The organism is Streptomyces sp. NPDC058864, from assembly GCF_042742985.1.
GTDB lineage: Bacteria > Actinomycetota > Actinomycetes > Streptomycetales > Streptomycetaceae > Actinacidiphila.
Genome location: NZ_JBHYMQ010000008.1, coordinates 55603 through 165794 on the forward strand (window position 1 = coordinate 55603; position 110192 = coordinate 165794).

The following is a 110192-nucleotide window of genomic DNA, read 5'->3' on the forward strand; positions in this document are numbered from 1 at the left end:
GGGTGCGCGCCGCACTGCCGGTCTGCTGGGCCGAGGTCAGCAGTTCGCCCGCCGTGACCTCGCCCGCCGTGACTCCGCCGGTCATGACCCCGCCCGCCGTGACCCCGCCGGCCGGTTCGCCGCCCGTGACCCGGTGCAGCGGGGTGAGCGGGTCCACCGAGCGCACCGGCTCGGCCTTGCCGTAGGAGCCCAGCACATGGCCGGACGCCTCCAGCCACTCGATCAGCTCGCCGTCGACCGCGGTGACCACCGCGGTGCCCTCCGCCGCCCCCGGCACCCGTCCGGCCGCCAGGTGGGTCGTCACCAGGGGCCCCGGGAGCAGCGCCCGTCCGGCCTCCTCGAAAACGAGCACGGCCTCCGGGAGACCGAGACCGAGTCCGCCCCGTTCCTCCGGCAGCCGCAGCGCGAAGAACCCCGCCTCCCCCAGCGCCCGCCACATTCCGAGGTCGAGGGTCACCGGCCTCCCCGCCGCCGCCCCGGCAGCGTCCTCCCGCAGTCGCTCCGCCGGGTAGAGCCGCGCCAGCAGCCCATGGGTCCCTTCGGCTAGCGCCCGCTGGTCCTCGGTGAGGCGGAAGTCCACGGCCGCTCACGCCCCCTTCGGCAGGCCGAGGATCCGCTCGGCCACGATGTTCCGCTGGATCTGCGACGTGCCCGCCGCGATGGTGTAGGAGAGCGCGGAGAGCCGGTCCGACGTCCACGGGCGGTCGGCGTCCAGTGCCCCGGAGGGGCCGAGGATCTCGGCGGCTGTGTCGTAGAGCTCCTGGCGGGCGTGCGAGTAACGCAGCTTGAGGACCGAGCCCCCGACGCCCGGGGCGCCGGCGCTGACGTTCCACTGGACGAGCCGCCACAGGACGCCGAACTCCGCCGCCAGGCGCCCCAGCCTGCGCCGCAGTACGGGGTCGTCCCAGGCCCCCGTCCCCCGGGCGGTCCGGGCCAGTTCGCGCAGCGTCCGCCGGCAGGCGACGACCTCCCCAGCGAAGGCGGTGCCGCGTTCGAAGGAGAGGGTCACCATCGTGACCCGCCAGCCGTCGTTCTCCGCACCGACCCGGTTGGCGACCGGCACGCGCACCTCGTCCAGGAACACCTCGGCGAACTCCGTCGTCCCGGCGAGGGTCCGCAGCGGCCGTACCGTCACGCCCGGCAGGTCCATCGGCATCGCCAGCCAGCTGATGCCGCGGTGCCGCGGCGCGTCGGGGTCGGTGCGCACCAGCAGTTCGCACCAGTCGGCGACCTCGGCGTGCGAGGTCCAGATCTTCGACCCGGTGACCACGTAGGCGTCGCCGTCGCGCACCGCCCGCGTCCGCAGGGACGCCAGGTCCGAGCCCGCCCCCGGCTCGCTGAACCCCTGGCACCAGACCTCGTCCCCGCGCAGCACCGGCGGCAGCCAGCGTTCCCGCTGGCCGGCCGTCCCCTGGGCGGCGATGGTGGGCCCGGCGTGCAGCAGGCCGACGAAGTTCGCGCCGACGTAGGGCGCCCCGGCCAGCTCGGTCTCCTCCAGGAAGATCAGCCGCCGGGCCGGATCGGCGTTCCAGTGCACGTCGGCGTAGCCCGCCTCGTGCAGGAGCCGCTGCCAGCCGGTGTCGTACGCCCGCCGGGCGGGCCAGTCTGCGGGATCGGGGGCGGGCGGCAGGGCCGGCAGCGTCCGGGCGAGCCAGGCCCGCAGCTCGTCCCGGTACGCCTGCTCCGCCTCGGTGTACGTCAGGTCCACCGGTCCGGCTCCAGCCCCAGCATGCGGATGGCGTTGCCGCGCATCAGTTTGTGGACCGTCTCGTCGTCGAGGCCCTTCACATGGTCGAGGGCGACCTCCTTGGTGTGCGGGAAGGTCGAGTCGACGTGCGGGTAGTCGGTCTCGAAGGTCGCGTTGTCCCGGCCGACGACGTCGATGGAGGCGACGCCGTGCTTGTCGCGGAAGAAGCAGCAGAAGATCTGCCGGTAGTAGTAGGTGGACGGCGGCTCGGGGACCACGTCGCGCACGCCGCCCCACGCCCGGTGCTCCTCCCAGACGTCGTCGGCCCGCTCCAGGGCGTAGGGGATCCAGCCCATCTGCCCCTCGCTGTAGGCGAGCTTGAGCCGGGGATGGCGTACCAGCACCCCGCTGAAGAGGAAGTCCATCATCGAGGCCATCGCGTTGTTGAAGGAGAGCGAAGCCTGGACGGCGGGCGGCGCGTCCGGGGAGGCGGCCGGCATCTGCGAGGACGAGCCGATGTGCATGTTGACCACCGTCCCGGTCTCCTCGCAGACGGCGAAGAAAGGGTCCCAGTAGCCCGAGTGGATGCTCGGCAGTCCCAGGTGGGTCGGGATCTCGCTGAAGGTGACGGCCCGCACGCCGCGGGCCGCGTTGCGGCGGATCTCGGCGACGGCCAGGCCCACGTCCCACAACGGGATCAGGCAGAGCGGGATCAGCCGGCCGCCGCTGTCCCCGCACCACTCCTCGACCATCCAGTCGTTGTAGGCGCGGACGCAGGCGAGGGCGACCTCCTTGTCCTTGGCCTCGGCGAAGGTCTGGCCGCAGAAGCGCGGGAAGGTGGGGAAGCAGAGCGAGCCCTCGACGTGGTTGAGGTCCATGTCGGCGAGCCGGGCCTTGGGGTCCCAGCAGCCGCGCCGCATCTCCTCGCGGGTGATGCCCTCCAGGGTCATCTCGTCCCGGTCGAAGCCGACGGCGGCGATGTTCCGCTTGTACGGGAACTTCAGGTCCTCGTAGATCCACCAGTCGGTCGGCGGTCCGTCCGGGTCCATCGTGATCTGGTACTTGCCGCCCACGTAGGCGAGCTCCCCGATCCCGGCGGTCAGCGGCTGCGGACCGCGGTCCCGGTACTTCGCCGGCAGCCAGGTCTCGAAGAGGTGCGCGGGTTCGATCACGTGGTCGTCGACGCTGATGATCCGGGGCAGTTCCATCGCTCCCCGCCCTTCCTTGAATCTGATGGACCGTCAGATTTACAGTACGCCGACCACCCCGGACCGTCCATCGAAGACGCGCGGACCCTGGACCGCGCCCGGCCGGGCACCTACGCTCCGGGCGAGCCATCTGACGTTCCGTCAGTTGGCCTACCGGGAGGAGAAGAGATGCGAAGTCTGGGCGACTCGCCGACCCTCTGGGCGCTCATCGCGGGGCGGGCCACCCTGACCCCCGACGCCCCGGCACTGCTCGACACCGACGACCGCCGGCTGACCTTCGGGCAGCTGCACGACCGCGCCGAACGGGTCGCCGCCGGGCTGCACGCCCGGGGCGTCCGGCCCGGCACCCCGGTGGCCTGGCAGCTGCCGACCCGGATCGAGACGGTGGTCCTCTCGGCGGCCCTCGCCCGGCTGGGCACCGTGCAGACCCCGATCATGCCCTTCTACCGTGACCGCGAGGTCGGCCACATCCTGCGCCAGACCAGCCCCGCCCTCTTCGCCGTCCCCGGCGCATGGCGCGGCTTCGACCACACCGCGATGGCGCACCGTCTCGGCGCGCACGACGTCCTGGAGGCCTACGACTCCCTCCCGGAGGGCGATCCGGGCTCCCTCCCCGACCCGCCCGCCGACGGCACCCGGGTCCGCTGGATCTACTGGACCTCGGGCACCACCTCCGAGCCCAAGGGCGTGCTGCACACCGACCGCAGCCTCATCGCCGGCGGCTCCTGCCTCGCCCTCGCCCTGGAACTGGGCCCGGACGACGTCGGCTCCGTCGCCTTCCCGTACGCGCACATCGGCGGCCCCGACTACCTGGTCATGCTGCTGCTGTGCGGGTTCCCGGCCCTGCTGCTGGAGCACTTCTCGCTCCCGGAGTCCCTGGAGGCCTACCGCAGGCACGGGGTCACCATGGCGGGCGGCAGCACCGCCTTCTACTCCCTCTTCCTCGCCGAGCAGCGCAAGCAGCCCGCGGGCGGCAGGATCATCCCCACCCTGCGCCTGCTGTCCGGCGGCGGCGCCCCCAAGCCGCCCGAGCTCTACCACGAGGTGGTCCGCGACCTCGGCTGCGCCCTCGCGCACGGCTACGGCATGACCGAGGCCCCGATGATCACCATGGGCTCGCCCCGCGACCCCGTCGACCGGCTCGCCGCCACCGAGGGCCGTCCGCCCGCCGCCATGGAGATACGCATCGCCGAGGACGGCGAGGTACGACTGCGCGGCGAGGCCGTGTGCCAGGGCTACACGGACCCGGAACTGACCGAGCGGGCCTTCGACGCGGACGGCTTCCTGCGTACCGGGGACGTCGGCAGGCTGACCCCGGACGGCTACCTGGTCCTCACCGGGCGCCTCAAGGACATCATCATCCGTAAGGGTGAGAACGTCTCGGCCAGGGAGATCGAGGAACTCCTCTACGCCCACCCCGGCGTCGCCGAAGCCGCCGTGATCGGCCTGCCCGACCCCGAGCGCGGGGAACGCGTCTGCGCCGTCGTCGAGCAGCCGCGGGACGCGGGACCGCTCAGCCTCGCCGAGGTCACGGCGTTCCTCCGCGAGGCGGGTCTGGCCGTCCACAAACTGCCGGAACAGCTCGAGGTGGTGGACGCGCTGCCCCGGAACGAGACCCTTCGCAAGGTCCTCAAGTACAAGCTCAGGGAGCGCTTTACGAAAGCGTGAGGCACGTCCGGCGCAAAGCCGCGTAACCTCCTCCGCAAGAGTTCCAGAGGGGAAGGGTCACGGTGGGCACACAGGACGGCCAGGACCGGGCGCAGGACGGCCTGGAGGAAGGTCCCGGCACAGGTCCGGAAAGCGGCCCGCAGGACGGCCCGCAGGATCCCCTCGAACTGCTCCGGCTCGGCGACGCCGCACTGGACGCGGGCGAACTCGCCGAGGCGCGCGTCCACTTCGAGACGGCCGAGCGGCTGCTGGCCGCGGACCCCACGGCCCCCGACGCCCGCCGCGCCGCGGCGCTGCGCGGCAGGGCCGTCTCCCACCTGCTGGCGGGCGAGGTGCGCTACGCCTCCCACCTGCTGGAGGAGGGCATCACCCGGCTCGAGCGGGGGACCACGCCGGACGGCGCCCCGCCCGACCCCGACGCCCTGCTGATGCTGTACATCGCGGCCATCGGCCCCTACACCGACCTGGGCGCCTACGCCCGGGCCGCACACGCCGCCGAGCAGGCGCTCAACCTCGCGCCCGGGGCGGGCGATCCGGCACTCGTGGCCCAGATGCACCGCAGCATCGCGCGCACACTGATCGTCGCGGGACGCACCGGCGAGGCCGAGGCGTCGCTGGCGAAGGCGCAGGAGCTCTTCCAGCGGCTGGAGTTGCACACCGACCTGGCCCACTGCCACTGGATGCGCGGCTACGTCCACTCCCAGGACGGCGACCTGGAGCAGGCCGAGCGCGAGCTGCGCACCGCCCGCGACATGCTGTCGGCCGGCCGGTCCGTGCTGTTCACGGTGCAGGTCGAGGTGGAGCTGGCGGACGTGCTGCGACGGCGCGGGAAGCCCGCCGAGGCCGAGGAGCTGCTGACCCGGCTGCTGGACGAGCTGGGCCCGTGGCGCGGCGCCGTCCACGCGGGCGGCGCGCACCGGCTGCTCGGGCTGCTGGCGGAGGAGCGCGGCGACCCGGAGGCCGCGGAGGAGCACTACGTGTCCGCCCTGGCGCTGCTGGAACGCGCGGGTGCCGCCGGGGACCTGGCGGACATCTGCCGGCTGCTGGGCGACCTGTTGCGCCGCTCCGGCCGGGTGGAGGCCGCGCTGGACGCCTACCGGACGGGTCTGGGCCACCGTGCGGCGATCGGCACCACCACACTGGGCCCCGCCCCGGCCGACTCCTGACCCGGACCGGCCTCGCCGCCGCACCGGCTCAGGGCTCGCGGACCGTGTTCACGTACCCCTTGCCGCCCGCGGCGAGGCCGTCGACCGCCTTCTCCACCTCCGTCAGGGACTGGGCCTTCCTGGCGTTGTGGTAGAACCAGTCGACCTGCATGTCCCAGGTGCGCTTCCCCGTGAACGGCAGGTCCACGAACCACGCGTTGAAGTTCACGGACATGTTCTGGGTCGGGTAGTACTTGCCCCCGGTGCGGAACAGCTCGTGCCCGTCGAGGCTGTAGGTCACCACGCCGTGCGCCGCGGTGGTGACGAGGGTGTGCCACCCCTTGAGGCTGGACGTCGTCGCCCGGGTGACCCGGTCCCCCTCCCTGGCACTGCGCCATGTCGTCGTGTCGAGCCGCGGGCCGGGGGCGCCCCAGCCCCCGTTGGGCTGGTACTCGTTGTCGAGTTCGCTGTACCTGGCGTGCTGGTGGGGCGAGATCATGTAGAAGGTCTCGTTGATGTGGTCGCCGTTGCGGCCGCTCTCCGGTTCGTCCGCGAAGTGGATCCGGGCGGCGAACGTCCCGGTCAGGAACTTCGTGCCGGTGGTGTGCAGCTCGGCCTGGGTGGTGCCGCGCCGCGTCCCGTCGGTGGCGGCGCGCAGCCGCAGGACCTGGCCGCCGAGGGCGTCCCGGTCCGCGGGGAAGCTGACGCCTCCCGCCGACCACGTGTCCTGGATGCCGGGGCCGCCCGCGCTGGTGCGGACCAGCCAGCCGTGGGCGCGCAGCGCCGGGTCCCGGGGGCCGCTGTAGCGGAAGTCGTCGAAGACGATCCCGGAGGGCGGTGCCGGACGCGCCGCGCCCATGGCGGAGCCCGGGGAGGACGCGGCGGCGGCGCCGCCCGGCTCGTCGCCCCATACGCGCCTGCCGTCCAGGTAGCCGGTCACCAGCTTCGACGCCCGGAAGGTGTCGTGGCCGGCGCTGAACGACCGGTCGTCGCGCTGGTCCACCTTTCCGCCGGGACGGTACAGCTGGACTCCGATCGCCCCGCTCTTCTCGCCGGGTGCCAGCGTTCCCGCGGCCTTGGCGAAGGTGACCTCGAGGTAGTGGTCGGCGGTCGGCGTCGGACGGTCCATGGCGACGGTCCGCCCGTCGACGTCCGAGCAGCCGACCGAGGCCTGGACGCAGTTGAACGCGTACGGGGAGCCGCCGTCCTGGGTGAAGTAGTACCGGACCGCCACATCGGCCAGGCGCACCCGGTGGTCGGAGGTGTTGACGACCTCCAGCCACGGCCGGGCGGTGGCCGCGGACACCGGCGTGCCCGCCTTGTAGCGGACGGTCAGCTCCGGGGGCGGCCGGTTGCCCTCACGCCAGGCGGGGTACAGCGCCGTGACGCCCGCGCCGACGGCGGCCGCCAGCAGCAGGCACCCGGCCGCCCTCCGGACGGGGCGGCGCCGTTTGCCGCGCCCGGAGGGGACGGGGCGCTCGGGCCGGGCGGAAGGGCGGACGGAGGGGCGGGCAGAACCCACGGAGGCTCCTAGCACGGTGGAGGGGCGATGCCGAGGGCATGCCATGCGGTCCGGGGAACGCGGTCGGACCGCAACGGAACGGACGCGCCGCCTACGGGGCGGTGTCGCGCACGGGCCCGAAGGCGCCGAAGGCCGGTGGCACGGTCCGGGCGTGCGCGGTCCCGGGATGCGCGGACGCGTCCCACGGGTCCCAGTCGTACCCGGCGGACTCCCGGCGCTGGCGTGGCAGGAGAGGCTGCGGGGCGGGCTGGAAGGCGACGTCGTCGTGGGCGCCGCCGACCTCGATCCGGGCCCGGGTCCCCCAGTTGGTGCGCCGCAGCGTCGCCAGGGACCACAGCCGCAGCGGCAGCAGCAGGCCGATGTTGAGCAGGGCGTAGAGCGGGGCGGCGAGGAAGGTCAGCACCCGGTCGACGATCCCCACCTGCGCGGCGCCCCGCAGGTAGTGGACGGAGCGCACCCAGGCCATGACGCACATGTAGGCGAGGTAGCCGGCCAGCAACGTCCAGCCCCGCGGGTGCATCAGGACGGCGACGAGCGCCGCGAGCAGCCCCGCGGTGAAGGCGACCCAGGTGACGAGTTCGACGAGGTTCAGCCACCAGTACATGCGGTGCAGCCGGAACTTGACGAGCAGCAGGAAGCCCTCGCGGATGAACGACTTGCCCCAGCGGATCTGCTGGCGCACGTAGTGGCCCAGGCGCTCGGGGACGTCGGTGTAGCCGACGGCCGACGGCTGGATGAGGGAGAGCCCCTCGGTGAGGCAGTAGTAGGTCAGGCGCCGGTCGTCCCCGAAGGTCGCGGGGCGCCCCAGGAACCGCTGGTCGAGGAAGTCGTCGAGGTGCTTGCGGACGACCCAGCCGCGGTACATGGCGAGCGACCCGCAGGCGCACAGCACCGAGCCCAGGCGGGAGTAGGCGACCCGCTCGCCGAGGAAGGCATTGACGTACCGCATGTCGATCAGGCGCGTCAGGAGGTTGGTGCCGCGGTTGTGGGCGAGCACCAGCCCGGTGACGCACTGGACCCGGCGCTTGGTGAAGGGCCGGGCCAGCTCGGCGACGGCGTGCCGGTCGAGCAGCGTGTCGGAGTCGATGCACAGGTAGACGTCCGCGAGCGGCTCCTGCCCGAAGCCCGCGGCGAGGCCGTGGCGCTTGCCGCGGTTGTCGGGGAAGCGGACGAAGTCGAGGCGGATCCCGGCGCGCTGGAACTGCGGGCGCATCTCCTCGATCAGGGTCCGCGCCGATTGGTCCTCGGAGCAGTCGTCGACCACGGTGAGGGAGTGCGGCGGAAGGGTCTGCGCGAGGACCGACTCCAGGCAGCCGCGCAGCATCGCCGGGGCCTCGTTGTAGACCGTGATCACGCCGTGGATCCGGAGCCGGGACACCGGCTTGTCGAACGTGAGCTCCGGACGGCGGCGCCGGCGGATGGAGAGCAGCAGCTTGACGGCGAGGAGGGAACCGACGGCCACTCCGTACCAGTGCACATGACGGAGGGACCACGAGAAGTGGTCCCATGCACCCGCGAGATCGAGCATGGGCAGTGGAGACCTCCGAACGAACGCCCCCACCCGCCGGACAGAACCTTGAACACGTGTTCTGCGCACGAAGGTAACCCGGGCCGGGGTCGGGCGAAAGGTGCATCCTGCGCCGATTTCGCCCAGCAGCCCGCAATCGGCCCTCCAGGGGCGCCTCATGGACGAAGCGGACACCGAATGTGAGAGTGCTCACACGGAAGTCGGAGATCCCGCTCGCCCGCGCGGCGCGGAGGCCCTAGGCCGACATCGGCCGGGCCGCGTCGTCGGTGGCGGCCTCCAGATCGGGGAAGACCTCGAAGAGCCGGCGTACGCCGAGCGCGGCCAGCACCCGGTTGACGTGTGCGACGCCGTCGGAGGGGCTGTTCCGCGGGAGGATCAGCCGCAGTTGCCCGGCACAGGACCGCATCAGGCGCCGCGCGGCGATCAGCACGCCCACACCGCTGGAGTCGCAGAAGTGGACCCCGGCCAGGTCCAGCACCACACTGTGCCGCCCGTCGGCCACCGCGTCGTGCACGTGCTGGCGCACCACCGGCGCGGTCACGAGATCCATCTCCCCCGAAACGGTCAGGATCAGCCAACCGTCCCGTTCGTCCTGCAACACCTGCAATGCCACTGTCTGGCCCTTCTCCCGGCAGCGGTCGTACAGACCCTATGCCCCGCCCAGGCCGCTTCCCCGCAATGTTCCGGTCACACCCGGGTAACGCATTACCAGAATCGATCAGTTATGGCAGAAGCTTGCCGCAAGGCGTCGTACGTGGCAGCAATCGGCGGATACATTCGATCCGAGGCAGTGCGACCGTAGTAGGGCGACGGCGACAAAGGGGGAGACGCGATGGCGGCATCCGCACCACCCCGCTGGGACCGCAAGATGCAGCAGCGGCTCGCGCGCGGCGAGGAGGCCGCGCTCGGAGAGCTGTACGACCGCTACGCCTCCCTCGTGCACAGCCTCGCCCACCGCGTCATGGACGACGAGGAGGCCGCCGCCCAGATCACCCGCGAGGTCTTCGGCTACATCTGGGAGAACCCGGACGCCTACGAGCCCAAGCAGGGTTCGCTGCGCTCCTGGATCGCCGGACTCACCCAGCGCCAGGCGGTCCACCGGCTGCGCCAGTCCGAGAACCTCGGTGCCGGCACCCCAGAGCAGGTCGAGACCCGGGTCCGCGAGGCATCGACGGCCGCCCGCGCCGACTACATCGTGACCTCCATGCCCGAGCCCCTGCGCCAGGCGCTCGATCTCGCCTACCGCCGCCGCATGGACTACCGCGAGGCGGCCGCCGACCTCGGGGTCACCGAGGACGAGGCGCGCCGGCGCCTGCGGCTCGGGCTCCAGCTGCTCTCCACCGCCGTGCAGGACTCCTCGCACCAGGGAAGGTCCCTGTGAACGGACCGGCCGGGAACGGCGAGACTCCTCCGCCCGGGACCAACCTGCCCCGGGTGCCGATGCCGCGCGGCGCCGCCGAGGACGGCCCGCTGCCGGAGGCCGCGCCGGTGCCCCCGTCCTCGCCGGACGCGCCCGCGTACGACACCGCGCGGGCGGCGGGGACGGCGCGCGGGCCGGAGCGTGACCCCGTGAAGGAGCCCCAGAGCGAGCTCCGGAGCGAGCCCCTGAGGGAGCCCGTGCGTCCAGGACCCCCGGAGTACGACCACCACGTGCTGCGTTCGCTGCTGGGCGCGTGGGCGCTGTCGGCCTGCTCCCGTGACGAGGCCGGCGCCGTCCAGGCCCACCTCGCCGACTGCGCGCCCTGCGCAGAGGAGGCGGAGCGGCTGCGCCGCGCGGTGGGCCTGCTGCACCAGGAGGAGTCCCTCGACCTCGACCCGCTGCTGCGCGCCCGCGTCCTGGAGGGGTGCCTGGGCCGCCGCCCGGCGCGTATCCCCGTCCCCGAGTGGGCCGCTCCGTACGACGCCGAGACGGCGCGCCTGGACGCGCTCCTCGCCGACCTCGGCGAGCCCGAATGGGACATGCCCGTCAAGCTGATCTGGGCCGGGGGGACGCGCGAACTGACGCTCTGCGGCGTCCTCGCCCACCTCGGGTCGGTGGACGGCGTGGTGGCCACCGCCCTCGGCCTCGACGACCCGCTCGGCCCGGGCGCGCCCCGCACGCGCCTGGAGCGCACCGAGCTCGCCGGGGAGCGCTGCCGCCGCCACACGCACGCCTTCGTCCGCAACAAGTGGCGCACCCAGACAAGGGACATCGTGCGGACACTGTCCTTCGCCGGCTCCGCGACCGGCGGGCTGCCGGTGGACTTCGCCGACGCCGTCGTGCCGATGCGGGACGCCCTGATCGACCGCGCCTTCGAGTGCTGGATCCACGCCGAGGACATCGCGCAGGCCCTGGACTACCCCGAGTACGGGCCACCGGCCGCGCCGCACCTCAACCGCATGATCGACCTCGCGGCCCGGATGCTGCCCACCGCCCTGGCCGCGCTCCGCCAGGCGGGGCTGGCCGAGTCCACGGCCCGCCTCGTACGGGCCGGGGCCCCCGGCCGCACCCTCGACCTCCACGTCGAGGGCTCCGGCGGCGGCCACTGGTACATCTCCCTGGACTCGCCCGGCGCGATCGGCACCCCCGAGGCCGTGGTCGCCGAGATCGCCGTCGACCAGCTCGACTTCTGCCAGCTGGCCGCGGGCCACATCTCCCCCGGCCGCATCGCGGCCGGCCGCGACGGGGACGGCGCGGCGATCCGGGACGTCCTGCACGCCACGGCATCGTTGTCACGCCTGTAGGCCCTGCGCCGCACGGGCCCGCCAGGGCGGCCTCAGCCCTTGCTCACCGCCGTCAGCACCTCCGGCAGGCGGCCCAAGAGGCGGGGGGCCGCCGTGCGGACCCCCAGCACCGCGAACGCGGCGCCGTACAGGCCGCCGAGCGGCAGGAGGAGCCACAGCGCGTCGTGACGCCCCGAGACGTGGAGCCAGATCAGCAGGCCGAGCACGGGAAGCGTGATCACCGCGCCCGTCAGCGCGCCGCCGACGAGGCTGAGCCAGGCCAGGCTCGTCTGGCCCGGCGCGGCGGCGCTGCCGAAGCGGTTCTCCTGCGGCATGGAGTAGGGGAAGCGCACGCTCGCCCAGGCGCCGGTGGCGACCAGCGCCCCCAGCAGCGCGAAGGAGAGCCCGAGCGTCTCGGGCACCGCGTCGGCCCGTCCCAGCAGGAGGGCCGCGCCGATGGTGACGACGGCCACGTACGGGACGCCCACCACCGCGATCGCCAGGGCCCGTCCGCGCAGTTCCGCGTACGCGTCCGTGCGGGAGGAGATGGTCGCGGCGACCGTCCAGAAGGCGGAGCCGTCCATGCCGAACTGGTTGTACATCTGCAGCCCAAGCAGTCCGGCCGCCCAGCAGGCGGTGTAGACGCTGCCCTCCTGCACCGCCGACACCAGCGGCAGCAGCAACCCGACGGCCAGCGCGGTGGCCCAGGCGGCCTTGGTCCGCGGATCGCGCCAGGCGTAACGGAACTGGCGCTCCATGACCGTGCCGGTGCGCCCCTCGGGGAACAGCCGGAAGCGGGTCTCCCGGACGCTCGACGGGCCCGCCTGCAGCGTGGAGGCGTCCGGGCGGGTCATGAGCCGGTCCAGACTGGTGTGCCACCACCCGAGCACCAGGCCCAGCACCGCCCCGGTCCAGGCGAGTTCGGCGGCCGCGAGCCCGTACGAGCCCTCCCCCGCCGCCCGCACCGCGTCCAGCGCCGAGGCCGGCGGCACCCAGCGCAGCACACCGGTGAAGGCGCTGATCCGCTGCAGACCGTTCCCGGAGGTCAGCGCGTTGGCGGCCAGGCTGACCAGCTGGGCGCCCACCGCGATCACCACGCCGCTGAGCACCGCCAGGTCACGCCCCTTGCGGCTGGTCAGCAGCCGGGTGTTGGCCGCGGCGACGGCCCGCGACAGGGCGACGCACAGCAGCACGGCGAGCGGTACCGCGAGCACCGCGGCCACCACCGAGGCGGCCCCCGCCACGACGGACACCGCCGCGGCGGCCGTCACCAGGAGCGTCAGCAGCGGCCCGACGCCGACCATCGACGACACCAGGAGCGCCCGGACGAGCGGCCACGGCCGCAGCGGCAGCATGGCCAGCCGGGTCGGGTCGAGGGTGTCGTCGCCGCCGAAGACGAACAGCGGCATGACGGCCCAGCCGGCCCCGAGCAGCACCCCGAGGCCGATGGCCGCCGAGGGCGCGTACTCGTTCCCGCGCAGGAAGACGAGCCCCACGCCCATGCCCAGCGCGTACAGCAGGGACACCAGGGTGCCGATGATCCAGCCGACCCGGCGGCCGGTGGACTGGCGCAGCCCGTTGCGGAGGACCGACAGCTTGAGCCGTACGAAGGTGCCCGTCACGACCGGCTCGCCCCGGCCGGTCCGTCCCCGCCGTCCCCGCCGTCCCCGCCGTTCCCGCCGTTCCCATCGTCCGTCGCCCCCGCGCCCGCGCCGCCCGCGGCGTGCCCGGCGCCGCGCGCCGCCGGCGTCTTCGCCCCGCCGAGCCAGTCCAGGTCCTGCCCCGGCCCGCGGTCGCGGGCGCCCACCAGGGTCAGGAAGGCGTCCTGCAGTGTCGGCGCAGGCCCGCGCACCTCGGCGAGCGGGCCCTGGGCCACGATCCGGCCGGTGGCCATCACCGCCACCCAGTCGCACAGGCTCTCCACCAGTTCCATGACGTGCGAGGAGAAGACGACCGTCGCCCCGGACCCGGTGTAGCGCTCCAGCACCCCGCGGATCACCTGGGCGGAGACGGGGTCGACCCCCTCGAAGGGCTCGTCCAGGAAGAGCACTTCGGGGTTGTGCAGCAGTGCCGCGGCCAGGCCGATCTTCTTGCGCATGCCCGTCGAGTAGTCCACGACGAGCTTGTTGGCGGCGCCGGCCAGGTCGAGGACGTCGAGCAGCTGGGCGGCTCGGCGGTCGGTCTCCGCACCCGGGATGCCCCGCAGCCGGCCGGTGTAGGCCAGGAGCTCGCGGCCGGTGAGCCGTTCGAAGAGCCGCAGCCCCTCGGGGAGGACACCGATGCGGGACTTCACGGCGACCGGGTCGCGCCAGACGTCGGCGCCACCGACCTCGATGAGGCCGTCGTCGGGCCGCAGCAGCCCGGTCACCATCGACAGGGTCGTGGTCTTGCCCGCCCCGTTGGGCCCCACGAGTCCCACGAAGTGCCCGGCGGGCAGCGTCAGATCGATTCCGGCGACGGCGACCTGCTGCCCGAAGCGTTTCCACAGCCCATGGACGCGCACGGCGGGCGCGACGGATGCGTTCGGCATCCGCCCAGCCTATGCCGAGGGGGGTGCGGCCCGGCTAGCGTCCGCGGCCGCAGGCGTACGCGAGGGGGGAGATCAGCTCCTCGGTGTCCGGCAGCCACCGGTTGAGGGCCGTCGGCTGGCGCACCCACTGGACGACACCGCCCGTGCCGAGCCGGGTGGGCGGGGCCGGGACCCAGTCGCCGTCGCCGCGCACCACCAGGTCGAGCGAGGAGGGCGCCCAGCCGAGCCGGCGCAGCAGGTCCGGCGCCTTGGCGGTGGCCCCCGGCAGCACGAAGAAGATCATCCGGCGGGACGGGGTCCCGAGCACCGGGCCGAGCGGCAGTTCCATGCGCTCCATGCGGGCCAGCGCGAGGCAGCCCGCGTCCTCCGGGACGTCGATCGCGTCGAAGGTGCGCCCGGTGGGCAGCAGGACCGACGCGTGGGGCTGCCGCAGCCACATCCGGCGCACCGCGGGACCGCTCCCGCTCGCCTCGCCCACCCAGCCGGGCCCGGACGGGTGCGCCCCGGGCACCGGGCAGACGGAGTCACCGCAGGAACAGCGCGGGGTGCGCGGGCCGCCGCGGCCGAAGGGGGCGGCGTCCTCCACGAGCCAGGCACCGGGCAGCACGTCCCAGTGCCGTTCCTCCGCGTACCCGACGGCGGCGTCGAGGAGTTGGCCGGCGATCCGCCGCGGGGCTGGGACGGTGTGTTCCACGGTGTCTTCCACGACCTTCACAACTGCGCTGCCCAGCGCGGGTTACGGGCGGTGACGTCCCGGCCTCGCGGCTCATGCCGGGCGCACGGGAGCACAAGCGGGGGCGCGCGGTGGGGGAGGTCCGGCATCCGGGTAGTCACCCTTGGGTGTGTAAGCATGCATCCCTCCGTAAATTATGTCGTTTGCGGGGCATTTGAGTGGCGCGTACCGGGAAGGGATCTTCGGGAAGGGATCTTGAGGTCCCCAAAGCGGCAGCTGTGAGGGGGAGCCCATGGCCGCACGACCGCTCGTCGCCCGGCAGCCGAACGAACGGCTGCAGGCACTGATCCAGGAGGCAGGCTGCTCCAACGCCGGATTGGCCCGCCGGGTCAACATGTGCGGCGCGGAGCACGGCCTCGACCTGCGTTACGACAAGACCTCCGTGGCCCGCTGGCTACGCGGCCAGCAACCGCGGGGCCGGGCCCCGGCGATCATCGCCGAGGCCATCGGCCGCAAGCTCGGCCGCACCGTCACCATCGACGAGATCGGCATGGCCAACGGCAAGAACCTGGCCACTGGCGTCGGTCTGCACTTCTCGCCCACCGTGCTCGGCGCGATCGAGCAGGTCTGCGAGTTGTGGCGGAGCGACGTCGGCCGCCGGGACTTCCTCACCGGCTCCAGCGTGGCGGCCTCGGCCCTGGTCGAGCCCAGCCGGGACTGGCTGATCACCCGGGCCGACACGCAGGTCGCGCGGGCCGGCGGGCAGCGCGTCGGCATGTCCGACGTCGAGGCGGTACGGGCCACCACCCGGGCGCTGAACGAACTCGACCACCGCTTCGGCAGCGGTCATGTGCGCCCCGTGGTGGTGCACTACCTCAACAGCGTGGTCTCCGGGCTCCTCGCCGGCTCCTACCGCGAGGCGACGGGGCGTCAGCTCTTCTCCGCCGTCGCACGGCTGACCGAACTCGCCGGTTACATGGCCGTCGACACCGGACAGCCCGGCCTGGCGCAGCGCTACTACATCCAGGCGCTGCGGCTGGCCCAGGCCGCGGGCGACCGCGCGTACGGGGGCTACGTCCTGGCCGCCGGGATGAGCCACCTCGCCGCGCAGCTCGGCAACCCGCGCGAGATCGCCCAACTGGCCCGCGCCGCCCAGGAGGGCGCCCGCGGTCAGGTCACCGCCACCGCGCAGGCCATGTTCTACGCGGCGGAGGCCCGCGGCCACGCGCTGATGGGTGACGCGCGGGCCTGCGGCGCCGTCGCCGGACAGGCCGTGGAGGCGCTGGAGCGCTCCGAGCCGGGAGACGACCCCGACTGGATCCGGCACTTCGGCCCGGCCTACCTCGCAGACGAGCTCGCCCACTGCCACCGTGACCTCAACCAGGCGCCGCAGGCGGTCCGCCGTGCCGAGGAGGCACTGGCCGGACACGCCCCGGAGAAGGCCCGCCGCCGCGCGATCGGCCTGCTGCTGCTCGCCCAGGCCCAGGTCCAGCAAAGGGAGGTCGAGCAGGCCTGCCACACCGGTGCCAGGGCCGTCGAAATGCTCGCCACGCTCCGCACCAACCGCGGTGCGGAGTACCTCGACGACCTCCGTCTGCGCCTGCAGCCGTACGCGGCCGAGAGCGCCGTCCGGGAGTTCGACGCCCGGTTGGAGGAGGAGGAGCTGGCGGCGTGACGGCACGGGGACGGGGGCGTCGTGCGCCCCCGTCCACCGAATCGTTACGGGAACGACATCAACCCGCCGGTAGGGGTTCCCTGTTCTGCGGCGGGACGACCACCCGCAGCCCACAGGACCCACCGCGGCGTGGTGAGGCCCGGAGCGGACCCGGTAGCGTGAGCCGACGATTCCGTAGCGACGGAGAAGGCAGAGGTACCGGTGATGCACGGCGGACGCGGTGACGAGGCGTATCCGGAGGTGCACGAGGGCGTGGTGCTGCCCGCGGACGGGGGCATACCCGGCCCGGGAGCGACCTCGGCGTGGGGTGGCCCCGCGGCCGGCCAGCCCTGGGGCGAGCAGCCCCCGGCGTACGGCGCCCCGCAGCAGTCCCTCCCGGACACCGACGCGACACAGCTCTTCCCGCCGTACCCGCAGGCCGGCCCGCCCATGCCGTCCCACCAGCCGCAGCAGCCCCCGGCGCCCCAGTTCCAGCCCGGCCCCGTGGCGGACGCCACACAGGTCCTGCCGCCGTACCCGATGCCCGAGGCGGCCCCGTACGGCATGCACCCGGGCGCCCCGGCCGACGCGGACGCCACCCAGCACCTGCCGCGCTTCGAGGACGCGCAGTCGCCGCAGCAGGCCTCCGGCTACGGCTACCCGAACGGCCCTCAGGGCCACCAGGGCCACGACGGGATGCAGCCGGCGCAGCAGCCCCACGACGACTTCGGGCACCTGTACCGCCAGGACGGTCCGCCCGCCCCGCAGCCCGGCTACGCCGCGTCCCCGGACTACGCGCAGCCCGCGTACGGACAGCCCGCCTACGCGCCGCAGCCGTCCTACGACTACGACGAGCCCGCCCCGACCCGCCGCAGGCTCACCCCGGCCGCGCTGATCGGCATCGTCGTCGGCGGCTGCGCCGTCGCCGGTCTCCTCGCGGGGGCCCTGATGAGCGGCGGGGACGACGACAGCCCGACCGCGGGCCAGTCCCCGGCGCCCCAGTCGAGTGCCTCGGCCCCGGCATCCTCCGGGGGCGGCGGCGGCAAGGACGCGGCGCAGAAGCAGGCCGAGGGGCTGGAGGCGCTGCTCAAGACGAGCGGCAGCAACCGCACCTCGGTGATCAACGCGGTCGAGAACGTCAAGGGCTGCCGCAACCTGGACGGGGCGGCCGCCGACCTGCGGGCCGCCGCGCAGCAGCGCAACGACCTGATGGCGCAGCTGAAGTCGCTGCCGGTGGACCAGCTCCCCAACCACCAGGCCCTCACCAACGCCCTCAACAAGGCGTGGACGGCCTCCGCGGCCGCCGACAACCACTACGCGGCCTGGGCCGACCAGCTCAAGGGCAACAAGAAGCTCTGCCGCCACGAACGCGCGCGCCCGACCCCCGAGTTCACGGCCGGCAACAAGGAGAGCGGCACCGCCTCGCAGGCCAAGGCCGGCGCGGCCGCGCTGTGGAACCCCATCGCCAAGAAGTACGGGCTGACGCAGCACCAGGGCAGCCAGCTCTGAGGCAGGCCCCCAGGCCCCCGTGGAACACCGGAACGCCGGCGGCCGTGGCCGCCGGCGCTCCCGCTTCCCCGGCACGCACCACGCCGGCGCCCGTGGACTGCCGGGCGCGCCGTGCGCCCGGCAGCTCGGCCGGCCGTCAGCCGTCAGCCGTCAGCCCGGGGCCTTCTCCAGGACCTCGGTCACGTCCACGAAGCCCTTGCGCGCGGCGACCAGTTGGCCCTTCTCGACCTTCTGGAAGGTGACCCGGCCGTTGACCAGGCGCGGCTGTTCGATGATGGCGGCCATGTCCTGCTCCCGCCAGCCGAGCGGGGGCGTGAGGCCGTCGGTGGAGACGTCGTGCGCCTTGTCCAGCGCCCTCTTCAGCGTCGCAGCCGTGACCGTCTGGTCCTTGCCCATCTTCTCGATCACCTCGGTGAGGGCGGTGTAGGCGATCCACGTGGTCTGCACGCCCGGGTCGTTCGGGTCGATGTCGTTGTCACCGAAGGCGTACCGCTTGATGGTGCTCCGCATCGGCGCCCAGCGCGAGTCGGAGGCCGGCGGGTACCAGCCGGTGACGTAGGCGCCCTCCAGCGGGCTGTTCCTGCCGCCCGTGCTGTCGAGGGTGGACTGCTGCACGCTGCCGAGGACGGAGGCGATCCGCGCCTTGGGACCGGCCACCGCTCCGGTGACCGGGTCGGTGGTGCTCTTGCGCCGGAAGGCGTCGAAGAAGGTGGCGGTCTTGTCGCCGAGCACGGCGCTCACGCAGTCGCCGGGCCTGTTGGCGCCGATCGCCTGGTCGGAGATCTTGTTGTAGTCGGTGGCGTCCTCGGCGGCGCGCAGGTCGGTGGCGCTGGTGCGGCCCGAGTCGCGCAGGCCGGCGTCCAGGAAGCGCAGGAAGACGTCGCCGGCGGCGGTGTCGGGGCGTATGAGGCTCACCTTGTCGCACTTGCCCGCCAGTTGACGGCCGGCACCGGCCATCAGCGCGGGCAGCCCGCCGTTGACGGGGTAGGAGAGCGGGCTCTCGAACTCGTCCCGGGTGATGCCGTAGCCACCGAGGTACGGGATGCCCTCGGCCTCGAGGGTGGAGGTGAAGGCGGAGCCGTACTGACTGTAGGAGCCGACGACGGCGACCGCGCCCTCGTCGACGGCCCGCTCCGCGCAGTCGCCCGCGCCGAGCGCCGTGTTGTGGTCGTTGCAGGTGACGACCTTCAGCTCCCGGCCGGCGATGCCGCCGCGGGCGTTGACGTACTTGGCGAAGGTCTTGGCCATGGCCGGCATGCCCGGCATGTTGGTCGCGTTGGTGTTCTGCGGCGCCCATGTCATGACGACGATCGGGCCGGTGGAGCCGCCGGTTCCGCCGGGGAGCGTGCCGCATCCCGCCAGCAGGGCGACGCCTGCCACCGCCGACACGAACGGAAGGGCTCTGCGCGTACGCCGATTACTCATGGAATGGGAAGATTCCGCGTTTGCCGCAACGCTGGGGTGAACACAAGGGAACGGAGGGTCACCATCGGGTGAACAGAGTGTGTGGACCCGGGAGCACGTACGATCGTGCACTGTGCAGAGTACGGAGAAGTCTTCCCGCCGCGGCACCCGCTCCTCCACGATGGGGGGCATGCCGCTCAACGACATGCCCTGGTGGCGCTGGCGCGCGAACGTGCGTTCCGCGCTGCACATGATCAGCGACCCGGTGTTCCAGCGTGAGGTCTGGCTCGCCGGGCAGCCGGGCTACGGCGACGTGACCGACGCCGTCTACCGCCTGGTCGAGGACACCTGGCTGGACAACTGGTCCGCGGAGAAGTACGTGGGCACCGTCTTCCGGGACTCCCAGGAGGCCGCCCTGGTCGACGTGGCCGTGCTGCGGGTGCTGAAGATACTGCACCAGGTGGGCGCGGACGCTGCCGTCTCCGGGTACCTGGAGCACCACGCATGGCCCGAGGCCGTGCGGGCCGCCCGCGAGGCGCACGTGCGGATGGCCACCGGGGACGGCGAGGACCCGGACACGCCGCCGCGCTCACTGGAAATCCTCAAGATCTACACACGCACGGCCTGAGCCGTCCCGGCCGCCGTCCGCGGCGCCGCACGGGCGGCGAGCCGGCGGGCTGCCACCTGCGACGACACATGGGACGCCCGCCTGGCGGACGGCTCGGGACCGCGGGACGACTTTGTGCGACCCTAGCCCCGTGAACGCCGCCGACGAGTCGCAGCCACAGGCCCAGCAGTACATCCTCACGCTGTCGTGCCCCGACAAGGCGGGCATCGTGCACGCCGTGTCGAGCTACCTCTTCATGACCGGGTGCAACATCGAGGACAGCCAGCAGTTCGGCGACCACGACACCGGGCTGTTTTTCATGCGGGTGCACTTCTCCGCGGGCCACCCGGTCACCGCCGACAAGCTGCGGGCCAGCTTCGCGGCCGTCGCCGACGCCTACGGCATGGACTGGCAGATCACGCCCTCCGACGAGCGGATGCGCATCATCCTCATGGTCAGCAAGTTCGGGCACTGCCTGAACGACCTGCTCTTCCGCACCAGCATCGGCGCGCTGCCGGTGGAGATCGCCGCCGTGGTCTCCAACCACGCCGACTTCGCGGAGCTGGTGGGCTCCTACGACGTCCCCTTCCACCACATCCCGGTGACGAAGGAGAACAAGACCGAGGCCGAGGCGGAGCTGCTCTCCCTGGTGGAGAAGGAGAACGTCCAACTGGTCGTCCTCGCCCGCTACATGCAGGTCCTGTCGGACCACCTCTGCAAGGAGCTGTCGGGCCGGATCATCAACATCCACCACTCCTTCCTGCCCAGCTTCAAGGGCGCCCGGCCCTACCACCAGGCCCACGCCCGCGGGGTGAAGCTGATCGGCGCGACGGCGCACTACGTCACCGCCGACCTCGACGAGGGCCCGATCATCGAGCAGGAGGTCGAGCGGGTGGGCCACGAGGTCAACCCGGAGCAGCTGGTCGCCATCGGCCGCGACGTGGAGTGCCAGGCCCTGGCGCGCGCCGTGAAGTGGCACAGCGAGCACCGCGTCCTGCTCAACGGCCACCGCACGGTCGTCTTCGCCTGAGGCCCGGGCGCCCGCCCGGCCGGCGGCCGGCCGGGCGCCGGATCAGGCCTGGCAGACCGGCAGGTCCGCGACGTCCGCCAGGAAGGTCTCGACCGCCGCGCACCAGGCCTCGGGCTGGTCCCAGGGCACGAGGTGCCCGGCGTCGGGGATCTCCGCGTACGAGCCCCGCGGCAGCACCCGCACCATCTCCTGGGCCTCGGCGCGGCCCAGCTCGCCGTCCCAGCCGCGCACGACGAGGGCGGGGCAGGAGACCTGGCCCAGCTCGTCCCAGTGGGCGTCGTGGATCCAGGACTCCCGGGAACGCAGCATGTGCCGCCGCTCGAACACCGGGCGCCAGCCGTCGGGGTGCTCCTCCATCACCTCGGCGAAGAACTCCCCGCGGGCCGGACGGGAGCCCTCCAGCCAGGGATCCTCCTCGCCGAACCAGCGGCGCACCGCCTCGGGGCCGGGGAAGGGCAGCGGCCAGGCCCCGAACCAGTCCTCCCAGCGGCGCTGGCTCGCCTCCCCGAGCGCCACCGCCCGCATGTCGCACAGGACCACGGCCCGCACCAGCGACGGACGGCACGCGGCGAGCTGCCAGGCGGTGAGGGCACCCATCGAGTGCCCCACGACGGTGACCGGGGCGAGCCCCAGCTGTTCGACGACGGCGGCGGCGTCGGCCACGTAGGCGTCCCGCGTGTAAGGCCCCTCGGGCTTGGCGCTGCCTCCGTGGCCGCGCTGGTCCAGGGCCACCACACGGTGGCGGCCGGCGAGCCGGCGGGCGGTGCCGGCCCACTGGGAGGCCCGTCCCATCAGGCCGTGCAGCAGCAGGACGGCGGGCCGCGGCGCCTCCTCGGGCGCGCCACCGGGCCCGGTGGCGGGGGCGGATCTGTCGGCGTACTCCCATGCCGTGAGCCGGAGGCCGCCCGCTCCGGTGACTTCGACGCGCCTGGCCATGTGCCGCACCCCCTGGTACGTGACGTTCAGACCCCCACGCTATCGAAATTCTGTTCGATACGCGTCTTCACGCGCGCAACACCGCTCTTTCGAGTGACAACGCTCAAGGATTGCCGGCCCGCGCCGAGGGGAGGACTTCAGCGGGACGCGGCCCGGCGGGGAAGACGGGCAGCGGGGAGCCACCCGGACAGCTCGGGGATCCGGGTGGTCTCCACGGGGCCCAGGGGAGGGGACGGGGGAATCGGGGGAGGAAGGGACTCCGGCGCATGGGGAGGCGCCGGGGTCCCTCGGACGACCACCCCGGTGCCGGCTACTCCCACGACACGACGCGTCGCGACGCCGCGAAGATCCGCGAAGATCCGCGAAGATCCGCGAAGATCGGTGAGAACGCCCCTACCGCTTGGCGACGAACACGTGCGAGGCGGTCTCCGCGCTCAGCTCCGCGGCCTCGCCGCCGCTGCCGACCAGCACACCGCCCGCCGACGGGGTCACCGACACCACCGCGCCCGGCTGCACACCGGCCCGCCGCAGCGTGTACATGAGCTGGGCGTCCGTCTGGATCGGCTCGCCGATCCGCCGCACGACCACGCTCGCGCCCGCCTGGCCCGTCTCCAGGTCGGTCAGGCTGACCATGCCCTCGTCCAGGAACGGGTCCGCGCCGTCCTTCTCGCCCAGCTCCTCCAGGCCCGGGATCGGGTTGCCGTACGGCGACTCCGTCGGGTGCCGCAGCAGTTCGAGGACGCGGCGCTCGACGGCCTCGCTCATGACGTGCTCCCAGCGGCACGCCTCGGCGTGGACGTGTTCCCACTCCAGCCCGATGACGTCGACCAGCAGGCACTCGGCCAGCCGGTGCTTGCGCATCACGCGCGTGGCGATCCGCCGGCCCTCGGAGGTGAGCTCCAGATGCCGGTCGCCCGCGACGTGCACCAGTCCGTCCCGCTCCATGCGCGCGACGGTCTGACTGACCGTCGGTCCGCTCTGGTCGAGCCGTTCGGCGATTCGGGCGCGCATGGGGACCACGCCCTCCTCCTCCAGCTCAAGGATGGTGCGGAGATACATCTCCGTCGTGTCGATCAGTCCGGACATGCGTGCCCCTCGATGGCTCGTACGTGGCCCTGGACTCAATTCTGACGCATGCGACCGACAACCGGGCCCTGTGGTTGACAGGCGGACGCCGCGGCAGCACGGTTCTCGGCATGACCGATCTGGCCGCCACATATTTCGACGCCGCCATCGCACTGCTGCGGCGCGTGAGGGACGAGGAGTCCGCGGGGATCGAGGCGGCCGCGGCCGCGCTCGCGGACACCGTGGCGGCCGGGGGGCGGGTGTTCGCGTACGGCGCCGGGCACTCCTCGCTCCCCGCCCAGGACGTCGTCTACCGCGCGGGCGGCCTCGCCCTGGTCAACCTGCTGGCCGTGCCCGGCGCGGTCGGCGTGGACGTCGTCCCCGCCACCCTGGGCAGCGCGCTCGAACAGGTCGGCGGGCTGGCCCGGGTCGTGCTCCGCAGTTCCCCCGCACGGGCGGGCGACCTCCTGGTGATCATCTCCCTCTCCGGCCGCAACCCGCTCCCGGTGGAAATGGCGCAGGAGGCCAAGGCGCTCGGGATGAAGGTCGTCGGCGTCACATCGGTGGCGTACGCCAAGGAGACGCACTCACGGCACGCGAGCGGCACCTTCCTGAAGGACCACTGCGACGTCGTGGTCGACAGCAAGATCGCGCCTGGCGACGCCGAGCTGTCCGTGCCGGGGATCCCGGCCCCCTTCGGCCCGGCCTCCACCGTGGTGACCAGCGCGCTGATGCAGGCCGTCGTGGCCACGGCCGCGGCGGACCTGGCAGGGCGCGGGGTCACCCCGCCCATGCTCCGCTCGGGCAACGTCGACGGCGGCCACGAGTGGAACGCGAAGGTCTTCGAGGAGTACGCGGACCGGATCTTCTACCGGCACTGAGCCCGCGGTCAGGCCCGCGGCGGCAGGTCGAGGCAGGCCGCCGCCCGCAGCGCGACGTCCTCGGCGAAGGCGGCGTCCGCCCGGTCGAAGGGACGGCGGCCCTGGCCGCGCAGGAAGGTCAGCACGCCGAGTGTGCGGCCGCGGCTGCGGAGCACGGCGCACAGTCCGTGGACGGTGCCTTCGGGCCAGCGCCTGGCGGCGGCCCAGCTGTCGACCTGGGCCCGTGAGGCGGGATCGGCGGCCGCGGCCCCGAAGCCGGCCCGGACGGAGCCGGTGCGGGCGACCGCCTGCAGGGCCGGGTGCCCCTCCCCGTACCGCACCGGGATGCCGCCGGACACCGGCAGGCAGGGCCCCGCGCCACCGGAGGGCGTGGCGGCGGCCCGCACGAGCCGCGCCCCGTCGGGCGCGAGGACGTCGAGCAGCGCGTGCTCGGCGAACCCGGCGAGGGCGAAGTCCACGTAGCAGGTGGCCGCCTCCAGGGGCTCCTCGCACTCGGCGACGGCCAGCGCGGCCCGGTGCAGCTGGTTGCTGCGGAAGCGCAGCCGCGCCGCCTCCTGCTCGGCGAGCTTGGTGTCGGTGACGTCGTGGAAGAGCCACCCGACGCCGAGCGGCACCGGTTCCTCCCCCAGCGGCGAGCCCAGCCGCACGAAGCCGCTGCGCCAGCAGCAGCGTGCGCCGCCGTCCGCCCGCAGCCCCACCCACAGCTCACTGGGGGCGGGAGGCGCGCCCTCGGAGAGCACGTGCTGCAGGGCGCTCTCCAGCTCCTCCGCGCCCTGGTCGAGGAAGTCGCCCAGCGGCCGCCCGAGCGGCGCGTCCCGGCTGGTGCGCAGGGCGCGGGCGGCGTACGCGTTGACGACGACGGGACGCAGGTCGGCGTCGACGAGGACGACCCCGCACGGCGCGTCGTCGAAGAGCGCCTCGCTGAGGGCTATCGAGCGCTCCAGGTCGATCTGGGCGTGCACCTCGGAGAAGGCGCAGTAGACCCCCGCGGGGCGCCCGTCTGAGCCGTGCACCGCGGCGGCCTGGGTCCGCACCAGCACCCGGCGGCCGTCCTTGGTCAGCAGCGCGAACTCGTGGACCTGGCGGCCGTCCGCGGCCATGGCGCCCAGCAGCCGTTCGCGCACCTCCTCGGCGTCGGCGGTGCGTGCGGCCCAGCCGGCGAACCCGTGCCGGCCGACGGCCTCCTCCGCGGTCCAGCCCAGGATGCGGGCGGCCTCGGAGTTCCAGTGCGTGATCACTCCGTCGCGGTCCAGGGCACAGAGTCCGGCCTCCATGCCGTCGAGGAGCGCGGCGAGCAGCTGCGGCGTCGCATCGAATGACTGCACGTCTGGACATTCAACCCCTGTGTGACCGACGACACAGGAACTTCACGAAATTCGATGGCCGCGCGGCCGTGCTCCGCGGGGCGGAAAAAAACCGCTTGTCGTCCGCCGGACCGTTTCCTAAGGTTGCGAGCACACATGAAGGGAGGTGGTCCGGAGAATGATTTCCCATCGGACGCGTGAGGTGACTGCGGGCTGACGCCTGCGCTCCTCGCCTGCGCGCGATGTGCGTAGCGGGCCAAATCCATCGCAGTCACCCGACCCGCGGGCTCGTCGGATTCGTCCGGCCGATGCCCGGACGGTTCGCCGTCCGGGGAGCAGCCCGCGGGTCGCCTGCGTCTGCGGACGGTGATCCTTGCCGCTCCCGCCGCCGCCCCGCCCCGCTCCCGCCGCCGCCCCGCCCCGGCCCTCAGGGCGACAGGCGCCGCACCGTCCAGCCGCCCTCCGCGGCGGTGTACACCAGACGGTCGTGCAGCCGGTTCTCCCGCCCCTGCCAGAACTCCACGCTGCGCGCGACCACCCGGAAGCCTCCCCAGTGCGGCGGCACGGGCACATCCGTGCCCTCGGGGTAGCGGGCCGCCAGCTCCGCGTAGCGGTGCTCCAGTTCCTCCCGCGAGCCCACCACCGAGGACTGCTCGCTCGCCCAGGCCCCGATCCGCGAGCCGTGCGGCCGGGTGCGGAAGTACGCCCCGGTCTCCTCGCGCGAGACGCGCTCGACGGCGCCCGCCACGATCACCTGGCGGGCGACCGGGTGCCACGGGAAGAGCAGTGAGGCGTAGGGCCGCTCGGTGAGCTCGCGGCCCTTCCTGGAGCCGTAGTTGGTGAAGAAGACGAAGCCGCGGTGGTCGTAGCTCTTCAGCAGGACCGTGCGCGAGCTCGGCAGCCCGTCGGCCCCCGCGGTGGAGACCACCATGGCGTTGGGCTCGTCGACGCGGGCGTTGACGGCGTCGGCGAACCAGTGCGCGAACTGCGTGTACGGGTCGCCGGCCAGCTCGGCCTCGGTCAGTCCGTGGGCGCGGTACTGCTTGCGCATGGCGGCGGGGTCGTGGTGGCTGTGCTGCACCCGCACATCTTGCAGCACGACGGCGGCACCGTGTGCCGCACGGTGCTCCGGAAGCCGCTCGTGAAGTCCGCCGCAACATGTGCCGGACCTCACGCTTCACGTCACCTGCCGGAGGGGACAGACTTACAGGCCGGGTATCCGTGCCCTTCCGGCATCGGGGGATGTCGTGTGGGGCACCCGGTGCCGACCCTCGTGCACCACCCCGTGTGCCACAAGCACCACCGGATCGTCGACCGCATCAAGAGGAGCCGCCTGATGTCCGACTTCGTACCCGGACTCGAGGGAGTCGTCGCCTTCGAGACGGAGATCGCCGAACCCGACAAGGAAGGCGGCGCCCTGCGCTACCGCGGGGTGGACATCGAGGACCTGGTGGGCCACGTCTCCTTCGGGAACGTGTGGGGCCTGCTGGTCGACGGTGCCTTCAACCCCGGCCTCCCGCCCGCCGAGCCCTTCCCGATCCCCGTCCACTCAGGTGACATCCGCGTGGACGTCCAGTCGGCGCTGGCCATGCTCGCTCCGGTGTGGGGACTGAAGCCGCTGCTGGACATCGACGCCGAGCAGGCCCGCGAGGACCTGGCGCGCGCGGCCGTGATGGCGCTGTCGTACGTGGCGCAGTCGGCACGTGGCCAGGGGCTGCCGATGGTGCCGCAGAGCGAGATCGACAAGGCGGAGACGGTCGTCGAGCGCTTCATGATCCGCTGGCGCGGCGAGCCGGACCCCAAGCACGTCAAGGCCGTGGACGCCTACTGGACCTCCGCCGCCGAGCACGGCATGAACGCGTCCACGTTCACCGCCCGGGTGATCGCCTCCACCGGTGCGGACGTGGCCGCCGCGCTGTCCGGTGCGGTCGGCGCCATGTCGGGCCCGCTGCACGGCGGCGCGCCCTCGCGCGTGCTGGGCATGATCGAGGAGATCGAGCGGACCGGCGACGCCGAGGCGTACGTGAAGCAGGCCCTGGACAAGGGCGAGCGCCTGATGGGCTTCGGGCACCGCGTCTACCGTGCCGAGGACCCGCGGGCCCGGGTGCTGCGGCGCACGGCGAGGGAGCTGGGCGCCCCCCGCTTCGAGATCGCGGAGGCGCTGGAGAAGGCCGCCCTGGAGGAGCTGCACTCCCGCCGCCCGGACCGCGTCCTGGCGACCAACGTGGAGTTCTGGGCCGCGATCATCCTGGACTTCGCCGAGGTCCCGGCCCACATGTTCACCTCGTTGTTCAGCTGCGCCCGCACCGCGGGCTGGTCCGCGCACATCCTGGAGCAGAAGCGCACCGGCCGCCTGGTGCGCCCCTCCGCCCGCTACGTCGGCCCGGGCTCCCGGGACCCGCGCGAGGTCGAGGGCTACGCGGACATCGCACGCTAGTCCGCCGCGGTGCACCCTGGGGGCATGAGGCTGTTCGTGGCCGTCGTGCCCCCCAGGTCCGCCCTCGCCGAGCTGGGGGGCGCCGTGGACGCGCTGCGCGCCCTGCCGGGTGCGGAAGGGCTGCGCTGGACGGAGCGTGCCGGGTGGCACGTGACGCTGGCGTTCCTGGGCGAGGTGGACGAGGGCCTGCTGCCCGGGCTGGTCGAACGGCTGGAGCGGGCGGCGCGGCGCCATCCGCCCTGCCGGATCTCGCTGACCGGCGGGGGCCGCTTCGGCGACCGCACCCTGTGGGCCGGACTGGACGGGGACGACCTGACGCGTCCGGCCGCGGCGGCGCAGGCCGCCGCCCGGCGGGCGGGCGTCCACCACGAGGACGAGCACGGCCGCTTCCACGCCCACCTCACGCTCGCCCGGCAGCGCGCCGGGCGCACCAGGGTGGGTCTGCGGCCCTTCACGGACTCCCTCGCGCAGTTCGCGGGGACGCCGTGGACGGCGGCGGCGGTCTCCCTGGTCCGGAGCCATCCGCCGGCACCCGGGGTGCCGGGGGCGCAGCCCCGGTACGAGACGGTGCGGACCTGCCCGCTGGGGCACTGAGGCCGCCCCGTTAACCTCGATGTGTGGACCCGAAGACCCGTACCCGAGTAATGACCGCCGCCCTCGCCCTGCTGGTGGTCGTGGTGATCGTCGGCACGCTGGTGCGCGGCTAGCCGGCCCGGCGGCCGCAGGGCCCCGGGAGGGGGCCGGTCCGGCTCAGGCGCCGGCGTAGACCCTCTCGACGAATTCCGCCACCTGTTCGTCGGTGAGGTGGCGGGCCAGGTCGGCCTCGGTGATGATGCCGATCAGCTTCTTGTCCTCGACGACCGGGAGCCGCTTGATGCGGTGCGACTCCATCTCGGTCAGGACGTCGGAGACGTCGGCGTCGGCGTCGATCCAGCGGGGGGTCCCCTCGCACAGGTCGCCGCAGGTCACCTTGGAGGGGTCGCGTCCGGCGGCGATGCACTTGGTGACGATGTCCCGGTCGGTGATGATGCCGCACATCCGGTCGTTCACGTCGTGGACCGGCAGCGCGCCGACGTTGAGCTCGCGCATCAGCTGCGCGGCCCGGTCGAGAGTCTCGGTCGCCGGTATCGCACGGGCGCCGGGGTGCATGATCTCTTTGGCTGTGGTCATACCCTCATCGTGCGCCCGACCGGGTGAATCTGCGACCGGGCGCACGACGGGGCGGGGGCCGCGGACGCCTACCAGGCGAAGGCCTCCGGGGAGGGGCCCGGGCCGGGGAAGATCTCGTCCAGCTCGGCGAGCAGTTCCGCCGGGAGCTCCAGTTCGACCGCGCGCAGCGCGGAGTCCAGCTGTTCCCGGGTGCGCGGGCCGACGATCGGCCCGGTGATGCCGGGACGGCCCAGCAGCCAGGCCAGGGCGACGTCACCGGGCTGCAGGCCGGCCTTGTCGACCGCGTCCTCGTACCGCTGCACCTGCTCGCGCAGGACGCCGTCCTTCAGTGAGTCGGCGCTGCGGCCCGAGGTGGAGCGGGCGCCGCCGCCCTCGCGCTCCTTGCGCAGCGCGCCGCCGAGCAGGCCGCCGTGCAGCGGCGACCAGGGGATGACGCCCAGGCCGTACTCCTGCGCGGCGGGGATGACCTCCATCTCGGCGCGGCGCTCGACCAGGTTGTACAGGCACTGCTCGCTGACCAGGCCGAGCGAGTGGCGCCTGGCGGCGGCCTCGTTGGCCTTGGCGATGCCCCAGCCGGAGAAGTTGGACGACCCGGCGTAGAGCACCTTGCCCTGCTGCACCAGGACGTCGATCGCCTGCCAGATCTCCTCCCACGGCGTGGCGCGGTCGATGTGGTGGAACTGGTAGACGTCGATGTGGTCGGTGCCCAGGCGCTTCAGGCTCGCCTCGGCGGCACGGCGGATGTTGAGCGCGGAGAGCTTGTCGTCGTTCGGCCAGGGGGCGCCGTCGGTGCCCATGTTGCCGTAGACCTTGGTCGCCAGGACGGTCCTGTCGCGGCGGCCGCCGCCCTTGGCGAACCAGCTGCCGATGATCTCCTCGGTGCGGCCCTTGTTCTCGCCCCAGCCGTAGACGTTGGCCGTGTCGAAGAAGTTGACGCCCGCGTCGTGCGCGGCGTCCATGATGGCGTGGCTGTCGGCCTCGTCCGTCTGCGGGCCGAAGTTCATCGTTCCCAGTACGAGCCGGCTGACCTTGAGTCCGGTGCGTCCGAGCTGTGTGTACTCCATGGGGCACAAGCCAAGCCGTTGGAGTGCGCTCGAATCAAGCGGAGTTGAGGGGGTGTCGGTACGGCGCCCCCAGGCCCCACGCCTGGTGCGCGGCGTCGGCGAACGCGGCCGCCAGCCGGTGCTCCCCGGAGGAGTTGGGATGGGTGCCGTCGTAGGTGTCCCGGGCGATGTCGTACCCGGCCGGACGGGAGGCCAGCAGCAGCGGTGAGGCCGGGGTGCCCAGGTCGGCGACGGTCTTGGCCAGGCGAGTGTTGAACTCCTCGCACTGCGCGCCGAATCCGGGGTCCTGGTCGCAGCGCGAGTTGGGTATGACGGGCAGCAGCACCGCGGCGACGAGGGGGTTGGCGGCCCGCGCCCGTGCGACGAACAGCCGCACGTTGGCCTCGGTCTGCTCGGGGTTGGTGTAGAAGCCGAGGTCGATCAGCCCCAGCGACACCAGCAGCACGTCGGGACGGTGCTCCCGCACGGCGCCCTCGATCAGCGGCGCCATGTGCAGCCAGCCCTCGCCCCAGCCGGCGAGGTGGCGGCGCCCGGAGACGGGGAAGGCGGGGTCGGCGTAGTGCTGCGAGTCGGCCGCGCCGGCGGCGGGGTCGTGGAGCCCGGTCCGCGGGCCGACGATCTCGAAGTCCTCGCCCTCCGTCCCCAGCGACCGCAGGTGCTGCCACATGCGGTAGCGCCAGGTGTGCTCCCCCGCGCTGCCGACGGTCATGGAGTCGCCGACGAACATCCACGCCGTGCGGCGTCCGGGCATGCGGCGTCCGGGCGTGCTGCGGGGCCCGTCGCCGGGGCCGGGGGGTGCACTGGACATGGAGGGGATCTTAGGGCCCGCGGGCCCGTCGGAAGGGCCCTGACCTCGGGTCCGGCGGTGTTAGGACCGTCACTGCCGAAGGCCCCGCGCCCAAGGGCCGTTCCGGGGATTGGCCCACCGCGAGCAACCCTGAATGGCCCTGCTGAGCGGGCCGTTCCGTTTCTAGGGTGGTGGGCATGACGCACTCGGTGGACTTCTACTTCGACCCCATCTGCCCCTTCGCCTGGATCACCTCCCGCTGGATCCTGGAGGTGGAGCGGGAACGCGAACTGCGCCTGCGCTTCCGGGTGATGAGCCTGTCCGTGCTCAATGAGGGCCGCGAGGGCCTGCCCGAGCGCTACGAGCGGCTGCTGAGCACCGGCTGGGGCCCGGTGCGGGTCTGCGTCGCCGCCGCGCGGCACCACGGGGAACACGTGCTGCGGGAGCTGTACACGGCGCTGGGCACCCGGCTGCACGTGCAGGACCGGCCGCCCTCCGGCGAGGTGCTGCGCGAGGCGCTGGCGGAGGCGGGCCTGCCGCCGGAGCTGGCGGAGGCCGCCGACGGCACGGCGTACGACGAGGAGCTGCGCAGGAGCCACCACGAGGGCCTGGACCCGGTCGGGGAGGAGGTCGGCACGCCCACCCTGCACATCGACGGGGCCGCCTTCTTCGGCCCCGTCCTCACCTCGATCCCGCGCGGCGAGGAGGCGGCGCGGCTCTTCGACGGGGTGCGGGCGCTGGCCGGCCACCCGACCTTCTTCGAACTGAAGCGCAGCCGTACCGGAGGCCTCGACTTCGCCTGAGCCGTCCACCTGGCAGGCTTGGCGCATGCGCCCACTGATCGCCGCGGCCGCGGCCTCCGTCCTCGTCATGGGTCCCCTGGTCGGCACGGCGGCCGCCGACGACGGGGAGTCCGTGGCCTTCACGATGTCGGACCCGCGGATCACCGAGTCGAGCGGCCTGGTCGCCAGCCGCCTCCACAAGGGCGTCTACTGGACGCACAACGACAGCGACGACGGCCCGTACGTCTACGCCGTCGACTCCGCGACGGGCAAGACCGTCGCCACGATCACCCTGCGCGGGGTGGGCAGCCCGCGCGACGTCGAGGCGATCTCGATGGGCCCGGACGGCGCCCTGTACGTCGGCGACATCGGCGACAACCTCGACGGCTCCTGGCCGCACGTGTGGATCTACCGCTTCCCGGAGCCGGAGCGGCTGGCGGACCGGACGGTGACCGCGACGCAGTTCACCGTCACGTACGACAAGGGCCCGCGCAACGCCGAGGCGATGATGGTCGACCCGAAGACCGGGCGGGTGTACATCGCGAGCAAGAACGAGGACGGCGGCGGCCTCTACGAGGGCCCTGCGAAGCTCTCCGCGAGCGGCACCAACGTCTTCCGGCGCGTCGCGGACATCCCACTGTGGATCACCGACGGGGCCTTCTCCCCGGACGGCAGCCGGCTGGTGCTGCGCGGCTACTTCGGCGCGCTGATGTACCGCTGGTCCGACGGCGCGGCACGGCGGATCGACCAGATGCACGTACCGCTGCAGCGGCAGGGCGAGTCGGTCGCCTTCACCCCGGACGGCCGGGCCCTGATGTACGGCAGCGAGGGCACGGACAGCGAGGTCTGGCGCGTGCCGCTGAGCGGGGACGACCTGCCCGACGCGGCCCGCCGGGACGCCTCCTCCTCCCCCGGTCCCTCGGGGAGCTCCTCGGCGGACGCCACCGGTTCCGGCGCGGACGGGCCCGGTTCGACCCGGCAGTTCACGCTGGGCGCCGTCACCCTGGCCGCGATCGCCGCGCTGCTGATCGGGGTGCGCCGGCTGCTGCGCCGGGAGCGCTGAGGCGCCCCGGGAACGCCGGTGGGCGGGGCGGTCGCCCCGCCCGCCGGCGGTGGTGGCCCCGTGGTGGGGCCGGGGATCAGAGGCGCTCGACGACGAAGTCGACGCAGGCGGTCAGGGCCTGGACGTCCGCCGGCTCGACGGCCGGGAACATCGCGACGCGCAGCTGGTTGCGGCCCAGCTTGCGGTAGGGCTCGGTGTCGACGATGCCGTTGGCGCGCAGCACCTTGGCGATCGCCGCGGCGTCGACGTCGTCGTTGAAGTCGATCGTGCCGACGACCTGCGAGCGCTTGGCCGGGTCGGTGACGAACGGGGTGGCGTGCTTGGAGTCCTCGGCCCAGCCGTAGAGGTTGCCGGAGGAGGCGGCGGTGCGGCCCACCGCCCAGTCGAGGCCGCCCTGGCCGTTGATCCACTCCAGCTGGTCGTTCAGCAGGAACAGGGTGGCAAGGGCCGGGGTGTTGTACGTCTGGTTCTTCTTCGAGTTGTCGATCGCGGTCGGCAGGTCGAAGAAGGCCGGGATGTGGCGGCCGGACGCGGCGATCCGCTCGGCGCGCTCCAGCGCGGCCGGGGAGAACACGGCGATCCACAGCCCGCCGTCGGCGGCGAAGGACTTCTGCGGGGCGAAGTAGTAGACGTCGGTCTCGGTGATGTCGACCGGCAGGCCGCCCGCGCCGGAGGTGGCGTCGACCAGGACGAGGGCGTCCTCGTCGGCGCCGGCGACGCGCCGCAGCGGCATCGCGACACCGGTGGAGGTCTCGTTGTGGGTGAACGCGTAGACGTCCACGCCCGCCTCGGCGGCCGCCTCGGGGTGCGAGCCCGGGTCGGCCGAGATCACGGTCGGCTCGTCCAGCCAGGGCGCCAGCTTGGCGGCCTTGGCGAACTTGGAGGAGAACTCGCCGAAGCTGAGGTGCTGCGACTTGCGCTCGACCAGTCCGTGGGTGGCGACGTCCCAGAAGGCGGTGGAGCCGCCGTTGCCGAGCACCACCTCGTAGCCCTCGGGGAGCGCGAACAGCTCGCGGATGCCGTCCCGGACCCGGCCGACCAGGTCCTTCACCGGCGCCTGCCGGTGAGAGGTGCCCATCAGCGAGGTGCCGGTCGCGGCGAGCGCGCTGAGCGCCTCGGGCCGCACCTTGGAGGGGCCCGAACCGAATCGTCCGTCGGCGGGCTTGATGTCAGCGGGAATCTGGATCTCGGCCACGTTCGCAGCGTAGTGCGTGACGACCCCGTCACGGGGCTCCGTTCCATCCGGTGAGACATGCGCCGCGGCGGGGCAGGCTGAGGGACATGGCGGACGATCTGCGGCACGCACTGCGCCGCGACCTGGAGCGGGCCGTACGGGGCGAGGTCTCCTTCGACGCGCAGAGCAGGGCGCTGACCACGATGGACGCGTCCAACTACCGGCGCGTTCCGGTGGCCGTGGTCGCCCCGCACGACGCCGACGACGTGGCCGCGGCGCTCGCCGTGTGCCAGGCGCACGGGGTGCCGGTGGTACCGCGCGGCGGCGGCACGTCGATCGCCGGGCAGGCGACGGGCACCGGGGTCGTGCTCGACTTCACCCGGCACATGCACCGGATCGTGTCACTCAGCCCCGAGGCGTTGACGGCCCGCGTGCAGCCGGGGGTGGTCCTCGACGACCTGCGGCGCGCCGCCGCCGCACACGGGCTGACCTTCGGCCCCGATCCGTCCACCCACAGCCGCTGCACCCTCGGCGGGATGATCGGCAACAACGCCTGCGGCGCGCACTCCGTCGCCTGGGGCACCACGGCCGACAACGTCCGGGCCCTGGAGTGCCTCACCTACGGCGGCGAACCGCTGCGCACCGCCGGGCCGCTCCGCGCCGACCTGCGGGAACTGGTGGACGGCAACCTCGCCCTGCTGCGCACCGGCTACCCGCAGCAGCTCCCCCGCCGCATCTCCGGCTACGCCCTCGACGCCCTGCTCCCCGAACGCGGCCGGGACCTGGCCCGAGCCCTGACCGGCAGCGAGGGCACGCTCGCCGTGATCACCGAGGCCGAGGTCCGGCTGGTGCCCGCGCCCCCGGTGCGTGTGCTGGTCGTCCTCGGCTACCCGGACGAGGGCGCCGCCGCCGACGCCGCCAACGGCCTGCTGCCGTACGGCCCGCTGACCGTGGAGGGCATGGCCGCCGACCTGGTGGGCGGGGAGGCCGCCGGGCTGCTGCCCCGGGGCGGCGCGTGGCTCTTCGTCGAGATGCCCGGCACCGGCGAGGCGGAGGCGCTGCGCCGGCTCGCGGACGCGGTCGGCTCGGCCGTCGTGACCGACCCCGCCGCGCAGCGCGCGCTGTGGCGGATCCGCGAGGAGGCCGCCGGGACCGCCACCCGGACGCCCGGGGGCGCGGAGGCCTGGCCGGGCTGGGAGGACTGCGCGGTGCCCCCGGCACGGCTCGGCGCCTACCTGCGCGACTTCCGCGCGCTGCTGCGCGAGCACGGTCTGCACGGCACCCCGTACGGGCACTTCGGCGACGGCTGCATCCACGTGCGCATCGACTTCGACCTGCTCGGCGCGCCGGGGGTGGCCCGCTTCCGGCGCTTCTCCGAGGAGGTCGCGGACCTCGTCGTCGCCCACGGCGGCTCGCTGTCCGGGGAGCACGGCGACGGGCAGGCCCGCGCGGAGCTGCTGCCCCGGATGTACGGGGACGAACTCGTCGCCCTCTTCGGGCGGTTCAAGGACGCGCTGGACCCGGCGGGCGGACTCAACCCCGGCATGCTCGTACGGCCCGGTCCCCTCGACGGGAACCTGCGCTTCGCGGTCCTGCCGCGCCGGCCGGTCGACGTCGCCTTCGGCTACCCCCACGACGGCGGGGACTTCTCGGCCGCGGTGCGCCGCTGCGTGGGCGTCGCCAAGTGCCGGGACACGGGCGGGGGTCCGGGGGCGGACGTCATGTGCCCCTCGTACCGGGCGACGCGCGAGGAGCGGCACTCGACCCGCGGCCGCGCCCGGCTGCTGCACGAGATGCTCGCCGGCGAGGTCGTCACCGGCGGCTGGCGCTCCCCGGAGGTCGCGGACGCCCTCGACCTGTGCCTGTCCTGCAAGGGCTGCCGCACGGACTGCCCGGTCGGCGTCGACATGGCCACCTACAAGGCGGAGTTCCTGCACCACCACTACCGGCGGCGGCTTCGGCCCGCCTCCCACTACCTGATGGGCGGGCTGCCGACCTGGCTGCGCGCGGCGGCCCCGGCCGCCGGGACCGTGAACGCCCTGGCGCGGGTGGGGCCGCTGGCGGCCCTGGCCAAGCGTGCGGCGGGTGTCGCGCCCGAGCGGGAACTGCCGCTGCTGGCCGAGGAGTCCTTCGTGCGCTGGTGGCGGCGGCAGGAGCCCGCCCCGGGGACGGGGGCGGACGCGGAGGCGGCGACCGTGGTCCTGTGGCCGGACACCTTCACCGACCGCTTCTCCCCCGAGGTCGGCCGCGCCGCCGTACGCGTCCTCCAGGCGGCCGGGTTGCGGGTCGTGCTGCCGCCGGGGCGTGTGTGCTGCGGGCTGACCTGGGTCTCGACCGGCCGGCTCGACCGGGCCCGCCGGGTGATGCGCCGCACGGTGCGGCGGATGGCTCCGGTGGTGGCCGAGGGGCATCCCGTCGTCGTCCTGGAACCGAGCTGCGCGGCGGCGCTCCGCACCGATCTGCCCGAACTCCTGGGCACCGACGAGGCCACGGCCCTGGCGGGCTCCGTGCGCACCTTCGCGCAGGTCCTGGAAGAGGCGGCGCCCGGCTGGACGCCGCCGCGCCTCGACCGGGCCGTCACCGGCCAGACCCACTGCCACCAGCACGCCGTCCTCGGTGACGCCGCCGAACGCCGGCTGCGCGCCCGTGCCGGGCTCGGCGGCACCCTGGCCTCCGGCTGCTGCGGCCTGGCCGGGAACTTCGGCTTCGAGCGCGGCCACTACGAGGTCTCCGTCGCCTGCGCCGAGGACCGTCTCCTCCCCGCCGTCCGCGCCGCCCGCCCCGGAACGGCCGTCCTGGCGGACGGCTTCTCCTGCCGCACCCAGCTCGCCCAGCTCGCCGGGGTACGGGCCCGGCACCTCGCGGAACTGCTGGCGGACGGGCTGTGAGGCGGCGAGCGGTGCACAGGGCTGGACCTCAGAACTCCGCGGTGTCCAGCTCCAGTCCGAAAGGCTCGGGCAGCCGCAGCGGCGTGCCGAACGGGTGCGGGCCGTCCACCGACCGGTAGCCGAGCTCCCCCGGCTCCGCGTACAGGGTGCAGCTGCGCTCCTGCCGGTCGACGAGCAGGTACAGCGGGGCGCCGTACTCGGCGTAGCGGCGGCGTTTGACGATGCGGTCGGTGTCGCCGTTGGACTCGGAGGTGACCTCCACCACCAGCAGGGTCTGGTGGGGGACGAGAGCGTCGGCTTCCGCCAGGCCTTCCGGCACGACGGCCAGGTCCGGCACGTACCAGTTCCCACTGCCGGGAAGGTCCAGATTTCCCGAGCCTGAGAGGCAGCCCATCTTCTGCACGACGGGGTCGATCTGCCGACGGATCATGGCCGCGGCCTTCTCATGCCCCCACGTAGGTGGCACCACTTGCTCGATGACCCCCTCGACGATCTGCACCCGGTCCCCCCCGTGGTGCCGGATCGCGTACTTGAGCGCGGTTTCCGGGTCGTCCGGCGCGTACGAGCCGGCGGCCGCCCGGGGCGCCCAGTGGGGCTGTGAGCTCATCGGACCTCCAGGGGCTCCGCGCATGCGACTGACGACACCTCCGATTCTCACGCAGCCACCGCCCGCCCGGGTCACTCCGATCGCACATTCACTCGAAACGATGAAGCACCCCCGAGGTCACCGACGCCGGCATCGGGGTCACGGCACCAGCACGAGCCTCCCCCGCAGTCCGCCCTCCGCGAGACGGGCGTGGGCCTTGGCGGCCTCCGCCAGGGGGTACGTGTCGGCCACCCGCGTGGTGAGCACGCCCCGGTCCAGCAGGGCCACGAGTTCCGCGAGGCGCCCGCCGTCCGGCTGGACCTGGACACCGGCGACGCGGACGCCGCGCTCGGCGGCGGGCACCGCGTCGGGCCGGGCGGTGACGTAGGCGCCGCCGTCCCGTACCGCGGCCAGGGCAGGGGAGCCGAGCGCCGCCGCGTCGAGGGCGGCGTCGGCCCGGACTCCGTCCAGGGACGACACGGCTTCGTCGGCGCCCAGTTCCCGCAGCAGCGGCGCGTCGGCGGGGCGGGCCAGGGCCACGACGTGCAGCCCCGCGTGCCGGGCCAGCTGGACGGCGTAGCCCCCGACCGCGCCCGCCGCGCCGGTGACCAGCAGGCGGTCGCCGGGCCGGACGGCGAGCAGGCCCAGCGCCTGGTCGGCGGTGAGGGCGTTGGTGGGGAGGGTGGCGGCGTGGACGGGGTCGACGGACGAGGGGGCCGCGGCGACGGCGTCCGCGTCCAGCACGACGTGGTCGGCGTGCGCCTTGGTCCGCTGCCCGAACCCGCCCACGGCGCCCACGACGGCCGTGCCCGTCGCAAGGCCGGAGACCCCGGCGCCGACCGCGTCCACGGTGCCCGCGACGTCCCAGCCCAGCCCGAGGAACCCGCCGGGCACCAGTGCCTCGGCGCCGAGATGGCCGGCCCGTACGGCGAGGTCGGCGGGGTTGACCCCGGCCGCGGCGACCCGTACCCGGACCTGGCCGGGACCCGGCTCGGGCAGCGGCACCTCGGCCACCTCCAGCACCTCGGGCCCGCCGAATTCCCTGATCACGACAGCGCGCATGACGAAGACTCCCTGTTCCTCCGGATCACGGCGGTCCGTGGTCCGGTACCGCCACGCACAAACCTAGGGAGAGCTACTCTCTTCCAGTAAGTACGTACCTGGGAGTGCGTACCGAACCGAGGAGTCCGGAGGGGAGTCCCATGGCGACGACCACCGCGTCCCAGCGGCGCGAGGAGGCCCGTGCGGCCTACAACGCGTTCATGAAGGGCTGCCCGACCAACCTGCTGCTCTCCCGGATCAGCGACAAGTGGGTCGGCCTGGTCCTGTCCGCGCTCAAGGAGAGCCCGCAGCGCTACAGCGACCTCGGGCGCCGCATCGCGGGCGTAAGCCAGAAGATGCTCACGCAGACACTGCGCACCCTGGAGCGGGACGGCCTGGTGTCGCGGACGGTCACCCCCTCCGTCCCCGTGCGGGTGGACTACGAGCTGACGCCGCTGGGCGCGAGCCTGGCCTCGCTGTTCTCGGCCGTGAAGGAGTGGGCGGAGGAGCACATCGAGGAGGTCGTCGAGGCCCGCGGGCGCTACGACGCGGCAGCGGAGGCGCAGGCGTCCTGAGGCCGCACCGGGCCGCCCGGTTTCACCGATCCCCTGTGCCGTTCATCCGGTTTCCGGCATTCTGTAGAGCCATAACCGGCCATTTCGGCCGAGTTACGGCAATGGGGGGACCGCCATGCCCGGAGAAGAGCGGGGCACGCTCGGCCGGCTCGTAAAAGCGCTCAGCCTGGGGACGCTGGTGACCGTCTACGTCGCCAGCCTGCTGATCACCTACCGCCAGCTGCACGCCAAACCCGTGCTGCAGGACGTGATCGGGGCACCGGACTGGACCCGTGCGGTCCTGGTCATGGGCCTGGTGATCGGCGGCGGGCTGGGCACGGCCGCGGCGATAGTCGACGACCGCCGCGAGCTGCCCTCGTGGTTCCTGACCGCCGTGGGTGTGGCGGGTGCGCTGGCCTGGAGCCTGTGGGCCTCGTCGAGCCTGGGCGAGGACTACGTCCACATGCTCTTCGCGGCCACCGCCCCGGTCACCGGCCTGCTGGTGTGGGCCGAGCTGATGCGGCAGTTCCGCAACCAGCGCCGGGTCGCCGTCGCCTGACCACCCGGCCGCCCGACCGGCTGCGCGGCCGCACGGCCGGCCGGGCCGGGGCAGCCCTCAGGCGGCCACCGACTCCGACTCCCGCGGAACGAACTCGATCAGCTTGTGGTCCTTGCCGCGGTGCAGGTCGATCTTGAGCCGCAGTCCGCCCAGCCGGGCCAGGACGAGTCCGACGCAGGCCGCCGCCGCCGCGGCGACCAGGCCGCCGGCCAGGAATCCGGTCCGGGCCCCGAAGACGTCGGTGATCCAGCCGACGAGCGGCCCGCCCAGCGGCGTGCCGCCCACGAAGACCATCATGAACAGAGCCATGACGCGGCCCCGCATGGCGGGGTCGGTGGCGAGCTGCACGCTGGCGTTGGCGGTGGTGTTGAAGGTCAGGCCGAAGACGCCGATCGGCAGCATCAGAGCCAGGAAGATCCAGTAGGTCGGCGCCAGCGCCGCCACGACCTCCAGCAGCCCGAACCCCAGCGCCGCGCCGACCAGCAGCCGCAGCCGGGTGCTGCCCCGCCGGGCCGCCAGCAGCGCGCCGACCACGGAGCCGACCGCGAGGACCGAGTTGAACAGCCCGTACATGCCGGCGTCGCCGTGGAAGACGTGGTCGGCGAAGGCGGTGAGCCAGATCGGGAAGTTGTACGCGAAGGTGCCGATGAAGCCGACCAGCACGATGGGCCAGATCAGCTCGGGCCGTCCGGCGACATAGCGCAGGCCCTCGCGCAGCTGGCCCTTGCCGCGCGGCGCGGTGGGCACCGCGTACAGCTCGGAACGGCGCATGAGCAGCAGCCCGGCGAGCGGCGCCAGGAAGGACAGGCCGTTGAACAGGAACGCCCAGCCGCTGCCGACCGCGGTGATCAGCGCGCCCGCGACGGCGGGGCCGATGAGGCGGGCGCTCTGGAAGTTCGCGGAGTTCAGCGAGACCGCGTTGCGGACGTCGGCCGGGCCGACCATCTCGACGACGAACGCCTGCCGTGCCGGGTTGTCCACGACGGTGACCATGCCGAGGCCGAAGGCGATGGCGTACACGTGCCAGACCTGCACGGCGCCGCTGAGGGTCAGCGCGGCGAGGGCGAGACCCAGCAGGCCCATCAGGGCCTGGGTGGCCAGCAGGATGCGGCGCTTGGGGTAGCGGTCGGCGATGACGCCGCCGTAGAGCCCGAAGAGGAGCATCGGGAGGAACTGGAGCGCGGTCGTGATGCCGACGGCGAAGGAGGACCCGGTGAGGCTCAGCACCAGCCAGTCCTGCGCGATGCGGGACATCCAGGTGCCGGTGTTGGAGACGATCGCCCCGCCGGCGAAGAGCCGGTAGTTGCGGTTGCGGAGCGAACTGAACATGCCGCCGGGCGCGGCCGGCACGGCGGGACGGTCGGCGCCGGGGGCCCCGGGCGGTCCGGACGGCCCCGCGGCTCCCGCGGCGGCGTCGGCGCCCGCCGGGGTGGGCAGGTCGGCCGGGTCGGCCGTGCCGGCCGGTCCGGTCCGCTCAGGAATGTTCGGTTCGGGTGCGGCGTCTGATGCGGCTGCCGAACTCAATCCGGTCTCGCCTCCTCGTCATCGGGTCCTTGCGTCGGCGTGAGCGAGCTTCTCCAGGACGGGCGCCGCCTCGCGGAGCACGGCGCGTTCCTCCTCCGTGAGGGTGGCCATGAGTTCGGCCAGGAACGCGTTGCGCCGGGCCCGGCTCTCCTCGAGCATCTCCTCCGCCTGCTCGGTCTGCCGGACGACGACCTGGCGCCGGTCCTCCGGATGCGGGTCCCGGTGCACCAGGCCCTTCGACTCGAGCATGGCGACGATCCGCGTCATGGACGGCGGTTGCACGTGCTCCTTGCGGGCCAGCTCCCCGGGGGTGGCGGACCCGCAGCGCGCGAGGGTGCCCAGCACGGACATCTCCGTCGGGCTCAGCGACTCGTCGACCCGTTGGTGGCGCAGTCGGCGGGAGAGCCGCATCACGGCACCGCGCAGCGTGTTCACCGCTGTGCGGTCGTCCTCGGACAGTTCGGTCACGTTCATTAGACTAGCTCATTACTTACGCTAAATAAAAATTGCCGGAGCGACGCCGCGTCCAAACACATTCGTCAAGGAAGTCACCCATCCGGGTGAGTTCCGCCCCGAAAACGAGGCATGCCCCGAGGGGCCCGCCGGACCCTTGGGCCATGGCTTCGAGAGTGCTCAGCATGCGCATAGACGGGGACCTGCTGGACCGTCTCCAGGCTCACGCCGCGAAACGCGGGATGAGCGTCCAGGACTACATCGTCCGGACGCTCATCCGCGATGACTTCGACGAACGGCTCAAGGCCTCCGTCGACGAGACCGAGCAGTTCTACACGGCCGGTTACGTCAGGCCGAGCGCCGGCATCAGGTAGTAGAAGGCGAAGACCGCCGAGACCGCGTAGAGCGCGGGCGGCACCTCACGGCCGCGCCCCGCCACCACCCGCAGCACGCAGAAGGTGATGAACCCGATGCCGATGCCGTTGGTGATCGAGTAGGTGAACGGCATGAGCAGCATCGTCAGGAACGCCGGGACGGCGATCGTGAAGTCGCTCCAGTCGATCTCCCGCACGCTGCCCGCCATGATCAGGAAGCCCACCGCGACCAGCGCGGGGGTGGCCGCCTGGGCCGGGACCATCGTGGCCAGCGGCGCGAAGAACAGGGCGACGACGAAGAGCAGCCCGGTGGCGATCGAGGCGAGGCCGGTGCGCGCACCCTCGCCGGCGCCGGCGGTGGACTCCGCGTAGCAGGTGTTGGCCGAGCAGGAGCTGAGGCCGCCCGCCGCGGTCGCGATGCCGTCGACCATGAGGACCCGGCTCATCCCGGGCAGGTCGCCCCTGGAGTCCAGCAGGTGCGCCTCGTCGGCGACGCCGAGGATGGTGCCCATCGCGTCGAAGAAGCAGCTCAGCAGCACCGTGAAGACGAAGAGGACGCCGGTGAGCACACCGACCTCCTGGAAGCCGCCGAACAGGCTCACCTTGCCGATCAGCCCGAAGTCGGGGCTGGCGACCGGGTTGCCGGGCCACTGCGGGACGGTGAGGCCCCACGCGGCGTCCTTGACGTTCGCCACCGCGTCCACGACGAGCGCGAGGAGCGTCATCGCGACGATGCTGATCAGGATGGCGCCGGGCACCTTGCGGATGATCAGCGCCAGGGTCAGCAGCACGCCGAGGATGAAGACCAGCACCGGCCAGCCGGTCAGATGGCCGCCCGCGCCCAGCTGGAGCGGGACGGTGGTGTGCGCGGCGTCCGGGATGCGGGTCACGAAGCCGGAGTCGACCAGGCCGATCAGCACGATGAACAGGCCGATGCCGATGGCGATCGCCTTGCGCAGGCCGAGCGGCACCGCGCTCATCACCCGCTCCCGCAGGCCCGTGGCGACCAGCACCATGATCGCGAGGCCGGCCAGGACCACCATGCCCATCGCGTCCGGCCAGCTCATCTTGGGCGCGAGCTGGAGCGCGACGATGCTGTTCACGCCGAGGCCCGCGGCCAGCGCGATCGGCACGTTGCCGATGACGCCCATGAGCAGGGTGGTGAACGCGGCGGTCACGACGGTGGCGGTGACCAGCTGGCCGCCGTCGAGGTGGTGTCCGTACTTGTCCACGCCCGAGCTGAGGATGATCGGGTTCAGGACGATGATGTAGGCCATCGCGAAGAAGGTGGCCAGACCACCGCGGATCTCCCGGGGGACCGAGGACCCCCGCTCGGTGATCCTGAAGAACCGGTCGAGCGCGCCGGCGGCGGCCGCCGGGGGCGGGGTAGGGGCGCTGGGCACGACCTTGGCGGTGGTCGACGGGGACATGCGGTTCCTTGCGTGGGGGGAGCTTTTGGAGGTTCCTACGACTGAAACCGGTCAGCCTCGGACCGTTTCAGTATGAACATATGAGCGTCTCAAACGCTATCTCCGCGCGTAGACCCCCCTGGGGCAGTGGGTACGCTGTGCGGTATGAGCAGCAGCAGCCACAGCAAGGGGACGACCGGGTTGCGCGAGGCGCCGGCGCCTCTGGAGGCGAACGACGTCGCGACCGTCACCGTCGGGACGGTCATCTGGTTCGCGCTCTTCCTCGTCCAGCTCCCCTTCTACGGCTGGTACTCCGACCACGGCCACGCCTGGTGGATCTGGACCTGCCTGGCCGGCGGCGGCCTCGGGCTCATCGGCCTCTGGTACGTACGCGCCCGCCGGGACGCCATAGAGCGCTCCCGCGCCGCGGAGGACGCCGGACAGGACTGAGCCGGGACCCTCGTCCCGGCCCGCCGCGTCCGGCCCGGGTACCGGGCGGCTACGCCCCCGGTCGTACGGCGCCCCGGAGATGTCCCCGAGAGCGGCCGCTCGCCGCGCCGCGGGCGCCGCCCCCCACGTACCGTCGAAGCCATGACGGAACGCACGCGGCGGGAGGCGGCCGGAACGCGACCGGCCACGCTCGGTGGGCTGACCGCTGCCGAGGTGGCGGAGCGGGTGTCGCGGGGCGAGGTCAACGACGTCCCGGTGCGCTCCTCGCGCTCGATGGGCGAGATCGTCCGTGCCAACGTCTTCACGCGCTTCAACGCGATCATCGGGGTGCTGTTCCTGATCATCCTGGTCGTCGGCCCGATCCAGGACGGCCTGTTCGGCTTCGTCATCATCGCCAACACCGGCATCGGCATCTTCCAGGAGTGGCGCGCCAAGAAGACCCTGGACGGACTCGCCGTGATCGGGGAGGCGAAACCCACCGTCCGCCGCGACGGGGTCGCCACCCGGGTCTCCACCTCCGCGATCGTCCTCGGCGACCTCGTCGAACTCGGGCCGGGCGACAAGGTGGTGGTGGACGGCGAGGTGGCCGAGGCCGACAGCCTGGAGGTCGACGAGTCGCTGCTCACCGGCGAGGCCGACCCGGTCGTCAAGCACCCGGGCGACCCCGTGATGTCCGGCAGCTTCGTCGTCGCGGGCGGCGGGGCCTTCACCGCGACGAAGGTGGGCCGGGAGGCCTACGCGGCGCAACTCGCCGAGGAGGCGAGCCGCTTCACCCTCGTCCACTCCGAACTGCGCAGCGGCATCAGCCAGATCCTGAAGTACGTCACGTGGATGATGGTCCCCACCGCGATCGGCCTGATCGTCAGCCAGCTCGTCCTGGAGGACAACGACTGGCGGGAGGCGGTCCGCCGCATGGTCGGCGGCATCGTGCCGATGGTGCCCGAGGGACTGGTCCTGCTCACCTCGGTGGCCTTCGCGATCGGCGTGGTCCGGCTGGGCCGCAAGCAGTGCCTCGTCCAGGAACTGCCCGCGATCGAGGGGCTGGCCCGGGTGGACGTGGTGTGCCTGGACAAGACCGGCACCCTCACCGAGGGCGGGATGGACGTCGCCGAGCTGCGCATGCTGGACGGCGTCGCGGAGCCCTACGTACGGCGGGTGCTCGGCGCGGTCGGCTCCGCCGACCCGCGTCCCAACCCCACGCTGGCCGCCGTCGCGGCGGCGTTCCCCGCCCCGGACGACGGCTGGCGCGTCATGGACGCACTGCCCTTCTCCTCCGCCCGCAAGTACAGCGGCGCGGCCTTCACCGAACCGGGCGGGGAGCGCAGCACCTGGCTGCTCGGCGCCCCCGACGTGCTGCTGCCCGCCGGCGACCGGGCGCTCGGCGAGGTCGACGGCCTGAACGCCCAGGGGCTGCGGGTGCTGCTCCTCGCCCGGGCGGCGAAGGACCTGGGCGACCCCGCGGTGGGCGCCTCGGCCACCCCGGCCGCGCTGGTCGTCCTGGAGCAGCGGCTGCGCCCCGACGCCGCCGACACCCTGCGCTACTTCGCCGAGCAGAACGTGCACGCCAAGGTCATCTCCGGCGACAACGCGGTCTCCGTCGGCGCGGTCGCCGGGAAGCTGGGGCTGCCGGGTGCCGAACGGACGGTCGACGCCCGCGGGCTGCCCGCCGAGCGCACGCACATGGCGGCCGAGCTCGACCGGGGCACGGTCTTCGGCCGGGTCACCCCGCAGCAGAAGCGGGAGATGGTGGGCGCGCTCCAGTCCGGCGGCCACAACGTGGCGATGACCGGGGACGGCGTCAACGACGTCCTCGCCCTCAAGGACGCCGACATCGGCGTCGCCATGGGGTCCGGCTCGGAGGCGACCCGGGCGGTCGCGCAGATCGTGCTGCTCGACAACAGCTTCTCGGCGCTGCCCTCGGTCGTGGCGGAGGGCCGCCGGGTCATCGGCAACATCACCCGTGTCGCGACGCTCTTCCTCACCAAGACCGTCTACTCGGTGCTGCTCGCGCTACTGGTGATCATCTGGCACGCGCCGTACCCGTTCCTGCCCCGGCACCTGACGCTGCTGTCCACGCTGACCATCGGCGTCCCCGCCTTCTTCCTCGCCCTGGCCCCCAACAAGGAGCGGGCGCAGCCGCACTTCGTGCGCCGGGTCATGCGCTACTCCCTGCCCGCCGGGGTGATCGCGGGCGTCGCCACCTTCGTGACGTACATGCTCGCCCGCCACCACTACCGCGGCGCCGGCGCGCTGGAGGCGGAGACCAGCGCGGCGACGCTGACCCTCTTCCTGGTCGCGATGTGGGTGCTGGCGCTGGTCGCGCGCCCGTACACCTGGTGGCGGATCGGCCTGGTCCTCGCCATGGGCGCGGGCTTCCTGGTCGTCCTGGTCACCCCGTGGCTGCAGGAGTTCTTCGCCCTCCGCCTGGTCGGCACGCAGGGCCCCTGGACCGCCGTCGCCGTGGCGGCGGCCGCCGCCTTCCTGCTGGAGCTGGTCTGGCGCCGCGTCCGCCGCACGGACGAGGACGGCACCGCCGCGCCGGAGCAACAGCAGGCGCCGGGCCCCCGTTGAGGGGGACCCGGCGCCGGGCGGGTGTCGCCGTGCGGATTACTTCACGTCGACGAAGTCGGCCGTGCTGGCGACCGCGCCGGAGACCGAGGTGGTGACGAAGTTGTAGCGCCAGTAGCCGTCCACGGACGCCTTGACCGTGGTCTTCAGGGCGCCGGTGCTGCTGGACTTGACGGTCTTGACCGTCTTGTACGCGGTGGTGCCCTTCTTGCGGAACTGCAGCTGGACGGACTGACCCGTGTAGCCGGCGTACTTGTGGGTCTCCCAGTTCGCCCGGGTGAGCTTGCCGGTGACCGTGATGGTCTTGCCCTTCTTCACCGGCTCCGGAGCGGCGTTGACCGTCAGCTCGGTGTTGCGCTTGATCTTCGTGGTGCCGGCGGCCTCCTTCTCGACGTAGTCGCCGTCCTTGCCCCCGACGACGGCGTACACCTTCCAGGTGCCGGCGAGCGCGTTCTTGTAGAGGTCCGCCTTGGGGTCGATGGTGATGCTGACCTTGCAGGTGGAGGTGGTGGCGTTGACCACGGTGCAGGCGGCGTAGTCCGAGGCCGGGAAGAGGCCGCCGTCGATGCCGCTGCCGGTGAAGGCCGAGCCGTGCCAGAGGAAGACCGCGCCGCCGTCGATGCCCGACGGGTCGGTGGCGGTCACCGCGACGGAGACCGTCTTCTTGGCGCCCGTCCCGAGGACGATGTCCTTGCCGCCGTTGACGACGACCTTGGTGATCTTTGTGTCACCCACGACCTCGCCCGCCGCCTTGGCGGCGAAGGTCCGGAGGGAGGTGGTGGTGTCCGGCCCGTCGGCGGCCTGCGCGGCCGGGACGGCCAGCGAAGCGAGGGCCAGGGCGCCGGAAACCGCGGCCACAGTGGCGCGAATACGCATGCGTGGAAATCCCCCAAAGAAGCGACGCCCGTCGATTCCCCCCCGACATGGCGTCTCGAATGGTGAGAGGGAAGCGTATGCGCGAACTGCCGTTCGGTGGAAACCTTTTCGACACTTGATCGTGTGACGACGGACACTCCGGTCACCGCCGGCTCAGTCGAACCAGCGGTCGCGGGCCAGCTCCTCCGTGCGGGTCGGGTCCTCCAGCAGCGCGGCCACCTCGAAGCGGCGCTGCCAGGCGCCGGCCGCCCACGACAGACCGGCGGCGACGCCCTCCAGCGTGGCGGCGTGCAGGGTGCCGTCGGTCCACCGCCAGTCGAGCTCGACGGTGCTGCCGTCCGGGGCCCTGACCAGCAGTTCCTCGTGCTCGACGTATGACAGGGGGGCGCCCGGCAGCAGCTCGCGGACCGCGTCGGCGACCTCGTGCGGCTCCCCCTCCGAGACGACCGGGGCGTCGAGGGCCTCGCTGAGCCGGCGCACCTGGAACAGCTCGGCCAGCGCCGCGGCGCGGACCGGCGGCACCGGGAGCAGGGGGACGCCCGCGGTGAGCGGGAGCAGGTCGGGCGCGTCCGCGACGAGGGCGTCCCCGGCCTCGACCACCCGCGGCTCGCGCCCGTCGACGACGGCCCGCAGCTCCTCGGGGAGGGTGACCTGCTCGGGGTCGAGGGTGGCCAGCTCGGAGTAGAGCCGGTGCAGCTGGGCCGGGGTGACGGCGGAGTCCGGGTCGGCGAGGCGGGTGAGCAGTTCGGCGGCGCCGCCCGGCTCGTCCAGCAGGGCCGCGGCGGACGTGCGCACGCCCAGGGCGCGCAGCACCTGGTCGTCCACGGCCCCGGCCTCGGCGTCCTCGTACAGCCCGGCGAGCAGCGGGTCGCCGCCGGCGGCGCGCAGGCCGACCGGGCGGCGGCCGTCCAGGACCGGGTGGTCGCGCAGCCACCAGGCGGTGTAGGGCCGCACGGACTCCGTACGCCCGTCCGGCAGCAGGACCCGCAGCGGCTGGGTGACCGCGTCGCGCAGCGGCGGCACGGAGAGCATGGCCAGCGCCTGCGGCCAGGCGTCGTCGTCGACGAGGTCGAGGTCGCGCACGGCGACGATCTCGGTGGCGACCGGCGGCACGTCGGTGTCCGGCAGCTGGTCGAGGACGTCCTCGCACCAGACGTCGACCGCGTCGAGCAGCCCGGCGTCGTCCGGCTCGGCCCAGTCGCCGTCCCGGGGCTCCAGCTCGTCCGGATCGAGCACCACGTCGGTGGCCCTGACCAGCGCGAACGTGGCGAGGACACCGACCGCGGTCAGCGGCTGCTCGCCCCAGCGGGCGGCCAGGTCCTCATCGACGGAGCCGAGTTCCCCCTCCCGGATGACCTGCTCGAAGGCGCTGCCCGGCAGCACCAGTTCACCGGCCGGGGCGAGCTCCCCCTCGTCGTCGGTGAGGGCGAGGGCGGCCAGCCACGGCTCGTCGCCGGGGGCGAGGTTCGCGGCGCGGACCAGACCGAGGACGACCTCGGCCAGTTCCTCCGCGTCCAGCGCGGGCGCGTCCTCGTCCCAGGCCTCGTCGGCGTCCAGGGACGCGGCCACCGCCGCGCGCACCTGCGGGGTGGTGAGGACGGCGCGGGGGGTCGCCGGGGTGGCGCCGAGCTTCTCCAGCAGCGGGTGCGCGGCCTCCGGGTCGGCCACCTTCAGGCCCAGCCGGGCCAGCTCCGAGGCGGCGGGCAACCCTGTGCTGACCGGGGCGGCCCCCTCGGCGTAGACGCTGTCCATCTCGGGCAGCGGCAGCAGCACCTGGCGCGGTCCGACGACCGTGCGACGGTCGGCCAGCGGCACGGGCAGCCCGCTCAGCCGGTCCGGGTCGGTGCCGGCCAGAGAGTCGTACAAGCGGTGCCACCAGGCGGCGGGCCGCTCCACCCCGGCGAGCCGGTCGATCGCGTCGCCCAGCGGCAGCCGGGCCACCCCGAGGACGCGCAGCTCGGGGCGGCGTTCCAGCCCGGCGGGCAGCAGCGTCGGGAAGACCTCCGCCAGCACGCCGACGGTCTCCGCGCCGGTGCCCTCGACGACCTCGGCCTCCACCGGGCGCAGCGCGGGCGGGAGTTCGTCCTCCGCGTCGGTGCCCGTGACGTCGGCGGCGCGCGGCAGGAAGGCGGTGCGCGGCAGCCGCTCCAGCACGTGGCGGCGCAGTTCCGCGTCCAGCTCGCCCTTGCCGAGCGGGCCGGGCACCAGGTCCACGATGCCCGCGGTGACCGGCCGCCAGTCCGCCAGCAGCCGTACGTACAGCTCGGCCGCCCGCGCGACCAGGAAACCGGTGAGGGCGCCGGGCGCGGCGTGGCGCCGGCTCGGGTCCAGCGGCAGCGAGGCGATGAGCAGCGCGGGCAGCCCCAGCGGCTCGTCCGTCGGCGTCGGGGCGTGCACGAAGGGCGCCGTCCGCGGCCGCTCGGGCCCGCCGTCCCGGCCCACCGGGACGGCCCAGGTCACCGACCACACCGGACGCAGCCGCTCCTCGACCGGGCGGTCGGCCAGCAGCTCGGCCTCCAGCGGGCCGGCCTCGCTCACGGTACGCCAGCGGGTGGTGCCGTTGACGCTGTCCACGACGACGGTCAGTCCGTCCTCCTGATGCCGCGTCAGCGTCCGTACGCCCTCCGGCGTCTCCACGACCACCTCGGCCAGGCCGGGCAGGGACAGCAGCAGCGCGTCGTCGATCGCGGCGAGCAGGTGCGCCGCGAGGTCCGCGGCGGCGCCGTCGCGCAGCGGCAGCACGACGCACGTGTCGTAGCCGTCCGGGGCGGTGCCCTCCGCGGGCAGCGGCAGCCGCAGCAGCGGTACGTGGCCGTCCCGGCGGCGCAGTTCGTCGCTCAGCCCCGGGGAACCCCCACCGGTCTCCCGAGCCAGGTCACGGGCCTCGGCCAGCGACCAGCGGACGCCGCCGCTGCGGCTGAGGATCGCGGGTTCGTCGCTGACCGCGAGCACGGCGGAGAAGCCGACGCCGAAACGGCCGACGGCCAGGTCGCCGTCCTCCCGCTTGGCGCTGGCGCGCAGCGTCGACAGGGACTCCACGCCCACGGCGTCCAGATGGGCCCCGGTGTTCGCGGCCGCGAGCACCCCCTCGCGCAGCGTCAGCCGCAGCCGGCCGGTCACCCCCGCACGGGTCGCCGCGTCGGCGGCGTTCTGGGCCAGTTCGACGACGAGGCGGTCGCGGTAGCCGCCGAGCGCGAGGTCCTCCTCCGCGTTGGCGTCCTCCCGGAACCGGGCGGGCGACGCGGCCCACGCGTCCAGCACGGCCCGCCGCAGCCGTGCGGTCCCGAACGGATCTGCGCCCCGGTCCATCGCGGTCCCGCTCACGTCGTCTTCTCCCTCACGCGCTCTCGCATGCCCTGTGCGGGTGACGCTACCGCGTACGCCCTCGGCCGGTCGTCCCGCACGCCCCCGGCCCCCGGACAGGCCGGCCCCGCGTCGCGCGAAACCCCGCCCGGCTCGCCCGGACCGCGGACAGTCATCCATGCGGGCGCCGACCCGGGAACGCGCTTGCCTGGGGTGCCGGCGGCAGGAATCGGCCGGAGCCCAGCCGGCCCCGGAGGCACACATGCCGCTCCGGACCTCGAGCGCGGCGGACTCAGCAGTCACGCTCCGGCGAATCCCGGCGAAAGCCCAGAAGTGAGCCCCGGGCGTTGCCCGCATGAACCCGAGGCCTACGAGGCGGCCAAGCACGGATACCCGGGCGAAAGCTCCGGAAACCGGCAAGACGCCGCCACCCGCGCCCACAGGGCACAGGGCACAGGCACCCGGGCGGCATGCCCGGGACCGGCAGCAGCACCGGCACCTGCACCCGCCCACCAGCGACAGCCACAGCCCACACGGCACCTGCGCCCGGAGACACCCGGGCGGAACCCGGGAACCGGCCAGAACACTGGCGCAGCCCGCGGCCCCCAGGCACACAGGCACCCCGGCGCCAGTGCGCACCGGCGGAGCCCACGTGGGCCCGAAGGGGCACACGCACCGCGCCCCGGCACCCCGGGGGACCGGCGGAGCCGTCAGCTGTGGCCGAGTTCCTCTGCCGGGGTGGTGTCCTCGACCGAGCCCTGGCGGTCGGGGTGGAGGGGGAGCGGCTCGACCGCGGTCTCGTCGAGGACGGGCGGGGCCGGGCGGGGGGTCTTCGGCATGACCGCGGCCTCGGAGTGGGCGCCGCACCCGTAGGCGAGGGAGACGACGCGCCCGTCGGCCGGGGAGAACTCGTTCGCGCAGACACCGAAGGCCTGCCGCAGGGAACCCGCGATGGGCACGAGGAAGCCGCAGGAGACGCACGGGGCGGGGGCGGCCTGGGCCATGGGGGCCTTGGGGCCGTACTCGTCCTCCCAGCGGTCCGCGGCGACGTGCAGCCCGTAGCGGGACAGCACGCGCGGCCGGGCCATGCCGATCTCCTCCGCGACGGCGGCGATCGTGCCGACCGCGGGCGCCATCGGCAGGGCCGCCGGCGGGCCGCCGGAGACGTCGGCGTCCTCGGCCTCGACGAGCTCGGCCATCTCCTCGGAGACCGGCGAGTTCGGCGGCGGCACGTCCTCCCCGGAGAAGCCGGCCTCCAGGCGCAGGTCCTCCGCCTCGGTGGGCAGCAGGTCGCCGGGGCCGAGGTCGCCGGGGCGCAGGCGTTCGCTCCACGGCACCCATTCGGGCGCGAGGACGGCCTCGGGCCCGGGCACGAGCACCGTCTCGTCCAGGGTGATCGCCTTGGCCCGGGAGGCCCGGGTGAGCGTGACCGCCCAGCGCCAGCCGCGGTAGCCGGCCTCGCGGCAGTCGAACAGGTGCGTCACGACACGGTCGCCCTCGGCGACCGCGCCGAGGTGCTCGCCGACCGCTTTCTCGCCGAAGGCCTCGACGGCGGCTTCGAGGGCGAGGTCGACCGCCTCGGCGCACAGGCGGTCAGGGGTACGGCTTCGCATCGCAGCACTCACAAGAATCGATTCTCTCCTACGCCGTCTTACGCGTGCGCCGCCGAGGGTCGGGCGGGGCGGTGGCGGAGCGGACCGGAGGACCGCTTCAAACGCTGCCTGCCCGTACGTCCACGGGCGCACCTGATGACTCCATTCTGCGCGATCGCACGCTATCGGTGCGCGCCCCGTTCGGAAAGCCGCCCGGTAGGGCAGACTGGCGAGCGTGGCACGCACAGTGACGTCCGGCCCGGGACCGGTTCGCAGGGCGGGGAACGCCGTCGCGCGCGCCACGCAGCGTACGTCGTCCGCCGTGGTGCGGCGCGTGCGGCGTCACACGCATTCGGGCGGGGCGGGCGAGTCGGGCCTGGCGAAGCTGATCGAGCTGCACGCGGTGAACTCGGCCGGCGACATGCTGATCACCGTCGCGCTCGCCAGCACGATCTTCTTCTCCGTGCCCACCGGCGAGGCGCGCGGCCGTGTGGCGCTCTACCTGCTGGTCACGATGGCCCCGTTCGCGCTGCTGGCCCCGGTGGTCGGGCCGCTGCTGGACCGGATCCCGCACGGGCGGCGCGCCGCGATGGCGATGGCGATGCTGGCCCGGGCGATCCTGGCCTGGACGATGGCCGGGGTGGTGGCGACCGCCGGACTGGAGCTGTACCCGGCCGCCTTGGGCGTCCTCGTGGCGTCGAAGGCGTACGGCGTGGTGCGCAGCGCGGTGGTGCCACGGCTGCTGCCGGCGCGCACGACGCTGGTGAAGGCGAACTCCCGGGTGAGCCTGACCGGCCTGCTGGCCACCGCGGTGGCCGCGCCGATCGGCGGGCTGCTCCATCTGATCGGGCCGGGCGTGCCGCTGTACGGGGCGTTCGCCGTCTTCGTCTGCGGGACGCTGCTCTCCTTCTCCCTCCCGCACAAGGTGGACTCCGCCAAGGGCGAGGCACGCGCCGAGCTGAGCGCGGGCGAGGACGTCGAGCCCCACCGCCTGGGCCGGCAGTGGCGGGAGAAGCGGCCGGGGCTGCGGAGCGTGGGCGGTCCGGTGCTGCACGCCCTGCAGGCCAACGCCTCGCTGCGGGCGCTGTCCGGGTTCCTGACCCTCTTCCTCGCGTTCCTGCTGCGCGAGCATCCGCTGGGCGGCCTGTCGGGGCCCGTGTCGCTGGGGTTGGCCGCCGTGGCGGCGGGCGCCGGCAACGCCTTCGGCACCGCGCTGGGCTCCTGGCTGCGCGCCCGCGGACCGGAGCGGATCATCATCAGCGCGCTGGCCGCGGCCCTGGCGGCGACGTGCGTGGCGGCGGCCTGGTACGGGGTGCTGACCATCGCCCTCGTCGCGGCCGCGGCGGGCATCGCGCAGGCGCTGGGCAAGCTCTCGCTGGACGCCCTGATCCAGCGTGACGTGCCGGAGGAGGTGCGCACCTCGGCGTTCGCCCGCTCCGAGACCGCCCTCCAGCTGGCGTGGGTGATCGGCGGCGCCATCGGCATCGTCCTGCCCCTCAACGGCACGCTCGGGATGGCGGTGGGGGCGGCCCTGGTGGCGCTCGGCGTCACCTTCTCGGTCCGCGGTCTGATGACGGGCGCCCGGGGGCGGGCGACGCGTCCGCGCACGGTGTGAGCCCGGCGGCCCGGGGACACGAGCGGGCCCCCCGCGTAGCGGGAGCGCGGCCGCCCGGTAGCCTCACCTTCATGAGCAATCGCCGCCGTGCCGCCGCCCTCGGTGCCGTGTCCCTCGGGCTGATCGCCCTCTCCGCCTGCGAGAAGCCGACCCCCCTGGCGACCGTCACCGTCGGCGACAGGACCGTGACCACCGAGGCCACCAGCAAGTGCTACCTCGACGGGAAGAAGCTGACGGAGCAGGCCTTCCTGGCCTGCCTGCAGGGCAAGCCCGAGAAGACCATCACGGTCCGGCCCGGTGACAAGGTGCGGATCGGCGTCGACCCCGCGATCGCCGAGAAGGGCTGGGTCGTGGCCGCCGGCACCTCCGGCAAGTCGGGGCTGCTGAAGGACACCACCTACCGCTCCTTCGACGCCGAGAGCCTGCTCGTCGACACGCAGACCGGCGCCGCGGCCGGCGAGGTCACCCTCAACATCATCGAGACCGGCGGCGGCCAGGACTACCTCGGCGTCTGGCAGTTCAAGCTGAAGTCGGCGGGCTGAACCGCCCGCCGACCGAAGACATGACGCCCCGTCTGCTCGTCGTCACCGCCGTCCCGGCGGAGCGCGACGCGGTCGTCCGCGGCCTCGGCGGCACGGCGGCCGAGCGGCCCGCACCCGGTGGCCGCGTCCTGCTGCGCACCGCGCTCGCGGACGTGCTGGCCGCGGGCGTCGGACCGGCGGCCGCCGCGGCCGGCACGGCGGCGGCCCTCACCGCGGCGGAGTACGGGCTGGTCGTCTCGGCCGGGATCGCCGGCGGCTTCCGGCCCGGCGCACCGGTCGGCTCGGCGGTCGTCGCCGACGCGATGGTCGCCGCGGACCTGGGTGCGGAGGGCCCGGAGGGCTTCCTCCCGGTCGCCGAGCTGGGCTTCGGCACCTCCGAGCACCGTCCACCGGGAACGCTGTCCCGCCGTGTCGCCGACCTGATCGGCGCGGCGTACGGGCCGGTCCTGACGGTGTCGACGGTGACCGGTACGGCGGCCCGCGCCGCGGAGCTGACCAAGCGTCACCCGGGAGCGCTGGCCGAGGCCATGGAGGGCTTCGGCGTCGCGGAGGCGGCCGCGGCGCACGGGCTGCCCGTCCTGGAACTCCGTACGGTGTCCAATCCCGTGGGCCCGCGGGACCGAGCGGCCTGGCGGATCGGGGAGGCGCTCGAAGCGCTCGCCGACGCCTTCGCCCGGCTCGGGAAGCAACCCGCAGTACTCGACGTTGGAGATCGGACATGAGCCAAGAGCGCGCACTGCGGATCGCCTACTCCCCGTGCCCCAACGACACCTTCGTCTTCCACGCCTGGGCGCACGGCCTGGTCCCGGGCGCGCCGCCGATCGACGTGACGTTCGCGGACATCGACATCACCAACGGCATGGCCGAGCGCGGTGAGTTCGACGTCCTGAAGGTCTCGTACGCGGTGCTGCCCTACGTGCTCGACGAGTACGCGCTGCTGCCCTGTGGCGGCGCGCTGGGCCGCGGCTGCGGCCCGCTCGTGCTGACCAGGGACGAGGGCACGGGCAAGGGCGCCGACCTGAGCGGGCGCACGGTGGCGGTGCCGAGTGAGCGCTCGACGGCGTACCTGCTGTTCCGGCTGTGGGCGGCCGCCGAAGTGCCGGGCGGCGTCGGGGAGATCGTCGTGCTGCCGTTCCACGAGATCATGCCCGCCGTGCGGGACGGCCGGGTCGACGCGGGGCTCGTGATCCATGAGGCCCGGTTCACCTACCAGGACTACGGCCTGCACAAACTCGCGGACATGGGCGAGCACTGGGAGCAGACGACCACCCTGCCCATCCCGCTCGGCGCGATCATCGCCAAGCGTTCCCTGGGCGAGGAGCGGCTGCGCGAACTGGCGGCGGCGGCCCGCACCTCCGTCCACATGGCCTGGGACGAGCCCGAGGCCTCGCGCGGCTACGTCATGGAGCACGCGCAGGAGATGGACCCGAAGGTGGCGGACCAGCACATCGGGCTGTACGTCAACGAGTTCACCTCGGCGCTCGGCGAGGAGGGCTACGCGGCGGTCCGCGGGCTGCTCACCCGGGCCGCGGCCGAGGGGCTGGTACCGCCCCTCGGTCCGCACGCGCTCGATCTGTGAGCCCGCGCCCGGGCGGGGGCTCAGACGTCCAGCTGGTCGGCGACGACGCGCAGCACGGAGGCGATCTTGTGGCCGTGGGCCTTGTCCGGGTAACGGCCGCGCTGCAGCGAGCGGGCGACGTCCTCCAGCAGCGTGGTGAGGTCCTGCACGATGGGCAGCAGTTCGTCGGGCTTGCGTCGCTGCGCGGCCGCCACGGACGGCGCCGGATCCAGCAGGGTCACCGAGAGTGCCTGGTCACCGCGTTGCCCGGCGACGACCCCGAACTCGACTCGCTGCCCCGGCTTCAGCGTGGCCACGCCGTCCGGCAGGACGGAGGAGTGGACGAAGACGTCGCCGCCGTCGTCGCGGGAGAGGAAGCCGAAGCCCTTCTCGCTGTTGAACCACTTGACCTTGCCGGTAGGCACGTCCGACCTCGTCCTCGCTGTAGACAGAAAAAAGCTCTTGGATAGCAAGACAGCGGGTCCCTCGGCAGACCCGCCGCCCTAAGGCTAATGGCCCAGGGGCGTGTGACAAGACTCCGTGGTCCTACTGCTCCGGCAGGCATCCGGCCGGTGCGCTGCGACTTCCCCCGGCGATCTACCCTGGTCCGGTGACCAACGAAACCCGGAAACCGGGCGATCTCCTCGTGCGCGCCGGCGCCGCCGTCTTCGTCGTCGGCGCACTCGGCACTCTGGCCACCGTGGCCCCGCTCTTCCTGGGATCCGACCCGCTGCCGACCGTCGCCTACCTGGTGTCGATGCTCATGGGCGTCGGCTTCGCGCTGGCCCTGGCCGGGCTGCTGCGCTCCGCGCGGGCGCAGAGCCGTCAGGCGACGACGTCCGGGTCCGGCGCGTAGGAGGCGAACCAGGCGGGGAACTCCGTGAGGTCGGCGAGCACGACGTCCGCGCCGGCGGCGCGCAGTTCGTCCGCGGCGACCGGGCCCGTGGCCACCGCCACGGACAGTGCGCCGGCCGTACGGGCCCCGACGACGTCCCCGACGTGGTCCCCGACGTAGACCGCCGCCCCGTACTCGGTCAGCGCCTCCGCCTTCGCCTCGGCCCACAGCCAGCCGCGCACCTCGTCGACCTCGATGCCCAGGTGCGTGAGGTGCAGCTTGGCGTTCGGCTCGTGCTTGGCGGTGACCACGACGGCCCGGCCGCCCGCCGCGTGCACGGCGGCGACGGCCTCGCGCGCCCCGGGCATGGCCGGGGTCGGGGCGATGGCGTACTCGGGGTAGAGCGCCCGGTAGCGGTCGGCGGCGGCGGGGATGTCCTCCGCCGGGAACCAGTGCGCCAGCTCCCAGTCGAGCGGCGGCCCGAGGCGGGTCACGGCGAGCGCGGCGTCGATGAGGACTCCGGTCTCCTCGGTGAGGCGCTCGTACGTGGCCCTGATGCCGGGCCGTGAGTCGATCAGCGTCATGTCGAGGTCGAAACCGACCGTTATCGGGGACGTCGGCAGGGAAGCGGGCATGGCAGCCACTCTAACGAGGCGGCCGGCCCGCCCTGCTCCCCCGCCAGAGCAGGAAGGCGGCGGAGGCGACCGCGGCGATCCGCACGACCGTGGGCAGCGCGTCGGCGATCGCGGAGTCCAGGCTCCCCTCGGGGATCGGCTCGCCCCACCGCCCGGCGAAGCGGCCCCAGATCCAGACCAGCGCGGCCGCCGCCGTCAGTCCCGGCAGGCCCAGCGCCGCGAACCGGGACGCGCGGCGGGACAGCCGGCGCGAGCCGTACGCCACGGCCCAGCCGGCGAGGAGGGCGATCCAGGAGCCGAGGACGGCACCGGCGAGCAGCAGGAGCGCGGCGACGGTCTCCAGGAGACCGGCCCGCCACCGCCACCGCCTGCGGCTCCCGGCCGGGGCCGGGACGGCTTCCGGTTCGGCCTTCGGCCCCGGTCCGGGTCCGGGTCCGGGTGCCTCCTCACCGCCGTCGGATGCGGCTTCCGGGTCCTCCTCGGGATCGAGGGGGATGAGCAGGCCTCCGGTCATGCCCGGCAGCCCGGGCACCTCGTCCCCGGGCCGGGGCTTCCGCGACGGTGACGGTGACGGGGACTGCGTGCGCTGCTCGGGCAGCCGCCACCACTCCGGCTCCGCCGGTGCGGGCGCTTCCGGGGCGCGGGGTGCGGGCACCGCGGCGGCCTCCTGCACCACCGCGTCGGGCGCGCCCAGCCGGCCCAGGATCCGCCGCACCGCGGCCGGGCTGTCGCTGCCGTGCCGCTGCCGGTCGATGTCCTGGCGCAGGCGCGCCACGAGGTCCCGCCGACGGTCCGCCGGCAGGGCGGTCTGTGCCAGGTCCCCCACCTTGCTGAGGTAGTCCAGAACCAGCCGGTCGCTCTCCTCCGCACCCATGCCCCGACGCTACCGCCCTCCGGGCCGGCCCATGCGGCGGATTCGCGGGCGGTCCGCCGCAAGGCACGGAGGTGGGCACGCCCCTAGACGGCCGGTCGCGGGTCGGCCGCTCGGGCCGAAGGCCGGGGGCACCTCCAGCGAAGCCGAGGGAGGGCGGCGCAACCCCACAGCGACGCCGCACCACGCGGTACCGCGGGTGTCTCCCCCGGCCCGGCGACCGGGAGGCGCCCCCGCATGTGCACGCCGGACGGTGGGGTGCGCCCGCCTCCCCCCGCCGCCGGCGAGCGGCCCACCCGCGACCGGGTCGGGGCCGCGCCGGCGCACTTCCCCGGCCTTCGGCCGAAGGCCGGGGAGCGTGGGCGTTCCGGAGGCTGTGCGGCAGAGCGGCACCCGTACGTACCGCCCGCCATGCACATAAGTGCGCTGCAGACGGCCCACCCCGCAGGCCCCACCCCCGGCCCACCCGCGAGACCCGGCGAGACCCGGGCCCCGGGCACGCTTGGGGAAAAGCGGGGGCGACGCCCACCGTGGGTTGGGGGTGGGCAGGGCTAATGTGGGGGAGATGAGCACTGACGGCCCCGCGGCGGCGCCGCGCACGCTCGCGGAGGATCTGCGCGCCCGCGGCGACGACGCGCTGACCGCACTGCTCCGGGCGCGCCCGGACCTGCTGAACCCGGTCCCGAACGACCTGTCGCAGCTGGCGACCCGCGCCGGCACCCGTGCCTCCGTCGTCCGCGCCCTCGAACGCCTGGACCGGTTCACGCTGCAGACCGCCGAGGCGCTGGCCGTCGCGCCGGACGGCGCCCCGTACGACGCGCTCGCCGCGCTGATGGGCCCGGAGGCGGCGGAGGCGCTGCCCGGGGCCGTGGCGACGCTGCGGGCGCAGGCACTGCTGTGGGGCGGGGACGACCGGCTGCGCCTGGTGCGCACCGCGCGCGACATCCTGGCCCCGGCCGCGGGGAGCCCGTCGCCGACCGGCCTCGGGCCGACCGTGGCGGAGGCGACGTCCGGCATGTCGCCGACGCGGTTGCAGCAGGTCCTCGTGGTGCTCGGGCTGCCGCCGACGCACGACCCGGTGAGCGCGGTGGGGGCGTTGACGTCGCTGTTCGCCGACCGGCCGCGGATGGCGGCGCTGCTCGCCGGGGCGCCCCCGGAGGCCGGGGCGGTGCTGCGCAGGCTGACGTGGGGCCCGCCGTACGGGGAGGTGGCCGATGTGTCGGTGCCGCCGCCCCCGGTGGCCTGGCTGCTGGAGCGGGGGCTGCTGCTGCCGGCCGGGGCGCGCAACGTCGTGCTCCCCCGCGAGGTGGCCCTGCATCTGCGCGAGGGCAGGGCGCATCAGGTTCCCGAGCCGGTGGCGCCGGACGTGGTCCCCGCGGAGCACGATCCACAGGCTGTGGACAACACCGCCGCGGGCCAGGCCTTCACGGCCGTCCGCACGGTCGAGGAGCTGCTGAAGCACTGGGAGACCGGCGGCCCGCCGGTGCTGCGCGCGGGCGGGCTGAGCGTGCGGGACCTGAAGCGGGTGGCCACCGCGCTGGACGTGCCGGAGCCGCTGGCCGCGTTCTGGCTGGAACTGGCGTACGCCGCGGGCCTGGTCGCCTCGGACGGGGAGGTGGACGAGGCGTACGCGCCGACCCCCGCGGCCGACGAGTGGCTGACGCGGCCCGCCGAGGACCGGTGGGCCGCCCTGGTCACGGCGTGGCTGGCCGCCACCCGCGTGCCGGGTGTCGTCGGCACGCGGGATGTGAAGGGCCGCGCGCTGGCCGCGCTCGGCCCCGACCTGGACCGTTCGCTCGCCCCCGAGGTGCGCCGGCGCACGCTGGAACTGCTGGCCGCGCTCCCCGAGGGCGCCTCGGCGGACCGGGAGGCGCTGCTGGCCCGGCTGCGCTGGGAGCGCCCGCTGCGGGGCGGCGCCGCGATGGACCCGCTCCGTGCCGACCTGGTGCGCTGGACGGTGACGGAGGCGGAGCTGCTGGGGATCACCGGCCGCGGCGCGCTGTCGTCGCACGGCCGTGCGCTGCTGCGGCGTTCCGGGGACGCGGCGGCCGTGCTGCTCGGGCCGCTGCTGCCGGAGCCGCTGGACCACGTGCTGCTCCAGGCGGACCTGACGGCGGTCGCGCCGGGCCCGCTGCAGCCGCACCTCGCCGAGACGCTGCACGTGCTGGCGGACGTGGAGTCCAAGGGCGGCGCCACGGTCTTCCGCTTCACCCAGGGGTCCGTGCGCCGGGCGCTGGACGCCGGGCGCACCGCCGCCGACCTGCACGCCTTCCTCGCCGCGCATTCCCGTACCCCCGTGCCGCAGCCGCTGAGCTACCTCGTGGACGACGTCGCCCGCCGGCACGGCCGGTTGCGTGTGGGCGCGGCCTCGGCGTACCTGCGCTGCGACGACGACGCGCTGCTGAGCGAACTGCTGGCCGACCGCCGGGCGGCCGGCCTCGGGCTGCGCCGTCTGGCGCCGACGGTGCTGGCGGCGCAGACCGACCCGGCGACGCTGCTGGAGCGGCTGCGCGCGCTGGGGCACGCACCGGCCGCGGAGTCCGCCGACGGCGATGTGCTGATCACCCGCGCCGACGCCCGGCGCACCCCGCCGCGCAGCGCGCCGGTGCCCGTGGTGGACGGTCCGCCCACCCCGGACGGGGTGCTGCTCGGAGCGGCCGTGAAGGCGATCCGGGCCGGGGACCGGGCCTCGACCGCGGTCCGCCGGGAGTCCGCGGACCGCCCGGGCGCGGGCGGCGACGGCCGGCTGCCGCGTACGGCGGCGGCCGAGACGCTGGCGACGATGCAGGCGGCGGTGCTGACCGGCGAGTCGGTGTGGATCGGCTACGTCAACGCGGAGGGCGCGGCGAGCCAGCGCGTGATCGGCCCGATGCGGGTGGAGGGCGGCTTCGTCACCGCGTACGACCACACCGCCGACGAGGTCCGCACCTTCGCCCTGCACCGGATAACGGGAGTGGCGGAGCTCGCCGACGACCTGGCCTGACCCCGCCGCGGGACGGTCTCGGGGCGGGCCGCGGTATCGATCCCGGGGACCGGGGCGTTTCCCTTCGGGGATGGGGGACCATGGATAGTTCAGCCCGGCCCCTCTCCCGGTCCCGGCCCGCCCATTCGCGGAGGTTTGCGTGTCCTGCCTGATCGTCCAGAGCGACAAGACCCTGCTGCTGGAGGTCGACCACGAGCTCGCCGACGAGTGCCGGCGTGCCATCGCCCCCTTCGCGGAACTGGAGCGGGCGCCCGAGCACATCCACACCTACCGGATCACGCCGCTGGGGCTGTGGAACGCCCGCGCCGCCGGGCACGACGCGGAGCAGGTCGTGGACGCGCTCGTGCAGTACTCCCGCTACCCGGTGCCGCACGCGCTGCTGGTGGACGTCGCCGAGACGATGGCCCGCTACGGCCGGCTGACGCTGAGCAAGCACCCGGCGCACGGCCTGGTGCTGACCACCACGGACCGTCCGGTGCTGGAGGAGATCCTCCGCTCGAAGAAGGTCGCGCCGCTGGTGGGCGCCCGGCTCGACCCCGACACGGTCGTCGTTCACCCCTCCGAGCGCGGCCAGATCAAGCAGGTGCTGCTGAAGCTGGGCTGGCCGGCCGAGGACCTGGCCGGTTACGTGGACGGCGAGGCGCACCCGATCGAGCTGGACCAGGACGGCTGGAAGCTCCGCCCCTACCAGGAGCAGGCGGTGGAGGGCTTCTGGCACGGCGGCTCCGGTGTGGTCGTGCTGCCCTGCGGCGCCGGCAAGACGCTGGTGGGCGCGGGCGCCATGGCGCAGGCGAAGGCGACGACGCTGATCCTGGTGACGAACACGGTCTCCGCCCGGCAGTGGAAGCACGAGCTGGTGAAGCGGACCTCGCTGACCGAGGACGAGATCGGCGAGTACAGCGGCACCCGCAAGGAGATCCGCCCGGTCACCATCGCCACGTACCAGGTGCTCACGACCAAGCGGAAGGGCGTCTACCCGCACCTGGAGCTCTTCGACTCGCGCGACTGGGGCCTGATCGTCTACGACGAGGTACACCTGCTGCCGGCGCCGGTCTTCAAGTTCACCGCGGACCTGCAGGCCCGCCGCCGGCTCGGCCTGACGGCGACGCTGGTGCGCGAGGACGGCCGCGAGTCGGACGTCTTCTCGCTGATCGGGCCCAAGCGCTTCGACGCGCCGTGGAAGGAGATCGAGGCGCAGGGCTACATCGCGCCCGCCGACTGCGTGGAGGTGCGGGTCAACCTGACCGACTCCGAGCGGCTGGCGTACGCGACCGCCGAGCCGGAGGAGAAGTACCGCTACTGCGCGACGACCGAGACCAAGCGCAAGGTCACCGAGGCGCTGGTCGCCAAGCACCGCGGGCAGCAGACGCTGGTGATCGGCCAGTACATCGACCAGCTCGACGAGCTGGGCGAGCACCTCGGCGCGCCGGTGATCAAGGGCGAGACGACGAACGCGCAGCGCGAGAAGCTCTTCGACGCCTTCCGGCGGGGCGAGATCTCGGTGCTCGTGGTCTCCAAGGTGGCCAACTTCTCGATCGACCTGCCGGAAGCGACGGTCGCCATCCAGGTCTCGGGCACCTTCGGTTCCCGTCAGGAGGAGGCGCAGCGGCTCGGCCGGGTGCTGCGGCCGAAGGCGGACGGCCACGAGGCCCGCTTCTACTCCGTGGTCGCCCGCGACACCATCGACCAGGACTTCGCCGCGCACCGGCAGCGGTTCCTGGCCGAGCAGGGGTACGCGTACCGCATCGCCGACGCGGACGAACTCCTGTAGCGGCCGCGCCCGGGAGGCCCGCCGCGTCAGTCGCGCGCGGCGGCGCCGTCCTGGCCCAGCACCACGACGCGGAAGGTCGTGGCGACGAAGACCCGAACCGCGCGCAGGGCGTCCCCGACGGGGTGGACCGGATGCCGGTGTCCGGTGTCCTCGGCGATGGCGGTGCTGCCGTGGATACGGGAGACCACTGGTCGTGCCATGACCCCAATGTACGCATGTGTGACGCTTTGGGCAGAGGTCCGGGCCGCGGGCGGAGGGAAATCCGGTTAGCGCCGCCCGTCACCGAGGCGTAGGATCCTGCGTCTTGCCGCCCGCCCCCGTCGGGGGCGGCGCCACCGGCCGGACGGAAACCGGTCGGCCCGAGTCGTGATCCGTATCAGGACAGCGCCCCGCCCCGCGCCCCCGCGCGCGCCGGTCCGGGGCCGGCTGAGCCATGCCCTACGTGCCGCCGGAGGCAACCCGTGCCAGGGGAACAGTCCCTCACCGCCGACAATCCGCTCGACCGCGAACGCTCCCACCTCGCCGAGTCCCGTTCCGCCCTGCGCGCGATGCGCGCCGACGTCGAGGCCCTCGACATCAGGGACGTGACCGCCAACTGGGTGAACGCGGAGGTGCTGCAGTCCGAGATCGACGCGCGCATCAAGGCGCTCGCCGATCTGGCGCACACCCCGCTCTTCTTCGGCCGCCTCGACTACGAGGAGGGGGAGGCCTTCGGCGGGGAGGACGTGGGCCACCGCTTCTACATCGGCCGCCGCCACGTCCACGACGCGGACGGCGACCCCATGGTCGTCGACTGGCGCGCGCCGGTCTCCCAGCCCTTCTACCGGGCCTCCCGCACCGACCCGCAGGACGTCGCGCTGCGTCGCCGCTTCGGCTACACCGGCGGGGAGCTGACCGCGTACGAGGACGAGCACCTCACCGACCCGGCCGAGGCGCAGACCTCCAGCAAGCTGCTCCAGCAGGAGATCGAGCGGCCGCGCGTCGGCCCGATGCGCGACATCGTCGCGACCATCCAGCCCGAGCAGGACGAGATCGTCCGCGCCGGGGTCGGCGGCACGGTCTGCGTGCAGGGGGCGCCCGGCACCGGGAAGACCGCCGTCGGCCTGCACCGGGTGGCGTACCTGCTCTACGCGCACCGCGAGCGGCTGGCCCGCGCCGGCACCCTCGTCATCGGCCCCAACGCGTCCTTCCTGCACTACATCGAGCAGGTGCTGCCCGCCCTGGGCGAACTCAGCGTCAAGCAGGCCACCGTCGACGACCTGGTCGCCCGCGTCCCGGTCAGGGGCACCGACCCGGCGGCCGCCGCCGGCGTCAAGGGCGACGCCCGCATGGCCGAGGTGCTGCGGCGCGCGGTCCGCTCCGGCATCCGGACGCCCACCGAGCCGGTGGTCGTGGTGCGCGGCTCGCGCCGCTGGCGCATCCCGGCGTACGAACTGGAGGAGCTGGTAAGCGAGCTGAAGGAGCGTGACATCCGCTACGGCGCCGCCCGCGAGGCGCTGCCGCAGCGGATCGCGCACGCCGTGCTGGTCCGGATGGAGGCGGCCGGGGAGGCCCCCGACGACCGGGTGCAGGACGCGGTGGCGCGCAACGCGGCCGTCAAGGCGGCCGTGAAGGAGCTGTGGCCGCCGGTGGACCCGGCGAAGACCGTGCTGCGCCTGCTGTCCGACCCGGAGTTCCTGGCCGACTGCGCGGAGGGCGTGCTGACCGCCGAGGAGCAGAAGGAGATCCTCTGGGAGAAGCCCGCCCGCTCGGTCGCCTCCGCGAAGTGGTCGGCCGCCGACGCCGTGCTGGTCGACGAGGCCAACGACCTGGTGCACCGCACGGCCTCGCTCGGCCACGTCGTGCTGGACGAGGCCCAGGACCTCTCCCCCATGCAGTACCGGGCGGTGGGCCGCCGCTGCTCCACCGGCTCCGCGACCGTGCTGGGCGACCTCGCGCAGGGCACCACCCCGTGGGCGACCGGCACCTGGGAGGAGGCGCTCACGCACCTCGGCAAGCCGGGTTCGCGGATCGAGGAGCTGACCCAGGGCTTCCGCGTCCCGCTGGAGGTCATCGCCTACGCGTCCCGGCTGCTCCCGGAGATCGCGCCCGGGCTGAAGGAGGCCACCTCCGTCCGGGAGAACCCGGGCGCCTTCTCGGTGACCGAGGTCCCGGCGGACGAACTCACCCCGGCCGTGCTCGACGCCTGCCGGCAGGCACTGGACCGCGAGGGCTCGATCGGCCTGATCGCCGCCGACGCGCGCCTGCCCGCGCTGGCCGGGGCGCTGGCGGCGGCGGGCGTGCCGTACCTGGCCCCCGGCCAGGAGACCACGCCCGACGTGCGCCTCACCCTCGTCCCGGCCTCCCTGGCCAAGGGCCTGGAGTACGACTACGTGGTCCTGGACGAGCCCGCCGCGGTGGTCGACGGCGAGCCCGACGAGCGCACCGGCCTGCGCCGCCTGTACGTCTCGCTCACCCGCGCGGTCTCGGGCCTCGCCGTCCTCCACGCGGCGCCTCTCCCGGCGGCTCTTCGGCTACCCTGATATATGAATGCGGCCAACCTTGATATACGGAGGTGGCGATCATGCGCACAGTGATCGACGTGGATGACGCACTTCTCCAAGAGGCCGCGGACATACTGGGCACCACAACGAAGAGGGCGACGGTCAACGGCGCCCTGGCGGAATTCGTGGCCGCCGCCAAACGGCGGCGGTTCCTGGAGATGCTCGACGAGGGAGCCTTCGACGACCTCACGGATTCCGAAGTGATGGCGGACGCGTGGCGGTGACCCGGTATCTGGTCGACAAGAGCGTCTGGGCGCGAGCGAAGCAACCGGTGGTGAGAGCGGCTCTGCTGCCACTGCTCGAACGCGGCCTGATCACCACGTGCGCCGTCGTCGACCTGGAGATCCTGTACAGCACGCGCAACGCGACCGATCACGCCCGCGCCCGTTCCGCCCGCACCGGCTTCGAATGGCTGCCGCTCACCGACGAAATCGGCGCACGTGCCATCGAGATCCAGGCGCTGCTCGCCGATAAGGGGCATCACCGCGCCGCTTCGATCGCGGATCTGCTGATCGCCGCCACCGCCGAGCGGTACCGGGTCACCGTCCTGCACTACGACGCCGACTTCGACACCATCGCCGCCGTGACGGACCAGGCGGTCCAATGGGTCGTGCCGCCCGGCTCGGCCGGCTGACGGACGGAGCGGGCGATCACGTGGGGCACCCGCCCTCAGGCGCCGCCGCCGTCGCCTGCGACGGCCGCGAGCAGCGCCGCGCGCAGATGGCCGTCCGCGCTCGCCAGGAGGCGGGCGGCCGTCGGGGCGTCCACGCCGCCGAGGACGATGAGGACGGCGTTCTTGACCTCGCCGTCGGCGGCGGTGAGGGCGGCCTCGATCTCGGCGTCGGGCGCGCCGGTGGCCAGGGCCACGATCCGCCGGGACCGGGCGCGCAGCTTGTCGTTGGAGGCGCGGACGTCGACCATCAGGTTCCCGTAGGTCTTGCCGAGCCTGATCATCGTGATCGTCGACAGCATGTTGAGGACGAGCTTCTGGGCCGTGCCCGCCTTCAGCCGGGTGGAGCCGGTCAGGAACTCCGGGCCGGTGACGACCTCGATGCCGTGGTCGGCCGCGGCGGCCAGCGGGGAGCCCGGGTTGCAGGACAGCCCGACGGTCAGGGCGCCCAGGGCGCGGGCGTGTTCCACGGCACCGACGGCGTACGGGGTGCGGCCGGAGGCGGAGACGCCGACCACGGTGTCGTCCGGCCCGATCCGGAGGGCGTCGAGGTCGGCGGCGGCCAGTTCCCTGCTGTCCTCGGCGCCCTCGACGGCGTCCACGATCGCCGTCGGCCCGCCCGCGATGAGCCCGCTGACCTGGCCCGGCGCGGTGTTGAAGGTCGGCGGGCACTCGCTGGCGTCGAGCACGCCGAGCCGTCCCGCGGTACCCGCGCCCGCGTAGACCAGGCGGCCGCCGCGGGCCATGCGCGCGGCGATGCCGTCGACGGCGGCGGCGATGGCGGGCAGGTGCTCCGCGACGGCGGCCGGGACGGTGGTGTCCTCGGCGTTCATCAGCCGGGCGATGTCGAGCGTCGGAAGCCGGTCGACCTCGGCGAGCTCGGCGCGGAAGGCCTCGGTGGCGAGGTGGTCCAGCTCCCGGCGGAGCTCGGTGTGCGTCATCGCGGATGGTTCCTTCGCGGGCTGTGGCGGTGGGCGAGGGCTTCGTACGAGGCGGACAGGGCCGGGGCGGCGGTGTCGTACGTGCGCTGGGCGACCCCGACGAACAGGCAGTCCACCACCAGCAGCTGGCTGGTGCGGCTGGCCATGGCGGCCGGGCGCAGTTCGCTCTCCCGGCCGCTGGAGGTGAGCAGCACGTGGTCGGCGTAGCGGGTGACGGTGCCGTCCGCCCGGCCGGTCACGGCGATCGTGGTGGCGCCCCGGTCGAAGGCGGCGCGCAGCGGTTCGACCACGTCGTGGGTGTGGCCGGAGTGCGTGACGGCCACGGCGACGTCACCCTGGCGCAGTTGCACCGCGTTGGTGAGGGTGAGGTGCGGGTCGCCCAGGGCGTGCGCGACCAGGCCGATCCGCAGCAGCTTCTGCACCAGGTCCTGGGCGACCAGGCTGGACGCCCCTATCCCGTAGACGTCGATGCGGCGGGCGGCTGCCAGCGCGCCCACGGCCGCCTCCAGCTGGGCCACGTCCAGCTGGGCGGCGGTGTCGGCCAGGCACCGCTGCTCGTCCAGCGCGAGCTTGGCGACCACGTCGGCCAGCGGGTCGTCCACCGCGATGTCGGGGGTGACGGCGGGCGGGGCCCCGGCCTCCTCGCGGGCGGCCAGCGCGGCCAGCGCGAGCCGCAGGTCCCGGTAGCCGGGGTAGCCCAGCAGCCGCGCGGTGCGCACCACGGTGGCCTCGCTCGTCCCCGTACGGGCGGCGAGCGCCGTCACGGTCAGCCGGGAGCAGCCCGCCGGGTCCGCGGCCACGGCCTCCGCGACGCGCTGCATCGACCGGGTCATGGACGGGCCCAGGGTCCTGACCTTGGCGGCCAGCCCTCCGGCGTTGAAGGTTTCCTTCATCTTCTCGGCCACGGACGAAAGCTATTTTCAGCTCCGGACCGCGTCAAGAACGCCTGCGCGGGGTTGGTCCACAATGGAGCCCATGGATCCTGACGCACCCGGCCCCTCCGCCGGCCTGGAAGCGGCCCTGCACGGTGCCCGCGCGCTCGTCCTCGCCGACCTGGCCGCGACCGGCGTCGCCGACGCGAACGTCGTCTCCCTCGTCGAGGAGGCCGTCTCCCAGCGCCGCTGGTGGGTGGAGCAGTGGCCGGACGGCGCCGGGTTCGTCGCGGGGCTGGTCGCCCAGGACGTCAAGGACGCCCTGCTGGAGCGGATGGGCCGCTGGCCGCTCTGCCCGCGCTGCGCCGACCCGCACGCCCTCGACGTCGAACCCGAACTCGGCCCCGACCCGCACTGGGTGTGCGAGTCGCTCGGCGAGGCCGTCGCCCCCGTCGGCGGCCTGTCCGCCGCTCTCCGCGAGCCGCGCTGACGTGACCGTCTACATCGACCCGCCGACCTGGCCGGGCCACGGCCGCATGTGGTCGCACATGGTGAGCGACTCCTCCTACGAGGAGCTCCACGCCTTCGCCGACGCCATCGGCGCGCCCCGCCGCGCCTTCGACGGCGACCACTACGACGTCCCCAGCGAGCGCTACTCCTCGGCCGTCGCCGCGGGCGCCGTCCAGGTCGGCAGCAAGGAACTGCTGCGCCACCTCACCGAGGCGGGCCTGCGCCGCCCCAAGGGCCGGCCGCACGAGGCCTAGCGAGGCCGCGTCGCCGAACGGGCTCCCCCAGCTCCGCCGGGAGGTGCCTCCCGGCGCGGTGCATCGCAGGGCGGAGAGTCGTCCTCGTAGTGGGCTACCGGACGATTCGACAAGTCCCCCAGGGCCGAACGCCGACGGAGTGCCGTGCCGGGCGCCGCTGGGTGGGGGCACCCCCGGCCGAAGGTTGGGGAGGGCATGCGACGACACGGCCTGGCGGCCTCCGGCCGCCCCGCTCACAGCGGCTCGCCCTCCAGCCGCCCGGCGGGCAGCCTGCGCCCGCACATCGCCAGGGCCAGGTCCTCTCCGGTGCCCCGCAGTTCCGGGCCCGAACCGTACGACCAGTCCAGGTCGGTGGCCCGCAGCCGGCGGCCCTCGACGGCGACGCCGAAACGCGCGTGCCCGCCTCCCGTGGTGAGGTCGTCGAGGAGGATGCCGAGGGTCTTCGCCGGGACGCGGCGTTCCGCGCCCAGCGGCACGGTGATGTCCAGCCCGTGGATCACCACGTGGTTGAGCGCGCCGTGGGCGCCGCCGCCCGGGGGCTGCCACCGCTGCATCACCTCGGAGCGCAGACAGCCGGCCAGTTCCCCGGTGGGCAGTGCGCCGTCCCGCGCGGCGACCGCGTCGGACAGCCGTGTGAAGTCGAAGCCGTGTTCGGCGAGGAGCGCCATGAACGCCTCCTGCGAGTAGCGCGCCGCCATCGTCATGTGCGCCACGACCTCGCGCACCCGCCAGCCCTCGCACAGCGAGGGGGTGTCCCACCACGCTCCGGGGGCCCTCTCGAGCAGATCGGCCAGGGCCAGGAACTCGGCCGCGGCGGCGGCCTGCACCTCGGTGTCGGTGTCGTCGGTCATCGCTGTCGTACCCCTTCGTCTCGTGCCGCGGGCTGCTCCCCACGGAGGTGACGACCGGCCGCACGCCCCGGACTCATCGGCCGTCGTCGTCCACATCGCCCGGGGCGAGCAGTTCCAGCTCGGTGGTGAGGTTGCGCCGGGCGGTGGACTCCCAGCGCTCGTACGCCTCCGGGGTGCGGAAGAGCCGGGGCAGTCTCAGCAGCTGACGCAGGACGTCGGCGCGGCCGGCGCGGAAGGCGTCGTCGGGGACGAAGCCGTACTCCTCGCGGACGGCGGCCGCGTACTCGGCGTAGCCGGTGGGGTCGCCGGCGAGGACGGCCAGGTCGGCGTCGCAGAGGACCTCGCCGTCGCGGTCGCCCTCGGCGGGGTGGTGGGTGACGGTGAGCCGGACCAGGCGGGCGACCTCGGAGGTGATCGTGTCGGGGACCCCGGCCTCGGGGAGCGCGCGTTCGGCGAGCCGGGCGCTGCGCTCCTCGTTCTCCGAGCGGTCGGGCCGGTAGACGGCGTCGTGGAACCAGGCGGCGAGCAGGACGGCGTCCGGGTCCTCGGCGTGCCCGGCGAGGACCTCGACGTGGTCGAGGACGGCGGTCAGGTGGGAGGTGGTGTGGTAGCGGCGGTGCGGCTCGGACCAGCGGGCGATCAGGTCCTTGCCGTACGGCACCGGGTCGACGGACTCCGTCTGGCAGCGGCGCAGCAGGTCGCACCAGCGGGCGAGGAGGGCGGAGCCGGTTTCGGTAGCGGTGTCAGCCATGAAGGTCATTGTGGGGTACGGGGGGTCGCGGTCACGCGTGCGCATGTGACACCCTGGAGATATGTCTAGACCAATTTTCGAAGTGATCGCGCTCGACGCCCACGACGCCCGCGCGGCCCGCACGGGCGGCGCGGACCGCCTCGAACTGGTCACCGACATGGCTGCCGACGGCCTGACGCCGTCCCGGGAGACCTTCGCCGCCGTCCGCGCCGCGGTGGACATCCCGGTCCGGGTGATGCTGCGGGCCCGCGCCGACTTCGCCGTGGGCGGCACCCGCGAGGCGGACGCGCTCTGCGTGGCCGCGGCGGAGCTGCGCGGCGAGGGCGCCGACGAGTTCGTGCTCGGCTTCCTCGACGGCTCGGGCGTGCCGGACCTGGCGGCCGTGCGCCGGCTCGTCGACGCGATCGGTTCCGGGGCCCGCTGGACCTTCCACCGTGCCATCGACCACTCCGCCGACCGGGAGGCCGTGCGCTCGGCGGTGCGCGGGCTGCCCGGGCTGGACACCTTCCTCACCGCGGGCTCCGCACGCGGTGTGGACGACGGGCTCGGCCATCTGCTGGCGGAGGCGGGACGTCCCGGCGAGCCCCAGCTCATGGTGGGCGGCGGGCTCCGCGCCGAGCACCTGCCGCGGCTCCTCGCGGCCGGCATCGACGCCTTCCACGTCGGGGGCGCGGTGCGCCCCGGCGGCTGGGCCGGGCCGGTCGACCCGGAGGCGGTGCGCACCTGGCGCGAGCTGCTGGACGCGCCGGTCGCCGTCCCCTGACCGGACGTCACCCGGAAACGCCCGAGGGCGGTACCCCCTGCGGGGTACCGCCCTCGGTCTTCTGCCGTGGTGCGGAGTCCTGGTCCCGGAGGATCAGAAGTCCATGTCACCGCCGGGCATGCCGCCGCCGGCCGGGGCAGCGGCCTTCTCCGGCTTGTCCGCGATGACGGCCTCGGTGGTGAGGAAGAGCGCGGCGATGGAGGCCGCGTTCTGCAGCGCGGAGCGCGTGACCTTGGCGGGGTCGATGATGCCCTCGCCGATCAGGTCGACGTACTCGCCCGTGGCGGCGTTGAGGCCGTGACCCGGGGTCAGGTTGCGCACCTTCTCCACCACGACACCGCCCTCGAGGCCGGCGTTGACGGCGATCTGCTTCAGCGGGGCCTCCAGGGCCAGCTTCACGATCGACGCACCGGTCGCCTCGTCGCCGTCGAGCTCGAGCTTCTCGAAGACGTTGGACGCCTGGAGCAGGGCCACGCCACCACCGGCGACGATGCCCTCCTCGACGGCGGCCTTGGCGTTGCGCACCGCGTCCTCGATGCGGTGCTTGCGCTCCTTGAGCTCGACCTCGGTGGCGGCACCGGCCTTGATGACGGCCACGCCGCCGGCCAGCTTCGCCAGACGCTCCTGGAGCTTCTCGCGGTCGTAGTCCGAGTCGCTGTTCTCGATCTCGGCACGGATCTGGTTCACGCGGCCCTGGATCTGGTCCTGGTCCCCGGCGCCGTCCACGATCGTGGTCTCGTCCTTGGTGACGACGACCTTGCGGGCGCGGCCGAGCAGGTCGAGACCGGCGTTCTCCAGCTTGAGGCCGACCTCCTCGGAGATGACGGTGCCACCGGTGAGGATGGCGATGTCACCGAGCATGGCCTTGCGGCGGTCGCCGAAGCCCGGGGCCTTGACCGCGACGGACTTGAAGGTGCCGCGGATCTTGTTGACGACCAGGGTCGACAGGGCCTCGCCGTCGACGTCCTCGGCGATGATCAGCAGCGGCTTGCCCGACTGCATGACCTTCTCCAGCAGCGGGAGCAGGTCCTTCACCGCGGAGATCTTGGAGTTGACGATCAGGATGTACGGGTCGTCGAAGGACGTCTCCATACGCTCCAGGTCGGTGGCGAAGTACGCCGAGATGTAGCCCTTGTCGAAGCGCATACCCTCGGTGAGCTCCAGCTCCAGACCGAAGGTCTGGGACTCCTCGACGGTGATGACGCCTTCCTTGCCGACCTTGTCCATCGCCTCGGCGATGAGCTCGCCGATCTGCGGGTCGGCGGCGGAGATGGAGGCGGTGGAGGCGATCTGCTCCTTGGTCTCCACGTCCTTCGCCTGCTCGAGGAGAGCGGCGGAGACCGACTCGACGGCCTTCTCGATGCCGCGCTTCAGCGCCATCGGGTTGGCGCCGGCGGCGACGTTGCGCAGGCCCTCGCGGACCAGCGCCTGGGCGAGGACGGTCGCGGTCGTCGTGCCGTCACCGGCGACGTCGTCCGTCTTCTTCGCGACCTCCTTGACCAGCTCGGCGCCGATCTTCTCGTACGGGTCCTCGAGCTCGATCTCCTTGGCGATGGACACACCATCGTTGGTGATCGTGGGGGCGCCCCACTTCTTCTCGAGGACGACGTTGCGGCCCTTGGGGCCAAGGGTGACCTTGACGGCGTCGGCGAGCTGGTTCATCCCGCGCTCGAGACCGCGCCGTGCCTCCTCGTCGAACGCGATGATCTTGGCCATGTGAAGTGGTCCTCCCGGACTTGGGGTCCCCCCGCGGCACAGGGCTGCGGGGAAGGATTACTCCAGGACCGCGCCGGCGCCCGCGACGGACGGCCTGCCCTCCCGCCGGTTCCTTTCCGGCGGTCGTGCGGGCCTCACCCACTCGGTCCTTTGTCACTCTCAACGTCAGAGTGCTAACGCCAATGATTAGCACTCGCCCTAGGAGAGTGCAAGCCGCTTGGCCGTGGCCGTGGACAACCCGCAGGTCCGGGTCCGGGGGTGGCGGGACAGCACGAAGGCCCGCCCCCGTGCGGGGGGCGGGCCTCGACGCGTACGTTTGAGCGGCCGTACGCGAAAGTGCTCCGTGGCCGATGCGCGGCGCGTCAGCCGGCTGCGAGACGGACCATGTCCGCCTGCGGCCCCTTCTGGCCCTGCGAGATCTCGAACTCGACCCGCTGACCTTCCTCGAGGGTGCGGTAGCCGTCCATCTGGATCGCGCTGTAGTGCACGAAGACGTCCGCACCACCGTCGACCGCGATGAAGCCGTAGCCCTTCTCCGCGTTGAACCACTTGACGGTGCCCTGAGCCATTCCTAACTCCCCTATTGCTGGCCCTTCGCAGACCCGCACCTCGCGGACCCGGGTCAGACCTCACCCCCTACAGCCAAGGGGGCGTGCGCCGGAACGCGTCGACCGCGGCTGAATGTATCTGTCCGGACGCTGTCTGCAACAGGTCAATCGGACGAGAATTCCGGGCACAGGGAATCGGAAGAAGAGCCTGATCGGTGAATAATCCGGGGCAACTCGGACCGGACATAAGCCGCCAACGCGACAAACATCGCGTGAATTTGGCGATAAATCGTCGACAAGGCCGCCCCGGTAAAGGGGGCTTGCGCAGAGCGTTGCAGGGAGTTGCGGGCCGCTCAGGGCAACTGTACAGCCCTTCAACTACCGCTGAAGCACACAGGGGTGCCGGGACGTACCCGGCACCCCTGTCGCCCGCGGGCCGTGCGGCTCAGCAGCCCCCGGCCACCGCCGGGATGATCGAGACGGACGCACCCTCGCCCACCGAGGTCTGCAGGCCCTCGGAGAAGCGGACGTCGTCGTCGTTCACGTAGACGTTGACGAAACGGCGCAGTTTGCCCGTGTCGTCCAGGACCCGCGCGGAGATGCCGGGGTGGTTCAGCTCCAGCGAGTCGATGACCTCGGCCAGGGTGCCGCCCTCGGCCGGGACCTCGGCCCGGCCGCCGGTGTAGGTGCGGAGGATGGTCGGGATGCGGACGGTAGCGCTCATGATGCGGGGTTCACCTTCAGTCTGGGTCAGCCGGTGCGGTGGGGTCAGCCGGCCAGGCCGGCGGCGCGGAACGCGTCGAGGCTCGGGCGGATGGTGGCCGTGGGGCGGGAGGTCGGGGCGACGGCGTCCAGCGTCTTGAGGCCGTCGCCGGTGTTGAGGACGACGGTCTCCCCGGCCGGGTCGAGCTGCCCGGTCTCGATGAGCTTGCGCAGCACGCCGACCGTCACGCCGCCGGCCGTCTCGGCGAAGATGCCCTCGGTCCGGGCGAGCAGCTTGATGGCGTCCACCACCTGCTCGTCGGTGACGTCCTCCACGGCGCCGCCCGTACGCCGGGCGATGTCCAGCACGTACGGACCGTCGGCCGGGTTGCCGATGGCGAGCGACTTGGCGATGGTGTTCGGCTTCTGCGGACGCACCACGTCGTGGCCGGCCTTGAAGGCGGTGGAGACCGGGGAGCAGCCCTCGGCCTGGGCGCCGTAGATGCGGTACGGCTTCTCCTCCACCAGACCGAGCGCGATCAGCTCCCGCAGGCCCTTGTCGATCTTCGTCAGCTGCGAGCCGGAGGCGATCGGGATGACGATGTTGTCCGGCAGGCGCCAGCCCAGCTGCTCGCAGATCTCGTAGGCGAGCGTCTTGGAGCCCTCGCCGTAGTAGGGGCGCAGGTTGACGTTGACGAAGCCCCAGCCCTCGCCGATCGGGTCGCCGATCAGCTCGCTGCAGAAGCGGTTGACGTCGTCGTAGGTGCCCTCGATGCCGACCAGCTGACCGCCGTAGACCGCGGCCATGACGACCTTGCCCTCCTCCAGGTCGTGCGGGATGAACACGCAGGAGCGGAAGCCGGCCCGGGCGGCCGCGGCGCCCACGGCGCCGGCCAGGTTGCCGGTGGAGGAGCAGGACAGGGTGGTGAGGCCGAAGGTGCGGGCGGCCTCCAGGGCGATGGCGACGACCCGGTCCTTGAAGGAGTGGGTCGGGTTGCCGGAGTCGTCCTTGATGTGCAGGCCGCCGGTGACGCCCAGTTCGCGGGCGAGGTTGTCGGCCTTGACCAGCTTGGTGAAGCCCGGGTTGAGGTTGGGCTTGGAGGCCACGTCCGCGGGGACGGGCAGCAGCGGCGCGTAGCGCCAGATGTTGTCCGGCCCGGACTCGATCCGCTTGCGGAGGGTCTCGGGGTCGCCGCCCGGAAGGTCGTACGCCACTTCGAGCGGCCCGAAACAGGCCTCGCAGGCGAAGAGGGGCTCCAGCGGGAAGCGCTCGCCGCACTCGCGGCAGGAGAGCGCGGACGCGGGGCCGAAGGCGGAATCGGTGGACGCGGATGCAACGGATTGCGCAGCCATGTCAGGCGAGGCCCTTTCTCCTCATCTTCCTCACGACGCATCTCGCCGTGAGACGGAATTGGCACCTTCCCCACCTGGACCTCGCGGTCGGCGGGAGGGTTGCCGGGGCTTCAACGGGCCGTTCCCTCTGCCCCTCTGGATGAGCGGTATGGCGCCGGGCGCACTGCCCGGGCATTTGTCGGACGGGGCGCGATCACCGTGGACATACGATGGTCATGCCTCGTGTTCAAGACTGTAACCGACGACCTCGAACCTGGTCATGGGCCGTCCGTCCTGCGAGACGGGCAGAAACGGAGCAACCCGGTGCTCGACGAGGTGGCCGGCTGGCTGCAACGGCGGTCCTGGACCGCCGACCACAGGCCGCTGCCGCAACTGCTCGCCGCCAAGCGCGCCGCGGGCTCGCGCGGCACGGTCAGCGTCGTGCTGCCCGCCCTCGACGAGGAGGCCACGGTCGGGGAGATCGTCGGGACGATCCGCCGCGAGCTGATGAGCGAGGCGGTCCCGCTGGTCGACGAACTGGTCGTGCTGGACTCCGGGTCGACCGACCGCACGGCCGAGGTCGCGGCGGCCGCGGGCGCGGTCGTCGTCCACCGGGACGAGGTGCTCCCCCGGCTGCCCGCGCTGCCAGGCAAGGGCGAGGTGCTGTGGCGCTCGCTGCTCGTGACGCGCGGGGAGATCGTCTGCTTCGTCGACTCCGACCTGCGGGAGTTCGACGCGCGCTTCGTGTCGGGGATCGTCGGGCCGCTGCTCACGGACCCGGACCTGCAGCTGGTCAAGGCGATGTACGACCGGCCCCTGGAGACCGGCGGAACGGTCGTCCCGGCCGGCGGCGGCCGGGTGACGGAGCTGGTCGCGCGGCCGCTGCTCAACCTGCACTGGCCGCAGCTGGCCGGGTTCGTCCAGCCGCTGGGCGGCGAGTACGCGGCGCGGCGCTCGCTGCTGGAGCGGCTGCCGTTCCCCGTGGGGTACGGGGTGGAGCTCGGGCTGCTGGTGGACGCGCTCAACACGGTCGGGCTCGACGCGCTGGCCCAGGTCGACGTCGGCGTCCGGCACCACCGCCACCAGGACGGCCAGGCGCTGGGCCGCATGGCGGCGGCGATCTACCGGACGGCGCAGATCCGCTTGGCGCGGGGCCATCTCGTGCGGCCCGTCCTCACGCAGTTCGACCGTGCGCCGGGAGGCGGTTTCGAGCCGCGGGTCCACGAGGTCGCGACGGAGGAGCGCCCCCCGATGCGGACGGTCCCCGAGTACGCCCGCCGCCGCGCGGTGGCGTGACGCAGGGACCCGGTTGCGGGTCGGCCGCCCGCCGGAGGCCGGTGCCCGGCGTCCGGGGGTTGTGGGAAGTCGTTCCGCAAGGCGGAACAGGTCGGCACACCCCCACCACCGGCGTGAATACGCCAACGACACCCGCGGTACCGCACAGGTGCGGCGCCGTCGTGGGGCAAGCGGCCGACCCGCAACGGGTCACGGCCGGAAACCCCCGGCTGGGCTAGCTCGTACGTTTGCGGTCAGGCATGCGTGGCTAGGCTGGCCGCATGGTCGCATCGCATGCCGCGCGCGTTCTGGTCGCGTCCAACCGCGGCCCCGTGTCGTACAGCCTCCGCGAGGACGGCACGCTCACCTCCCGCCGCGGCGGCGGCGGACTCGTGTCGGGCCTGAGCGCGATCGGGCCGGACGCGGACGCCGTCTGGGTCTGCGCGGCCCTGGGCGAGGGGGACCGGGCCGCCGTGCTTCGCAGCACCGGGGGCACGGGCCGGCTGCCCACCGCCGACACCGGCGGCCAGCACGTACGGATGCTGGACATCCCGGCGGACACCTTCGCCTCGGCCTACAACGGCATCGCCAACTCGGTCCTGTGGTTCGTCCACCACATGCTGTTCCAGACCCCGCTGGAGCCCGTCTTCGACGAGGACTTCCGCGAGCAGTGGGCGGCGTACGTGGCGTACAACGCCGCCTTCGCCGACGCGCTCGCCGAAGAGGCCGGCCAGGGCGCGGCCGTGCTGGTGCAGGACTACCACCTGGCGCTGGTGCCGCAGCTGCTCCGCTCCCGCCGCCCGGACCTGCGCATCGGCCACTTCTCGCACACCCCGTGGGCCCCGCCGGACTACTTCCGCCTGCTGCCGGACGACGTCGCCGCGGAGGTGCTGAGCGGCATCCTCGGCGCCGACCGGGCGGGCTTCCTGACCCGCCGCTGGGCGGACGCCTTCGCCGCGTGCTGCGCCGACGTGCTGGGCGCGTCCGTCATCCGCGACGCGGGCAGCCTGACGATCACCCACCGGGGCCGCACCACGCGCATCGGGGTGCACGGCCTCGGCGCGGACGCCGACTTCCTGCGGGAGCGGGCGCACCGGCCGGACGTGGAGGAGCGCCTGGCGGCGCTGCGGGAGGCGGTCGGCGGCCCGGACCGCAAGGTCATCGTGCGCGTGGACCGCACCGAGCTGTCGAAGAACATCGTGCGCGGCCTGCTCGCGTACGCGCAGCTGCTGCGCGACCACCCCGAATGGCAGGGGCGCGTGGTGCACATCGCCTTCGCCTACCCCTCCCGCCACGACCTGGCCGTCTACCGGGAGTACACCGACGAGGTCTCCGACCTCGCCGAGGAGATCAACGAGGAGTTCGCGACGCCGGGCTGGCAGCCGGTGGTCATGCACGTCAAGGACGACTTCGCGCGCTCCCTGGCCGCCTACCGCCTGGCGGACGTCGCGCTGGTCAACCCGATCCGCGACGGCATGAACCTGGTGGCCAAGGAGATCCCGGTCGTCTCGGACGACGGCGTGGCGCTGGTGCTCTCCCGCGAGGCGGGGGCGTACGAGGAGCTCGCCGACGACGCGTTCGTGGTCAACCCTTACGACATCCGGGCCACGGCGAACGCCCTCCACCAGGCGCTGTCCGTGTCGCACGGCGAGCGGGCCGAGGCCACCAAGCGGCTGGTGGCCGCCTCGACGGCGCTCCCCCCGCAGCAGTGGTTCCTGGACCAGCTGCGGGCGCTGGGCTGAACCTCGCCCGGCGCCGGCGCGCGCGGCGCGGTCAGCGGGGAGGTGAGGGTGCCCGCCGGCTGATCCCCAGCCGGATGCGCCCGGCGGTCGTGCCCAGGGCCAGGTACACCTCGACCTCCGGCAGCGGTGCGCGGCGGGCGAGCGGGTCGAGCCCCACGACGAGCGCGACCGGTCCGCCGCCCGCGACGAAGGCGGACCACCGCTCCCCGGCCGCGACCTCCAGCAGCGCCCCGCCGTCCGCGCCGCACACCGTGGCCCGCCCGGGACGCGGGACGGTGATCCGCTCGCCGAGCTCCGGCAGCCGCCGCCCCGGCTCGGCGAGCCCGAGGAGGGCGGCGAGTTCCGCCGTGCCGCTCCCGTGCGGATGGGCCAGCAGCAGGAACGCCACCGGCCCGAACGCCGTGTCGTCCAGCCAGGTCCACGAGGCGAGCCTCACCGCAGCACCACCCACACCTGCTTGCCGTCGGGCGTCGGCCGGACGCCCCACCGGTAAGCCGCCGCCGCGATCAGGTGCAGGCCGCGCCCGCGTTCGGCCGCCCAGTCCGGCGGCCCGGGAGCCGGGACCGGCAGGACGGGGGAGCGGTCGCTGACCGCGGCCCGCACCCCCTCCGCGGCCAGGTCGTCCAGGGTCAGTTCGCACTCCGGGGAGCCCGCGTGCCGGTGCACGTTGGCGAGTATCTCCGTGACGCACAGCGCGGCGGCGGGCGCCAGGTCCTCGCGCCCCCAGGCGCGGAGCTGTTCGCGTACGGCCCGGCGGACCTCGGCGATGCGGGCGGGCTCGGCGACGACGCGCATCGCCGCCGTGGGTGGAGATTCCTGCGTCATGCGTCCAACGGTTCCCTGCCGTCGCTAGCCTGACCAGGGCGGATCTGACCACGGATCAGTTGTGTCGGGACCGGTCCGCGGCTGTGTACGGCGTGTGTACCGGGAGGTGGTGCCGTGTCCGCGAAGGGCGAGGGCTCGGCCAGCATGCGGATGTTCGGCTCCGTGGCGCGGTCACTGCGGGAGGCCCGCGGGGTCTCGGCGGACGAACTGGCCGCGCACGTGGGCTACTCGAAGTCGCTGGTCGTCAAGATCGAGCGCGGCGAGCGGATGCCGCCTCCGGCGTTCGTGGAGAGGGCGGGAGCCCTGCTGGGCGACGGCGGCGGGTTGCTGCGGTCCGCGGCGTGCCATCTGGAACGGGCCGAGTTCCCCTCCTGGTTCGAGGAGTACGCGGAGCTGGAGCGGGCGGTGGTGAGCCTCTACACCTACGACACCCACGTCATCAACGGCCTGCTGCAGACCGAGGACTACGCCCGCGTCGTGCTCGGCGCCTACTGCCCCACCCTGGAGACGGAGGAGGTCGAGCGCCGTGTACGCGCCCGGCTGGCGCGGCAGTCGCTGCTGACCCGCGCTCCCGCCCCGCAGCTCGCCTTCGTCGTCGAGGAGTGGGTGCTGCGCCGCCCGGTCGGCGGACGGGCCGTGCACCGGCGCCAGTTGGCGCGGCTGCTGGAGGCCGCCGCGCTGCGCCACGTCACGGTCCAGGTGATGCCGCTCTCCCACGAGGCGCACGCCGGTTTCGACGGCCCCATGTCGCTGCTGGAGACCCCGGATCTGCGGCTGCTCGCATATCTCGAAGTCCAGGGCCGCAGCGTGCTGGTGGACGGCCGGAACGAGGTCAGCAAACTCCACCAGCGCTATGCGATGATCCGCTCACAGGCCCTCAGCGTGGGGGACTCCGCCGGAGTGATCGAGCAGATTGCGGGGGAGCTATGACATCCCGACTCGCCTGGTTCACCAGCAGTTACAGCGGCAGCGAGGGCGGCCAGTGCGTGCAGGTCGCCCACGCCCCCGGCGCCGTGCACGTACGGGACTCCAAGGACCCCGCCGGGCCCGCACTGGCCTTCACCGGCGAGGCGTGGGCGGCGTTCGTCGCCTTCGTCGCGGACAACACCGGGACACCGGTAGAGTAATCGGCCGATCACCCTTCGTGCCCAGCGCATGAAGCGGCCCCCAGTGGTGCTCCAACACCGGCCGGGGGCCTACACGTACGAGGCTTACTAGAGGAGCCCCGCAAATGATCCGCCATGCTATCCCGCCGACCCGTTTCTTCTCCCAGACGCCGAACGACCTCATCCGCCATCCGCGCCTGAACGGCACCGCCGTACGGCTGCTGCAGTGGGCGCTCTCGCTGCCGGAGGGGTCCCGGGAGACCCTGCAGTCCATCGGCGAGAAGATGCCCGAGGGGCGCATCGCCCTGCGCCGGGCCCGGCAGCAGCTGGAGGCGGAGGGCTATGTGCACACCCGCCGCACCCAGAGCCCCGAGACCGGCCGCTGGACCACCCGGGTACTCGTCTCCAATGTGCCGTTGCGCGACCCCGCCGAGATCGAGGCGGCCTTCGCGGCTCCGGGTGGCGGCATCCTGACCGCCGGTGCGCCGTCCGTACGGGCCGTCGGCGCATCCCCCAAGGGGGAGAACAAGGTGGAGGAGAACACCCCCCACCCCGAACCCCTCGCCGACGGGCCGCTGGTCGCCCGCGCGGCGGCCGCGCTGCAGCGCCTCGGGCGGCGGGAGGCCAGGCTCGCCCTCGGCGTCGCCGAGGCCGCCCGGCTGGCCCCCCTCGCCGCCCGCTGGCTGGCACACGGAGCGAGCGAGCTGGAACTGGGCACCGCCCTGTCCTCCGGGCTGCCGCACGCCGTCCACTCCCCCGCCGGTTTCATCGCCCGGCGCCTGCGCGACAAGCTCCCCGCACCCCGTCCCGCCCGCGACCCCGCCGCCCCGGCGGCCCCGCTCCCCGAATGCCCCGGCTGCGGCGACCCGCTGCCCCCCGGCCGGACCGGCCCCTGCCCGCCCTGCGCCACCACCGCCCCCGCATCTGCATCCGACGCCCCGTCGGGTACCCCGCGCGGCGCCGCCCTGGTCCGCGCGGGCATCACGCGACAGCGGCCCCGCGTGAAGCCGTCAGTGGCCGCCGATATCATCTACGGCTCATTTTGATATCGCCGAGTCGGACACCCCTGCCGGAGGAGGCTCGAATGACCCGCACCGTCATAGACGTCGACGACCAGATGCTGGCGGAGGCGGCCGAGATCTTCGGGACCACGACCAAGGTCGCCACGGTGAACGCCGCCCTGGAAGACGCGATCAAGCGCCGCAAGCGCGCCTCGTTCCTCAACTGGCTGGAGGATGGCGGCCTTCCGGACCTCACCGGCGAGGTCGCGTCAACGGACGACCCGAACCGGGCCGCATGAGGGATCGCTTCCTCACCGACAAGTCCGCCCTTGCGCGCTACCCGAAACCTTCGGTGAAGGCCGTGATCGAGCCTCTCCGCAACGCGGGGCTGCTCGCCATCTGCGGCGCCGTCGAACTGGAGGTACTTCACAGCGCGCGGTCCAAGGCCGACGCGGACCGCATCCGCGACGGGATGCGGGGATTCGACTGCCTGCCGACGCCGGACGAGGCCTGGGACCGCGCACTGGACGTGCAGACACGCCTCACCGCCACAGGCAACTGGAAGGCTCTGTCCCTTCCGGATCTGATCATCGGGGCGACCGCGGAGCGGCACGGCGCGACCGTCCTGCACTACGACGGGGACTTCGACGTGATCGCCGGCGTCACCGGCCAACCCGTGCAATGGGTGGTCCCGACCGGGACGGCCGACTGAGCGACGTTCCGCCGCTCCGTCAGATCTGGACCTGGACACGTTCATCCTCTTTGGTCACTCAAAGTGCGGAACACCTCGCACAAGGTGACGATGAGCGCAATCGCTTCGACCCGGAGCGAGCTCCTTCCGTCATCTTCGAAGGCAGAGAGATGAACATACGAGCGAAGAAGACCATGTCCGGTCGACCCCGTCGTAAGGTGCTTTGGGGTGTCGCCGGAGCCATGACGGTCGCCGCCGCGGTCGTCACAACCACCGCATTCGTTGGTCCCACTAACGCTTCCGCCGCCGCGCGCACCACCGCGGTCGCCGACGACGCCGCCTCGCACCCCGTCCAGGGCAACGGCAACCGTGACAACTTCGGGCGGCTGAGGACCGCCGAGTTCCTGGGTGTCTCCGCCGTCGTGGCCGACATGTCCACCGTTACGGTCTCGGCACGCTGCCCCTCGCGCACCGAGGTCACCGGCGGCGGCTTCGTCCTCAGCAGCAGCGACCTGCACGTACTGACGAGCCAGCGGTCCGGCAATGGGTGGTCCGTGACCGTCCGAAAGATCAACGGAACCCCGTCGACCAACTTCAGCCCCACCGCCCGCGCCGTCGTGGAGTGCGCGGCGATCGTCCGGGACAACAACAACTGGTGACCCCACCCCTTCCACGTGCCACCGCCCCGGCCCCCCGTCACAAAGGAACGGGGGACCGGGGCGGGCCGTGCGCGGGCGGGGGTCAGGAGCGCTTGCCCGCCGACTCCACCGCGAAGAGGACCGCGACGCCGAGCACGGCCAGGAGGACGCACACGTAGATCTCGTAGCCGTCCAGGAAGCCGATCCGGTGCGTCAGCGCCCACAGCCGGAACCATCCGCCGGTGAGCTCGTAGGTGATGCCGCCGATGCCCTGGGAGAGCAGTACGAAGCCGAGGAAGCCGAGGAAACCCTTCATGCCACGAGGCTAGGGAGCAGGCGTACGTGCGGGCTGTCGGCGAAAGTCGCCGATCGCGCGCGGACTGTCGTCCGAAAGTCTCGACTTGGGGCGCGGGGGTGGTGCCGGCGCCCCGGGTCCGTACATTCGGAGGAATGCGACGCGTACGGAAGGGCATCGTCGCCGACATCGCGGTCTTCCTCGGTGCGGCGGCCTTCTCCGTGCTGTCCGTGGACGGGGTGGGTGCCACGGTCGGGCCCGTCGAGCAGGCGGTCAGCGCCGCCGCGTGCGCGGCACTGTTCCTGCGCCGGCGGTGGCCGGTGCAGCTGGCGGTGGTGCTGCTGGTGACGGGCTGGTTCGCCCACCTGGTGGGCGGCCCGACCGCGGTGGCGGTCTTCACCGTGGCGGCGTACCGGCCGCTGCGCACGACGGCCTGGGTGGCTGCCCTGGCGTTCGCTCCGCTGCCGGTGTTCGTGGCGCGGGGTCCCGACCCCGACCTGCCGGAGACCGGCTCGGCGATGACCTTCTTCGTGATCATGGCGGGCTCGATCGGCTGGGGGCTCTACGTGCGGTCCCGGCGCCAGCTGCTGGCCACGTACGCCGAGCGCGGGCGGCGGCAGGCCCGCGAGGAGATCGCGCGGGAGATGCACGACGTGCTGGCGCACCGGCTGTCGCTGCTGAGCGTGCACGCGGGCGCGCTGGAGTTCCACCCGGGGGCGTCCCCCGCGGAGATCGAGCGGGCCGCCGGGGTCATCCGGGAGAGCGCGCACCAGGCGCTGGACGACCTGCGCGGCATCATCGGCGTCCTGCGCGAGCCGGACGGGTCCGGCGCGGCGGACGGCGCGGCCGGACGGCCGCAGCCCACGCTGGCCGACGTGCCGCGGCTGGTGGAGGAGTCGCGGGACGCCGGGATGCGGATCGTGCTGGAGGCGGAGGACGACGCCGTGTCCGCGGCGCCCGCCGCCTCGGGGCGCACGGCCTACCGGATCGTGCAGGAGGGGCTGACCAACGCGCGCAAGCACGCCCCGGGCACGGAGGTGACCGTGCGGCTCGCCGGCGGTCCCGCGCGGGGCCTGACGGTCGAGGTCAGCAACCCGGTGCCGGCCACCTCGGCCGTGGTGCCCGCCATCCCCGGCGCCGGGCAGGGGCTGATCGGGCTGACCGAGCGCGCCTCCCTCGCCGGGGGCGACCTGGAACACGGCCGGTCCGGCGGGGACTTCCGGGTGCGCGCCTGGCTACCGTGGGCGGCGTGAGGATGGTGCGGCTGCTGCTGGTGGACGACGACCCGCTGGTGCGGGCCGGACTGCGGATGATGCTCGGCGGGGCTCCGGACGTCGAGGTCGTCGCCGAGGCGGGCGACGGCGGCGAGGTCGCGGCGCTGGTCCGGGAGCACTCCCCCGACGTGGTGCTCATGGACATCCGCATGCCCACCGTGGACGGGCTCGCGGCCACCGAGGCCCTGCGGGCGCTGCCGGGCGCGCCCGAGGTGATCGTCCTCACCACCTTCAACACCGACGAGCACGTGCTGCGCGCGCTGCGCGCGGGCGCCGCGGGGTTCGTCCTCAAGGACACCGCGCCGCACGAGATCGTCGAGGCGGTACGGAAGGTGGCGGCCGGCGAGCCGGTGCTGTCCCCCGCGGTGACGCGGCAGTTGATCGCCCAGGTCGCCGGCTGCGGCTCCGACGCCGCCGAGGGAGGACGCGGCGCGCGGGCCACCGCCCGGCGCAGGCTCGCGTCACTGGGCGAGCGGGAGCACGAGGTCGCCCTCGCCATCGGGGAGGGCCGGTCCAACGCGGAGATCGCGGCCGGGCTCCACATGAGCGTGCCGACGGTGAAGACCCACGTCTCCCGCATCCTCGGCAAGCTCGGCCTGAACAACCGGGTCCAGATCGCCCTCCTCGTCCACGACGCGGGCTCCCCGAACCGCGGCTGACGGCCGCGGGCCGCTGGCCGCTGGCCGCGACGACGATCGCCCGGCCCGCGTCACGGATCCGGGGCCGCTCCGGCCTGCCGTGCCGCCGGGACGCAACGGCTGCCTAGGCTGCTGCCATCAGCACCCGCAGAGAGCGAGAACCACCGCATGACCACCGGCAACCGCAGGACCGTCCTGATCACCGGCACCTCCTCCGGCATCGGCCTGGCCACCGCCGTGGCTGCCGCCCGCGCCGGCTGGAGCGTCGTCGCGACCATGCGCGACCCCGGGAAGGCGGACGCCCTCCGCGAGGCCGCGGCCGGGGCGGGGGTCGCCGAACACGTCCACGTCAGGCGGCTGGACGTGACCGACCCCCGGCTGGTCGCCGCGGTCGTGGAGGACGTCGTCGTGGAGTTCGGCGGCCTGGACGCGGTGGTCAACAACGCCGGCGCCGGGCACGTCGGCACGATCGAGCTGGAGACGGTCGCGGACGTCCGCGCCACGATGGAGGTCAACTTCTTCGGCGTCGTCGAGGTCACCAAGGCCGCGATGCCGCACCTGCGCGCCTCGGGCGGGCGGCTGGTCACCGTCACCAGCGTGGGCGGGGTCGTCGGGCAGCCCTTCAACGAGGCCTACTGCGCCGCGAAGTTCGCGGTCGAGGGCTACATGGAGTCGCTCGCGCCCGTGGCGGCCGCAGTCGGGGTCGCCGTGAGCGTCGTCGAACCGGGCGCGGTCGGCAGCGAGTTCGTCGCCAACCTCGGCATCGACATCCCGGCCTACGCCGCGGCCGCGGGGCCCTACCGGCCCGCGCTCACCCACTACCTCGACCGCACCTCACAGGCGTTCGCGGCCGCCCAGACCATCGAGGAGGCCGCGGCGCCCATCGTCGGGGTCCTGACCGCCGAGCGTCCGCCCTTCCGTGTCCAGACCTCCCAGCGGGCCCGGGAGTTCACGGGTGTGAAGCTCGCGGATCTCGACGGGTCCGCGGTTCAGTCGCTGACCGGCGGCTGGGTCTCGGCCCCGTCCTGAGGGTCCCGCTCCTCCAGGGCGTCCGCGAGGGCGTCGATCAGCGCGACGACGCCCTCCGGGCCGTCCACGACGAGGTCGGCCCGGGCGGCCAGTTCGGCCACCTCGGCGCTGCCGCTGCACACCAGCACACCGGGCAGGCCGTCGGCGCGCCGCTTCTCCACGGCCCCGAAGGCGGCCAGGTCGCCGAGGTCGTCACCGGCGTACATCACGGGACCGGCGCCGACCTCGCGCAGGTAGTCGTTGAGGGCGACGCCCTTGTCCATCCCGGGCGGCCGCAGCTCCAGCACCATCCGGCCCGGCTCGACGATCAGCCCGTGGCGGTCGGCCAGTTCGCGCAGCGGCCCGTTCAGCGCCTCGAACGCGGCCTGCGGATCCTGCGTGCGGCGCGTGTGGACGGCCACCGCGCGACCCTTGTCCTCAACCCAGGTACCGTGCCACGCCCCGATCGCGTCCAGCACGCCCGGCAGTTCGGCGCGCACGGCGTTGACCCCGGGGTGCGCGCCGGGCGCCTTGACCTCGCCGGAACGGGCGTCCCAGCGCTCGGCTCCGTAGTGACCCAGCACGACCATGTGCTCCAGCGCGGGTACGCCCGCGAAGCCCCCGTACCGCACGGCCACGCCCGCGGGGCGGCCCGTGACGACCACGACGGACCCGATCCGCGGGGCCAGCCGGGCCAGCGCGGCGGCGGCACGGGGGTGGGCCCGCGCGGCGTCCGGATCCGGCACGATCGGTGCCAGCGTCCCGTCGAAGTCCAGTGCCAGCACGGCCCTGCGGGGCTCCGCGAGCAGTGCGGCCAGGCCGTCCTTGCCCTCGGGCGTCGTGGGTACCGGCAGTTCGTCCCTGCGGCTGCGGCTCATGCCCCCGACCATACCGACCCCTGCGGGGGGCATGCCCGGCGTACGGAAGCATCCCGCCTCCGGCGGTATTCCCGGGGCCGGTCGGTGCGCGTGAGGCTGTGGGTGGTGCTTGCGGTGGGTGCTTGCGGTGGGTGCTTCGGCTGTCCCGCCGTCTCGCGCCCTGCGGGCGCAAAGCGGCGGGCTGCGGACGGGGAGGGTGGCGGCGCTCTTCTTGGCAGTGTGCGGGTGAGTGGGCGGTTCGGGTTCAGGCTCCGGAGCGGATTTCCTTTCCGGTGTCCTCGGGTCTCGTTGCCGTCCGCGGGTGCAGATGGCCGGTGACCACGCCCACCCTTCGTGGGTGGCGCGCCCGCCGTAACCGGCGACCGCGGCTCATTCGGGGTGCTGTCGAGCGGTCCGCGGAAGATCGGGCTCACTTACGCCGGCATGTTCGGCGGAACAGAGCCCGATCTATGAGCCTGGGCAGATCGGGCCCGCTTACGCCGAGCATGTCAGCGGAACATAGCCCGATCTCGAAAGCCCACCCACCGAGCCCCAGGCCGGCCGGGGAATCACCCGCAGACGCCGGTCACGGCGGGCGCGCCCGCCACCGGACACAGGCGCGGAAGGGGCCATCTGCACCCGCGGACGGCAACGAAACCGGCGCCCATGAACCACCGGCGCCGCTCCGGCGCCCGAACCCCGGCCACGCACCCACCCGCACACCACCGACCAGGGCCGCCCCACCCTCCCCCTCCGCAGCCCGCATCCTTACGCCCGAAGGGCGCGAGGCGGCGCGACAGCCGAACCTGGCGTTGACCGGGCGGGGTGTGACGCAGGGCAACCCGTCACCCGCGGAGCGGTCAGCGGGTGGTGCGGTGGGTGTCGCGGGTGCGGCGGAGGCGGTTGACCGTGACGGGGTCGTGCGCGAGGGCGCGGGGGTCGTCGAGCAGGGCGTTGAGGAGCTGGTAGTAGCGCGTGGGGGAGATGCCGAGGCGTTCGCGGACGGCCCGTTCCTTCGCGCCGGGGCCGGCCCAGGCGCGGCGGGCGATGTCGAGGACGGCGCGGTCCTGTTCCGTCAGCCCGTCCTCGGGGGCGTCCGCCCCGGTCTCGTCCCGTTCCATCCGACAACCATATCCGCGCCCCGGTCACCCCGTTCCGCGTCCGACCGGACCCGCTGCGTGACGTCCCGGTCGCGCGGAGTCCCCATCGGGCACCCCGCGAGGTCTAAACCACTCGCCCCGCGGGCGGTACGCGATCTCTTTCGACGAGTGGACTAGACCTTTTGTGGTGTACCGCGCGACACTGTCCCCCGTGAGACACGTCATCGCCCTCGATGTGGGCGGCACCGGCATGAAGGCCGCGCTGGTCGCGACGGACGGCACGCTGCTGCACGAGGCACGCCGCCCGACCGGCCGGGAGCGGGGTCCGGACGCCGTGGTCGAGTCCGTGCTCGACTTCGCCGCGGACCTCCGGGCGTACGGCGAAAGCGCTTACGGCGAGCCCGCCGCCGCGGCCGGGGTCGCCGTGCCCGGGCTGGTGGACGAACGGGCCGGCATCGCGCTCTACTCCGCCAACCTCGGCTGGCGCGACGCGCCCCTGCGCGACCTGCTCACCCACCGCCTCGACGGCACCCCCGTCGCCCTCGGCCACGACGTGCGCGCCGGCGGCCTCGCCGAGGGCCGGCTGGGCGCGGGACAGGGGGCCGAGCGCTTCCTGTTCGTGGCGCTGGGCACCGGCATCGCCGGGGCGATCGGCATCGAGGGCCGGGTCGAGGCCACCGAGCTCGGGCACATCGTCGTCCGCCCCGGCGGCCCGGACTGCGGCTGCGGCCAGCGGGGCTGCCTGGAGACCGCGGCCTCCGCCGCCGCCGTGGCCCGCGCCTGGGAGGCCGCGGGCGGCGGCCCGGACGCCGGTGCCGCCGGCTGTGCAGCCGCCGTCGAGGCCGGCGACCCCCGCGCGGCGGCCGTGTGGGACGAGGTCGTCGCCGCCCTCGCCGACGGCCTGGTCACCGGGATCACCCTGCTGACCCCGGGCACGCTGATCGTGGGCGGCGGGCTCGCCGAGGCCGGCGACACCCTCTTCGCACCGCTGCGGGCCGCCGTCGAGCGGCGGCTGACCTTCCAGAAACTCCCCCTCATCGTGCCGGCGGCCCTCGGGGACACCGCCGGATGCCTGGGCGCAGGGCTGCTCGCCTGGGATCTTCTCTCCGTGGAGGTGACCGCTTGACTGCGGCAACTAGCGTGCTGACCGGTGCCCGTGTGGTGCTGCCGGACGGCGTGGTCGAGGACGGCCGGGTGACCGTCGAGGGCCGCTCGATCGTCGCGAACGACCCGCTCCAGGCGTCCACCCGGGACCTGACGGGGCACTGGGTCGTCCCCGGCTTCGTCGACATCCACGTGCACGGCGGCGGCGGCGCGTCCTTCTCCTCCGGTGACGCCGAGGCCGTCCTCACCGGGATCGGGACCCACCGGCGGCACGGCACGACGACGCTGCTCGCCTCGACGGTGACCGGTGACCTGGACGACCTGTCGCGGCAGGCCGCGCTGCTGTCCGAACTTGTCGAGCAGGGCGACCTGGCCGGCATCCACTTCGAGGGGCCGTTCATCTCCCCGCACCGGCGCGGCGCGCACAAGCCCTCGCTGCTGCGCGACCCGCACCCCTCGGACGTCCGCAAGCTGCTCGACGCCGCCCGCGGCACCGCCCGCATGGTCACCCTCGCCCCCGAACTGCCGGGCGGGCTCGACTCGGTGCGGATGCTGGCGGAGCACGGCGTCATCGCCGCCGTCGGCCACACCGACGCCGCGTACGAGGCCACCCTGCAGGCCGTCGAGGCGGGCGCCACCGTGGCGACGCACCTGTTCAACGCCATGCCCTCGCTGCTGCACCGGGAACCCGGCCCGATCGCCGCGCTGCTGGAGGACGAGCGGGTCACCGTCGAGCTCATCAACGACGGCGTCCACCTCCACCCGGCCGTCCTGGAGATGGCGTTCCGCAGCGCCGGCGCCGACCGGGTCGCCTTCATCACCGACGCCATGGACGCGGCCGGCTTCGGCGACGGCCGCTACCTGCTCGGCCCGATGGAGGTCGACGTCGTCGACGGCGTCGCCCGGCTCGTCGAGGGCGGCTCCATCGCGGGTTCCACGCTGACCCTCGACACCGCGTTCAAGCGGGCGGTGACCGTGGACGGGCTGCCCGTCGCCGACGCGGTGCGCGCGCTGAGCGCCAACCCGGCGCGACTGCTGAGCGCGTACGACCGGATCGGCTCCCTGGAGCCGGGCAAGGACGCCGACCTGGTGGTCCTGGACGCCTCGTTCGACCTCGTGGGTGTGATGCGGAAGGGCAGCTGGGTCGTCGAACCCTGACAGGACCCCGGGCGGCGGGGTCTGTGCCTCCGGGCGTTCCTTTGGCATGATCCCTTCCCATCGCACACGCTGTTCGAAGGGATCATGCGGTGATCGTCACCGTCACGCTGAACGCCGCCATCGACGTGACCTACCGCGTCCCCCGGCTGCGGCCGCACACCACCCACCGGGTGTCTGAGGCCGCGGAACGTCCCGGCGGCAAAGGGCTGAACGTCGCCCGCGTCCTCGCCGCGCTCGGCCACGAGGCCGTCGCGACCGGATTCGCGGGCGGCGCGTCCGGGGACCGGCTGCGCGGCTGGCTGACGGGGATCGACGGCGTCACGGACGCCCTCGTGCCCACCGCCGGCAGCACCCGGCGGACGGTCGGCGTCGTGGACGAGACGGGCGGCGACACCACGATGTTCAACGAGCCCGGGCCGACGATCACTTCGGAGGAGTGGGCGGCCTTCCACGGCACGTACCGCACGTTCCTGGAGGGCGGCACGACGCGCGCCGTGGCGCTGTGCGGCAGCCTGCCGCCGGGGCTGCCCGTCGGCTGCTACGCCGAGCTCGTCCGGGACGCGCGCGCCGCCGGCGTCCCGGTGCTCCTGGACACCAGCGGCGAGCCGCTGCGGCGCGGACTGGCCGCCCGGCCCGACCTCGTCAAGCCCAACGCCACCGAACTGACCGGGCTCACCGGCGCAACGGAGCCCATGCGCGCGGCCCGCGACGCCCGCCGCCGCGGGGCCCGCGCCGTCGCGGCCTCGCTCGGCCCCGACGGGATGCTCGCCTTCGCGGAGGACGGCACCGTGTGGACGGCCCGGCCCCCGGCCCCCCTCCCGGGCAACCCCGCCGGCGCCGGCGACTCCGCCGTGGCCGCCCTGCTCTCCGGGATCGTCGAGGGCCTCGACTGGCCGCGGCGCCTCGCCCGCGCCGTCGCCCTCTCGGCGGCCACCGTGGCGGCTCCGGTCGCGGGCGAGTTCGACCGCGGGGTGTACGAGGACCTGCTGGGGCGGGTCGAGGTGCTGCGCTCGGAGGAGGCGGGGCGTTAGTTCTTGTGCTCGCCCTGCTCGACCGAGACCTGGTCGAGGTAGTAGTTGCACTGGTTGCCCGCCTCGCAGGACAGGGCCACCGTGTTCTCGCCCTGCTTCAGCCGGATGTAGCTGTAGGTCTTCGTCCAACCGCCCTCGTAGTCACCCGCCTTGGCCTGCGCGAAGTTCTTCAGGCTCATCGGCCGCTGCTGCTTCTCGCCGTTGACGGTGATCGTGGCGTTCCCGTCGGCGCCCGGCACGGTGTACTCCACGAACAGCGTGTACGCGCCGTCCTCGGGGACGGAGAAGTTCCACGTGGCGGAGGCACCCACGGACTCCATCCCGGCGACGTACTTGCCGCCGGCGCCCTTGCCCCCGGAGACACCGGTGGTGACCGTGGCACCGCCGGCGAGCTTCAGGTCGGCCGCGTCCACCACTCCCGGCATGGCCGCGCTCGCCGGGGCCGAGGGCTCGCCGGAGGTGTCGTCCTTGCCGCCGTCGCTGCTCGCGGTCGCGGTCGGGGTGCTGCCCGCGCTGGGGGTGTCGTCGTCGCCGCCCGCCATGGCGACGCCGATGCCGATCGCGACGGCGGCGACCACGGCGACGGCACCGATCAGCAGGCTCTTGCTGTTGGGGCCGCCGGGGCGCGGGGAGGCCGCGCGGCGACCGGGGCCGCCGGCCGGGCCTGCCGGTCCGCCGGGACCCTGGGGCATCTGCTGGGTCGCCTGGGCGTGCTGGGGCTGCGGCTGGCCGTAGGCGGGCGGCTGCTGACCATAGGCGGGCGGCTGCTGGCCGTACCCGGGCTGCTGCTGCGGGTAGCCGTAACCGGGCTGCTGCTGCGGCTGCTGCGGGCGCCGCTCACCGACCCTCTGCACCTGGTTGTACGAGGTGCGGGGCACACCGGGCTGGGCAGCAGCCGCCTGACCCGGCTCCTCGCCGTCCTGGCGGTACAGGTACGCGAAGGGGTCGTCACTCCCGGGCTCCGGGGCACCGTTGTTGCCGGCCGTCATCGCTCTTCACCTTCCACTGCCTGTCGCTTGCACAGCACCTATCAGTACCGGGGCATCCGGCGAAAGGCGTGCGCTCTCCGCGATGGCGAATGTTCATGATCGATTCATCCGCGGCCGTCACGGGCGGACACACCTCTGACCACGGCACCCTACCTGGAACCGGTGACGTCCCGCTCAACCGTCCGAAGCCCCGGGTCGTACGCATACGGTGGAGGCGTGATCGACAGCACAGCCGCGTGGACGGGGTGGCGGGAAGCCACGGAGCGGGCCCTGTACGGCCCGGGAGGGTTCTTCCGGCGGGAGCGCCCGGCCGCCCATTTCCGCACGTCGGTGCATGCCTCGCCGCTGTTCGCAGGGGCCGTCGCCCGCCTCCTGGAGCGCGTCGACGCGGACCTCGGACACCCCGGCGAGCTGGCCCTGGTGGACGTCGGCGCGGGGGCCGGGGAACTGCTCACGGGGGTGCTCGATGTGGTTCCCGCCACGTTGCGCGCCCGCCTGCGGCCCCACGCGGTGGAGAAGGCCCCGCGACCGGACGGCCTGGACGCCCGGGTGACCTGGTCCGATGAGCTCCCGCGGGGCCTGCGGGGCCTGCTCTTCGCCAACGAATGGCTGGACAACGTGCCGGTCGGGGTGGTGGAGACCGACGCGGACGGGCTGCCCCGCCACGTCCTCGTCCGCGCCTTCGACGGCGCCGAGCGCCTGGGCGACCCGGTGGGCGGGGAGGACGCCGCCTGGCTGCGCCGCTGGTGGCCGGTCGAGGGCGCGCAGCCCGGGACCCGGGCGGAAATCGGCCGCGGGCGGGATTCCGCCTGGGCCGCCGCGGTGGACTCCCTGGAGGCCGGGCTCGCCGTCGCGGTCGACTACGGGCACGTGGCCGGGGCCCGCCCGCCGTACGGGACGCTCACCGCGTTCCGGGCGGGCCGCGAGGTCTCGCCGCCGGTGCCCGACGGCTCCTGCGACATCACGGCGCACGTGGCGATGGACGCCTGCACGGGCCCCGGGGCGGTCCTGCGCACCCAGCGCGAGGCCCTGGGCGGCCTGGGGGTCACCGGGGCCCGCCCGCCGCTCTCGCTGGCCTCCTCCGACCCCGCCGGATACGTACGCGCCCTGGCCCGCGCGGGCCAGGCGGCCGAGCTCACCGACCCGTCCGGGCTGGGCGGCTTCCTCTGGCTGGAGCAGCCCGTGCCGGCGGCCGGGGAAGCGCCGGGGGGCACGCCCCCGGTCGCGTAAAGGGATGGGAAACTGGGGCCATGACGGAGACCACGATCGGCATCGGCGGCGCCGCCGAGGGCACCGACATGGTGCTGAACATCGGCCCGCAGCACCCCTCGACGCACGGTGTGCTGCGGCTGCGCCTGAGCCTGGACGGCGAGCGGATCGGCTCGGCGGAGCCGGTCATCGGCTACATGCACCGCGGCGCCGAGAAGCTCTTCGAGGCCCGGGACTACCGCCAGATCATCATGCTGGCCAACCGGCACGACTGGCTCTCCGCCTTCTCCAACGAACTCGGCGTCGTGCTCGCCGTGGAGCGCATGCTCGGCATGGAGGTGCCCGAGCGCGCGGTGTGGACCCGCACGCTGCTCGCCGAGCTGAACCGGGTGCTCAACCACCTGATGTTCCTCGGCTCCTACCCGCTCGAACTGGGCGGGATCACCCCGATCTTCCACGCGTTCCGCGAGCGCGAGGACCTGCAGGCGGTCATGGAGGAGGTCTCCGGCGGCCGCATGCACTACATGTTCAACCGCGTCGGCGGCCTCAAGGAGGACCTTCCCAACGGCTGGCACGGCCGGGTCCGCGGCGCCGTCGCCGCCGTGCGCTCGCGCATGGGGACCTTCGACGACCTCGTCCTGGGCAACGAGATCTTCCGCGGCCGCACCCGCGGCGTCGGCATCCTCCCCGCCCGCGACGTGCACGCCTACGGGGTGAGCGGGCCGATCGCCCGCGCCTCGGGCGTCGACTTCGACCTGCGCCGGGACGAGCCCTACCTGGCCTACGGGGAGTTGACGGACACCCTGAAGGTCCCCACCCGCACCGAGGGCGACTGCCTGGCCCGCTTCGAGGTGCTGCTGGAGCAGACCCACAACGCCCTGGACCTCGCCGACGCGTGCCTGGACCGGCTGGCCGAGCTGCCCCCCGGCCCCATCAACCAGCGGCTGCCCAAGGTGCTCAAGGCCCCCGAGGGCCACACGTACGCCTGGACCGAGAACCCGCTCGGGCTCAACGGCTACTACCTGGTGTCCAAGGGCGAGAAGACGCCGTACCGGCTCAAGCTGCGCTCGGCGTCCTACAACAACATCCAGGCGCTGGCCGTGCTGCTGCCGGGCACGCTGGTCGCCGACATGGTGGCGATCCTGGGCTCGATGTTCTTCGTCGTCGGCGACATCGACAAGTGACGGGCGGGCCGCCCGCGGGCGGCCCGTGCCCGCCGGACGTCAGGAGGAGCGGGCGCGCAGCTCGCTGAGGTCGAGCTGCTCGGTCTCGTCGTGCGCGGTCAGGTCGATGACCTCGGCCTGCTCGGCGACGGCCTCGTCCCCGACGACGTCGGCGAGGTCCGCCTCGGCGGGCGCCGCCTCGCCGGCCGGATCCTGGGGGCGGGCCTTCTCGGCCTTCTCGCCCTTCGTGCCGAAGAAGTCGAAGCCGCCCTGGGCGCGGCTGGCCTGCCGGTTGGGCTTGGCGTAGGGCAGCACGGCCGCGGCGACCGCCGGGACGAGCTTGGGCTGGCGCACCGGCAGTGCCGGGTTGCTCCCGCTGCCACTGGTGGTGTCGTCGGCCGGACGGTCGCGGACCGCCGGGTCCAGCGCGTGCCTGCCCTGCGGCTCGTCGGTGTCGGCGAGGTCGCGGCGGCGCGCCTCCTCGACGGTGAGCGCGGCCTGCTGGCGGGCGCCGTTGCGCGACAGGTCCCGCAGCGCGGCGGACGCCCGCAGGTACGCGGCCGGGCTGACCGGCGCGGTGTAGGGCACGGGAAGCGCGGAGCCGACCGCCTTCTTCGCGACGCGGCCCTCCTCCAGGGCGCGGGCCCGCTCGGACTCGGCGGTGGCGTAGCGGCGCAGCAGGTCCGCGTGCTCCGTACGCAGCCGGGCCAGCTCGGCGCGCTTGCCGCGCAGTTTGTTCTCCAGCTTGCCGCGCAGCTCGCGGGAGTCCTCGAGGTCCACCTCGAGCTCCGCGATCCGCTCGTCGGCACGCCATTCGTCGCGCACCCGCGCGGTCTTGAGGTCGGCCACCTGCTTGCCCGCGGCGCGGTCCCAGCTGCGCAGCAGGAAGGCGCCGCCCCCGGCGACACCGGCCGCCGCGACGACGAACACACGGAGCAGCACCGGATCACCGATCACCAGTGCGCCGACGGCGAGGGCCGCGGCGGAGCCGGCGACCGTCACGGGCGGGAGCAGCCGGTGCAGCGGCTGTGAATGGCGGTGTCGTCCACGGGGCATGGTAGGGAACTTAGCGTGCCCGTGGGTCGTGTGGGGCCGCGGCATCCGATTTCTCACCGAACACACAACGACAAATACGGAGGGCGCCCACGCGTACGCGAAACGTCACGCGAACGCCCTCCCGCCACCATTTATTCGATCTTGTCCACCGGGCCTCAGCCCTTCAGCAGACCCTTCGACTTCAGGTAATCCGCGGCGACGTCCTCGGGCTTCTTACGCTCCGAGTCCACCTGCTTGTTCAGCCCGGCGAGGTCGGCCGTGGTCAGCACCTGGGTGAGCTTGTCGAGGGCGGCGGCGACGTCCGCCCCGCCGGCCTCCTTCGCGTTGACGACGGGCAGCAGGTTGTCGGCGTTCTGCAGGCCCTTGTCGTCCTCCAGCAGCACCAGGCCGAACTGGTCCAGCGTGGCGTCCGTGGTCGTGGTGAGCACCAGCTGGTCGGTGCCGTCCTTGACGGCCTGCTTGGACTGGACGGTGCCGACGCCCTTGGCGTCCACCGACGTGACGTCTATGCCGTAGATCTTCTTCAGGCCGGGCGAGCAGAAGGGGCGGATCGAGCATTCCTCGCCCGCGGCGAGCTTGACCTTGATCTTCGACTTGCCGAGGTCGGAAAGGGTCTTGAGGTCGTTCTTCTCCGCGAATTCCTTGGTGACCGCGAAAGCGTTCTGGTCGACGGCTTCCCCGGCCGGAAGCACCTTCAGCCCAAGCGGGCCGGCGAGTTCCGTGAGCGCCGTGACGGTGGCGTCGACGTCGGAGGAGGCGACGGGCGGGGCGTCCTTGCCGTTCACCTTCGCGTTGAGGAACTCCGCGAGGGTGGCCGCGTACTCGGGGACGACGTCGATCTGCCCCTTCTCCAGGGCCGGTTCGTACAGCTCGCGGTTGTCGACGGTCTTGATCGTGGTCTTGTAGCCGGCGTCGGTCAGCAGCTGCGCGTACAGCTGCGCGAGGACCGTGCTCTCGGTGAACCCGGCGGAGCCGACGGTCAGGGAGCCCTTGCCGCCGGCTGCCGGCGAACTGCCCCCTCCCCCGCTCTTCTCCAGGCTGTCGCCGCCGCAGGCCGCCAGGCCCGCGGAGAGGACCGCCACGGCGGCCAGGGCGGTGGCGGTGCGCAGGGCCTTGCTCATGTGAACTCCATCTGATGGGTGGGACGGACAGGTCTTCGGGCGGGTCGGGACTTCCGCGCGGGGGACACCAGGCGTTGCAGCAAGAGGAAGACTCCCTCCACGAGCAGGGCGAGCGCGGCCACGAGCACCGCGCCCGCGACGACCTTCGGGGTGTCGTACTGGGCGAAGCCCGCGGTGATGACGCGGCCGAGGCCGCCCTCACCGGGCAGTGCCGCGAGCGTGGCGGTGGCGACGACCTGGACGGCGGCCGAGCGCACCCCGCTCATGACGAAGGGCAGCGCGAGCGGCAGCTCGATCCGGCGGAGCATCTGGCCCCCGGTCATCCCCATGCCGCGGGCGGCCTCCACCGCGTCGCGGTCGACCTGGCGCATGCCGACGTAGGTGTTGGTGAGCAGCGGCGGGACGGCGAAGAGGACCAGCGCGAGGATCGTCGGCCAGCGGCTCGCCGACCCCAGGGCGATGATCAGCAGCACGAGCACCGCGAAGGTGGGCACCGCGCGCCCGACGTTGGACAGGTTGACGGCCAGCGCGCCGCCCTTGCCGAGGTGGCCGAGGAGGATCGCGACGGGCAGCGCCACGGCGCAGGCGATGCCCAGGGAGACGAAGGTCAGGAAGAGGTGCTCGCCGAGCCGCTGCAGCACCCCGTCGGTGCCGGTCCAGTTGGCGCCGTCGGTCAGCCACTCCCACGTGTCGGGGACCACCGCCATCACGCCACCGCCTTCGAGGCGCGGCTCCAGGGCGAGAGCAGCCGCTGGAGACCGAGCAGCAGCACGTCCGCGAGGATCGCGAGCAGTACGCAGATCACCGAGGCGGTGAACACCTCCGCCTTGAAGAAGCTGCGCATCCCTTCGTAGACGAGGTTGCCCAGCCCCCCGTAGCCGAGGATCGCGCCGACCGTCGTGAGGGAGACCGTGGCGACCGTGGCGATCCGCACACCCGCCATCACCGCCGGCAGCGCCAGCGGCAGCTCGACCTCCAGCAGCAGCCGCAACGGCCCGTACCCCATGCCGCGCGCGGCCTCCCGCGCGTCCTCGGGCACGGAGTCCAGTCCGGCGAGGAAGTTCCTGACGAGGATGGTCAGCGAGTAGAGCGTCAGCCCGGTGACGACCACGGCCGCGGAGATCCCGAAGACGGGCACGAGCAGGGAGAAGAGCGCGAGCGACGGGACCGTGTAGAGCACGGTCGTCACCCCCAGCACCGGCCCCTCGGCCGCCCGCCAGCGCCGGGCCACCAGGGCCAGCGGCAGCGCGAGCAGCACACCCGCGGCCACCGACACCGCGGTGATCCACAGATGTTGCACTCCCGCGTCCAGCAACTCCTGGCTGCGCGTGCGCACGAACTCGCCGCATATCCAGTCGTTCGCCGCGAGACAGTCCTGTCCGGCCATGCGATGCCACCTCCCCCGCCCGGTTCAGATCATGCAGGTGAGCGTAAACCCGGCCGCGGACATTCCCGGTGTCCTGCCACATCCTCGCAACACCCCCTTCACAACCATCGCCGAGCGTGTACCAAGCTGGGGGGTGAGCCGCACCGCCCAGCGCCGACGAGAGGTCCCGATGATCCGCTTCGAGAACGTCACCAAGCGCTACCCCGACGGCACCACCGCCGTCGACGACCTGTCCTTCGAGGTGCGCGAGGGCGAACTCGTGACCCTCGTCGGGCCGTCCGGCTGCGGCAAGACCACCACGATGAAGATGGTCAACCGGCTCATCGAGCCCACCGCGGGCCGGATCCTGCTGGACGGCGAGGACATCGCCCGCACCGACCCGGTACGGCTGCGCCGCCGCATCGGCTACGTCATCCAGAACGTCGGCCTGTTCCCGCACAAGACCGTGCTGGAGAACACCGAGACCGTGCCGCACCTGCTCGGCTGGACGCGCGCCAAGCGCCGGGCGCGCGCCGCCGAGCTGCTGGAACTGGTCGGCCTGGACCCGTCCGTGCACGGCTCCCGCTACCCCGAGCAGCTCTCCGGCGGCCAGCGGCAACGGGTCGGCGTGGCACGGGCGCTGGCGGCCGACCCGCCGCTGCTGCTGATGGACGAGCCCTTCGGCGCCGTCGACCCGGTCGTACGGGAGCGGTTGCAGTCGGAGTTCCTGCGGCTGCAGGAGCAGGTCCGCAAGACCGTGCTGTTCGTCACACACGACATCGAGGAGGCGGTCCGGCTCGGCGACCGCATGGCGGTCTTCGGCCCCGGCCGGATCGAGCAGTACGACACCCCCGCGACCGTGCTCGGCTCCCCCGCCACCCCGTACGTCGCGGACTTCGTGGGCTCCGACCGCGGTCTGAAGCGGCTGTCCGTCACGCCGATCGAGACGACGGACCTGGAGCACCCGCCCGTCGTACGCGCCGGATCGCCGGCCGCGGAGGCCGCGGCCGTCCTCGCGAAGCAGGGCGACCCCTACGCGGTCGTCCTCGACGACGACGGCGGGCTGCGCGGCTACGTGGCCGCGGGCACCCTCGCCTCCGGCACGGTGGCCGACCACACCCGCCGCCTGGAGGCCTGGGTCCCGGTGGGCGCCCCTCTCAAGCGGGCGTTCAGCGCGATGCTCCAGCACGACGCGGGCTGGATAGCCGTCGTGGACGGCGACCGATTCGCCGGGGTGCTGACCCCGGCGACGCTCCACGCCGCGCTGCGCCGTTCGGTCAACGAGGACGGAGAGGACGGAGACGAGGAGGGAGCGGGACAGCCGGTGGCGGCCCCGGCCGCGACGGGTGACAATCGCCGGGCGGAACCGGACGCCGATGCCTCATGATGCGGAGCGTTCCATGACCACCCCCCGCGATCTGATCATCACCGCCCTGGAACGGGCCGCCGAACACGCCGTGGAACCGGGCGATCTCTCGCTCGCGCTCGCCGCGGCCGAGGCCGTCGACCTCCTGGCCGCCGGAGCCGTCGCCCTGGACGGCGACCGCCTGGTCCCGGGCGGCCGACCGGGGATCACCGACCCCCTGCTGGCCGACGCCGCCGCCGCGCTGCTGCGCGAGGCACCGTACGAGGCCCCCGGCGACTGGCTGTGGCGCAGGGGCCGCGGCCTGGCCGACGTCTACCTGACCGGCCTGACGGCCGAGGGCGAGGTCGTCCGGGAACGGCACCGGAGCTGGCTGGTCCGCGACACCCGGACCACGCTGACCGACTCCCCGGCCCGGCGCCGCGCGGCCGACCGCCTTGCGGCGGACGAGCCCGTCCTCGCCGCCCTCACCAGGACGCTCGGTCTGCGCGTCGGCCCGGCCGCCGAGGCGGCACCCGCCGTGACAGACCCCGCCGCGGCCCGCGTCCTGGCCGCGCTCGACGACGCGCTGGCCGAGCTGGCCACCGAACGCCGCCGCCGCTCCCGCCGCCAGGCCGACGCCGCGGCGGAGAACGTCCGGCGGGGCTACTGAGCCCCGCCGGGTGCGAGCTCGTCTCGCGCCCGAAGGGCGCGAGACGGCGGGAAAGCCGAACCACCGGCACAGTCCAGGCCGGCTCCGGCCCCGCCGGGACAGGGCCCGCGCTACGCGCGGCCGCCCACCGCGCCGGTGCGGTTGTCGTCCTCGTCCTCGGGAAGGCGGCAGACCCGCTCCAGGAAGATCGCTGCGGCACAGACCGCGATGCCGGCGATCACCGCTGAACCCGCGTAGATCGCCTGGTCGCGGCGGGGGTCGTTGTCCATCTGGTACATGACGAGGAAGACGCACGCGCCGCCGTAGATCCCCGCGACCAGGGCGGCGACCAGGGCGCTGGCCTGGCCGAAAACCACCGCGCGGGCGGCGAGCAGCGGGTCGACGCCCTTGGCCCCCGGACGCCGTTCGCGCTGGGCGCGCAGCCGCGAGCGCAGCGACAGCGCCGTCGCCGCCAGGACGGCGGCGATCAGCGCCAGCACGATCGGCGCGGCCACGGGCACGCCCGGCAGGGTGCCGAGCGAGTCCCAGAGCTTCGCGCCCGCCCACGAGAGCACTCCGGCGACCACGAACAGTCCGACCAGGGTCCTGATGCGCAGCGCCTTCACCGAGTTGCTCGCTCCCCACATCACATCGACGAACGTACTGACGGGATCGTAACGATTACTCCGGCAGCCTGAGTTCCACGTCGCCGCGGGCCCACACGCTCTCCCGGCCCACGCCCGCCAGCAGACCCGCCACCGGCCCCTGGCCCGGCAGCTCGGCCGCGGGGTCGACGTCGAGCCACGGCGCCAGCACGAAGGCCCGCTGGTGCGCCCGCGGATGGGGCAGTGTCAGCTCCGGGTCGTCGGAGACGACGCCCTGGTAGGCGACGATGTCGACGTCGATGGTGCGCGCACCCCAGCGCTCGGTGCGGGTCCTGGCGAAGGCGTCCTCGATCGCCCGGCCGCGCTCCAGCAGCGAGGACGGCGGGAGCGTCGTCCTGACCAGGATCACGGCGTTGAAGTAGTTCGGCTGCGAGCCCGGCTCGACGCCCCAGGGCTCCGTCTCGTACACCGGGGAGACCTTCTTCACCCGGACGCCCGGGGTGTCCTCCAGCGCGTCCACGGCGCCCTGCAGCGTCTCCAGGCGGTTGCCGAGGTTGCTGCCCAGCGAGATGACGGCGAACTTCGGGTTCTGCAGCGTCGAGTCCGCGGCGTCGACCTGCGCGACGACGGAGGCCGGGACCGGCTGCACGGTGGGGTCGTAGCTCACGGGCGCCTCCGGGTGATGGTGACGGACACATCGGCGAACGGGACGGTGATCGGGGCCTGTGGCTTGTGCACGGTGACCTCCACCTCCTGGACCAGGTCGTGCTTGAGCACCTGGTCGGCGATCCGCTGGGCCAAGGTCTCGATCAGGTCCACGGGCTCGCCCTCGACGACGGCGGTGACCTCCTCGGCCACGATGCCGTAGTGCACGGTCCTGGTCAGGTCGTCCGTGGCGGCGGCGGGAGCGGTGTCCAGGCCGAGGACGAGGTCCACGAAGAAGTCCTGGCCCTCGCGGCGCTCGTGCTCGAACACGCCGTGGTGCCCGCGGGCCTTGAGGCCGCGCAGCGCGACACGATCCACGATTCACTCCCGCTGGTCGACGAACGGACGGGTGGGCGCGGTCCGCCCGCCCAGCGGGAGGGGAAGGCCGCACCGCCCTCACTCGAATCTACCTTCGACCGCCGACAGTCCCCAGTACCGGGCAGCGAGCGGCCGACCGCCCCGCGCTTACCCCGGGTCGGAACGGCCTACTCCGGCCTTCACCACTTCTTGCCACTTCTTGGCACGAACGAGTGGTCAAATGGCGTCAGGCTGACCCCTCGCCGCCGTTGTCGGCGTCCTCCGCGGCGTCCTCGTCGACCCCGTCGGCCATCACCGGGGAGCCGTGGTGCACCCACAGCCGCCAGCCCTCCGGTGTGCGCCGAAACACATTCGTGGCGACCACCAGGCCGCCCACGAGCGAGCCCATCTCGCCCTCCTCCTCGGCGGGGCCGCCGGTGAGGATGTTCTCGGTGCAGGTCACCAGGGCCGTGTCGCCGTCGACCGCCACCTCGACGTCGGTCAGGAAGAACTGGATGTACTCGGTGTTCGCCATGATCAGGGCGTACGAGCGCATCACTTCGCGGCGCCCCCGCAGCACCGGCCACCCCGGGTGCACCACGGACACGGTCTCCGCCAGCGGGCCGGTCAGCACCAGCTCCTCCAGCGCGTCCAGGTCGGACCGCTCCACGGCGTCGTAGAACGCCTGGTTCGCCTCTTCGACCCGTGCGGCCTCGGCCGTTCGCGGCGTCATCGTGCCCCCTCCAGTGCCCGTGCGACGCGTACGGCGTCGGCGCTGTCGTGCACCTCGTGCACCCGGACCGCCCAGGCGCCGCGGCCCGCCACGATGGCGGTGACGGCGGCCGTGGCGGCGTCGCGCTCCCTGGCCGGCGGCGGATCGCCGCCCTCGCCGGCCAGCACCCGGCCGAGGAACCGCTTGCGGGAGGCCGCGATCAGCAGCGGGCGTCCCAGGGCCAGCAGGTCCTCGACGTGGGCGATCAGGGTCAGGTCGTGCTCGGCGTTCTTCGCGAAGCCCAGCCCCGGGTCGAGGACGATCCGCTCCGGGTCGATGCCGCCCGCCAGCGCGTGGTCGAAGCTGCGCCGCAGCTCCGCGGTGACCTCGCCCACGACGTCCCGGTAGACCGCCCGGTTGTTCATGTCGATGCTCTGGCCCCGCCAGTGCATCACGATGAACGGGCTGCCCGTCGCCGCGACGACGGGGATCATCGCCGGGTCGGCCTGGCCGCCGCTGACGTCGTTGACCAGGGCGGCGCCCGCCTCGACCGCCTTCTCCGCGACCGTGGCCCGCATCGTGTCCACGCTGACCACGACCCCGGCCCTGGTCAGCTCACGAACGACCGGGACCACCCTGCGCAGTTCCTCCGCCTCGTCCACCCGCGCCGCGCCCGGACGGGTCGACTCGCCGCCGACGTCCACCAGGTCCGCACCGGCCGCGACGAGGTCCAGGCCGTGCTTCACCGCCAGCTCGGTGTCGAACCACTCGCCGCCGTCCGAGAACGAGTCCGGCGTGACGTTGACCACGCCCATCACCGCGCACCGGTCCCAGGACGGCAATCCGGCCACGTGGCCGCGCATCGTACCCATGGGCTCAGCCTAGAGCGGGCGGCTCACCGCAGGCGCCGGGAGGCCCACGCCGGGAGGGCCAGGGTGACGAATCCCTCGGCCCGCATGGCGGCCAGGCCGATCCGGGGCAGGTCGGCAGTGGCCCGGAAGACCAGGAAGCGCGGCAGCCACTCCGGCTGGAACTTGGCGTTGAACCGGTACAGCGACTCGATCTGGAACCACCGGGACAGGAAGACCAGCAGCCCCCGCCAGGTCCGCAGCACCGGCCCCGCGCCGAGCCGCTCCCCGCGGGCCAGCGCCGAACGGAACATCGCGAAGTTCAGCGAGACCCGCTGCACGCCCAGCCGCGGCGCCTCCCCCAGCGCGGCCACGATCAGCAGCTCGTTCAGCCCCGGGTCGGCGGACCGGTCGCGCCGCATCAGGTCCAGCGACATGCCGTCCTCGCCCCAGGGCACGAAGTGCAGCACCGCCCGCAACGCGTCCTGCGCGTCGTGCGCCGTCACCACCACGCAGTCCTCGTCCGCCGGGTCGCCGAAGCGGCCCAGCGCCATGGAGAAGCCCCGCTCGGTGTCCGTACCGCGCCAGGCGTCCGCCGCGCGGCGGACCGCCTCGCGCTCGTCCTCGCCCAGCTCGGCCACCCGCCGGACCCGGCACACGTAGCCGGCGCGCTCGGTGCGCCTGACCATCTGCCGCACGTTGCGCATCGCCCGCCCCGACAGGGAGAAGCAGGCGGTCTCCACGACGGCTTCGTCGCCCAGCTCCAGGGCGTCCAGACCCGTCTCCCGGGTCCACACCTCGCCGCCGGTCTCGCTGCAGCCCATCACCGCGGGGATCCAGGCGTGCGCCCGGGCCTCGGCCATGAAGCGCTGTATCGCCCCCGGCCAGGCCTCCACGTCACCGATCGGGTCGCCGCTGGCCAGCATCACCCCGGACACCACGCGGTAGCAGACCGCGGCCTTGCCGCTGGGCGAGAAGACCACGCTCTTGTCCCGGCGCAGCGCGAAGTGCCCGAGGGAGTCACGGGCACCGTGCCGCCGCAGCAGCGCCCGCAGCCGCTCCTCGTCCCCGGCCGTCAGTTCGGCGACCGGGTGGGCCGGGCGCAGCGCCAGGTACGCGGTGGTGGCGGCGGTCAGGAAGCCCAGCCCGCCCAGGGAGTACGCGACGACGTCGGCCGCCTGGTCGGTGGCGTACCCGACCGGGCCGTCGAAGCCGAACAGCCCGTACAGCACCTCGGTGAACCGCTGCGCCCACGTCGGGTCGCCCGTCTCGGCCGCCGGGTGGGCGCTGACGATGACCAGCCCCACCACCAGGCTGAGCGCGCCGAGCCCCGCGAAGGCCGCGACCGCCCTCAGCCGGGTGCGCGGGTCGCCGAGCGCCGAGAACTCCGCCCGGTACCTGATCAGCAGGGCCAGCAGCACCGCCGACAGCACGGCCCCGCCCAGCGAGTGCCGGTGCAGCACCTGCGCCACCGCGGCCGCCGGCAGCAGCAGCACGGCCGCCCGCCACGCGCGCTTCTTCCCCCGCTTGAGGGCGTGCGCCAGCATCAGCATCAGGACGCCGGTGACCACGCCCGCCGCCGCGGCCACCGAGGTGACCGTCCCCGGGAAGACCCCGGCGAGCAGGTGCATCCGGCTGTGCCGGAATCCGGGGAACACCGCGGCCGCGAGGTCCAGCAGCCCCACCAGCGCGCACGCCGTCCCCGTCACGCGGGGCGCGGCGGACGCCGGCATCGCCCACGGGAGCCCTCGCGCCCTGTCCCGGGGAACCCGGACGGCGGGATCTTCCTCTGCCACGACAGACATCGCTCACCACGCCCCGGCGATGCGGATCACACCGCACGCCCCACTCTCGTCGGAGATTTGCGCCCTGTAGGACGTGAACTCCGCCACGTGGGTTCCGTCGGCGGGCGGGGAGCGGAGACATCGGCCGCCGCGCCCGGGGCGGCGGCCCCTCGGCTCACTTGGCCATGATCAGGCTCATCGCCTCGGCGCGGGTCGCGGAGTCGCGCAGCTGGCCCCGCACCGCCGAGGTGATGGTCTTCGCGCCGGGCTTGCGGACCCCGCGCATCGTCATGCACATGTGCTCGCACTCGATGACCACGATCACACCGCGCGGTTCGAGTATCCGCATGAGGGAGTCGGCGATCTGCGTGGTCAGCCGCTCCTGCACCTGCGGGCGGCGGGCGAAGACGTCGACCAGGCGCGCCAGCTTCGACAGGCCGGTGATCTTGCCGTCCGTCGAGGGGATGTAGCCGACGTGGGCGACGCCCACGAACGGCACCAGGTGGTGCTCACAGCTCGACAGCACCTCGATGTCCTTGACCAGGACCATCTCGTCGTGACCGAGGTCGAAGGTGGTCGTCAGCACGTCCTCGGGCTCCTGGTAGAGCCCGGCGAAGATCTCCCGGTACGCCCGGGCCACCCGCGCGGGGGTCTCCCGCAGCCCCTCGCGGTCGGGGTCCTCCCCGACCGCGATCAGCAGCTCACGGACCGCGTTCTCGGCGCGCTTCTCGTCGAACTCGCCGACGGGGCGCAGGTCGCCCTCAAGGGTCACCGGGTCGGTCATGTGTGCCTCGTTCCTCAGACGTACCGAATGCGCGGACCGCGGGAACCACGGAAACGCCGCGCCCCCCAGGATAGAAACCTGGGGGGCGCGGCACGCATTCCGATGTCCGTGACCAAGGCCACGTCCGGGGCGTCAGGCCTCGGGGTTCGGCTCCTCCGGGAGCTCCACCGTCTCGGCGGGCTTGCTCAGCGACGCCGTGGCGCTGCCGTTGGCCGTCGGCTGGGTGCCGTTGGTCAGGGCGAGCTCACGGGGCGAGAGCACCGGCGGGCGGGTCGACGGCGTACGCCGCGAGGAACCCGTCCAGGCCGGACGCGGCGGGCGCTTGACGATCGGCTTGAAGATCTCCGCGAGCTCCTCCTTGTTCAGCGTCTCCTTGTCCAGGAGGGCCAGAACCAGGTTGTCGAGGACGTCGCGGTTCTCGACCAGGATCTCCCACGCCTCGTTGTGCGCGGTCTCGATGAGCTTCTTGACCTCTTCGTCGACCAGCCCGGCGACCTCTTCCGAGTAGTCGCGCTGGTGGGACATCTCACGGCCGAGGAAGGGCTCCCCGTCGCTCGTCCCGAACTTGATCGCACCCAGCCGCTCGGTCATGCCGTACTGAGTCACCATCGCGCGGGCCGTGGTGGTGGCCTTCTCGATGTCGTCCGCGGCACCCGTCGTCGGGTCGTGGAAGACCAGCTCCTCCGCCGCACGGCCGCCCATGGTCATGGCGAGCCGGTCGAGCATCTCGTTGCGGGTGGTGGAGTACTTGTCCTCGTCCGGCAGCACCATCGTGTAGCCGAGGGCGCGGCCGCGCGACAAGATCGTGATCTTGTGGACCGGGTCGCTGTTCGGAGAAGCCGCCGCGACCAGGGCGTGTCCGCCCTCGTGGTACGCGGTGATCTTCTTCTCCTTGTCGGACATGATCCGGGTGCGCTTCTGCGGGCCGGCCACGACGCGGTCGATGGCCTCGTCCAGCATCGCGTTGTCGACCAGCTTCTTGTCGCTGCGCGCGGTGAGCAGCGCCGCCTCGTTGAGGACGTTTGCCAGGTCCGCACCGGTGAAGCCGGGGGTGCGGCGGGCGACGGCCTTGAGGTCGACGTCCGGGGCGACCGGCTTGCCCTTCTGGTGGACCTTGAGGATCTCCAGGCGGCCCTGCAGGTCGGGGCGGTCGACGGCGATCTGCCGGTCGAAGCGGCCCGGGCGCAGCAGCGCCGGGTCCAGGATGTCCGGGCGGTTGGTGGCGGCGATCAGGATGACGCCGCCCTTGACGTCGAAACCGTCCATCTCGACCAGCAGCTGGTTCAGCGTCTGCTCGCGCTCGTCGTGACCGCCGCCGAGACCCGCACCGCGGTGCCGGCCGACGGCGTCGATCTCGTCGACGAAGACGATGGCCGGGGCGTTCGCCTTGGCCTGCTCGAACAGGTCGCGGACACGCGAGGCGCCGACACCCACGAACATCTCGACGAAGTCGGAGCCGGAGATCGAGTAGAACGGCACGCCCGCCTCGCCGGCGACGGCGCGCGCGAGCAGGGTCTTGCCCGTTCCGGGCGGGCCGTAGAGCAGCACACCCTTGGGGATCTTGGCGCCCACGGCCTGGAACTTCGCCGGCTCCTGCAGGAACTCCTTGATCTCCTGGAGCTCCTCGACGGCCTCGTCCGAGCCCGCGACGTCCGCGAAGGTCGTCTTCGGGGTGTCCTTGGTGATCAGCTTGGCCTTGGACTTCCCGAAGTTCATGACCCGGGAGCCGCCGCCCTGCATCTGGTTCATCAGGAACAGGAAGACCACGACGATCAGCACGAAGGGCAGCAGCGACAGCAGGATGCCGACGAAGGCATTCTGCTTCGAGGGCGCGACGGTGTAGCCGTCGGGCAGCGTGCTCTTGTTGCCGTCGTCGACCTTGGCCTGCAGGATCTTGGCCACGTCGACGCCCTGGTCGCCGATGTAGCTCGCCTTGATCTTGGAGCCCAGGTCCTCGCCGCCGACCTTGGCGCCGTCCTTGAGCTCGACCTTGATCGTGTTCTCGTCGCCGGTGGTCAGCTCGGCGGACTTGGCCTGGTTGCTGTTGATGGCCTCAATGGCCTGGCCGGTGTCCACCGTCTTGTAGCCACCGGACGAGCCGACGACCTGCATCAAAACGACCACAGCGAGGACAGCCAGCACGATCCACATGACTGGCCCACGGAAATAGCGCTTCACGTCCATCCATGCGGGGCGATCACGCCCCGTCCCTCCTGCCACAGTGAGGCACCGCGGCCTGGGGGCCGCCGGTGCATCCGGTGTATGAACCGACCTTCGGACGGTACCCCAGCATTGTCACCCGAAGTCGCCGGAGACCGTAAACAAACAGCGTTACCACCCTCCAACGCGGAGGAGGGCGTCGGGGTTCCCGGAGCCTCAGCCGCCGTACACGTGCGGCGCAAGGGTGCCGATGAACGGCAGGTTCCGGTACTTCTCCGCGAAGTCCAGGCCGTATCCGACCACGAACTCGTTGGGGATGTCGAAGCCGACGTACTTCACGTCGATCTCGACCTTGGCGGCGTCCGGCTTGCGCAGCAGCGTGCAGACCTCGAGCGAGGCCGGACGGCGCGAGCCGAGGTTGCTGATCAGCCAGGACAGGGTCAGACCGGAGTCGATGATGTCCTCGACGATCAGGACGTCCCGGCCGGCGATGTCGGTGTCCAGGTCCTTGAGGATCCGCACGACACCCGAGGACTTGGTCCCAGCGCCGTACGAGGACACCGCCATCCAGTCCATGGTGACCTGGGACGACAGGGAGCGCGCGAGGTCCGCCATCACCATGACGGCGCCCTTCAGGACGCCGACGATCAGCAGGTCCTTGCCCTCGTAGTCCTTGTCGATCTGCGCAGCCAGCTCCGCCAGCTTGGCGTCGATCTCTTGCTTGGAGATGAGCACCTTCTCGAGGTCGGTGCCCATGTCGTTCTCGTTCACCCGCACAACTTCCGGCTCGGTCTACAGGGCCTGGAAGAACAGTCTGCCATTCCGCCGGCCGACGACGACGCCGCCCGGTAGGTTGAGCGGTTTCTGACCGCGCCACCCGGTCAGCAGACGGTCGGTCTCCTCGATGTGCCGGGCGAAGAGCGAACCCGCGGGTGAGCCCGCCGCGACGGCCGCCCGGCGCAGCACCCGGCGGCGCACGGCGGGGGGAAGGGTCAGCAGCCGGGCGACGTCCAGCCCGCCGTCGGCGTCGACGGCCGTCCGCTCGGCCTGGGCCGCCCACTGGTCGAGGGCGTCGGCGTCGTCCCGGGAGAGCTGTGCGGTACGGGCCAGCGCCTCCACGACGCCCTTGCCCAGGGACTTCTCCAGCACCGGCAGCGCCTCGTGGCGGACCCGGGAGCGGGTGTAGGCGGGGTCGTGGTTGTGCGGGTCCTCCCACACGTCGATGCCCTGCGCGAGGCAGGCCTTGCGGACCGTGTCACGGTCCAGCAGCAGGAAGGGGCGGCGGTAGCGCCCGTTGACGGCGGGCATGCCGGACAGCGACCGGATGCCGGAGCCGCGGGCCAGCCCCAGCAGCACCGTTTCGGCTTGGTCGTCCCGGGTGTGGCCGAGCAGCACGGCGGCGGCACCGGCGCGTTCCGCGACGGCGTCGAGCGCCGCGTACCGGGCGTCCCGTGCGGCGGCCTCCGGACCGCCCTGACGGCCCACGGTGACCGCAACGGCGTCGACCGGGTCGAGTCCGAGACTGCGCAGGCGGTCGGCCACGTCGACGGCGCGGGCCGCGGAGCCGTCCTGCAGGCCGTGGTCGACGGTGACGGCGCCGGCCCGGATGCCGAGTTTGGGCGCTTCGAAGGCGAGGGCGGTGGCGAGGGCCATCGAGTCGGCTCCGCCGCTGCAGGCGGCCAGCACGAGCGGGCTGCCGCCGGGGTGGTCGGTCAGGACGTCCTGGAGTACGCGGCGGACCGCCAGGCGTATCGCCGCGACCGCGGGGTGGGGACCCATGTCCGGTTTCCCTCCTGGAGAGGCTGGGGGAGGCGTCGGGACGGTGAAGATGACGCAGGGTAGCTAGATGGTGACAGACAGCGTGCGATACTCGAGCATCGCACGCTTACCCTGCGCCCACGGTCCCTCGGACGGGTGAACCGGGAGGCCCCGGGGCCCTGCTGTGCCCCGGGTCGGCTCAGGTTTCGCTCCGTCCGTGCACCCGTGCCACCCAGTCCGCGGGTTTGGCGATCTCCTGCTTGGTGGGCAGGGTGTTGGGCGAGGTCCAGATCCGGTTGAAGCCGTCCATCCCGGCCCCGTCCACCACGGCCCGCACGAAGCGCTCGCCGTCACGGTACTGCCGCAGCTTGGCGTCCAGCCCCAGCAGCTTGCGCAGCGCCATGTCCATCCGCCCGGCGCCGCTCTGCCTGCGGCGCTGGAACTTCTCCCGGATCTCCGCCACGGAGGGCACGACGTCCGGCCCCACGCCGTCCATCACGTAGTCGGCGTGCCCCTCCAGCAGCGACATGACGGCGGTCAGCCGGCCCAGGATCTCCCGCTGGTTCGGGGTCTGCACCAGGTCGATCAGGCTGCGGCCCTCGTCGCCGTCCGCGTCGACCGCGGCCTCCTCCGCGTCGGGCCTGCTGCCGGAGGAGAACGCCTGGAACGCCTCGCGGAGCCGCTCGAGCAGCGTCGACGGGTCGATCTCCGTCTCGCCGAGGAAGGCCTGGATCTCCTGCTCGATGTGGTCCCGCAGCCACGGCACGGCCGTGAACTGGGTGCGGTGGGTCTCCTCGTGCAGGCACACCCACAGCCTGAAGTCGTGCGGGTCCACGTCGAGTTCGCGCTCCACGTGGACGATGTTGGGGGCCACCAGCAGCAGCCGTCCGGTGCGCGGCTCGCCCGGGCCGGGCGCGGCGGGACCGG

The 110192-nt window shown here is 73.4% G+C and carries 109 protein-coding genes and 1 riboswitch (2 of these 110 only partly in view); of the genes, 50 read left to right on the forward strand and 59 right to left on the reverse strand.

From position 1 onward, the window contains the following. The 3 genes in view from ACFW3D_RS08990 to ACFW3D_RS09000 are tightly spaced (at most 6 nt apart) and all read right to left on the reverse strand, a layout consistent with a single transcriptional unit that may run on beyond the window. A protein-coding gene (locus tag ACFW3D_RS08990; RefSeq protein ID WP_500503007.1) for an acyl-CoA dehydrogenase family protein crosses the window boundary here: on the reverse strand, window positions 1-580 show its 5' portion. Its footprint begins 371 nt before the window's first position; the window shows 580 of its 951 coding nt (coding positions 1-580); its start codon is at window positions 578-580; the stop codon falls past the left edge of the window. Window positions 581-586: 6 nt separating this feature from the next. Further along, window positions 587-1708, reverse strand: a complete 1122-nt coding sequence (locus tag ACFW3D_RS08995) for an acyl-CoA dehydrogenase family protein (RefSeq protein WP_500503009.1) — start codon at window positions 1706-1708, stop codon at window positions 587-589. Further along, window positions 1699-2895: an amidohydrolase family protein gene (locus tag ACFW3D_RS09000; RefSeq protein WP_500503011.1), complete on the reverse strand. Its 1197-nt coding sequence runs from the start codon at window positions 2893-2895 to the stop codon at window positions 1699-1701. The genes ACFW3D_RS08995 and ACFW3D_RS09000 overlap by 10 nt, the downstream gene beginning before the upstream one ends. 168 nt (window positions 2896-3063) lie before the next feature. Between ACFW3D_RS09000 and ACFW3D_RS09005 the strand changes: the two genes are divergently transcribed. Together ACFW3D_RS09005 and ACFW3D_RS09010 are read left to right on the forward strand one after the other, a co-directional pair. Further along, window positions 3064-4563, forward strand: coding sequence for a class I adenylate-forming enzyme family protein (locus ACFW3D_RS09005; protein WP_500503012.1), 1500 nt, complete (start codon window positions 3064-3066; stop codon window positions 4561-4563). 62 nt (window positions 4564-4625) lie between these two features. Beyond that, window positions 4626-5729 carry a tetratricopeptide repeat protein gene (locus ACFW3D_RS09010; RefSeq protein ID WP_500503014.1) on the forward strand — a complete coding sequence of 368 codons (1104 nt, stop codon included), beginning with the start codon at window positions 4626-4628 and terminating at the stop codon, window positions 5727-5729. 28 nt (window positions 5730-5757) lie between these two features. Here the strand turns inward: ACFW3D_RS09010 and ACFW3D_RS09015 are convergent, their stop codons facing one another. The 3 genes from ACFW3D_RS09015 to ACFW3D_RS09025 form a co-directional block, all read right to left on the reverse strand. Beyond that, complete coding sequence (locus tag ACFW3D_RS09015; RefSeq protein WP_500503016.1) at window positions 5758-7230, reverse strand: cellulose binding domain-containing protein; 1473 nt, start codon at window positions 7228-7230, stop codon at window positions 5758-5760. A 91-nt stretch (window positions 7231-7321) separates the two neighbouring features. Next, window positions 7322-8758 carry a glycosyltransferase family 2 protein gene (locus ACFW3D_RS09020; RefSeq protein ID WP_500503018.1) on the reverse strand — a complete coding sequence of 479 codons (1437 nt, stop codon included), beginning with the start codon at window positions 8756-8758 and terminating at the stop codon, window positions 7322-7324. A 235-nt stretch (window positions 8759-8993) separates the two neighbouring features. After that, a complete protein-coding gene (locus tag ACFW3D_RS09025; protein ID WP_500503020.1) occupies window positions 8994-9371 on the reverse strand; it encodes an STAS domain-containing protein in 378 nt (125 codons plus the stop codon). Window positions 9372-9590: 219 nt separating this feature from the next. Between ACFW3D_RS09025 and ACFW3D_RS09030 the strand changes: the two genes are divergently transcribed. Beyond that, window positions 9591-10139: a sigma-70 family RNA polymerase sigma factor gene (locus ACFW3D_RS09030; RefSeq protein WP_500503022.1), complete on the forward strand. Its 549-nt coding sequence runs from the start codon at window positions 9591-9593 to the stop codon at window positions 10137-10139. Beyond that, window positions 10136-11482: a maleylpyruvate isomerase N-terminal domain-containing protein gene (locus tag ACFW3D_RS09035; RefSeq protein ID WP_500503024.1), complete on the forward strand. Its 1347-nt coding sequence runs from the start codon at window positions 10136-10138 to the stop codon at window positions 11480-11482. The genes ACFW3D_RS09030 and ACFW3D_RS09035 overlap by 4 nt, the downstream gene beginning before the upstream one ends. Window positions 11483-11514: 32 nt before the next feature. Here the strand turns inward: ACFW3D_RS09035 and ACFW3D_RS09040 are convergent, their stop codons facing one another. The 3 genes from ACFW3D_RS09040 to ACFW3D_RS09050 are packed head-to-tail and all read right to left on the reverse strand — an operon-like array spanning window position 11515 to window position 14706. After that, window positions 11515-13083: a transporter gene (locus ACFW3D_RS09040; protein ID WP_500503026.1), complete on the reverse strand. Its 1569-nt coding sequence runs from the start codon at window positions 13081-13083 to the stop codon at window positions 11515-11517. Beyond that, window positions 13080-13991: an ABC transporter ATP-binding protein gene (locus tag ACFW3D_RS09045; protein WP_500503028.1), complete on the reverse strand. Its 912-nt coding sequence runs from the start codon at window positions 13989-13991 to the stop codon at window positions 13080-13082. The genes ACFW3D_RS09040 and ACFW3D_RS09045 overlap by 4 nt, the downstream gene beginning before the upstream one ends. Window positions 13992-14025: 34 nt before the next feature. Continuing rightward, complete coding sequence (locus ACFW3D_RS09050) at window positions 14026-14706, reverse strand: bifunctional DNA primase/polymerase (protein WP_500503030.1); 681 nt, start codon at window positions 14704-14706, stop codon at window positions 14026-14028. Between the two features lie 250 nt (window positions 14707-14956). Here ACFW3D_RS09050 and ACFW3D_RS09055 point away from each other — a divergent pair, with 250 nt between their 5' ends. Both ACFW3D_RS09055 and ACFW3D_RS09060 read left to right on the forward strand, forming a co-directional pair. After that, window positions 14957-16339: an NsdA family TPR-like regulatory protein gene (locus tag ACFW3D_RS09055; protein ID WP_500503032.1), complete on the forward strand. Its 1383-nt coding sequence runs from the start codon at window positions 14957-14959 to the stop codon at window positions 16337-16339. 204 nt (window positions 16340-16543) lie between these two features. Next, entirely contained in the window at window positions 16544-17827 is a 1284-nt protein-coding gene (locus ACFW3D_RS09060; RefSeq protein ID WP_500503034.1) for a hypothetical protein, read from the forward strand. 150 nt (window positions 17828-17977) lie between these two features. Here ACFW3D_RS09060 and ACFW3D_RS09065 read toward each other — a convergent pair whose 3' ends face one another. Beyond that, complete coding sequence (locus ACFW3D_RS09065) at window positions 17978-19216, reverse strand: ABC transporter substrate-binding protein (RefSeq protein ID WP_500503036.1); 1239 nt, start codon at window positions 19214-19216, stop codon at window positions 17978-17980. 196 nt (window positions 19217-19412) lie between these two features. Between ACFW3D_RS09065 and ACFW3D_RS09070 the strand changes: the two genes are divergently transcribed. After that, complete coding sequence (locus ACFW3D_RS09070; protein WP_500503229.1) at window positions 19413-19859, forward strand: SCO4402 family protein; 447 nt, start codon at window positions 19413-19415, stop codon at window positions 19857-19859. 130 nt (window positions 19860-19989) lie between these two features. Further along, window positions 19990-20868 carry a formyltetrahydrofolate deformylase gene (gene purU / locus ACFW3D_RS09075; RefSeq protein WP_500503038.1) on the forward strand — a complete coding sequence of 293 codons (879 nt, stop codon included), beginning with the start codon at window positions 19990-19992 and terminating at the stop codon, window positions 20866-20868. A 42-nt stretch (window positions 20869-20910) separates the two neighbouring features. On the opposite strand, the gene ACFW3D_RS09080 is transcribed toward purU, so the two are convergent. Together ACFW3D_RS09080 and ACFW3D_RS09085 are read right to left on the reverse strand one after the other, a co-directional pair. Beyond that, the gene (locus tag ACFW3D_RS09080; RefSeq protein ID WP_500503040.1) at window positions 20911-21804 is read right to left on the reverse strand and encodes an alpha/beta fold hydrolase; all 894 of its coding nucleotides are present in this window, start codon (window positions 21802-21804) and stop codon (window positions 20911-20913) included. Window positions 21805-22197: 393 nt separating this feature from the next. Beyond that, window positions 22198-22890, reverse strand: a complete 693-nt coding sequence (locus tag ACFW3D_RS09085) for an iron-dependent transcriptional repressor DtxR (RefSeq protein WP_500503042.1) — start codon at window positions 22888-22890, stop codon at window positions 22198-22200. Between the two features lie 110 nt (window positions 22891-23000). Here ACFW3D_RS09085 and ACFW3D_RS09090 point away from each other — a divergent pair, with 110 nt between their 5' ends. Continuing rightward, window positions 23001-23750, forward strand: a complete 750-nt coding sequence (locus ACFW3D_RS09090; RefSeq protein ID WP_500503044.1) for an SIS domain-containing protein — start codon at window positions 23001-23003, stop codon at window positions 23748-23750. Window positions 23751-23758: 8 nt separating this feature from the next. Here the strand turns inward: ACFW3D_RS09090 and ACFW3D_RS09095 are convergent, their stop codons facing one another. Continuing rightward, window positions 23759-25075 carry a PAS domain-containing protein gene (locus tag ACFW3D_RS09095; protein WP_500503046.1) on the reverse strand — a complete coding sequence of 439 codons (1317 nt, stop codon included), beginning with the start codon at window positions 25073-25075 and terminating at the stop codon, window positions 23759-23761. Between the two features lie 406 nt (window positions 25076-25481). Further along, on the reverse strand, window positions 25482-26105 hold the full coding sequence (gene pdxH, locus ACFW3D_RS09100) for a pyridoxamine 5'-phosphate oxidase (protein WP_500503231.1): 624 nt from the start codon (window positions 26103-26105) through the stop codon (window positions 25482-25484). A gap of 285 nt (window positions 26106-26390) precedes the next feature. Here pdxH and ACFW3D_RS09105 point away from each other — a divergent pair, with 285 nt between their 5' ends. Together ACFW3D_RS09105 and thpR are read left to right on the forward strand one after the other, a co-directional pair. Then, a complete protein-coding gene (locus ACFW3D_RS09105) occupies window positions 26391-27491 on the forward strand; it encodes a citrate synthase 2 (RefSeq protein WP_500503048.1) in 1101 nt (366 codons plus the stop codon). Between the two features lie 24 nt (window positions 27492-27515). After that, the gene (thpR, locus tag ACFW3D_RS09110) at window positions 27516-28085 is read left to right on the forward strand and encodes an RNA 2',3'-cyclic phosphodiesterase (protein WP_500503050.1); all 570 of its coding nucleotides are present in this window, start codon (window positions 27516-27518) and stop codon (window positions 28083-28085) included. 156 nt (window positions 28086-28241) lie between these two features. On the opposite strand, the gene ACFW3D_RS09115 is transcribed toward thpR, so the two are convergent. The 3 genes from ACFW3D_RS09115 to ACFW3D_RS09125 form a co-directional block, all read right to left on the reverse strand. Beyond that, entirely contained in the window at window positions 28242-28661 is a 420-nt protein-coding gene (locus ACFW3D_RS09115) for a CBS domain-containing protein (RefSeq protein WP_326575072.1), read from the reverse strand. 68 nt (window positions 28662-28729) lie between these two features. Continuing rightward, window positions 28730-29725: an aldo/keto reductase gene (locus ACFW3D_RS09120; RefSeq protein WP_500503052.1), complete on the reverse strand. Its 996-nt coding sequence runs from the start codon at window positions 29723-29725 to the stop codon at window positions 28730-28732. Window positions 29726-29759: 34 nt separating this feature from the next. After that, window positions 29760-30452 (reverse strand): GDSL-type esterase/lipase family protein, encoded by a 693-nt coding sequence (locus ACFW3D_RS09125; protein ID WP_500503233.1) that lies wholly within the window; start codon window positions 30450-30452, stop codon window positions 29760-29762. Window positions 30453-30709: 257 nt separating this feature from the next. Here ACFW3D_RS09125 and ACFW3D_RS09130 point away from each other — a divergent pair, with 257 nt between their 5' ends. Next, complete coding sequence (locus ACFW3D_RS09130) at window positions 30710-31315, forward strand: mycothiol-dependent nitroreductase Rv2466c family protein (protein ID WP_500503054.1); 606 nt, start codon at window positions 30710-30712, stop codon at window positions 31313-31315. 25 nt (window positions 31316-31340) lie between these two features. Then, entirely contained in the window at window positions 31341-32357 is a 1017-nt protein-coding gene (locus ACFW3D_RS09135; RefSeq protein WP_500503056.1) for a hypothetical protein, read from the forward strand. Window positions 32358-32433: 76 nt separating this feature from the next. Here the strand turns inward: ACFW3D_RS09135 and serC are convergent, their stop codons facing one another. Next, window positions 32434-33552: a phosphoserine transaminase gene (gene serC, locus ACFW3D_RS09140; RefSeq protein ID WP_500503058.1), complete on the reverse strand. Its 1119-nt coding sequence runs from the start codon at window positions 33550-33552 to the stop codon at window positions 32434-32436. A gap of 86 nt (window positions 33553-33638) precedes the next feature. Here serC and ACFW3D_RS09145 point away from each other — a divergent pair, with 86 nt between their 5' ends. After that, window positions 33639-36419 (forward strand): FAD-binding and (Fe-S)-binding domain-containing protein, encoded by a 2781-nt coding sequence (locus ACFW3D_RS09145; protein WP_500503060.1) that lies wholly within the window; start codon window positions 33639-33641, stop codon window positions 36417-36419. A 28-nt stretch (window positions 36420-36447) separates the two neighbouring features. Here ACFW3D_RS09145 and ACFW3D_RS09150 read toward each other — a convergent pair whose 3' ends face one another. Further along, window positions 36448-37026, reverse strand: coding sequence for a Uma2 family endonuclease (locus ACFW3D_RS09150; RefSeq protein ID WP_500503062.1), 579 nt, complete (start codon window positions 37024-37026; stop codon window positions 36448-36450). A 138-nt stretch (window positions 37027-37164) separates the two neighbouring features. After that, on the reverse strand, window positions 37165-38067 hold the full coding sequence (locus ACFW3D_RS09155; protein WP_500503064.1) for an NADP-dependent oxidoreductase: 903 nt from the start codon (window positions 38065-38067) through the stop codon (window positions 37165-37167). Window positions 38068-38207: 140 nt separating this feature from the next. On the opposite strand from ACFW3D_RS09155, the gene ACFW3D_RS09160 reads away from it, so the two are divergent. Together ACFW3D_RS09160 and ACFW3D_RS09165 are read left to right on the forward strand one after the other, a co-directional pair. Continuing rightward, a complete protein-coding gene (locus ACFW3D_RS09160) occupies window positions 38208-38621 on the forward strand; it encodes a winged helix-turn-helix transcriptional regulator (protein ID WP_500503066.1) in 414 nt (137 codons plus the stop codon). 115 nt (window positions 38622-38736) lie between these two features. Then, window positions 38737-39159, forward strand: coding sequence for a hypothetical protein (locus tag ACFW3D_RS09165; protein WP_500503068.1), 423 nt, complete (start codon window positions 38737-38739; stop codon window positions 39157-39159). Between the two features lie 57 nt (window positions 39160-39216). On the opposite strand, the gene ACFW3D_RS09170 is transcribed toward ACFW3D_RS09165, so the two are convergent. Both ACFW3D_RS09170 and ACFW3D_RS09175 read right to left on the reverse strand, forming a co-directional pair. Beyond that, window positions 39217-40683, reverse strand: coding sequence for an MFS transporter (locus ACFW3D_RS09170; protein ID WP_500503070.1), 1467 nt, complete (start codon window positions 40681-40683; stop codon window positions 39217-39219). 18 nt (window positions 40684-40701) lie between these two features. Beyond that, window positions 40702-41157, reverse strand: coding sequence for a MarR family winged helix-turn-helix transcriptional regulator (locus ACFW3D_RS09175; RefSeq protein ID WP_500503072.1), 456 nt, complete (start codon window positions 41155-41157; stop codon window positions 40702-40704). 143 nt (window positions 41158-41300) lie between these two features. Between ACFW3D_RS09175 and ACFW3D_RS09180 the strand changes: the two genes are divergently transcribed. Continuing rightward, complete coding sequence (locus ACFW3D_RS09180) at window positions 41301-41510, forward strand: ribbon-helix-helix protein, CopG family (RefSeq protein WP_500330345.1); 210 nt, start codon at window positions 41301-41303, stop codon at window positions 41508-41510. Here ACFW3D_RS09180 and ACFW3D_RS09185 read toward each other — a convergent pair. Then, a complete protein-coding gene (locus ACFW3D_RS09185; RefSeq protein WP_500503074.1) occupies window positions 41480-42940 on the reverse strand; it encodes an NCS2 family permease in 1461 nt (486 codons plus the stop codon). The two genes, ACFW3D_RS09180 and ACFW3D_RS09185, sit on opposite strands and share 31 nt — an antisense overlap. Before the next feature lie 144 nt (window positions 42941-43084). Between ACFW3D_RS09185 and ACFW3D_RS09190 the strand changes: the two genes are divergently transcribed. Both ACFW3D_RS09190 and ACFW3D_RS09195 read left to right on the forward strand, forming a co-directional pair. After that, the gene (locus tag ACFW3D_RS09190) at window positions 43085-43369 is read left to right on the forward strand and encodes a DUF2530 domain-containing protein (RefSeq protein ID WP_500503076.1); all 285 of its coding nucleotides are present in this window, start codon (window positions 43085-43087) and stop codon (window positions 43367-43369) included. A 141-nt stretch (window positions 43370-43510) separates the two neighbouring features. Next, on the forward strand, window positions 43511-45940 hold the full coding sequence (locus ACFW3D_RS09195; RefSeq protein ID WP_500503078.1) for an HAD-IC family P-type ATPase: 2430 nt from the start codon (window positions 43511-43513) through the stop codon (window positions 45938-45940). A 36-nt stretch (window positions 45941-45976) separates the two neighbouring features. Here the strand turns inward: ACFW3D_RS09195 and ACFW3D_RS09200 are convergent, their stop codons facing one another. The 3 genes from ACFW3D_RS09200 to ACFW3D_RS09210 form a co-directional block, all read right to left on the reverse strand. Next, entirely contained in the window at window positions 45977-46813 is an 837-nt protein-coding gene (locus tag ACFW3D_RS09200) for a DUF5707 domain-containing protein (RefSeq protein ID WP_500503080.1), read from the reverse strand. A gap of 153 nt (window positions 46814-46966) precedes the next feature. Beyond that, on the reverse strand, window positions 46967-50122 hold the full coding sequence (locus tag ACFW3D_RS09205) for a sacsin N-terminal ATP-binding-like domain-containing protein (RefSeq protein ID WP_500503234.1): 3156 nt from the start codon (window positions 50120-50122) through the stop codon (window positions 46967-46969). 704 nt (window positions 50123-50826) lie between these two features. Beyond that, window positions 50827-51729 (reverse strand): DUF3027 domain-containing protein, encoded by a 903-nt coding sequence (locus ACFW3D_RS09210; RefSeq protein WP_500503082.1) that lies wholly within the window; start codon window positions 51727-51729, stop codon window positions 50827-50829. A 214-nt stretch (window positions 51730-51943) separates the two neighbouring features. Between ACFW3D_RS09210 and ACFW3D_RS09215 the strand changes: the two genes are divergently transcribed. The 4 genes from ACFW3D_RS09215 (at window position 51944) to ACFW3D_RS09230 (ending at window position 55444) form a co-directional block, all read left to right on the forward strand. Next, window positions 51944-53323 carry an MFS transporter gene (locus tag ACFW3D_RS09215; protein ID WP_500503084.1) on the forward strand — a complete coding sequence of 460 codons (1380 nt, stop codon included), beginning with the start codon at window positions 51944-51946 and terminating at the stop codon, window positions 53321-53323. Window positions 53324-53394: 71 nt separating this feature from the next. Next, entirely contained in the window at window positions 53395-53865 is a 471-nt protein-coding gene (locus tag ACFW3D_RS09220) for a hypothetical protein (RefSeq protein ID WP_500503086.1), read from the forward strand. Window positions 53866-53885: 20 nt separating this feature from the next. After that, window positions 53886-54587 (forward strand): futalosine hydrolase, encoded by a 702-nt coding sequence (locus ACFW3D_RS09225; protein ID WP_500503088.1) that lies wholly within the window; start codon window positions 53886-53888, stop codon window positions 54585-54587. After that, window positions 54584-55444 (forward strand): 1,4-dihydroxy-6-naphtoate synthase, encoded by an 861-nt coding sequence (locus ACFW3D_RS09230; protein WP_500503090.1) that lies wholly within the window; start codon window positions 54584-54586, stop codon window positions 55442-55444. Before ACFW3D_RS09225 ends, ACFW3D_RS09230 begins: the two co-directional genes overlap by 4 nt. Before the next feature lie 20 nt (window positions 55445-55464). Here ACFW3D_RS09230 and ACFW3D_RS09235 read toward each other — a convergent pair whose 3' ends face one another. Next, window positions 55465-55848, reverse strand: coding sequence for a cold-shock protein (locus ACFW3D_RS09235; RefSeq protein WP_018560023.1), 384 nt, complete (start codon window positions 55846-55848; stop codon window positions 55465-55467). A 185-nt stretch (window positions 55849-56033) separates the two neighbouring features. On the opposite strand from ACFW3D_RS09235, the gene ACFW3D_RS09240 reads away from it, so the two are divergent. Continuing rightward, the gene (locus ACFW3D_RS09240; protein ID WP_500503092.1) at window positions 56034-56279 is read left to right on the forward strand and encodes a hypothetical protein; all 246 of its coding nucleotides are present in this window, start codon (window positions 56034-56036) and stop codon (window positions 56277-56279) included. Here the strand turns inward: ACFW3D_RS09240 and ACFW3D_RS09245 are convergent. Together ACFW3D_RS09245 and ACFW3D_RS09250 are read right to left on the reverse strand one after the other, a co-directional pair. Further along, window positions 56249-56893 (reverse strand): HAD family hydrolase, encoded by a 645-nt coding sequence (locus tag ACFW3D_RS09245; RefSeq protein WP_500503094.1) that lies wholly within the window; start codon window positions 56891-56893, stop codon window positions 56249-56251. The two genes, ACFW3D_RS09240 and ACFW3D_RS09245, sit on opposite strands and share 31 nt — an antisense overlap. A gap of 10 nt (window positions 56894-56903) precedes the next feature. Next, the gene (locus tag ACFW3D_RS09250) at window positions 56904-57767 is read right to left on the reverse strand and encodes an HAAS signaling domain-containing protein (RefSeq protein WP_500503096.1); all 864 of its coding nucleotides are present in this window, start codon (window positions 57765-57767) and stop codon (window positions 56904-56906) included. 562 nt (window positions 57768-58329) lie between these two features. Here ACFW3D_RS09250 and ACFW3D_RS09255 point away from each other — a divergent pair. Continuing rightward, entirely contained in the window at window positions 58330-60747 is a 2418-nt protein-coding gene (locus ACFW3D_RS09255; protein WP_500503098.1) for a helicase-associated domain-containing protein, read from the forward strand. A 139-nt stretch (window positions 60748-60886) separates the two neighbouring features. Next, complete coding sequence (locus ACFW3D_RS09260) at window positions 60887-62518, forward strand: DNA repair helicase XPB (protein WP_500503100.1); 1632 nt, start codon at window positions 60887-60889, stop codon at window positions 62516-62518. A gap of 26 nt (window positions 62519-62544) precedes the next feature. Here ACFW3D_RS09260 and ACFW3D_RS09265 read toward each other — a convergent pair whose 3' ends face one another. Beyond that, the gene (locus ACFW3D_RS09265; protein WP_500503102.1) at window positions 62545-62718 is read right to left on the reverse strand and encodes a hypothetical protein; all 174 of its coding nucleotides are present in this window, start codon (window positions 62716-62718) and stop codon (window positions 62545-62547) included. A 261-nt stretch (window positions 62719-62979) separates the two neighbouring features. Here ACFW3D_RS09265 and ACFW3D_RS09270 point away from each other — a divergent pair, with 261 nt between their 5' ends. Genes ACFW3D_RS09270 through ACFW3D_RS09280 form a run of 3 tightly spaced genes read left to right on the forward strand, consistent with a single transcriptional unit; the run spans window position 62980 to window position 65695 of the window. Continuing rightward, complete coding sequence (locus ACFW3D_RS09270) at window positions 62980-65040, forward strand: HelD family protein (protein ID WP_500503104.1); 2061 nt, start codon at window positions 62980-62982, stop codon at window positions 65038-65040. A gap of 41 nt (window positions 65041-65081) precedes the next feature. Continuing rightward, window positions 65082-65285, forward strand: a complete 204-nt coding sequence (locus tag ACFW3D_RS09275; RefSeq protein ID WP_500503106.1) for a type II toxin-antitoxin system VapB family antitoxin — start codon at window positions 65082-65084, stop codon at window positions 65283-65285. Next, window positions 65276-65695 carry a PIN domain nuclease gene (locus tag ACFW3D_RS09280; protein ID WP_500503108.1) on the forward strand — a complete coding sequence of 140 codons (420 nt, stop codon included), beginning with the start codon at window positions 65276-65278 and terminating at the stop codon, window positions 65693-65695. The genes ACFW3D_RS09275 and ACFW3D_RS09280 overlap by 10 nt, the downstream gene beginning before the upstream one ends. Before the next feature lie 35 nt (window positions 65696-65730). Here the strand turns inward: ACFW3D_RS09280 and murQ are convergent, their stop codons facing one another. Together murQ and ACFW3D_RS09290 are read right to left on the reverse strand one after the other, a co-directional pair. Further along, entirely contained in the window at window positions 65731-66672 is a 942-nt protein-coding gene (gene murQ, locus ACFW3D_RS09285) for an N-acetylmuramic acid 6-phosphate etherase (protein WP_500503110.1), read from the reverse strand. Continuing rightward, the gene (locus tag ACFW3D_RS09290) at window positions 66669-67565 is read right to left on the reverse strand and encodes a MurR/RpiR family transcriptional regulator (RefSeq protein WP_500503236.1); all 897 of its coding nucleotides are present in this window, start codon (window positions 67563-67565) and stop codon (window positions 66669-66671) included. Before ACFW3D_RS09290 ends, murQ begins: the two co-directional genes overlap by 4 nt. A gap of 82 nt (window positions 67566-67647) precedes the next feature. Here ACFW3D_RS09290 and ACFW3D_RS09295 point away from each other — a divergent pair, with 82 nt between their 5' ends. Together ACFW3D_RS09295 and ACFW3D_RS09300 are read left to right on the forward strand one after the other, a co-directional pair. Continuing rightward, the gene (locus ACFW3D_RS09295; protein WP_500503112.1) at window positions 67648-68034 is read left to right on the forward strand and encodes a DUF8819 family protein; all 387 of its coding nucleotides are present in this window, start codon (window positions 67648-67650) and stop codon (window positions 68032-68034) included. 1 nt (window position 68035) lies between these two features. Beyond that, window positions 68036-68308, forward strand: a complete 273-nt coding sequence (locus ACFW3D_RS09300; protein WP_500503114.1) for a DUF4031 domain-containing protein — start codon at window positions 68036-68038, stop codon at window positions 68306-68308. Between the two features lie 233 nt (window positions 68309-68541). Here the strand turns inward: ACFW3D_RS09300 and ACFW3D_RS09305 are convergent, their stop codons facing one another. After that, window positions 68542-69159, reverse strand: coding sequence for a maleylpyruvate isomerase family mycothiol-dependent enzyme (locus ACFW3D_RS09305; RefSeq protein ID WP_500503116.1), 618 nt, complete (start codon window positions 69157-69159; stop codon window positions 68542-68544). A gap of 73 nt (window positions 69160-69232) precedes the next feature. Continuing rightward, window positions 69233-69919 (reverse strand): HD domain-containing protein, encoded by a 687-nt coding sequence (locus tag ACFW3D_RS09310; protein ID WP_500503118.1) that lies wholly within the window; start codon window positions 69917-69919, stop codon window positions 69233-69235. A 52-nt stretch (window positions 69920-69971) separates the two neighbouring features. On the opposite strand from ACFW3D_RS09310, the gene ACFW3D_RS09315 reads away from it, so the two are divergent. Continuing rightward, entirely contained in the window at window positions 69972-70673 is a 702-nt protein-coding gene (locus tag ACFW3D_RS09315; protein WP_500503120.1) for a copper homeostasis protein CutC, read from the forward strand. A gap of 93 nt (window positions 70674-70766) precedes the next feature. Here the strand turns inward: ACFW3D_RS09315 and groL are convergent, their stop codons facing one another. From groL to thrC, 4 genes are all read right to left on the reverse strand, one after another. Continuing rightward, window positions 70767-72389, reverse strand: a complete 1623-nt coding sequence (groL, locus tag ACFW3D_RS09320; protein WP_500503122.1) for a chaperonin GroEL — start codon at window positions 72387-72389, stop codon at window positions 70767-70769. A gap of 362 nt (window positions 72390-72751) precedes the next feature. Then, window positions 72752-72958: a cold-shock protein gene (locus ACFW3D_RS09325; protein ID WP_005486335.1), complete on the reverse strand. Its 207-nt coding sequence runs from the start codon at window positions 72956-72958 to the stop codon at window positions 72752-72754. 424 nt (window positions 72959-73382) lie between these two features. After that, complete coding sequence (locus ACFW3D_RS09330; protein ID WP_500503124.1) at window positions 73383-73661, reverse strand: MoaD/ThiS family protein; 279 nt, start codon at window positions 73659-73661, stop codon at window positions 73383-73385. Between the two features lie 44 nt (window positions 73662-73705). Then, a complete protein-coding gene (gene thrC / locus ACFW3D_RS09335; RefSeq protein WP_500503126.1) occupies window positions 73706-74992 on the reverse strand; it encodes a threonine synthase in 1287 nt (428 codons plus the stop codon). Window positions 74993-75010: 18 nt separating this feature from the next. After that, window positions 75011-75138: riboswitch (SAM riboswitch) on the reverse strand. Window positions 75139-75295: 157 nt separating this feature from the next. Between thrC and ACFW3D_RS09340 the strand changes: the two genes are divergently transcribed. Beyond that, window positions 75296-76267 (forward strand): glucosyl-3-phosphoglycerate synthase, encoded by a 972-nt coding sequence (locus ACFW3D_RS09340; RefSeq protein WP_500503238.1) that lies wholly within the window; start codon window positions 75296-75298, stop codon window positions 76265-76267. 260 nt (window positions 76268-76527) lie between these two features. Then, complete coding sequence (locus ACFW3D_RS09345; protein WP_500503128.1) at window positions 76528-77988, forward strand: alpha,alpha-trehalose-phosphate synthase (UDP-forming); 1461 nt, start codon at window positions 76528-76530, stop codon at window positions 77986-77988. A gap of 31 nt (window positions 77989-78019) precedes the next feature. Here the strand turns inward: ACFW3D_RS09345 and ACFW3D_RS09350 are convergent, their stop codons facing one another. Together ACFW3D_RS09350 and ACFW3D_RS09355 are read right to left on the reverse strand one after the other, a co-directional pair. Further along, a complete protein-coding gene (locus ACFW3D_RS09350; protein ID WP_500503129.1) occupies window positions 78020-78424 on the reverse strand; it encodes a hypothetical protein in 405 nt (134 codons plus the stop codon). Further along, window positions 78421-78813 carry an ATP-binding protein gene (locus ACFW3D_RS09355; protein ID WP_500503131.1) on the reverse strand — a complete coding sequence of 131 codons (393 nt, stop codon included), beginning with the start codon at window positions 78811-78813 and terminating at the stop codon, window positions 78421-78423. Before ACFW3D_RS09355 ends, ACFW3D_RS09350 begins: the two co-directional genes overlap by 4 nt. A 114-nt stretch (window positions 78814-78927) precedes the next feature. On the opposite strand from ACFW3D_RS09355, the gene ACFW3D_RS09360 reads away from it, so the two are divergent. From ACFW3D_RS09360 to ACFW3D_RS09385, 6 genes are all read left to right on the forward strand, one after another. Beyond that, window positions 78928-79743, forward strand: coding sequence for a helix-turn-helix domain-containing protein (locus ACFW3D_RS09360; RefSeq protein ID WP_500503132.1), 816 nt, complete (start codon window positions 78928-78930; stop codon window positions 79741-79743). Continuing rightward, window positions 79740-79940: a DUF397 domain-containing protein gene (locus ACFW3D_RS09365; RefSeq protein WP_500503133.1), complete on the forward strand. Its 201-nt coding sequence runs from the start codon at window positions 79740-79742 to the stop codon at window positions 79938-79940. Before ACFW3D_RS09360 ends, ACFW3D_RS09365 begins: the two co-directional genes overlap by 4 nt. A gap of 104 nt (window positions 79941-80044) precedes the next feature. Then, window positions 80045-80965, forward strand: a complete 921-nt coding sequence (locus ACFW3D_RS09370; protein WP_500503134.1) for a hypothetical protein — start codon at window positions 80045-80047, stop codon at window positions 80963-80965. 38 nt (window positions 80966-81003) lie between these two features. Then, on the forward strand, window positions 81004-81219 hold the full coding sequence (locus tag ACFW3D_RS09375) for a type II toxin-antitoxin system VapB family antitoxin (protein ID WP_500503136.1): 216 nt from the start codon (window positions 81004-81006) through the stop codon (window positions 81217-81219). Beyond that, the gene (locus tag ACFW3D_RS09380; RefSeq protein ID WP_500503138.1) at window positions 81216-81632 is read left to right on the forward strand and encodes a PIN domain nuclease; all 417 of its coding nucleotides are present in this window, start codon (window positions 81216-81218) and stop codon (window positions 81630-81632) included. The genes ACFW3D_RS09375 and ACFW3D_RS09380 overlap by 4 nt, the downstream gene beginning before the upstream one ends. Before the next feature lie 221 nt (window positions 81633-81853). Then, window positions 81854-82270, forward strand: a complete 417-nt coding sequence (locus ACFW3D_RS09385) for a hypothetical protein (protein ID WP_500503140.1) — start codon at window positions 81854-81856, stop codon at window positions 82268-82270. An 82-nt stretch (window positions 82271-82352) separates the two neighbouring features. On the opposite strand, the gene ACFW3D_RS09390 is transcribed toward ACFW3D_RS09385, so the two are convergent. Further along, window positions 82353-82565 carry a hypothetical protein gene (locus ACFW3D_RS09390; RefSeq protein ID WP_500503142.1) on the reverse strand — a complete coding sequence of 71 codons (213 nt, stop codon included), beginning with the start codon at window positions 82563-82565 and terminating at the stop codon, window positions 82353-82355. 134 nt (window positions 82566-82699) lie between these two features. Between ACFW3D_RS09390 and ACFW3D_RS09395 the strand changes: the two genes are divergently transcribed. The 3 genes from ACFW3D_RS09395 to ACFW3D_RS09405 all read left to right on the forward strand — a co-directional run bounded on the left by ACFW3D_RS09395 (window position 82700) and on the right by ACFW3D_RS09405 (window position 85485). Continuing rightward, the gene (locus ACFW3D_RS09395; protein WP_500503144.1) at window positions 82700-83797 is read left to right on the forward strand and encodes a sensor histidine kinase; all 1098 of its coding nucleotides are present in this window, start codon (window positions 82700-82702) and stop codon (window positions 83795-83797) included. Window positions 83798-83799: 2 nt separating this feature from the next. Further along, window positions 83800-84477 (forward strand): response regulator transcription factor, encoded by a 678-nt coding sequence (locus tag ACFW3D_RS09400; RefSeq protein WP_500503240.1) that lies wholly within the window; start codon window positions 83800-83802, stop codon window positions 84475-84477. A gap of 147 nt (window positions 84478-84624) precedes the next feature. Next, complete coding sequence (locus tag ACFW3D_RS09405) at window positions 84625-85485, forward strand: SDR family NAD(P)-dependent oxidoreductase (protein WP_500503146.1); 861 nt, start codon at window positions 84625-84627, stop codon at window positions 85483-85485. On the opposite strand, the gene otsB is transcribed toward ACFW3D_RS09405, so the two are convergent. Then, window positions 85446-86342 (reverse strand): trehalose-phosphatase, encoded by an 897-nt coding sequence (otsB, locus tag ACFW3D_RS09410; RefSeq protein ID WP_500503147.1) that lies wholly within the window; start codon window positions 86340-86342, stop codon window positions 85446-85448. The genes ACFW3D_RS09405 and otsB overlap by 40 nt on opposite strands. Before the next feature lie 839 nt (window positions 86343-87181). Further along, entirely contained in the window at window positions 87182-87442 is a 261-nt protein-coding gene (locus tag ACFW3D_RS09415; protein ID WP_500503149.1) for a DUF3263 domain-containing protein, read from the reverse strand. Between the two features lie 190 nt (window positions 87443-87632). On the opposite strand from ACFW3D_RS09415, the gene ACFW3D_RS09420 reads away from it, so the two are divergent. The 3 genes from ACFW3D_RS09420 to ACFW3D_RS09430 all read left to right on the forward strand — a co-directional run bounded on the left by ACFW3D_RS09420 (window position 87633) and on the right by ACFW3D_RS09430 (window position 90714). After that, complete coding sequence (locus ACFW3D_RS09420) at window positions 87633-88547, forward strand: ROK family protein (protein WP_500503151.1); 915 nt, start codon at window positions 87633-87635, stop codon at window positions 88545-88547. Continuing rightward, window positions 88490-89683, forward strand: a complete 1194-nt coding sequence (gene nagA / locus ACFW3D_RS09425) for an N-acetylglucosamine-6-phosphate deacetylase (RefSeq protein WP_500503153.1) — start codon at window positions 88490-88492, stop codon at window positions 89681-89683. The genes ACFW3D_RS09420 and nagA overlap by 58 nt, the downstream gene beginning before the upstream one ends. A gap of 89 nt (window positions 89684-89772) precedes the next feature. Beyond that, window positions 89773-90714: a 1-phosphofructokinase family hexose kinase gene (locus ACFW3D_RS09430; protein WP_500503155.1), complete on the forward strand. Its 942-nt coding sequence runs from the start codon at window positions 89773-89775 to the stop codon at window positions 90712-90714. On the opposite strand, the gene ACFW3D_RS09435 is transcribed toward ACFW3D_RS09430, so the two are convergent. Then, the gene (locus ACFW3D_RS09435; protein ID WP_500503157.1) at window positions 90711-91703 is read right to left on the reverse strand and encodes a carbohydrate-binding protein; all 993 of its coding nucleotides are present in this window, start codon (window positions 91701-91703) and stop codon (window positions 90711-90713) included. The two genes, ACFW3D_RS09430 and ACFW3D_RS09435, sit on opposite strands and share 4 nt — an antisense overlap. Window positions 91704-91919: 216 nt before the next feature. Between ACFW3D_RS09435 and ACFW3D_RS09440 the strand changes: the two genes are divergently transcribed. Together ACFW3D_RS09440 and ACFW3D_RS09445 are read left to right on the forward strand one after the other, a co-directional pair. Then, window positions 91920-92933 (forward strand): SAM-dependent methyltransferase, encoded by a 1014-nt coding sequence (locus ACFW3D_RS09440; RefSeq protein WP_500503159.1) that lies wholly within the window; start codon window positions 91920-91922, stop codon window positions 92931-92933. A gap of 20 nt (window positions 92934-92953) precedes the next feature. Further along, complete coding sequence (locus ACFW3D_RS09445; RefSeq protein ID WP_500503161.1) at window positions 92954-94096, forward strand: NADH-quinone oxidoreductase subunit D; 1143 nt, start codon at window positions 92954-92956, stop codon at window positions 94094-94096. 39 nt (window positions 94097-94135) lie between these two features. On the opposite strand, the gene ACFW3D_RS09450 is transcribed toward ACFW3D_RS09445, so the two are convergent. The 4 genes from ACFW3D_RS09450 to ACFW3D_RS09465 all read right to left on the reverse strand — a co-directional run bounded on the left by ACFW3D_RS09450 (window position 94136) and on the right by ACFW3D_RS09465 (window position 97639). Then, window positions 94136-95131 carry a hypothetical protein gene (locus ACFW3D_RS09450; RefSeq protein ID WP_500503163.1) on the reverse strand — a complete coding sequence of 332 codons (996 nt, stop codon included), beginning with the start codon at window positions 95129-95131 and terminating at the stop codon, window positions 94136-94138. Between the two features lie 155 nt (window positions 95132-95286). Continuing rightward, on the reverse strand, window positions 95287-96252 hold the full coding sequence (locus ACFW3D_RS09455) for an ABC transporter substrate-binding protein (protein WP_500503165.1): 966 nt from the start codon (window positions 96250-96252) through the stop codon (window positions 95287-95289). Beyond that, entirely contained in the window at window positions 96249-96959 is a 711-nt protein-coding gene (locus tag ACFW3D_RS09460; RefSeq protein ID WP_500503167.1) for an ABC transporter permease, read from the reverse strand. The genes ACFW3D_RS09455 and ACFW3D_RS09460 overlap by 4 nt, the downstream gene beginning before the upstream one ends. Continuing rightward, window positions 96959-97639 carry an ABC transporter permease gene (locus tag ACFW3D_RS09465; RefSeq protein WP_500503169.1) on the reverse strand — a complete coding sequence of 227 codons (681 nt, stop codon included), beginning with the start codon at window positions 97637-97639 and terminating at the stop codon, window positions 96959-96961. Before ACFW3D_RS09465 ends, ACFW3D_RS09460 begins: the two co-directional genes overlap by 1 nt. 169 nt (window positions 97640-97808) lie before the next feature. Here ACFW3D_RS09465 and ACFW3D_RS09470 point away from each other — a divergent pair, with 169 nt between their 5' ends. Together ACFW3D_RS09470 and ACFW3D_RS09475 are read left to right on the forward strand one after the other, a co-directional pair. Next, window positions 97809-99005: an ABC transporter ATP-binding protein gene (locus tag ACFW3D_RS09470; RefSeq protein ID WP_500503242.1), complete on the forward strand. Its 1197-nt coding sequence runs from the start codon at window positions 97809-97811 to the stop codon at window positions 99003-99005. A gap of 13 nt (window positions 99006-99018) precedes the next feature. Next, entirely contained in the window at window positions 99019-99633 is a 615-nt protein-coding gene (locus ACFW3D_RS09475) for a GPP34 family phosphoprotein (protein ID WP_500503171.1), read from the forward strand. A gap of 110 nt (window positions 99634-99743) precedes the next feature. Here the strand turns inward: ACFW3D_RS09475 and ACFW3D_RS09480 are convergent, their stop codons facing one another. The 11 genes from ACFW3D_RS09480 to ACFW3D_RS09530 all read right to left on the reverse strand — a co-directional run. Continuing rightward, the gene (locus tag ACFW3D_RS09480; RefSeq protein ID WP_500503243.1) at window positions 99744-100238 is read right to left on the reverse strand and encodes a DUF3180 domain-containing protein; all 495 of its coding nucleotides are present in this window, start codon (window positions 100236-100238) and stop codon (window positions 99744-99746) included. 55 nt (window positions 100239-100293) lie between these two features. Beyond that, on the reverse strand, window positions 100294-100884 hold the full coding sequence (folK, locus tag ACFW3D_RS09485) for a 2-amino-4-hydroxy-6-hydroxymethyldihydropteridine diphosphokinase (RefSeq protein ID WP_500503173.1): 591 nt from the start codon (window positions 100882-100884) through the stop codon (window positions 100294-100296). Further along, a complete protein-coding gene (gene folB, locus ACFW3D_RS09490; RefSeq protein WP_018558516.1) occupies window positions 100881-101240 on the reverse strand; it encodes a dihydroneopterin aldolase in 360 nt (119 codons plus the stop codon). The genes folK and folB overlap by 4 nt, the downstream gene beginning before the upstream one ends. A gap of 226 nt (window positions 101241-101466) precedes the next feature. Further along, window positions 101467-101952, reverse strand: a complete 486-nt coding sequence (locus ACFW3D_RS09495) for a nuclear transport factor 2 family protein (protein WP_500368553.1) — start codon at window positions 101950-101952, stop codon at window positions 101467-101469. Beyond that, window positions 101949-102803 carry a dihydropteroate synthase gene (gene folP, locus ACFW3D_RS09500; RefSeq protein ID WP_500503175.1) on the reverse strand — a complete coding sequence of 285 codons (855 nt, stop codon included), beginning with the start codon at window positions 102801-102803 and terminating at the stop codon, window positions 101949-101951. The genes ACFW3D_RS09495 and folP overlap by 4 nt, the downstream gene beginning before the upstream one ends. Window positions 102804-102826: 23 nt before the next feature. Beyond that, window positions 102827-104512 (reverse strand): phosphatidylglycerol lysyltransferase domain-containing protein, encoded by a 1686-nt coding sequence (locus ACFW3D_RS09505; protein WP_500503177.1) that lies wholly within the window; start codon window positions 104510-104512, stop codon window positions 102827-102829. A gap of 226 nt (window positions 104513-104738) precedes the next feature. Further along, a complete protein-coding gene (gene folE / locus ACFW3D_RS09510; protein WP_499599774.1) occupies window positions 104739-105347 on the reverse strand; it encodes a GTP cyclohydrolase I FolE in 609 nt (202 codons plus the stop codon). A 132-nt stretch (window positions 105348-105479) separates the two neighbouring features. After that, window positions 105480-107531 carry an ATP-dependent zinc metalloprotease FtsH gene (ftsH, locus tag ACFW3D_RS09515; RefSeq protein ID WP_500503179.1) on the reverse strand — a complete coding sequence of 684 codons (2052 nt, stop codon included), beginning with the start codon at window positions 107529-107531 and terminating at the stop codon, window positions 105480-105482. A 192-nt stretch (window positions 107532-107723) separates the two neighbouring features. Continuing rightward, window positions 107724-108263: a phosphoribosyltransferase gene (gene hpt / locus ACFW3D_RS09520; protein WP_499516875.1), complete on the reverse strand. Its 540-nt coding sequence runs from the start codon at window positions 108261-108263 to the stop codon at window positions 107724-107726. A 36-nt stretch (window positions 108264-108299) separates the two neighbouring features. Continuing rightward, window positions 108300-109286 (reverse strand): tRNA lysidine(34) synthetase TilS, encoded by a 987-nt coding sequence (tilS, locus tag ACFW3D_RS09525; protein WP_500503180.1) that lies wholly within the window; start codon window positions 109284-109286, stop codon window positions 108300-108302. A gap of 178 nt (window positions 109287-109464) precedes the next feature. Continuing rightward, window positions 109465-110192: the 3' portion of a zinc-dependent metalloprotease gene (locus tag ACFW3D_RS09530; protein WP_500503182.1), read on the reverse strand. The gene runs 451 nt beyond the window's last position; 728 of the gene's 1179 nt are visible here — the last part of the coding sequence; its start codon lies off the right edge, out of view; its stop codon occupies window positions 109465-109467.

Excerpts from the sequence above, each read along its gene's own strand:
- ACFW3D_RS09450 (WP_500503163.1), bottom strand. The coding sequence starts at position 95,131 with ATGCCCCGTGGACGACACCGCCATTCACAGCCGCTGCACCGGCTGCTC.
- ACFW3D_RS09295 (WP_500503112.1), top strand. The coding sequence starts at position 67,648 with ATGGATCCTGACGCACCCGGCCCCTCCGCCGGCCTGGAAGCGGCCCTG.
- ACFW3D_RS09155 (WP_500503064.1), bottom strand. The coding sequence starts at position 38,067 with ATGCGCGCTGTCGTGATCAGGGAATTCGGCGGGCCCGAGGTGCTGGAG.
- ACFW3D_RS09090 (WP_500503044.1), top strand. The coding sequence starts at position 23,001 with ATGACCGATCTGGCCGCCACATATTTCGACGCCGCCATCGCACTGCTG.
- ACFW3D_RS09305 (WP_500503116.1), bottom strand. The coding sequence starts at position 69,159 with ATGACCGACGACACCGACACCGAGGTGCAGGCCGCCGCCGCGGCCGAG.
- ACFW3D_RS09055 (WP_500503032.1), top strand. The coding sequence starts at position 14,957 with ATGGCCGCACGACCGCTCGTCGCCCGGCAGCCGAACGAACGGCTGCAG.
- nagA (WP_500503153.1), top strand. The coding sequence starts at position 88,490 with ATGCCTGGGCGCAGGGCTGCTCGCCTGGGATCTTCTCTCCGTGGAGGT.
- thpR (WP_500503050.1), top strand. The coding sequence starts at position 27,516 with ATGAGGCTGTTCGTGGCCGTCGTGCCCCCCAGGTCCGCCCTCGCCGAG.
- ACFW3D_RS09465 (WP_500503169.1), bottom strand. The coding sequence starts at position 97,639 with ATGGCCGGACAGGACTGTCTCGCGGCGAACGACTGGATATGCGGCGAG.
- ACFW3D_RS09020 (WP_500503018.1), bottom strand. The coding sequence starts at position 8,758 with ATGCTCGATCTCGCGGGTGCATGGGACCACTTCTCGTGGTCCCTCCGT.
- ACFW3D_RS09370 (WP_500503134.1), top strand. The coding sequence starts at position 80,045 with ATGATCCGCCATGCTATCCCGCCGACCCGTTTCTTCTCCCAGACGCCG.
- ACFW3D_RS09210 (WP_500503082.1), bottom strand. The coding sequence starts at position 51,729 with ATGCGAAGCCGTACCCCTGACCGCCTGTGCGCCGAGGCGGTCGACCTC.
- folP (WP_500503175.1), bottom strand. The coding sequence starts at position 102,803 with ATGGGTACGATGCGCGGCCACGTGGCCGGATTGCCGTCCTGGGACCGG.
- ACFW3D_RS09470 (WP_500503242.1), top strand. The coding sequence starts at position 97,809 with ATGATCCGCTTCGAGAACGTCACCAAGCGCTACCCCGACGGCACCACC.
- ACFW3D_RS09310 (WP_500503118.1), bottom strand. The coding sequence starts at position 69,919 with ATGACCTTCATGGCTGACACCGCTACCGAAACCGGCTCCGCCCTCCTC.
- ACFW3D_RS09365 (WP_500503133.1), top strand. The coding sequence starts at position 79,740 with ATGACATCCCGACTCGCCTGGTTCACCAGCAGTTACAGCGGCAGCGAG.
- ACFW3D_RS09315 (WP_500503120.1), top strand. The coding sequence starts at position 69,972 with ATGTCTAGACCAATTTTCGAAGTGATCGCGCTCGACGCCCACGACGCC.
- ACFW3D_RS09265 (WP_500503102.1), bottom strand. The coding sequence starts at position 62,718 with ATGGCACGACCAGTGGTCTCCCGTATCCACGGCAGCACCGCCATCGCC.
- ACFW3D_RS09395 (WP_500503144.1), top strand. The coding sequence starts at position 82,700 with ATGCGACGCGTACGGAAGGGCATCGTCGCCGACATCGCGGTCTTCCTC.
- ACFW3D_RS09145 (WP_500503060.1), top strand. The coding sequence starts at position 33,639 with ATGGCGGACGATCTGCGGCACGCACTGCGCCGCGACCTGGAGCGGGCC.
- ACFW3D_RS09070 (WP_500503229.1), top strand. The coding sequence starts at position 19,413 with ATGGGGGGCATGCCGCTCAACGACATGCCCTGGTGGCGCTGGCGCGCG.
- ACFW3D_RS09225 (WP_500503088.1), top strand. The coding sequence starts at position 53,886 with ATGACGCCCCGTCTGCTCGTCGTCACCGCCGTCCCGGCGGAGCGCGAC.
- ACFW3D_RS09455 (WP_500503165.1), bottom strand. The coding sequence starts at position 96,252 with ATGAGCAAGGCCCTGCGCACCGCCACCGCCCTGGCCGCCGTGGCGGTC.
- pdxH (WP_500503231.1), bottom strand. The coding sequence starts at position 26,105 with ATGCGCAAGCAGTACCGCGCCCACGGACTGACCGAGGCCGAGCTGGCC.
- ACFW3D_RS09290 (WP_500503236.1), bottom strand. The coding sequence starts at position 67,565 with ATGAAGGAAACCTTCAACGCCGGAGGGCTGGCCGCCAAGGTCAGGACC.
- ACFW3D_RS09150 (WP_500503062.1), bottom strand. The coding sequence starts at position 37,026 with ATGAGCTCACAGCCCCACTGGGCGCCCCGGGCGGCCGCCGGCTCGTAC.
- groL (WP_500503122.1), bottom strand. The coding sequence starts at position 72,389 with ATGGCCAAGATCATCGCGTTCGACGAGGAGGCACGGCGCGGTCTCGAG.
- ACFW3D_RS09475 (WP_500503171.1), top strand. The coding sequence starts at position 99,019 with ATGACCACCCCCCGCGATCTGATCATCACCGCCCTGGAACGGGCCGCC.
- ACFW3D_RS09200 (WP_500503080.1), bottom strand. The coding sequence starts at position 46,813 with ATGCGTATTCGCGCCACTGTGGCCGCGGTTTCCGGCGCCCTGGCCCTC.
- ACFW3D_RS09085 (WP_500503042.1), bottom strand. The coding sequence starts at position 22,890 with ATGTCCGGACTGATCGACACGACGGAGATGTATCTCCGCACCATCCTT.
- folE (WP_499599774.1), bottom strand. The coding sequence starts at position 105,347 with ATGACCGACCCGGTGACCCTTGAGGGCGACCTGCGCCCCGTCGGCGAG.
- ACFW3D_RS09165 (WP_500503068.1), top strand. The coding sequence starts at position 38,737 with ATGCCCGGAGAAGAGCGGGGCACGCTCGGCCGGCTCGTAAAAGCGCTC.
- hpt (WP_499516875.1), bottom strand. The coding sequence starts at position 108,263 with ATGGGCACCGACCTCGAGAAGGTGCTCATCTCCAAGCAAGAGATCGAC.
- ACFW3D_RS09220 (WP_500503086.1), top strand. The coding sequence starts at position 53,395 with ATGAGCAATCGCCGCCGTGCCGCCGCCCTCGGTGCCGTGTCCCTCGGG.
- ACFW3D_RS09230 (WP_500503090.1), top strand. The coding sequence starts at position 54,584 with ATGAGCCAAGAGCGCGCACTGCGGATCGCCTACTCCCCGTGCCCCAAC.
- ACFW3D_RS09380 (WP_500503138.1), top strand. The coding sequence starts at position 81,216 with ATGAGGGATCGCTTCCTCACCGACAAGTCCGCCCTTGCGCGCTACCCG.
- ACFW3D_RS09495 (WP_500368553.1), bottom strand. The coding sequence starts at position 101,952 with ATGACGCCGCGAACGGCCGAGGCCGCACGGGTCGAAGAGGCGAACCAG.
- ACFW3D_RS09250 (WP_500503096.1), bottom strand. The coding sequence starts at position 57,767 with ATGGGTGCGGAGGAGAGCGACCGGCTGGTTCTGGACTACCTCAGCAAG.
- ACFW3D_RS09060 (WP_500503034.1), top strand. The coding sequence starts at position 16,544 with ATGCACGGCGGACGCGGTGACGAGGCGTATCCGGAGGTGCACGAGGGC.
- ftsH (WP_500503179.1), bottom strand. The coding sequence starts at position 107,531 with ATGGACGTGAAGCGCTATTTCCGTGGGCCAGTCATGTGGATCGTGCTG.
- thrC (WP_500503126.1), bottom strand. The coding sequence starts at position 74,992 with ATGGCTGCGCAATCCGTTGCATCCGCGTCCACCGATTCCGCCTTCGGC.
- ACFW3D_RS09355 (WP_500503131.1), bottom strand. The coding sequence starts at position 78,813 with ATGACGCAGGAATCTCCACCCACGGCGGCGATGCGCGTCGTCGCCGAG.
- ACFW3D_RS09205 (WP_500503234.1), bottom strand. The coding sequence starts at position 50,122 with ATGGACCGGGGCGCAGATCCGTTCGGGACCGCACGGCTGCGGCGGGCC.
- ACFW3D_RS09405 (WP_500503146.1), top strand. The coding sequence starts at position 84,625 with ATGACCACCGGCAACCGCAGGACCGTCCTGATCACCGGCACCTCCTCC.
- ACFW3D_RS09400 (WP_500503240.1), top strand. The coding sequence starts at position 83,800 with ATGGTGCGGCTGCTGCTGGTGGACGACGACCCGCTGGTGCGGGCCGGA.
- ACFW3D_RS09135 (WP_500503056.1), top strand. The coding sequence starts at position 31,341 with ATGCGCCCACTGATCGCCGCGGCCGCGGCCTCCGTCCTCGTCATGGGT.
- murQ (WP_500503110.1), bottom strand. The coding sequence starts at position 66,672 with ATGACGCACACCGAGCTCCGCCGGGAGCTGGACCACCTCGCCACCGAG.
- ACFW3D_RS09390 (WP_500503142.1), bottom strand. The coding sequence starts at position 82,565 with ATGAAGGGTTTCCTCGGCTTCCTCGGCTTCGTACTGCTCTCCCAGGGC.
- ACFW3D_RS09180 (WP_500330345.1), top strand. The coding sequence starts at position 41,301 with ATGGCTTCGAGAGTGCTCAGCATGCGCATAGACGGGGACCTGCTGGAC.
- ACFW3D_RS09325 (WP_005486335.1), bottom strand. The coding sequence starts at position 72,958 with ATGGCTCAGGGCACCGTCAAGTGGTTCAACGCGGAGAAGGGCTACGGC.
- ACFW3D_RS09190 (WP_500503076.1), top strand. The coding sequence starts at position 43,085 with ATGAGCAGCAGCAGCCACAGCAAGGGGACGACCGGGTTGCGCGAGGCG.
- ACFW3D_RS09415 (WP_500503149.1), bottom strand. The coding sequence starts at position 87,442 with ATGGAACGGGACGAGACCGGGGCGGACGCCCCCGAGGACGGGCTGACG.
- ACFW3D_RS09105 (WP_500503048.1), top strand. The coding sequence starts at position 26,391 with ATGTCCGACTTCGTACCCGGACTCGAGGGAGTCGTCGCCTTCGAGACG.
- ACFW3D_RS09255 (WP_500503098.1), top strand. The coding sequence starts at position 58,330 with ATGAGCACTGACGGCCCCGCGGCGGCGCCGCGCACGCTCGCGGAGGAT.
- ACFW3D_RS09345 (WP_500503128.1), top strand. The coding sequence starts at position 76,528 with ATGGTCGCATCGCATGCCGCGCGCGTTCTGGTCGCGTCCAACCGCGGC.
- ACFW3D_RS09385 (WP_500503140.1), top strand. The coding sequence starts at position 81,854 with ATGACGGTCGCCGCCGCGGTCGTCACAACCACCGCATTCGTTGGTCCC.
- ACFW3D_RS09195 (WP_500503078.1), top strand. The coding sequence starts at position 43,511 with ATGACGGAACGCACGCGGCGGGAGGCGGCCGGAACGCGACCGGCCACG.
- tilS (WP_500503180.1), bottom strand. The coding sequence starts at position 109,286 with ATGGGTCCCCACCCCGCGGTCGCGGCGATACGCCTGGCGGTCCGCCGC.
- ACFW3D_RS09045 (WP_500503028.1), bottom strand. The coding sequence starts at position 13,991 with ATGCCGAACGCATCCGTCGCGCCCGCCGTGCGCGTCCATGGGCTGTGG.
- ACFW3D_RS09330 (WP_500503124.1), bottom strand. The coding sequence starts at position 73,661 with ATGAGCGCTACCGTCCGCATCCCGACCATCCTCCGCACCTACACCGGC.
- ACFW3D_RS09120 (WP_500503052.1), bottom strand. The coding sequence starts at position 29,725 with ATGGAGTACACACAGCTCGGACGCACCGGACTCAAGGTCAGCCGGCTC.
- ACFW3D_RS09115 (WP_326575072.1), bottom strand. The coding sequence starts at position 28,661 with ATGACCACAGCCAAAGAGATCATGCACCCCGGCGCCCGTGCGATACCG.
- ACFW3D_RS09435 (WP_500503157.1), bottom strand. The coding sequence starts at position 91,703 with ATGACGGCCGGCAACAACGGTGCCCCGGAGCCCGGGAGTGACGACCCC.
- ACFW3D_RS09185 (WP_500503074.1), bottom strand. The coding sequence starts at position 42,940 with ATGTCCCCGTCGACCACCGCCAAGGTCGTGCCCAGCGCCCCTACCCCG.
- ACFW3D_RS09130 (WP_500503054.1), top strand. The coding sequence starts at position 30,710 with ATGACGCACTCGGTGGACTTCTACTTCGACCCCATCTGCCCCTTCGCC.
- ACFW3D_RS09460 (WP_500503167.1), bottom strand. The coding sequence starts at position 96,959 with ATGGCGGTGGTCCCCGACACGTGGGAGTGGCTGACCGACGGCGCCAAC.
- ACFW3D_RS09275 (WP_500503106.1), top strand. The coding sequence starts at position 65,082 with ATGCGCACAGTGATCGACGTGGATGACGCACTTCTCCAAGAGGCCGCG.
- ACFW3D_RS09245 (WP_500503094.1), bottom strand. The coding sequence starts at position 56,893 with ATGCCCGCTTCCCTGCCGACGTCCCCGATAACGGTCGGTTTCGACCTC.
- ACFW3D_RS09375 (WP_500503136.1), top strand. The coding sequence starts at position 81,004 with ATGACCCGCACCGTCATAGACGTCGACGACCAGATGCTGGCGGAGGCG.
- ACFW3D_RS09125 (WP_500503233.1), bottom strand. The coding sequence starts at position 30,452 with ATGTTCGTCGGCGACTCCATGACCGTCGGCAGCGCGGGGGAGCACACC.
- ACFW3D_RS09030 (WP_500503022.1), top strand. The coding sequence starts at position 9,591 with ATGGCGGCATCCGCACCACCCCGCTGGGACCGCAAGATGCAGCAGCGG.
- ACFW3D_RS09000 (WP_500503011.1), bottom strand. The coding sequence starts at position 2,895 with ATGGAACTGCCCCGGATCATCAGCGTCGACGACCACGTGATCGAACCC.
- otsB (WP_500503147.1), bottom strand. The coding sequence starts at position 86,342 with ATGAGCCGCAGCCGCAGGGACGAACTGCCGGTACCCACGACGCCCGAG.
- ACFW3D_RS09505 (WP_500503177.1), bottom strand. The coding sequence starts at position 104,512 with ATGCCGGCGTCCGCCGCGCCCCGCGTGACGGGGACGGCGTGCGCGCTG.
- ACFW3D_RS09175 (WP_500503072.1), bottom strand. The coding sequence starts at position 41,157 with ATGAACGTGACCGAACTGTCCGAGGACGACCGCACAGCGGTGAACACG.
- ACFW3D_RS09080 (WP_500503040.1), bottom strand. The coding sequence starts at position 21,804 with ATGGCCAGGCGCGTCGAAGTCACCGGAGCGGGCGGCCTCCGGCTCACG.
- ACFW3D_RS09445 (WP_500503161.1), top strand. The coding sequence starts at position 92,954 with ATGACGGAGACCACGATCGGCATCGGCGGCGCCGCCGAGGGCACCGAC.
- ACFW3D_RS09005 (WP_500503012.1), top strand. The coding sequence starts at position 3,064 with ATGCGAAGTCTGGGCGACTCGCCGACCCTCTGGGCGCTCATCGCGGGG.
- ACFW3D_RS09160 (WP_500503066.1), top strand. The coding sequence starts at position 38,208 with ATGGCGACGACCACCGCGTCCCAGCGGCGCGAGGAGGCCCGTGCGGCC.